The sequence below is a fragment of the Cobetia sp. Dlab-2-AX genome, from assembly GCF_024124625.1.
Taxonomy (GTDB): Bacteria; Pseudomonadota; Gammaproteobacteria; order Pseudomonadales; family Halomonadaceae; genus Cobetia.
This window is the reverse complement of sequence record NZ_JAMXRV010000007.1, coordinates 115,344-229,195: the sequence shown is the minus strand read 5'-3', so window position 1 is coordinate 229,195 and position 113,852 is coordinate 115,344. Positions and strand designations below refer to the sequence as shown.

The 113,852-nt window shown below is 63.5% G+C and carries 96 protein-coding genes and 1 pseudogene (1 of these 97 only partly in view); 53 read left to right on the top strand and 44 right to left on the bottom strand.

Features of this window, described 5'->3' with window-relative positions:
* From NH396_RS13180 to NH396_RS13170, 3 genes are all read right to left on the bottom strand, one after another.
* Positions 1–200 (bottom strand): hypothetical protein (locus NH396_RS13180; protein WP_253064234.1); only part of this gene is annotated, 200 nt, incomplete at its 3' end.
* A 438-nt stretch (positions 201–638) separates the two neighbouring features.
* Positions 639–3,449: a heavy metal translocating P-type ATPase gene (locus tag NH396_RS13175; protein WP_306424411.1), complete on the bottom strand. Its 2,811-nt coding sequence runs from the start codon at positions 3,447–3,449 to the stop codon at positions 639–641.
* A complete protein-coding gene (locus NH396_RS13170; protein ID WP_253064232.1) occupies positions 3,446–3,901 on the bottom strand; it encodes a MerR family DNA-binding protein in 456 nt (151 codons plus the stop codon). Before NH396_RS13170 ends, NH396_RS13175 begins: the two co-directional genes overlap by 4 nt.
* 443 nt (positions 3,902–4,344) lie before the next feature.
* Between NH396_RS13170 and NH396_RS13165 the strand changes: the two genes are divergently transcribed.
* The gene (locus tag NH396_RS13165; RefSeq protein ID WP_253064230.1) at positions 4,345–5,613 is read left to right on the top strand and encodes an outer membrane protein transport protein; all 1,269 of its coding nucleotides are present in this window, start codon (positions 4,345–4,347) and stop codon (positions 5,611–5,613) included.
* A gap of 177 nt (positions 5,614–5,790) precedes the next feature.
* Here NH396_RS13165 and NH396_RS13160 read toward each other — a convergent pair whose 3' ends face one another.
* The 6 genes from NH396_RS13160 to NH396_RS13135 form a co-directional block, all read right to left on the bottom strand.
* Positions 5,791–6,195 (bottom strand): hypothetical protein, encoded by a 405-nt coding sequence (locus NH396_RS13160; protein ID WP_253064228.1) that lies wholly within the window; start codon positions 6,193–6,195, stop codon positions 5,791–5,793.
* Between the two features lie 143 nt (positions 6,196–6,338).
* Complete coding sequence (locus NH396_RS13155) at positions 6,339–7,934, bottom strand: ABC transporter ATP-binding protein (protein WP_253064253.1); 1,596 nt, start codon at positions 7,932–7,934, stop codon at positions 6,339–6,341.
* 147 nt (positions 7,935–8,081) lie between these two features.
* Positions 8,082–9,005, bottom strand: a complete 924-nt coding sequence (locus tag NH396_RS13150; protein WP_107335886.1) for an ABC transporter permease subunit — start codon at positions 9,003–9,005, stop codon at positions 8,082–8,084.
* 14 nt (positions 9,006–9,019) lie between these two features.
* Positions 9,020–9,946 carry an oligopeptide ABC transporter permease OppB gene (gene oppB / locus NH396_RS13145; protein ID WP_253064218.1) on the bottom strand — a complete coding sequence of 309 codons (927 nt, stop codon included), beginning with the start codon at positions 9,944–9,946 and terminating at the stop codon, positions 9,020–9,022.
* Between the two features lie 59 nt (positions 9,947–10,005).
* The gene (locus tag NH396_RS13140) at positions 10,006–11,652 is read right to left on the bottom strand and encodes a peptide ABC transporter substrate-binding protein (RefSeq protein ID WP_253064216.1); all 1,647 of its coding nucleotides are present in this window, start codon (positions 11,650–11,652) and stop codon (positions 10,006–10,008) included.
* Between the two features lie 150 nt (positions 11,653–11,802).
* Positions 11,803–13,428, bottom strand: a complete 1,626-nt coding sequence (locus NH396_RS13135) for a peptide ABC transporter substrate-binding protein (RefSeq protein WP_253064214.1) — start codon at positions 13,426–13,428, stop codon at positions 11,803–11,805.
* Positions 13,429–13,858: 430 nt separating this feature from the next.
* Here NH396_RS13135 and prfB point away from each other — a divergent pair.
* From prfB to NH396_RS13105, 6 genes are all read left to right on the top strand, one after another.
* A protein-coding gene (prfB, locus tag NH396_RS13130; RefSeq protein ID WP_176678083.1) for a peptide chain release factor 2 occupies positions 13,859–14,957 on the top strand; the annotation gives its coding sequence in 2 pieces (ribosomal slippage) (positions 13,859–13,933 and positions 13,935–14,957; 1,098 coding nt in all).
* Positions 14,958–15,121: 164 nt separating this feature from the next.
* On the top strand, positions 15,122–16,660 hold the full coding sequence (gene lysS / locus NH396_RS13125; RefSeq protein WP_253064212.1) for a lysine--tRNA ligase: 1,539 nt from the start codon (positions 15,122–15,124) through the stop codon (positions 16,658–16,660).
* Between the two features lie 367 nt (positions 16,661–17,027).
* A complete protein-coding gene (locus tag NH396_RS13120) occupies positions 17,028–17,411 on the top strand; it encodes a hypothetical protein (RefSeq protein WP_253064210.1) in 384 nt (127 codons plus the stop codon).
* Between the two features lie 205 nt (positions 17,412–17,616).
* On the top strand, positions 17,617–17,928 hold the full coding sequence (locus tag NH396_RS13115; protein WP_043336297.1) for a BolA/IbaG family iron-sulfur metabolism protein: 312 nt from the start codon (positions 17,617–17,619) through the stop codon (positions 17,926–17,928).
* Between the two features lie 2 nt (positions 17,929–17,930).
* A complete protein-coding gene (locus tag NH396_RS13110; protein ID WP_253064208.1) occupies positions 17,931–18,902 on the top strand; it encodes a hypothetical protein in 972 nt (323 codons plus the stop codon).
* Positions 18,899–19,402 carry a GNAT family N-acetyltransferase gene (locus NH396_RS13105; RefSeq protein WP_253064206.1) on the top strand — a complete coding sequence of 168 codons (504 nt, stop codon included), beginning with the start codon at positions 18,899–18,901 and terminating at the stop codon, positions 19,400–19,402. The genes NH396_RS13110 and NH396_RS13105 overlap by 4 nt, the downstream gene beginning before the upstream one ends.
* 154 nt (positions 19,403–19,556) lie before the next feature.
* On the opposite strand, the gene NH396_RS13100 is transcribed toward NH396_RS13105, so the two are convergent.
* Together NH396_RS13100 and rsmD are read right to left on the bottom strand one after the other, a co-directional pair.
* On the bottom strand, positions 19,557–19,817 hold the full coding sequence (locus NH396_RS13100; RefSeq protein WP_253064204.1) for a cell division protein ZapB: 261 nt from the start codon (positions 19,815–19,817) through the stop codon (positions 19,557–19,559).
* Positions 19,818–19,999: 182 nt separating this feature from the next.
* Positions 20,000–20,686 (bottom strand): 16S rRNA (guanine(966)-N(2))-methyltransferase RsmD, encoded by a 687-nt coding sequence (rsmD, locus tag NH396_RS13095; RefSeq protein WP_253064202.1) that lies wholly within the window; start codon positions 20,684–20,686, stop codon positions 20,000–20,002.
* 106 nt (positions 20,687–20,792) lie between these two features.
* Here rsmD and ftsY point away from each other — a divergent pair, with 106 nt between their 5' ends.
* From ftsY to NH396_RS13070, 5 genes are all read left to right on the top strand, one after another.
* On the top strand, positions 20,793–22,478 hold the full coding sequence (gene ftsY / locus NH396_RS13090) for a signal recognition particle-docking protein FtsY (RefSeq protein ID WP_253064200.1): 1,686 nt from the start codon (positions 20,793–20,795) through the stop codon (positions 22,476–22,478).
* Positions 22,475–23,143, top strand: coding sequence for a cell division ATP-binding protein FtsE (ftsE, locus tag NH396_RS13085; protein ID WP_253064199.1), 669 nt, complete (start codon positions 22,475–22,477; stop codon positions 23,141–23,143). Before ftsY ends, ftsE begins: the two co-directional genes overlap by 4 nt.
* The gene (ftsX, locus tag NH396_RS13080; RefSeq protein WP_253064198.1) at positions 23,140–24,219 is read left to right on the top strand and encodes a permease-like cell division protein FtsX; all 1,080 of its coding nucleotides are present in this window, start codon (positions 23,140–23,142) and stop codon (positions 24,217–24,219) included. Before ftsE ends, ftsX begins: the two co-directional genes overlap by 4 nt.
* Before the next feature lie 258 nt (positions 24,220–24,477).
* A complete protein-coding gene (gene rpoH, locus NH396_RS13075) occupies positions 24,478–25,353 on the top strand; it encodes an RNA polymerase sigma factor RpoH (RefSeq protein WP_253064197.1) in 876 nt (291 codons plus the stop codon).
* Between the two features lie 265 nt (positions 25,354–25,618).
* Positions 25,619–28,177 carry an EAL domain-containing protein gene (locus tag NH396_RS13070; protein WP_253064196.1) on the top strand — a complete coding sequence of 853 codons (2,559 nt, stop codon included), beginning with the start codon at positions 25,619–25,621 and terminating at the stop codon, positions 28,175–28,177.
* A 151-nt stretch (positions 28,178–28,328) separates the two neighbouring features.
* On the opposite strand, the gene slmA is transcribed toward NH396_RS13070, so the two are convergent.
* The 5 genes from slmA to coaBC form a co-directional block, all read right to left on the bottom strand.
* Positions 28,329–28,946: a nucleoid occlusion factor SlmA gene (gene slmA, locus NH396_RS13065; RefSeq protein ID WP_176678072.1), complete on the bottom strand. Its 618-nt coding sequence runs from the start codon at positions 28,944–28,946 to the stop codon at positions 28,329–28,331.
* 112 nt (positions 28,947–29,058) lie between these two features.
* Positions 29,059–29,976 carry an acetylglutamate kinase gene (argB, locus tag NH396_RS13060; RefSeq protein ID WP_043336279.1) on the bottom strand — a complete coding sequence of 306 codons (918 nt, stop codon included), beginning with the start codon at positions 29,974–29,976 and terminating at the stop codon, positions 29,059–29,061.
* A 230-nt stretch (positions 29,977–30,206) separates the two neighbouring features.
* Positions 30,207–31,589: a phosphomannomutase/phosphoglucomutase gene (locus NH396_RS13055; protein WP_253064195.1), complete on the bottom strand. Its 1,383-nt coding sequence runs from the start codon at positions 31,587–31,589 to the stop codon at positions 30,207–30,209.
* 170 nt (positions 31,590–31,759) lie between these two features.
* Positions 31,760–32,218, bottom strand: a complete 459-nt coding sequence (dut, locus tag NH396_RS13050) for a dUTP diphosphatase (protein ID WP_043336274.1) — start codon at positions 32,216–32,218, stop codon at positions 31,760–31,762.
* Complete coding sequence (gene coaBC / locus NH396_RS13045) at positions 32,219–33,562, bottom strand: bifunctional phosphopantothenoylcysteine decarboxylase/phosphopantothenate--cysteine ligase CoaBC (protein ID WP_253064194.1); 1,344 nt, start codon at positions 33,560–33,562, stop codon at positions 32,219–32,221.
* A 298-nt stretch (positions 33,563–33,860) separates the two neighbouring features.
* Between coaBC and radC the strand changes: the two genes are divergently transcribed.
* From radC to NH396_RS12990, 11 genes are all read left to right on the top strand, one after another.
* Complete coding sequence (gene radC / locus NH396_RS13040; protein ID WP_043336272.1) at positions 33,861–34,535, top strand: DNA repair protein RadC; 675 nt, start codon at positions 33,861–33,863, stop codon at positions 34,533–34,535.
* Positions 34,536–34,977: 442 nt separating this feature from the next.
* Positions 34,978–35,214 (top strand): 50S ribosomal protein L28, encoded by a 237-nt coding sequence (rpmB, locus tag NH396_RS13035; RefSeq protein ID WP_176678068.1) that lies wholly within the window; start codon positions 34,978–34,980, stop codon positions 35,212–35,214.
* 92 nt (positions 35,215–35,306) lie between these two features.
* Positions 35,307–35,462 carry a 50S ribosomal protein L33 gene (gene rpmG, locus NH396_RS13030; RefSeq protein WP_016417370.1) on the top strand — a complete coding sequence of 52 codons (156 nt, stop codon included), beginning with the start codon at positions 35,307–35,309 and terminating at the stop codon, positions 35,460–35,462.
* 156 nt (positions 35,463–35,618) lie between these two features.
* Positions 35,619–36,434: a bifunctional DNA-formamidopyrimidine glycosylase/DNA-(apurinic or apyrimidinic site) lyase gene (gene mutM / locus NH396_RS13025; RefSeq protein WP_253064193.1), complete on the top strand. Its 816-nt coding sequence runs from the start codon at positions 35,619–35,621 to the stop codon at positions 36,432–36,434.
* A 130-nt stretch (positions 36,435–36,564) separates the two neighbouring features.
* Positions 36,565–37,755, top strand: a complete 1,191-nt coding sequence (locus NH396_RS13020) for a class I SAM-dependent rRNA methyltransferase (protein WP_253064192.1) — start codon at positions 36,565–36,567, stop codon at positions 37,753–37,755.
* A 228-nt stretch (positions 37,756–37,983) separates the two neighbouring features.
* Entirely contained in the window at positions 37,984–38,340 is a 357-nt protein-coding gene (locus NH396_RS13015) for a DUF2007 domain-containing protein (protein WP_176678065.1), read from the top strand.
* Positions 38,337–38,843: a thioesterase family protein gene (locus tag NH396_RS13010; RefSeq protein ID WP_253064190.1), complete on the top strand. Its 507-nt coding sequence runs from the start codon at positions 38,337–38,339 to the stop codon at positions 38,841–38,843. Before NH396_RS13015 ends, NH396_RS13010 begins: the two co-directional genes overlap by 4 nt.
* A gap of 143 nt (positions 38,844–38,986) precedes the next feature.
* Positions 38,987–40,108: an alanine dehydrogenase gene (ald, locus tag NH396_RS13005; RefSeq protein ID WP_253064189.1), complete on the top strand. Its 1,122-nt coding sequence runs from the start codon at positions 38,987–38,989 to the stop codon at positions 40,106–40,108.
* 199 nt (positions 40,109–40,307) lie between these two features.
* A complete protein-coding gene (locus tag NH396_RS13000) occupies positions 40,308–41,321 on the top strand; it encodes a tryptophan--tRNA ligase (protein WP_043333050.1) in 1,014 nt (337 codons plus the stop codon).
* A gap of 265 nt (positions 41,322–41,586) precedes the next feature.
* Positions 41,587–42,816, top strand: a complete 1,230-nt coding sequence (locus tag NH396_RS12995) for a YeeE/YedE family protein (protein WP_366071732.1) — start codon at positions 41,587–41,589, stop codon at positions 42,814–42,816.
* 310 nt (positions 42,817–43,126) lie between these two features.
* Positions 43,127–44,806 carry an NAD-dependent malic enzyme gene (locus NH396_RS12990; RefSeq protein WP_253064187.1) on the top strand — a complete coding sequence of 560 codons (1,680 nt, stop codon included), beginning with the start codon at positions 43,127–43,129 and terminating at the stop codon, positions 44,804–44,806.
* 118 nt (positions 44,807–44,924) lie between these two features.
* On the opposite strand, the gene acnA is transcribed toward NH396_RS12990, so the two are convergent.
* The gene (acnA, locus tag NH396_RS12985) at positions 44,925–47,684 is read right to left on the bottom strand and encodes an aconitate hydratase AcnA (RefSeq protein ID WP_253064185.1); all 2,760 of its coding nucleotides are present in this window, start codon (positions 47,682–47,684) and stop codon (positions 44,925–44,927) included.
* A 347-nt stretch (positions 47,685–48,031) separates the two neighbouring features.
* Between acnA and NH396_RS12980 the strand changes: the two genes are divergently transcribed.
* The 3 genes from NH396_RS12980 (at position 48,032) to trxB (ending at position 50,566) form a co-directional block, all read left to right on the top strand.
* Complete coding sequence (locus NH396_RS12980) at positions 48,032–48,394, top strand: CPXCG motif-containing cysteine-rich protein (RefSeq protein ID WP_253064183.1); 363 nt, start codon at positions 48,032–48,034, stop codon at positions 48,392–48,394.
* A gap of 261 nt (positions 48,395–48,655) precedes the next feature.
* Positions 48,656–49,258 carry a peroxiredoxin C gene (locus tag NH396_RS12975; protein WP_176678058.1) on the top strand — a complete coding sequence of 201 codons (603 nt, stop codon included), beginning with the start codon at positions 48,656–48,658 and terminating at the stop codon, positions 49,256–49,258.
* 351 nt (positions 49,259–49,609) lie between these two features.
* Complete coding sequence (trxB, locus tag NH396_RS12970; RefSeq protein ID WP_176678057.1) at positions 49,610–50,566, top strand: thioredoxin-disulfide reductase; 957 nt, start codon at positions 49,610–49,612, stop codon at positions 50,564–50,566.
* Between the two features lie 194 nt (positions 50,567–50,760).
* On the opposite strand, the gene NH396_RS12965 is transcribed toward trxB, so the two are convergent.
* The gene (locus NH396_RS12965; RefSeq protein WP_253064181.1) at positions 50,761–51,012 is read right to left on the bottom strand and encodes a SlyX family protein; all 252 of its coding nucleotides are present in this window, start codon (positions 51,010–51,012) and stop codon (positions 50,761–50,763) included.
* 596 nt (positions 51,013–51,608) lie between these two features.
* On the opposite strand from NH396_RS12965, the gene NH396_RS17080 reads away from it, so the two are divergent.
* Positions 51,609–52,073, top strand: a complete 465-nt coding sequence (locus NH396_RS17080; protein WP_043333039.1) for a cold-shock protein — start codon at positions 51,609–51,611, stop codon at positions 52,071–52,073.
* A 94-nt stretch (positions 52,074–52,167) separates the two neighbouring features.
* On the opposite strand, the gene NH396_RS12955 is transcribed toward NH396_RS17080, so the two are convergent.
* The 7 genes from NH396_RS12955 to map form a co-directional block, all read right to left on the bottom strand.
* On the bottom strand, positions 52,168–52,581 hold the full coding sequence (locus tag NH396_RS12955; RefSeq protein WP_176678055.1) for a hypothetical protein: 414 nt from the start codon (positions 52,579–52,581) through the stop codon (positions 52,168–52,170).
* On the bottom strand, positions 52,578–53,774 hold the full coding sequence (gene dapE, locus NH396_RS12950) for a succinyl-diaminopimelate desuccinylase (RefSeq protein ID WP_176678492.1): 1,197 nt from the start codon (positions 53,772–53,774) through the stop codon (positions 52,578–52,580). Before dapE ends, NH396_RS12955 begins: the two co-directional genes overlap by 4 nt.
* 154 nt (positions 53,775–53,928) lie before the next feature.
* A complete protein-coding gene (gene dapD / locus NH396_RS12945; protein WP_253064179.1) occupies positions 53,929–54,954 on the bottom strand; it encodes a 2,3,4,5-tetrahydropyridine-2,6-dicarboxylate N-succinyltransferase in 1,026 nt (341 codons plus the stop codon).
* Positions 54,955–54,994: 40 nt separating this feature from the next.
* Positions 54,995–55,396 (bottom strand): ArsC family reductase, encoded by a 402-nt coding sequence (locus NH396_RS12940; RefSeq protein WP_306424412.1) that lies wholly within the window; start codon positions 55,394–55,396, stop codon positions 54,995–54,997.
* Between the two features lie 39 nt (positions 55,397–55,435).
* Complete coding sequence (gene dapC, locus NH396_RS12935; RefSeq protein WP_253064177.1) at positions 55,436–56,635, bottom strand: succinyldiaminopimelate transaminase; 1,200 nt, start codon at positions 56,633–56,635, stop codon at positions 55,436–55,438.
* 195 nt (positions 56,636–56,830) lie between these two features.
* Entirely contained in the window at positions 56,831–59,542 is a 2,712-nt protein-coding gene (locus tag NH396_RS12930) for a [protein-PII] uridylyltransferase (protein WP_176678052.1), read from the bottom strand.
* Between the two features lie 5 nt (positions 59,543–59,547).
* A complete protein-coding gene (map, locus tag NH396_RS12925) occupies positions 59,548–60,339 on the bottom strand; it encodes a type I methionyl aminopeptidase (RefSeq protein ID WP_253064175.1) in 792 nt (263 codons plus the stop codon).
* Positions 60,340–60,654: 315 nt separating this feature from the next.
* Between map and rpsB the strand changes: the two genes are divergently transcribed.
* The 18 genes and pseudogenes from rpsB to tilS all read left to right on the top strand — a co-directional run bounded on the left by rpsB (position 60,655) and on the right by tilS (position 82,681).
* Positions 60,655–61,389 (top strand): 30S ribosomal protein S2, encoded by a 735-nt coding sequence (rpsB, locus tag NH396_RS12920; RefSeq protein WP_175089676.1) that lies wholly within the window; start codon positions 60,655–60,657, stop codon positions 61,387–61,389.
* A gap of 178 nt (positions 61,390–61,567) precedes the next feature.
* Positions 61,568–62,437 carry a translation elongation factor Ts gene (gene tsf, locus NH396_RS12915; protein WP_176678050.1) on the top strand — a complete coding sequence of 290 codons (870 nt, stop codon included), beginning with the start codon at positions 61,568–61,570 and terminating at the stop codon, positions 62,435–62,437.
* Positions 62,438–62,552: 115 nt separating this feature from the next.
* Positions 62,553–63,290, top strand: coding sequence for a UMP kinase (gene pyrH, locus NH396_RS12910; RefSeq protein ID WP_253064173.1), 738 nt, complete (start codon positions 62,553–62,555; stop codon positions 63,288–63,290).
* 4 nt (positions 63,291–63,294) lie between these two features.
* Positions 63,295–63,852: a ribosome recycling factor gene (frr, locus tag NH396_RS12905; protein ID WP_176678049.1), complete on the top strand. Its 558-nt coding sequence runs from the start codon at positions 63,295–63,297 to the stop codon at positions 63,850–63,852.
* A gap of 54 nt (positions 63,853–63,906) precedes the next feature.
* Complete coding sequence (gene uppS / locus NH396_RS12900; RefSeq protein ID WP_176678048.1) at positions 63,907–64,650, top strand: polyprenyl diphosphate synthase; 744 nt, start codon at positions 63,907–63,909, stop codon at positions 64,648–64,650.
* Positions 64,650–65,453, top strand: coding sequence for a phosphatidate cytidylyltransferase (locus NH396_RS12895; protein WP_176678047.1), 804 nt, complete (start codon positions 64,650–64,652; stop codon positions 65,451–65,453). The genes uppS and NH396_RS12895 overlap by 1 nt, the downstream gene beginning before the upstream one ends.
* Entirely contained in the window at positions 65,450–66,703 is a 1,254-nt protein-coding gene (gene ispC, locus NH396_RS12890) for a 1-deoxy-D-xylulose-5-phosphate reductoisomerase (RefSeq protein ID WP_253064171.1), read from the top strand. Before NH396_RS12895 ends, ispC begins: the two co-directional genes overlap by 4 nt.
* Positions 66,704–66,791: 88 nt before the next feature.
* Positions 66,792–68,147 (top strand): sigma E protease regulator RseP, encoded by a 1,356-nt coding sequence (rseP, locus tag NH396_RS12885; RefSeq protein ID WP_176678046.1) that lies wholly within the window; start codon positions 66,792–66,794, stop codon positions 68,145–68,147.
* Between the two features lie 245 nt (positions 68,148–68,392).
* Positions 68,393–70,729 carry an outer membrane protein assembly factor BamA gene (bamA, locus tag NH396_RS12880; RefSeq protein WP_176678045.1) on the top strand — a complete coding sequence of 779 codons (2,337 nt, stop codon included), beginning with the start codon at positions 68,393–68,395 and terminating at the stop codon, positions 70,727–70,729.
* 145 nt (positions 70,730–70,874) lie between these two features.
* Entirely contained in the window at positions 70,875–71,387 is a 513-nt protein-coding gene (locus NH396_RS12875; protein WP_175089669.1) for an OmpH family outer membrane protein, read from the top strand.
* Between the two features lie 92 nt (positions 71,388–71,479).
* On the top strand, positions 71,480–72,517 hold the full coding sequence (gene lpxD / locus NH396_RS12870; protein WP_176678044.1) for a UDP-3-O-(3-hydroxymyristoyl)glucosamine N-acyltransferase: 1,038 nt from the start codon (positions 71,480–71,482) through the stop codon (positions 72,515–72,517).
* A gap of 193 nt (positions 72,518–72,710) precedes the next feature.
* Positions 72,711–73,154: a 3-hydroxyacyl-ACP dehydratase FabZ gene (gene fabZ, locus NH396_RS12865; RefSeq protein WP_175089667.1), complete on the top strand. Its 444-nt coding sequence runs from the start codon at positions 72,711–72,713 to the stop codon at positions 73,152–73,154.
* Positions 73,151–73,918, top strand: a complete 768-nt coding sequence (gene lpxA / locus NH396_RS12860) for an acyl-ACP--UDP-N-acetylglucosamine O-acyltransferase (protein ID WP_043333008.1) — start codon at positions 73,151–73,153, stop codon at positions 73,916–73,918. The genes fabZ and lpxA overlap by 4 nt, the downstream gene beginning before the upstream one ends.
* A 2-nt stretch (positions 73,919–73,920) precedes the next feature.
* Positions 73,921–75,072: a lipid-A-disaccharide synthase gene (gene lpxB / locus NH396_RS12855; RefSeq protein WP_253064169.1), complete on the top strand. Its 1,152-nt coding sequence runs from the start codon at positions 73,921–73,923 to the stop codon at positions 75,070–75,072.
* Between the two features lie 101 nt (positions 75,073–75,173).
* Positions 75,174–75,818: pseudogene (rnhB, locus tag NH396_RS12850) on the top strand (ribonuclease HII); the annotation flags it as partial.
* A gap of 452 nt (positions 75,819–76,270) precedes the next feature.
* Entirely contained in the window at positions 76,271–79,771 is a 3,501-nt protein-coding gene (dnaE, locus tag NH396_RS12845; RefSeq protein ID WP_253064167.1) for a DNA polymerase III subunit alpha, read from the top strand.
* A gap of 276 nt (positions 79,772–80,047) precedes the next feature.
* Positions 80,048–81,001, top strand: coding sequence for an acetyl-CoA carboxylase carboxyl transferase subunit alpha (gene accA, locus NH396_RS12840; RefSeq protein WP_176678040.1), 954 nt, complete (start codon positions 80,048–80,050; stop codon positions 80,999–81,001).
* A 159-nt stretch (positions 81,002–81,160) separates the two neighbouring features.
* Positions 81,161–82,681, top strand: coding sequence for a tRNA lysidine(34) synthetase TilS (tilS, locus tag NH396_RS12835; protein ID WP_253064164.1), 1,521 nt, complete (start codon positions 81,161–81,163; stop codon positions 82,679–82,681).
* 41 nt (positions 82,682–82,722) lie between these two features.
* On the opposite strand, the gene ppx is transcribed toward tilS, so the two are convergent.
* Together ppx and NH396_RS12825 are read right to left on the bottom strand one after the other, a co-directional pair.
* Positions 82,723–84,207, bottom strand: coding sequence for an exopolyphosphatase (gene ppx / locus NH396_RS12830; protein WP_253064249.1), 1,485 nt, complete (start codon positions 84,205–84,207; stop codon positions 82,723–82,725).
* A gap of 97 nt (positions 84,208–84,304) precedes the next feature.
* A complete protein-coding gene (locus NH396_RS12825; RefSeq protein WP_176678038.1) occupies positions 84,305–84,565 on the bottom strand; it encodes a hypothetical protein in 261 nt (86 codons plus the stop codon).
* Positions 84,566–84,688: 123 nt separating this feature from the next.
* On the opposite strand from NH396_RS12825, the gene trxA reads away from it, so the two are divergent.
* The 5 genes from trxA to folM all read left to right on the top strand — a co-directional run bounded on the left by trxA (position 84,689) and on the right by folM (position 90,124).
* A complete protein-coding gene (trxA, locus tag NH396_RS12820; protein ID WP_166018619.1) occupies positions 84,689–85,015 on the top strand; it encodes a thioredoxin in 327 nt (108 codons plus the stop codon).
* A 595-nt stretch (positions 85,016–85,610) separates the two neighbouring features.
* Positions 85,611–86,870, top strand: a complete 1,260-nt coding sequence (gene rho, locus NH396_RS12815; protein WP_077377862.1) for a transcription termination factor Rho — start codon at positions 85,611–85,613, stop codon at positions 86,868–86,870.
* Between the two features lie 160 nt (positions 86,871–87,030).
* Positions 87,031–88,500 (top strand): 4-hydroxy-3-polyprenylbenzoate decarboxylase, encoded by a 1,470-nt coding sequence (gene ubiD, locus NH396_RS12810; protein ID WP_176678037.1) that lies wholly within the window; start codon positions 87,031–87,033, stop codon positions 88,498–88,500.
* An 86-nt stretch (positions 88,501–88,586) separates the two neighbouring features.
* The gene (locus tag NH396_RS12805) at positions 88,587–89,381 is read left to right on the top strand and encodes an FAD-binding oxidoreductase (protein WP_176678036.1); all 795 of its coding nucleotides are present in this window, start codon (positions 88,587–88,589) and stop codon (positions 89,379–89,381) included.
* A 29-nt stretch (positions 89,382–89,410) separates the two neighbouring features.
* Complete coding sequence (folM, locus tag NH396_RS12800) at positions 89,411–90,124, top strand: dihydromonapterin reductase (RefSeq protein WP_176678035.1); 714 nt, start codon at positions 89,411–89,413, stop codon at positions 90,122–90,124.
* Between the two features lie 166 nt (positions 90,125–90,290).
* Here the strand turns inward: folM and NH396_RS12795 are convergent, their stop codons facing one another.
* Both NH396_RS12795 and NH396_RS12790 read right to left on the bottom strand, forming a co-directional pair.
* Positions 90,291–91,001 carry an anti-sigma factor gene (locus NH396_RS12795; protein WP_176678034.1) on the bottom strand — a complete coding sequence of 237 codons (711 nt, stop codon included), beginning with the start codon at positions 90,999–91,001 and terminating at the stop codon, positions 90,291–90,293.
* On the bottom strand, positions 90,980–91,534 hold the full coding sequence (locus tag NH396_RS12790) for a sigma-70 family RNA polymerase sigma factor (protein WP_176678033.1): 555 nt from the start codon (positions 91,532–91,534) through the stop codon (positions 90,980–90,982). The genes NH396_RS12795 and NH396_RS12790 overlap by 22 nt, the downstream gene beginning before the upstream one ends.
* A gap of 727 nt (positions 91,535–92,261) precedes the next feature.
* Here NH396_RS12790 and NH396_RS12785 point away from each other — a divergent pair.
* Together NH396_RS12785 and NH396_RS12780 are read left to right on the top strand one after the other, a co-directional pair.
* Positions 92,262–93,422, top strand: a complete 1,161-nt coding sequence (locus NH396_RS12785) for a 3-deoxy-7-phosphoheptulonate synthase (RefSeq protein WP_253064163.1) — start codon at positions 92,262–92,264, stop codon at positions 93,420–93,422.
* Positions 93,423–93,676: 254 nt separating this feature from the next.
* Positions 93,677–95,818, top strand: a complete 2,142-nt coding sequence (locus tag NH396_RS12780) for a PhoX family phosphatase (protein ID WP_253064162.1) — start codon at positions 93,677–93,679, stop codon at positions 95,816–95,818.
* 236 nt (positions 95,819–96,054) lie between these two features.
* Here the strand turns inward: NH396_RS12780 and ppk1 are convergent, their stop codons facing one another.
* Positions 96,055–98,340: a polyphosphate kinase 1 gene (ppk1, locus tag NH396_RS12775; protein ID WP_253064161.1), complete on the bottom strand. Its 2,286-nt coding sequence runs from the start codon at positions 98,338–98,340 to the stop codon at positions 96,055–96,057.
* 48 nt (positions 98,341–98,388) lie between these two features.
* On the bottom strand, positions 98,389–99,408 hold the full coding sequence (hemB, locus tag NH396_RS12770; protein ID WP_253064158.1) for a porphobilinogen synthase: 1,020 nt from the start codon (positions 99,406–99,408) through the stop codon (positions 98,389–98,391).
* 666 nt (positions 99,409–100,074) lie between these two features.
* Here hemB and elbB point away from each other — a divergent pair.
* Positions 100,075–100,761, top strand: a complete 687-nt coding sequence (elbB, locus tag NH396_RS12765) for an isoprenoid biosynthesis glyoxalase ElbB (protein ID WP_253064156.1) — start codon at positions 100,075–100,077, stop codon at positions 100,759–100,761.
* A 196-nt stretch (positions 100,762–100,957) separates the two neighbouring features.
* On the opposite strand, the gene tatC is transcribed toward elbB, so the two are convergent.
* The 13 genes from tatC to NH396_RS12700 all read right to left on the bottom strand — a co-directional run.
* Entirely contained in the window at positions 100,958–101,749 is a 792-nt protein-coding gene (gene tatC / locus NH396_RS12760; protein ID WP_253064154.1) for a twin-arginine translocase subunit TatC, read from the bottom strand.
* Positions 101,749–102,147: a Sec-independent protein translocase protein TatB gene (gene tatB, locus NH396_RS12755; protein ID WP_131432769.1), complete on the bottom strand. Its 399-nt coding sequence runs from the start codon at positions 102,145–102,147 to the stop codon at positions 101,749–101,751. Before tatB ends, tatC begins: the two co-directional genes overlap by 1 nt.
* Positions 102,148–102,152: 5 nt before the next feature.
* Positions 102,153–102,407 (bottom strand): Sec-independent protein translocase subunit TatA, encoded by a 255-nt coding sequence (tatA, locus tag NH396_RS12750; RefSeq protein WP_176678028.1) that lies wholly within the window; start codon positions 102,405–102,407, stop codon positions 102,153–102,155.
* A gap of 109 nt (positions 102,408–102,516) precedes the next feature.
* On the bottom strand, positions 102,517–102,852 hold the full coding sequence (locus NH396_RS12745; RefSeq protein WP_043332980.1) for a phosphoribosyl-ATP diphosphatase: 336 nt from the start codon (positions 102,850–102,852) through the stop codon (positions 102,517–102,519).
* A 201-nt stretch (positions 102,853–103,053) separates the two neighbouring features.
* Positions 103,054–104,682: a ubiquinone biosynthesis regulatory protein kinase UbiB gene (gene ubiB, locus NH396_RS12740; RefSeq protein WP_253064153.1), complete on the bottom strand. Its 1,629-nt coding sequence runs from the start codon at positions 104,680–104,682 to the stop codon at positions 103,054–103,056.
* Positions 104,679–105,347 (bottom strand): SCP2 sterol-binding domain-containing protein, encoded by a 669-nt coding sequence (locus NH396_RS12735; protein ID WP_253064151.1) that lies wholly within the window; start codon positions 105,345–105,347, stop codon positions 104,679–104,681. The genes ubiB and NH396_RS12735 overlap by 4 nt, the downstream gene beginning before the upstream one ends.
* Positions 105,348–105,354: 7 nt before the next feature.
* The gene (ubiE, locus tag NH396_RS12730; protein ID WP_043332974.1) at positions 105,355–106,101 is read right to left on the bottom strand and encodes a bifunctional demethylmenaquinone methyltransferase/2-methoxy-6-polyprenyl-1,4-benzoquinol methylase UbiE; all 747 of its coding nucleotides are present in this window, start codon (positions 106,099–106,101) and stop codon (positions 105,355–105,357) included.
* Positions 106,102–106,247: 146 nt separating this feature from the next.
* Entirely contained in the window at positions 106,248–106,607 is a 360-nt protein-coding gene (locus NH396_RS12725) for a DUF971 domain-containing protein (protein WP_253064247.1), read from the bottom strand.
* A gap of 344 nt (positions 106,608–106,951) precedes the next feature.
* Positions 106,952–108,277, bottom strand: a complete 1,326-nt coding sequence (gene hslU / locus NH396_RS12720; RefSeq protein ID WP_176678024.1) for an ATP-dependent protease ATPase subunit HslU — start codon at positions 108,275–108,277, stop codon at positions 106,952–106,954.
* A gap of 1 nt (position 108,278) precedes the next feature.
* The gene (gene hslV, locus NH396_RS12715; RefSeq protein ID WP_253064149.1) at positions 108,279–108,800 is read right to left on the bottom strand and encodes an ATP-dependent protease subunit HslV; all 522 of its coding nucleotides are present in this window, start codon (positions 108,798–108,800) and stop codon (positions 108,279–108,281) included.
* 331 nt (positions 108,801–109,131) lie between these two features.
* Entirely contained in the window at positions 109,132–109,797 is a 666-nt protein-coding gene (locus tag NH396_RS12710) for an SPOR domain-containing protein (RefSeq protein ID WP_253064146.1), read from the bottom strand.
* Positions 109,798–109,800: 3 nt separating this feature from the next.
* Entirely contained in the window at positions 109,801–111,486 is a 1,686-nt protein-coding gene (argS, locus tag NH396_RS12705) for an arginine--tRNA ligase (protein WP_253064144.1), read from the bottom strand.
* Positions 111,487–111,726: 240 nt separating this feature from the next.
* Positions 111,727–113,852 carry the 3' portion of a primosomal protein N' gene (locus tag NH396_RS12700; RefSeq protein ID WP_253064142.1) on the bottom strand. It continues 133 nt past the right edge of the window, so 2,126 of the gene's 2,259 nt are visible here — the last part of the coding sequence; its start codon lies beyond the right edge, outside the window; it ends in the stop codon at positions 111,727–111,729.

Genomic DNA, 113,852 nt, shown 5'->3' with positions numbered 1-113,852 from the left:
AACCGCTTAGCGCCGATGGTAGTGTGGAGTTTCTCCATGTGAGAGTAGGTCATCGTCAGGCACTTATCCCGAACCGCCCCTGTAGCCTTGCTGCAGGGGCGGTTCTCTTTGTGGTGAGAAAAGTTGCTCAGGAAAAGTTGTGCAGAAAGAAGGCCAAAGGAAACGCCCCTGTCACTGATGCGGCAGGGGCGTTTTTGCATTCTCGGCACCTTGATCAAGCGGGATAAAGAAGTGATGCTCGGGGTAAAGAAGAGCAAAGCGGCTGTGGAAAACTCAAGATTCGTCAGTGCAGGAGCTACCCATGCGACCTCGCGACAGCTGCTTTCCCTCCAGTGTGCTGTCGGGTGACACGAGTCTCGGAGCCACTGGGCGGCATGTCATGAACGCTATCGTTGCGAGTCTTGCGAGAGCCGTCTGGAGCGATTTTGATCGGGACACAGTCACGAAAAAGCCCTGCCACACAGGATGTGACAGGGCCTTGAGATGAAGATCTTGCGCGATTGTCCTGTGCAATCATCTTGCTCGATTTCAGCGACTACAGAGCAAGGCCTGGAGTGTGCTTCATGACTTGGCGAGCCAGAACCACCAGACAATGGCGGCGATCAGGCCGAGCCCTAGCAGATTGATGGCCATGCAGATCATGCCGACGCTCCTTGCGAGGTGGTGGCGGTATTCTCGGGGTTACCTGTCGCGGATCCAGCTGCGCCCGGGGGCGTATATCGACGCAGCCGATTGGCATTGGTTACGACGGTGACCGAGGACAAGGACATGGCCAGTCCCGCGATGACCGGCGACAGCAACATGCCCGTGAAGGGGTAGAGGATGCCCGCGGCAATCGGGATGCCGATCAGGTTGTAGCCGAAGGCCCCGACTAGGTTCTGCTTGATGTTGCGCAGGGTGGCCTGGCTGATCGCGATCGCATCCGCGACCCCGCCCAGCGACGGCTGCATCAGCGTGATACCGGCGGTCTCGATGGCGACGTCGGTACCTTCGCCCATGGCGAAGCCGACATCGGCCAGCGCCAGCGCAGGGGCATCATTGATGCCATCCCCTACCATTCCGACGACATGGCCTTCCCGCTGCAGCCGCGCGATCTCATCATGCTTGTCATTCGGTGAGGCGCCGGCACGGTAATCATCGATACCGGTCTCGCGCGCCACGGCCGCTGCCGTGTGAGGGTTGTCACCGGTCAGCATGATTACCTTGAGGCCGATGGCATGCAGGCGAGCGATGGCATCGCGGCTATCGTCACGCAGCGGGTCGGCCAGGCCGAAGACGGCGAGCAATTCATCGTCGCGGGCCATCAGAATCAGGGTGCGCGCATTGTCTTCCAGCGCCGTGATCTGCTCGCTGAGAGGAGCCAGGCTGATGCCTGCCTCTTCCAGCATGGCAGCGTTGCCCATGCGCCAGGTGCGCCCTACATCGTCCTGGGCCTGAATGCCCCGCCCGCTGATGGTCTGGTAGTCATGGAGGGACTTGCTGCGCGAGGCATCGGGGCGTCTGTCTTCGATATGTGCCAGCAGTGCCGTGGCCAGCGGGTGCTCGGAGCCCCGCTCCAGTGCATATGCTGCATCCAGTATGGCTTCCTCGTCTTCCCCTTCGAGGAGCGAGACCTCGGCGACTTCCGGCTTGCCGCGCGTCAGGGTGCCGGTCTTGTCGACCACCAGCGCGGTCAAGCGACTGGCGGTCTGCAGTGCCTCACCGCTGCGTACCAGCACACCATGCTCCGCTGCCTTGCCGACCCCGATCATGGTCGAGATCGGCGTCGCCAGACCCAGCGCACACGGGCAGGCGATGACGAGCACTGCCGTCGCGACCACCAGCATATGCACGCCGGTCGGTGCCGGCCCGAAGTTGAACCACACCAGCGCCGCGACGATGGCGATGATCATCACGCTGGGCACGAACACGCCGGAGATGGTGTCTGCCAGCCGGCCAATCGGCGGGCGCGAATTCTGCGCCTGACGCACCTGGTTGATGATGCGTCCCAGGCGCGTCTCGCTACCGACGCGCTCGACCTCGAAGACCAGACTGCCACGCGTATTGAACGTACCGGCGGCTACCTCATCACCGATACTGCGTGACACGGGCAGTGGCTCACCGCTGAGCATCGATTCATCGATATGGCTCTGGCCCTCGATGACCCGGCCATCCACCGGGATGCGCTCACCGGGGCGAATGCGCACCTGGTCCCCGCTGCGGACCTCATTGATATCGATCTCGCGCTCTTCACCGTCGCGGATCACGCGGGCAGTGCGAGTCTGCAGATCCAGCAGCGCGCGCAGCGCCTGCTGAGTGCGGCCCCGGGCGCGGACTTCCAGCGCCTGCCCCAGGCTGATCAAGCCGATGATCATGGTCGAGGCTTCAAAGTAGAGCCCGCGCGCCGCCGGGGGCACGCTGTCGGGGAACAGCAGCACGCCCATGGAGTAGAGCCAAGCGGCCCCGGTACCGAGCGCCACCAGCGTATCCATGTTGGCCTGATGGTGCGTGAAGGCCTTCCAGGCGCTGGTGAAGAAGCTGCGTCCTGCCGTGACGAGCACGCCCAGCACGGCGACGCCGATCGCCAGCCACACCCCGCGCTCGAGCCCCTCGAAGCCGGGGTGATGGAAGAACATGCTGATCATCAGGGGGATACCGATGCCCAGCGACAGCACGCTGTCGCGGACACGAGAGCGATATTCCTGATCGGCGTCTTCCTGCTGTTGCTGCTCACCGGCCTGCGCGTCTTCCACCAGGCTTGCCCCGTAGCCGACACCTTCGATGGCAGAGACGATCTCGTCGGGAGCGAGGCGGCTCGTGACCTGGGCGGTGTGCGAGGCGAAGTTGACCTGCGCCTGCTCAACTCCATCCAAGCCATCCAGTGCCTTCTGGATCGTCGCCACGCAGCTGGCACAGGTGACGCCGGACAGTGAGAACTCGGTGCTTGCGCTATCGGCTGGCTGGCTCTCAGTCGCTGCCTTGTTCGCAGCACTTGACGCGTTCGCAGCCGGCGCGACTTGAGCTTCATCCACCTCGGCGTGGGCCTCAAGCGAATAGTCCGTCTCGAGGATGATGCGCTCGAGCAGTCCGTGCGGCAGACAGGTGTCCACGTCGAGAATGTCTTCTTTCGGCGTGCCAGTGACTTGCGCAGCCTCATCCCAGTGCTGGATGGCCTCGCGCAATCTGGCGACGCACTTCTGGCAGTGCATACCGTACACCGACAGATCGTGATGGGCGCGTACCGGCAGGGCTTCCTCCCGGAGGGGATAGCCGCAGTCTTCCGCGACTTCCTGCAATGTCGTGGATGACAGCTGGCTATGCATCAGCAACAGCTCCGCGTCAGGTGCCCCGAGCAACTCGGCCTGTGGGTCCTGCGCCTGCAGGGCACGACGAATCCTGTTGACACAGCCCTGACAATGGATGCCTGGCGCCTGCAGAAGGCGCGTCTCGGGAAGTGGCGGGGTCATCATGAGTGCCCCCCGTCGCGGCGTTTGGAAGTGGAAGCGGTGTCGGGCATGTCCTGCGGAAAGCCTTCGATCAGACAGCACACACTGTTGCCGTCCGGCACGCCATCCGGCAGGTCCTGCCAGCAATCCAGCGCATGCTCCATGCGCCCTGCCAGGGCTTCCAGCTCACGAATGCGCTCGCGCACTCTCGGCAGGTGCTGTCGCAGCAGGTCACGCACCAGCGGGCAAGGCGAGTCGTGCTGGTCCGCCTGCTCGAGAATCTGTTTGATATCGGCAAGGCTGAAGCCCAGCTGGCGTGCCTGACTGATGAATTTGAGGCGTACCAGCGCCTGCTCATCGAAGCGCTGGTAGTTGTTGACGGGATCACGTCGGGCCGTGATCAGCCCTTGGCGCGTGTAGTGGCGAACGGTTTCAGCGGTGACGCCTCCCGCGCGGGCCAGTTCAGCGACTTTCATTGCAACACCTCCTCGTGATGAAGAGTGGCGGAGAGAGCATCCAGCTGCCCTGTAGGTCTGTCGGCAGCCAATGTTCCGTGACTGATCATCAGTTTAAGACTTATGTGTTGCACATAGGTCAAGCGAGCCGATACATACGAAAAGTCTGATGTTCGACCAATAGGCTAGAGGGGGGAGCAGAGGGGGCTGCCGTGTTTTAAACGCTGGCGACAAGGCACTAAATCCTCGTCAGGTCAGGGGTTTAGCAGCACGTGACAGTGCAGACATGAATGAAAGTTCCCTGCATACTAGAAATCTCCCTATTCAAACAAACGTTCGCCCTTGACTTGAACGCACGACTCGCCCAAAACGTAGATGACAGAGCTATGCATCAACGAATGATAACAACAACATGCGGCTCTCCAGCCACCTGCAATGGGACGCCATCCATAATGAAAAACAAGATGAACAAACTCACCCTCGGGGTCGCTCTGGCAACGGTAGCCACGGCTTATGCCGGTGGCGTTCACGCGGGGGCCTTCCAGCTGAACGAGCAGAGTGTCAGTACCCAGGGCACCTCCTTCGCCGGGCGCGCCTCGAATGCCAATGATGCCTCCACCGTGTTCGGCAACCCCGCCGGCATGTCCTTCCTGGATCGTGCCCAGATTACCGGCGGTGTGACCTATCTGGACGTCAATACCGATATTGATGTCGCCAGCGCGAATGATGCACTCGGTCGGCCAGTCTCTGGCGGAGATGACGGTGACATGGTGCCGGGAGCGGCAGTGCCTTCCTTCTATTACGTGCAGCCGATGAATGATCGGGTAGCACTGGGCTTCGGGGTCTACGCACCCTTTGGCGTGATCACCGATTATGGTTCTGATTTCCGCGGCCGTTATTTCGCCAATTACAGTGAAGTCGAGGTGGTCACCGCCCAGCCGACCATCTCCTACCGTATCAATGACAAGTGGGCCATCGGGGCCGGTGTGACCTACAACAGCATCAAGGGTGAGCTGACGTCGAATACTGCCGATGTCCTTGGCGCAGGCGATGGCAAGGTCAAGATCAAGGGTGACGATGCCGCCTGGGGCTACAACGTCGGGGTCATCTTCCAGCCGGTGGAAAGTACCCGTCTCGGTCTGTCCTATCGCTCCAAGGTGGATTACAGCCTGGAAGGTGATGCCAAGTACAACAATGTCTTCAATGGCAGCATGACCGCGCCAGGCCTCGTGAATACCGAGCAGGACGCCTCGCTGGACGTGACCTTGCCGGAAAGCATCGACTTCTCCGTGACGCACAAGCTGGATGATCGCTGGACGCTGATGGCGGGCGTGACCTGGGTGCACTGGAGTCGCTTCGACGAGATCGCGGTGGAAGTCGACAACATGAATGACATCGTCGAGGAACAGGGCTATGAGGACGGTTGGCAGTATGCGGTCGGCCTGAGCTATCAGCTCAACCCGCAATGGGTGCTGCGTACCGGTATGGCCTTCGATGACAGCCCGACCGTGGATGAGCATCGCAGCGCGCGTATTCCGTCCGGTGATCGCACCATCTTCTCGCTGGGGGCTGGCTGGACACCGATGCCGGATCTGACCATCGACATGGCCTACACCTACCTGTGGGAAGAGACGGCCACCGTCAGCCTGAACGAGCCCAACCGTGGCACCTATGAAGCCGATTACGAGAATGAAGCGCATGGCTTCGGTCTCGGTGCGACCTATCGTTTCTGAGTACGTCAGCGGCTGAAGCGCTGAGCTGGTCTCGGGACAACCGATACAATCGATACAGAAACGCCCGGTCATATGACCGGGCGTTTTCTTGTCGTCCTGTTGGGTTCATCAGGCAAGGGCAGAACTATCGCCTCAGCGCGAGCATTGGCGAACCGTCACCAGCGTCTGACATGACGATCAGAAGTCGTAACGCGCCAGGAACATCAGCTGGTCGCTGTTGCCGCTCTCGTAGTCGCTCATTTCGGGATGGTGGAAGGCCCTGCCCAGCGTGACGTCCTTGTTCGGTTTCCAGTCGAGTGCGGCTTCATCGCGGTGGTCACGCTCATAGCCCGAGTACTCGGTCTCGGTGGTGAAGACGCCATCCTCGAAGAGGGGCGTTTCGGTGCTGTGCTGGCCATCATGGCCGAGCTGATAGAGCAGGCCGACAGTGAACTCTCCGAAACCCTTCTTCCAGTACAGCGAGTTGTCCGGGCGTCTCGTGCCGAGCAGGGCTGCGCCAATCGCGTGACGTGGTCGTGAGTGTGAAGGGGGATGCTGGCTGTTGTTGTAGGTTGCATCGTCATTCTGTGTCTGTCTTTCCATCGGTGTGGGTCATGCCGGAGCGTCCTGCTCCGGCCTCGGTCGGGTGCAAGCACCCGGCTGCCCTTGCCTGCGCCTTTTCTCAGGCAAAGCGGGGTCTTGATGGGCGCCGCAGCGCCCATCAGGCATGTCGTCTTTTCAGGGTGTCAGTGGTGCGTCTGGCCCAGGTCCGGGGCGAAGGCGGCCTGCATCAATTCACGCGTATAACGCTCACGGGGTGCTTCGAAGATGGCATGGGTACTGCCGCTTTCCACCACCTTGCCTTCCTTCATCACGATGAGGTGGTCTGACAGCGCACGCACGACCGCCAGGTCATGGCTGATGAACAGATAGGTCAGGCCGTGGCGTGCCTGCAGGTCGCGCAGCAGGTCGATCACCGTGACCTGCACCGAGCGGTCCAGCGCCGAGGTCGGCTCGTCCAGCAGCAGGAATTCCGGCTTGAGCACCAGGGCGCGCGCGATGGCGATGCGCTGGCGCTGACCACCGGAGAACTCATGCGGATAGCGATTGCGCATGCCGGAGTCGAGGCTGACTTCGCTCAGGGCGTCGCAGACCCGCGCATTGCGCTGGGCGCGATTGAGCTCAGGGTGATGCACGCGCAGACCTTCGCTGATGATCTCGCCCACGGTCAGGCGCGGCGACAGGGAGCCGAAGGGGTCCTGGAAGACGACCTGCATGCGCGAGCGCAAGGGGCGCATGCCTGACTTGTCCAGCGGCATGATATCGGCGCCATCGAAGCTGATCTGGCCCTGGCTCTTGATCAGGCGCAGCAGGGCACGCCCCAGCGTCGACTTGCCGGAGCCGGACTCGCCGACGATGCCGATGGTCTGGCCGCGTCGGACCTCGAGATCGATGCCGCGCACCGCCTCGAAGGCGACCTTGGGGCCGAACAGCGGACGCTTGATGGTGAAACTGACACGCACATCGCGCGCCGACAGCAGCACTGGTGCATCCGCGGCCACCGGGGCCTTCTTGCCGGCCGGTTCGGCATCGATCAGCATGCGGGTGTAGGCGTGGTGCGGGCGCTCGAAGACGTCGTGGGTGGCGCCGGTTTCCAGCAGCTCGCCGTGACGCATCACGCAGACGCGGTCCGCGAAGTGGCGCACGATGCTCAGGTCGTGGGTGATGAACAGGATCGCCATGCCGTAGCGCTGCTGCAGCGACTTGAGCAGCCGCAGGATCTGCGCCTGCACCGTGACATCCAGCGCGGTGGTCGGCTCATCGGCGATCAGCAGGTCCGGCTCGCAGGCCAGCGCGATGGCGATCATCACGCGCTGACGCTGGCCACCGGACAGCTCGTGGGGATAGCTGTCGATACGTCGCGCCGGCTCCGGAAGGCCGACCTGCTCGAGCAGTTCCAGCGCCTTGTGGCGAGCCGCGCGACCCTTGAGGTCACGATGCAGCGCCAGAACCTCGATGATCTGGCGTCCGATGCGGTGCAGCGGATTGAGCGAGGTCATCGGCTCCTGGAAGACGGTGGCGATGCGGTTGCCGCGCAGCTCGCGCATGCGCCGCGTCGAGGCACTCAGCAGGTCTTCGCCGCGCAGGCGGATGGCGCCCTTTATCTCGGCGAGTTCCGGTAGCAGGCGCAGGATGGCGGTGGACGTGACCGACTTGCCGGAACCGGACTCGCCGACCAGCGCCAGCGTCTCGCCCTTGTTGAGGGTGAAGCTGACGCCCTTGACGGCGGGTACCGCGCCGTCCGGCAGCTGGAAGTCGACCTTGAGATCATCGACCTCCATCAGCGGCGGCGTGCCCGGCGCCTCGGCGGCCAGGCCCAGGCGAGTCAGGGTGTCGGCGCGCGCCTGGTCAGCGGCGTTGCGTGCTGGCGGCAGGCTGGAGGAGGTGCCGGAGGTAGAGGGTGAAGACGTCATGATCAGCGCTCCGGTTCAGCGAGTCTTGGGGTCGAGGGCATCACGCAGCCCATCGCCGAGGAAGTTGAGGCAGAACAGGGTCGCGGCGAGGAAGGCCGAGGGCACCAGCAGCATCCAGGGCGCGGTTTCCATCATGTCCTTGCCTTCGGAGATCAACACGCCCCACGAGGTCAGCGGTTCCTGCACGCCGAGGCCGAGGAACGACAGGAAGCTTTCCAGCAGGATGACCTTGGGCACCGTCAGCGTGACGTAGACGATCACCGGGCCCAGCGCATTGGGGATCAGGTGGCGGGTGACCACCTGCAGGTCGCGCACCCCCAGCGCATGCGCCGCCTCGACGAATTCGCGCTTCTTGAGTGCCAGCACCTGGCCGCGCACGATGCGCGACATGTCCAGCCACTCCACCGCACCGATGGCGGCGTAGATGAGGAAGATGTTGCGACCGAACACCACCATCAGCAAGATCACCAAGAACATGAACGGCAGCGAATACATGATGTCGACGAAGCGCATCATCAGGTTGTCGGTGCGTCCGCCGAAGTAGCCGGAGACGGCACCGTAGAGCACGCCGATCACCAGGCTGACGAAGGTGGCGACCAGCGCTACCGACAGCGAGATCTGGCCGCCATGCAGGGTGCGGGTCAGCAGGTCGCGGCCGTTGACGTCGGTGCCGAAGACATGGCCGGAGGCCAGGTCCGGACCGGTGCCGATGGCGTTCCAGTCGACTTCATCGAGTTCGAAGGGCGTCAGCCACGGGCCGATCAGGCAGGCCAGCACGATGACGGCCATCACCACCAGGCTGCACATGGCAGCGCGGTTCTGCTTGAGACGACGCCAGGCGTCGCGGGTCAGGCTGTCGCCTGCCGGCGCGGCAGGCGGCTGGCCGTCGAAGGCACTGGCACCGCCGGTGCCGTGGGGAGCGGGAGTTGTCTGTGACATGTCAGGGCCTCGGGTCAGTCGTCGTAGCGGATCTGCGGGTCGAGCATGCTGTAGAGCAGATCGACGATCAGATTGAGCAGCAGGATCAAGGCGCCATAGAAGACCACCGTGCCCATCACCAGGGTGTAGTCACGATTGAGCGCCCCCTGTACGAAATAGCGCCCGATGCCGGGAATGCCGAAGATCTGCTCGATCACCACCGAGCCGGTGATGATGCCGGCGATGGCCGGGCCGAGGTACGAGACCACCGGCAGCATCGCCGGCCGCAATGCATGGCGCAGAATCACCTTCCACTCGCTCAGGCCCTTGGCGCGGGCGGTGCGGATGTAGTGACTGCCGAGCACCTCGATCATGCTGGCGCGCATCATGCGGGCGATGTAGGCGATCTGCTGGATGGAGAGCGCCACCACCGGCAGCAGCAGGTTCTGCCAGGCGCCGCCGTTCCAGCCGCCGGCCGGCAGCCAGCCGAGCAGCACGCCGAACACCAGCGCCAGCAGCGGGGCGATCACGAAGTTGGGCACCGCGATTCCCGCCAGCGCCGTACTCATCACCAGGTAATCCGCCGTCGAGTTGCGCCGGATGGCCGCGATCACCCCCAGCGGCACTCCGATCAGCAGCGCGGCCAGAATCGCCCACATGCCCAGCTCCAGACTGGCCGGGAAGCCCTGGCTGATCAGCTCGCTGACGTCGAAGTCCTTGTACTTGAAGGACGGACCGAGATCGCCCTGTACCAGATCGCCCAGATAGCGCAGGTACTGCATCGGCAATGGCTCATCCAGGTGATAGGCCGCGCGCAGGTTCTGCTCGATTTCCGGGGGGAGACGGCGCTCTCCATCGAAGGGACCGCCCGGAGCGACCCGCATCAGGAAGAACGACAGGGTGATCACGATCAGCAGGGTAGGAATCGCCTGCAGCAACCGCTTGAGGGTGTAGCTCAGCATCCAGTGCTCCGTTCGGGCCGCTGCCCGGGTGTGTCGTTGTTATGGGTGACTGTCGTCTGTCAGTGCGAGGTATCGAGCTGCAGATAGCGACTCGGGTGCACGTCCAGCGCATTGGGCGCCCAGCCGCTGATGGCGGGGTCGACCAGGCTGGAGGTGACATAGTCGTAGAGCGGCAGCACCACATCGTTGTCGAGCAGATACTGCTCGGCGTCGTGGAGCTGGCGCTGGCGGGTGCCGATGTCTCCTTCACGCGCCGCCGCCTCGATCAGCGCATCGTAGGTCGGCGAGCTGAGCCCGGGCGCGTTGGAGGTGTTGTCGCTGCTGAAGGCGTTCAGGAAGTCGTAGGCATCGGCGATGGTGGCGATCATGCCGTAACGCCCGACCTCGAAATCGCCCAGCGCCAGATCGCGGTAATGCACCGCGGCCTCGGTGTTGGTCAGCGTCACCTTCACGCCCAGCGGCTTCCACATCGCCCCGAGGGTCACGGCGATCTTCTTGTGATCTTCCAGGGTGTTGTAGCGCAGGGTCAGCTCAAGCTGGGTGTCCGGGCCGTAGCCCACGTCGGCCATCAGTTCGCGGGCCTTCGCCATCCTCCGGTCCATCGACCAGTCAGCGAAGTCGAAGCGCGCGCCCTGATGTTCTCTCAATGCCTTCGGCACGAAGTGCCAGGAGGGAATCTGGCCCATGCCGAGAATGCGCTCGGTAATCACCTCACGGCGTGTGGCCAGATTCAGCGCGCGGCGAATGCGCTGGTCGGCCACGGGCGAGCCCGCGCGCAGATTGAAGACATAGAAGTACTCGCCGAGGATCGGGTAGGTGTGCAGGGCAGCGGCCAGATTGTCCTGAATCCAGGCGTAGTGGCTGGCGGGCACGCCGTAGGCGATCTCGACTTCGCCGGCGCGAAAGCGATTGAGCGCGGCATGACTCTCCTCGATGGGCAGGTAGACCACCTCATCGAGCGCGACCGTGTCTGCCGCGTGATAGCGAGCATTGGGTGACAGTGTGATATGCGACTGTGGCGCCCATTCGTTGAGCACGAAGGCACCCGAGGTGACCATGTTGGCCGGCCGCGTCCAGTCAGCGCCATTGGCCGCGATCACATGGCGTGGCAGCGGGGCGGCTTCGCTCATCGCCAGCGTCTGCTCAAGCGTCGCCGAGGGATGACTGAGCGTGATGGTGAGCGTCTGCGCATCGGGCGCGGTCACGCCGAGTTGCTCCGGTGCCAGCGCGCCGGTGTTTACCGCGCGAGCATTGACGATCGGGTAGTAGAGCGTGGCGTTGTGGGCCGCGGTGGCGGGTGTCAGCAGGCGGCGCAGCGCGAAGACGGCATCCTGGGCGGTCAACGGCGTGCCGTCTGACCACTCGAGCCCCTCGCGCAGGTGAAAGGTCCAGCTCAGCCCATCGGCGGACGACTCCCAGCGCTCTGCCAGCCCGGGAATCAGCTCGCCGTCGGCGGAGTAGGCGATCAGCGGCTCGAACAGATCACGCGTGATGCGTGTCTCCCAGGTGCCGCTGGTCTGCTGCGGGTCCAGCGACGCCGGCTCGGCGCCATTGGCGATACGCAGGATCTGCTCGCCTTGGCTTGCAGGGCTTGTGGATTGTGCGGCCATGGCGCTGCCGGAAGCGCCGAAGGAGAGAGAAAGAATGGACAGCAGCAGGCCTGCGCCGAGGCTTGCCGCGCATTGCGTCGGTGAGGTGGGGGACATGCATGAACTCCTTGTCACGCCCGTGGGGCGCGACGTCATCTTCTGGTGCCATCCTTGGCAAATGCCACGCTCCTGCCCTGCCGGACACGAGCGTGGACCCATGACGATCTGGAGAACTGCGAGCCAGGCCAGAGGCTCACAGGGCTCGCCTCACTCGGAGAACGAGATCCAGCGCGAGCGGTGGGTATCCTCGATGTTGTCCTGCCAGCCGTTGAGCTTGGGGTTCACCAGATTGCGCGACACGTAGTAGTAGATCGGCAGCACGGCATAGTCATCCAGCGCCTTGCGCTCGGCGTCTTGCATCAATGCCTCGCGATCCTCCATGTCGAGCGTATTGGCAGCCTCTTGCATGTCGTCATCCAGCGCACTGTTGGCATAGGCGCCGTAGTTGTTGGGCACGCCGCTTTCCAGCAGGTTCAGGAAGTTCTGGGCGTCGTTGTAGTCGCCGATCCAGCCGGCGCGGCCGACATCGAACTTGCCCTGGCGCATGTCCTCGTAGTGCACCGCGACTTCGGCGTTCAGCAGATTGACCTTCACGCCCAGCGGCTTCCACATCGCGGCGGCGGCGATGGCCACCTTCTTGTGGTCTTCGCTGGTGTTGTAGCGCAGGGTCAGCTCCAGCGGGTTGTCCGGGCCATAGCCGGCGTCTTCCATCAGGGACCTGGCCTTCTGCATGCGCTCATCCATCGACATGTCCTTGAAGGCCATTTCCTGGATGTCGTAATGGTTCACGCCGGTGGGCACGAAGCTGTAGGCCGGCACTTCGCCGGTGCCGAGGATCTTGTCGGTGATGATGTTGCGACGGATGGAGAGGTTGAGCGCCTCACGCACGCGCGGGTCTGCCGTGGCATGACCATCGCGCGAGTTGAGCACGTAGTAGTAGATGCCCAGGTAGGGCGCGACGTGGGTGGCGTCCGGCAGGTTGTTCTTCAGCCAGCCGTATTGCTGGGTCGGGAATTCGCGCGCGATGTCGATCTCGCCGGCGCGGAAGCGCTTCAGGGCGCTGTTGCGTTCCTCGATGGGGTAGTAGATCACCTCATCCAGCGCGACTTCTCTGGCATCGTGGAACTCAGGATTCTTGAGCGCGACGATGCGGGTCTGCGGCTGCCACTCGCTCAGCTCGAAGGCACCGTTGGAAACCATCTTGCCGGGGTCGGTCCAGTCCTTGCCGTACTTCTCCACGACATGTTTCGGCAGCGGGTAGGCGGTGTAGTGCGACAGCTGGTCCAGGAAGTAGGGCGTCGGACGCTCGAGGGTGATCTCGAGGGTGTGATCATCCACTGCACGCACGCCGAGGGTGTCCGGCTCGGCCTCGCCGCTGTTGATGGCCTTGGCATTCTTGATCGGATACAGGATGTAGGCGTAATCCGAGGCATTTTCCGGCGTCATGATGCGCTTGAGCGCGTACACGAAGTCCTCGGCGGTCACCGGCTCACCGTCTGACCACTTGCCGTCTTGGCGCAGCGTGAAGGTGTAGGTCTTGCCATCGTCGGAAATCTGCCACGACTCGGCCGCACCGGGGATGCGCTCGCCATCGGCGGCTTCAGTGACCAGCCCCTCGAAGAGGTCGCCCACCACGTCATTTTCCCAGGTGCCGGAGATCTGCTGCGGGTCCAGCGAGGCCGGTTCGCCCATGATCGCCAGCTTGAGCGTGTCGGCCATGATGCCCGGGGAAGCGGCGATGCTTCCGGCCAGCAGCAGGGAGCTTGCCAGACGCTTGAGCGCGAAGCGCTTGGGGAGTGCCGGCGTGTGAGAGGGGGAGTGCAGTCGTGCCATGGTGGGGAAGCTCGCTATTGTTGTTAGGGGGAGTACGAGTGATGCCTCTACCATTGAATCTTTTGCGGTGCGTTGTCCATGTTAAAAAATGGATAGCTCATGCGTGCATTCGATAAGTCTGATGTTGGGCGTGGAATGCCGCGGCATTCGTGGCTGGCGGACGTCTGGATGACTTTGGTCGCAGTCGCCTGAAAGACAGCCAGACCGAGGCTTGTGCACGTTGTGACAGAGGCCTGCAGGCGGCCATCGCCCACCTTGCGCTGGATGATGGGCCGGGCATGGTCGCCACGCCGGGAAATGGCTACAATATCGGGCTTTGCGCGCTGTCGATCTGCACATGTCCCTACGGGTGGCATGTGGCGAAGCCCGTCGCTTGCGACAGTATCGCCGCGCACCCATTCACGCATCATCGCCTCAAGACAGGACGACCATGCAAGAGATCAATCCGATCACCAACCTCATCAAGGACCTGTCCGAAAGGGCAGAAGTCCTGAGGGGGTACCTTTGACTATGCCGAAAAGCAGGATCGGCTAGAGGAAGTCACTCGCGAGCTCGAGAATCCGGATGTCTGGAATGACCCGGACTACGCGCAGAAGCTCGGCAAGGAACGTGCGTCGCTGGAGCTGGTCGTCAAGACCCTCGACGACATGAGCAACGGTCTGTCCGACTGCTCCGACCTGCTGGAAATGGCGGTCGAAGAAGAAGACGAAGGCACCGTGGACGAAGTCGTCCGCGAACTTGACCAGCTCAAGGCCAGTCTCGAGAAGCTCGAGTTCCGTCGCATGTTCTCCGGTGAAATGGACGCCAACAACGCCTACCTCGACATCCAGGCTGGCTCCGGCGGCACCGAGGCACAGGACTGGGGCAACATGTTGCTGCGCATGTACCTGCGCTGGGCCGAGCATCACGGTTTCAAGACCGAGATCGTCGAGGCGAGCGCCGGTGAAGTCGCCGGCATCAAGTCCGCCACCATCCACATCCAGGGCGAATACGCCTTCGGGTGGTTGCGCACCGAGCTTGGCGTGCACCGTCTGGTCCGCAAGAGTCCCTTCGACTCCGGCGGCCGTCGTCACACCTCGTTCGCGTCCGTGTTCGTGTCGCCGGAAATCGATGACAACATCGAGATCGACATCAACCCGGCCGACCTGCGCACCGATACCTATCGCTCCTCCGGCGCCGGTGGTCAGCACGTCAATACCACCGACTCCGCGGTACGTATCACCCACGTGCCGACAGGCATCGTGGCGGCCTGCCAGACCGAGCGTAGCCAGCACTCCAACCGTGACCGCGCCATGAAGATGCTGAAGGCGCGTATCTACGAAGCCGAGATGCAGAAGCGCAACGCCGCCAAGCAGGAACTCGAGGACTCCAAGTCCGATATCGGCTGGGGCAGCCAGATCCGCTCCTACGTCCTCGATGACCAGCGCATCAAGGACCTGCGGACCAGCGTCCAGTCGAGCAACTGTGACAAGGTGCTCGACGGCGACCTCGATGACTTCATCGTCGCCAGCCTCAAGATGGGGCTCTGAGCGCGAGTCCCCTCGCGGCCCAGCGCCTATTCGCCTCCGCCGGTCTCGCCGGCGGAGGCCATGAATCCCCGTATCGCGGTCAGCCCTGATGGTCACAATCGTCAGGCTGACCATGATCTGTCGTGGCCCAGGCCATGACCCTTTGACACGAGACAGGCCCCTCCATGTCGACAGAGCAGACCCCCGCCATTGATGAGCAGCAGGCCGCCGAACAGGCTCAGGAAGAGAACCGTCTGATCGCCGAACGTCGCGCCAAGCTGAACGCCCGCCGCGAGCAGGCCGCCGCCGAAGGCAAGAGTGCCTTCCCGAATGATTTCCGTCGTGACAGCCTCGCCGCTGACCTGATGGAAGAGCTGGGCGAGAAGGACAAGGCCGAGCTGGAGACGCTGGACCGCAAGGCCGCCGTCGCCGGGCGTATCATGCGCAAACGTGGCCCCTTCATCGTGCTGCAGGAAGTCTCCGGCCAGATTCAGCTCTACGTCGACAAGAAGGGCCTGCCGGAAGCGCTGCTCGAGGACATCAAGAGCTGGGATATCGGTGACATCGTCGGTGCCAGTGGCCCGGTGCACAAATCCGGCAAGGGCGATCTGTACGTCATGATCGAAAGCGCCCAGCTGATGACCAAGAACCTGCGTCCGCTGCCGGACAAGTTCCACGGTCTGTCCGATCAGGAAATGCGCTATCGCCAGCGTTATGTCGACCTGATCATGAACGAGCAGTCACGCCGTACCTTCGCGCTGCGTGCCGGCATCGTCGCCTCCATCCGTCGCTTCCTCAGCGATCGCGGCTTCATGGAAGTCGAGACGCCGATGCTGCAGCAGATCCCGGGTGGTGCGACCGCACGTCCGTTCATCACGCACCACAACGCGCTGGACATGGAAATGTACCTGCGCATCGCGCCGGAGCTTTACCTCAAGCGTCTGGTGGTGGGTGGCTTCGAGCGCGTATTCGAGATCAACCGCAACTTCCGCAACGAAGGGCTGTCGACGCGTCACAACCCCGAGTTCACCATGCTCGAGTTCTACTGGGCCTACGCCGACTACCGTGACCTGATCGCGCTCACCGAAGACATGATCCGCACCGCGGCCCAGGAAGTGCTCGGCACCACGCAGATCACCTGTCAGGGCAGCGAGTACGACCTGAGCCAGCCGTTCATCCAGATGACCATGCGCGAGTCGATCATCAAGTACGGCGATGGCATCACCGAAGCTGATCTGGCAGATTACGACGCCGCCCGCGCCACGGCGGAGCGTCTGGGTATCCAGGTCAAGCCGATCTGGGGTCTGGGCAAGCTCGAGACCGAGATCTTCGAAGCCGTCGCCGAGCACCGTCTCGACCAGCCGACCTTCATCACCGAATATCCGGCCGAAGTCAGCCCGCTGGCGCGCCGCAACGATGCCAACCCGCACGTGACCGATCGCTTCGAGTTCTTCGTCGGTGGCCGCGAGATCGCCAATGGCTTCTCGGAGCTCAACGACGCCGAAGATCAGGCCGAGCGCTTCCAGGCCCAGGTGGCCGAGAAGGACGCCGGTGATGACGAAGCCATGTTCTACGACGCCGACTACGTGCGCGCGCTGGAATACGGTATGCCGCCGACCGCCGGTGAAGGCATCGGCATCGACCGTCTGGTGATGCTGCTGACCGACAGCGCCTCCATCCGCGACGTGCTGCTGTTCCCGGCCATGCGTCCGCTGCAGGGCTGAGCAGCAGGCCACCAGCCCCACATGATGTGTCGGCGTGACGCGCCATCGTGACAGGCCACGCTGAGGGCACCCACAACGCCTCCGATCCCTGATCGGGGGCGTTGTGGTCTCTGCCTCACACGAATGGCTGATGGCGAGTGCCTCGCGGGGCATGATCGGTGCCGATGAGGCAAGGTGGCGCTTGGCTTTGTTGCCCGCGAGCGGCCATAATGGTCGGCGTCCAGTCTGCTGGCGCCCTGGCACTGCCAGAGTGACGCGCTGGACACCTCGAGGCTCACCCGCATCGCGTGCCTGCTTCATGAGCGGCGCTGCCATCCACGGTGTGTCCTGTCTCGGAATTGTCCCTGAATGTCCTGGAGAGTGCAGAATGAAGCTGCTTAACCGTTCCGCCCTGAGCGTCAAGCCGACCCAGGCGTTTGTCGACTGGATCAACTCGCTGGAATCCGAAGGCGAGGGAGGTGAGGATCTGGCGCTGGAGGATGTCAATCAGGAGAGCACCGTCTACCTGATTCCCGAGATGGACACGCGTGAGGCACTGGATGGCTTCGTCACCGAGCGCTGGCTGGACGTGCTGGAAAGCGAGCTGCGTGCCTGGGAAGAAGACACCCGCCATTGGCCGGAGCCGATGGACAAGGCACTCTTCGAGCGCTTCCTGACCGTCGAGCACAGCTATCTGGCGGTCGACCTGGACGACGAGGCACCGCTGGAAGTCAGCGAAGTCGATGACGAGTTGCTGGCCGATCTTGACTGACTCTTCGGCATGATGGCCGCCGTCGCCGCACTTTCCGCAAGCGCTGTCAGCGAGCGCCGCCAGCAATGACTGTCAGTGATGGCGACAGACGCTACAATGGCCTCGGGCAAAATGCCCGAGGCCATTTGCGTTGTGGCGATCGCATCGTCACCCTCAATTTTCCGCATGTCCGTCGTGCGGCTTCCCCCCTTCAAGGAGATTGCGCATGAGCATCCAGACCCAGATAGACACCAAGCTCGCGACGCTTGACCCGTTGATGGTCGAAGTCGTCAATGAGAGCCATATGCATAGCGTGCCGGCCAACTCCGAGACCCACTTCAAGGTCACGCTGGTCAGCGATCGCTTCAGCGGCCTGTCGCGGGTCAAGCGTCACCAGCAGCTGTATGCCTTGCTCAGCGAAGAGCTGGATGGCCCGGTGCACGCACTGGCACTGCACCTGTACACCGCGCAGGAGTGGGCGGCACGCGGCGGCGAGATTCCGGATTCCCCCAACTGTCTGGGCGGCGGCAAGCACTGACCATGACCCCTGAACCGCAACGCCTGCAATATCTGGACGCGATGGGACTGACCGCCTGGGTCGGTCGCTATCAGCTGCCCAATGCCTTGCCCACCCAGGCGTGTGACTGGCCCGAGCCGCAAGCGGCGGAGGCGGTCGCGCCCCAGGCGCGCCTGCACGCGCTGATCGATGAGGCGCCGCGTCCGCCTGCTGCCCACCAGACGGCGGATGCCAGTCATGCCCCCTCCGCTCAGGCTGGCGGCATGGCCGGCAGCGCTGTGCCACGCCCGGCAGGGCCTTCTCCGGCTTCGAGTGCACGCGCCTTGCTGGGCATGGCGCCGGCGGCGGTCGAAGCCCCCGCTGCGGCTGCCTCGCCGACGCCCGGCGCTGCCGAGACCAGCAGCACCGCCTCGTGGGGCACGCCGCCGACGCAGGTCCCGGCAGAGGCTCCGGCAGCAGATGAGGCTGTGACACCGCCAGCGGCAGACAAGCCGCCACTGCGTTTCAGCGTTCAGCTGGCGGCGCTGGAAGGGCGCTGGTTGATCCTGCTGCCCGGTGACGAGGCACCGCATCTGGAAGGGGAAGCCTTGCTCAAGGCGTTGTGGCGCGCCGCCGGTATTGAGACGGCATCAGGGCTCACCTTCAGCCACTTCCGCTGGCCGCTGTTGCCCAACCTCAAGGCCAGTGCGCCACTTGAGGAAGCCCGCGAAGGGTTGCATGCCTTCCTGAGTGGCCCGGCGCGTCGTGGTTGGCAGCCGGAGAGGCTGTTGATCTTCGGTAGTGATGAGGCAAGCCAGACGCTGCACGAGGTGCTTGGCATCACCGCTTCCGAGCGCGGCGAGGCGACCTCCAGTCTGCTGAATCTGCCGGTCTGGCAGGGGCCGGCGTTGTCGGCGCTGGCGCGCTCCAGTGAGGCCAAGCGCAAACTGTGGCCGCTGTTGATCCGCTGGGGACGCGAGTGGCAGGCGGCATCGCCGCAGATGGACGCCTCATGAGCGGGTCAGTTCCCCGGCGTCTCGAGCTGCGTGAGCTGGCCGATGATCAAGCGACTCTGACGGCGCTTGAGGCCATCGAGGCCAGCCAGGCACATGGCCTGAGCCAGTCACAGCTGATCGATGTGCTCAACGATGACGCGCGCTGCGTGCTGGGCGCCCGGTGGCAGGCCGGCGAGTCGCCGACTGCAGAGCTGATCGGCTTCGTGGTGCTGGCGCGCGGGCCCTTCGAGGCCGAGATCGAGGCGATCACCGTACACGCCGCGCAGCGCGGGCAGGGCGTCGGTGCACGCCTTTTGGCCGCCGCCATCGCGCAGGCACGTGACTGGCAGCGTGACTCGGGGCTTGAGCGCCTGCTGCTGGAGGTGCGCGCCAGCAATGCCGCCGCCGCAACCCTCTATGCGAAGGCCGGTTTCACTCGGGATGGAGTGCGCAAGGGCTACTACCCGCTGGCGGAGGGTGGGCGTGAGGATGCCTGGCTAATGTCGCTGCCGCTGACGTGAAAGCCCGCCGACATGAAGACGCCGCCGACAGTCTCCTGTCGGCGGCGTCTTCATGAGGCCCTGCTCATAAACTCTTGTTCAAGCGCTCCTGTTCAAGAGTCATTGATCAAGAATGCATGTTCACGTGGGCCTGCGCTCAGGCCGCGCAGGGGCCTCAGGCGCTCTGGGTTTCGCTCTCGGTCTCGCTGAAGCGTGCGATCAGTCCTTCCAGACGGCTCGCCCACTGGTCACGCTCTTCCTGCAGGCGAGCATTGGCCTGACGCAGTTGTTCCAGTTCTTCGCCCTGGCTGCCCTTGGTTTCGTTCAGGCGCTGGTTCTCTTCCTTCAGCTCTTCGACTTCCATCTTCAGCATCTCGATGCTGTCGATGGCCTGGCCGACTTTCTGCTCAAGTTGGGTAAAGAGTTCGGTGCTCATGCTATCTCCTTGTCGAGTCACGATCGTGGCCCGAGGGGGTTCGTTGAGGGCGGTAAAGGTATGCGGTAAATGCTGGTGCGATGAATATCGGCCATGTCGGGAATCCTTGCCGGATGGCGCAGCGATACCCGCCTGCAGGCAGACTACGACGCCGCCTGAGTCGACACAAGTGGGAAGGTGGCTCAGGCGGGCGGATGGCGCCGATACAGGCGGCCATGACTGTCGCCGGCACGGCTTTCCCGGTGCAGCTGCCAGTTGGCGGGCACCACGGGGTCGAGGCCGGATTCCACTTCCAGATAGATCATGGCGTCATCGCTCAGCCAGCCATGCGCTTCGAGCAGTGCGCAGCTCGCGGCGGCCAGCTCGAGCCGGAAGGGCGGATCGAGCAGCACCAGGTCCATGCCGCCCGCGGCGGGAGTGGCCGTCTCGAGCCAGTGCAGGACATCGCCGGTCACCACCTGCGTTGGCAGGCTGTCGCCGTTGGCGAGGGTCGCGAGATTGGCCTCGAGCGCACGCGCGACGCGGCTGTCGCGTTCCACGAAGGTGACATGCGCCGCCTCACGCGACAGCGCCTCGAGGCCCAGCGCGCCGCTGCCGGCATAGAGGTCAAGCACGCGGGCGCCGCCGACATGAAAGCCCAGCCAGTTGTAGAGCGTCTCACGCACGCGGTCGGGCGTCGGGCGCAGGCCCGGTGCGTCGATCACGTTGAGCAGGCGGCGCTTGAAGCGCCCGCCGATGATGCGCAGGCGACCTGGCCCGCCGGCGGCCTGGCCACGCTTGCCGCTCTGCTTGCCGTGCTGCTTGTCAGCGCGCGAGGGCGCGTTGGATTTGCCCCGTGCGGGGCCTTGGGAGGATGCGCGTTTTTTCATGCCGCGAGTCTAGCATGTGCGACGCCGGATGCCGCGCGGTGCGTACCTTCAGCCCCGAAGGGATGGTAGGATGACGCCACTTTCACGAGTTCAGGACTGTCTCGCCATGTTCGGTTTTTTCAAGCGCAAGAAACACAAGGCTCAGGAGCAGAAAGCCTCCGAGCAGCAGGCCCTCGAGCAACAGGCTCTTGAACAGACACAAGACGCCACGCCCCACGAGCCAGCCGATGCCGAGCAGGCAGCGCGGCTCGAGGCCGAGAAGGTAGAGGCAGAGCGCCTTGCCGGTGAAGAGGCGGCTCGGGCCGAGGCTCAGAAGCTCGAAGATCAGCAGGCCGAAGCTGAAGCCGAGCGCCGCGCCTCTGAGCAGGCGGCTGCCGACCAGGCCGCCAAGGCCGAAGCCGAGCGCATCGTGCAGGAACAGGCCGCCCGAGACGAAGCCGAGCGCATCGCCCATGAGCAGGCCGCTGCAGAACGCGTCGCCGCTGAAAAGGCCGCCCGGGAAGAGGCGGAACGTCTGGCTGCCGAGCAGGCCGCCCAGGCAGAGTCCGAGCGCATCGCTGCCGAACAGGCCGCTCAGGCCCGTGCGGAAGAAGCCGCCAGTGAAGCGCGTGCCGAAGAGGCGCGTATCGCGGCTCGCGAGGAAGAAGAGCGTCAGGCCGCCGCGCAGCTGGCCGCCATCGAGGCCGAAGAGCAGGCCGCGCTGGAACAGGCTCGCCAGGAAGAAGAAGCACGTGCCGCCGAGGCTGCCGCCGCTGGCGCAGGCGCCGTGGTCGAGGACGACGAGGCGCGTGACACGGCCCGCGACGGACGCGAAAAGCCACGTCGTGGCTTCTTCGCGCGCATCAAGGCCGGTCTTGGCAAGACACGCGCCAATCTGACCGAGGGCGTCGCCAGCCTGTTCCTCGGCAAGAAGCAGATCGATGATGAGTTGATGGAAGACCTCGAGACCCAGCTGCTGATGGCAGACGTGGGCATCGAGGCGACCACCGAGATCATCGACAACCTGACCGCGCGCATCTCGCGCAAGGAATTGAAGGAGCCGCAGGCGCTCTACGAAGCGCTGCAGGAAGAACTGCGCGTGATGCTGGCGCCGGTCGCCAAGGACCTGGAGCTGCCGGCCAAGGGCAGCGGTCCCTTCGTGATCCTGATGATCGGCGTCAACGGCGTCGGCAAGACTACCACCATCGGCAAGCTGGCCAAGCGCTATCAGAGCCAGGGTCGCAGCGTGATGCTGGCTGCGGGCGATACCTTCCGTGCCGCGGCGGTGGAGCAGCTCAAGGTCTGGGGCGAGCGCAACAAGGTGCCGGTCATCGCTCAGCATACCGGTGCCGACAGTGCCTCGGTCATCTATGACGCCCTGGAAGCCGCCAAGGCGCGTAACGTCGATATCCTGATCGCCGATACCGCGGGCCGCCTGCACAACAAGGGCCATCTGATGGAAGAGCTCAAGAAGGTGCAGCGCGTGATGGCCAAGCTGGATGTGTCCGCGCCCCACGAGGTGATGCTGGTGCTGGATGCCGGTACCGGCCAGAACGCGCTGTCACAGGCCTCCACCTTCCATGAAGCAGTCAACATCACGGGCCTGACGCTGACCAAGCTGGATGGGACCGCCAAGGGCGGCATCATCTTCGCGTTGGCCAAGCAGCTCAATCTGCCGATCCGCTATATCGGTGTCGGGGAAGGTGTTGATGACCTGCGTCCCTTCGCGGCTGATGACTTCGTCAGTGCCCTGTTTGCACGCGCTGGCGATGAGGCAAGCGAAGAGGCCAACGCCGAGTCGCGCGAGGCATGATTGCCTTCGAGCATGTCGGCAAGCGCTATGGAGGGCGCTTCGATGCACTGGCCGGGCTCGACTTCAGGGTCGAGCGTAGCGAGATGGTCTTTCTGACAGGCCATTCCGGTGCCGGCAAGAGCTCGTTGCTCAAGCTGATCATGCTCCTCGAGCGCCCCTCGCGTGGGCGCATTCTGGTGGCGGGGCACGATATCGGGCGGCTGCATACCTCCCAGGTGCCATATTACCGCCGCCAGATCGGCGTGGTCTTCCAGGACCACCAGCTGCTGAGTGACCGCAACATCTTCCACAACGTGGCCCTGCCGCTGATGATCCAGGGGGTCCCGCCGCGTGAACAGGCGCGGCGGGTGCGAGCGGCGCTCGACAAGGTCGGTCTGCTGCATCGTGAGAAGGCGCTGCCGATCGAGCTGTCCGGTGGTGAGCAGCAGCGGGTCGGCATCGCGCGTGCCGTGGTCAACAAGCCCGCGCTGCTGCTGGCCGATGAACCGACCGGCAATCTGGACCCGGCACTGTCCGCCGACATCATGCGTCTGTTCGAGGACTTCAATCGCATCGGTACCACGGTGATGATTGCCAGTCACGATCTGGCGCTGATCGCCCGCCTGCACCATCGCACGCTGGAGCTGTCCGATGGTCGTCTGATCGCCGACAAGGATGCCCGATGAGTCCCCCGCGTTCCCGCAACGATTCTCCTTCTTCACGCGAGCGTGCCCAGTCCCGCGCCGAGACGCGTACCCGCAAGGCCGCCGCGCAGGCACCTGAATCACCGGAGGCCACCGAGCGTGCTGCGCGCAAGGGGGCGCGCTCCAGTCGTGTCTCGGTCGAGAGCCGCTACCGCAGCTGGCTGCGTCATCACGCTGCCATGGCGCGCGACAGCGCACGCCGCCTGCTGGTCGCGCCCATCGCCAGCCTGCTGACCATGCTGGCCATCGCCATCGCACTGACGTTGCCGGCGGCGCTGTGGCTGGCACTGGACAGCGCGCGTCTGCTCGACAATGAACTCAATGACAGCGCTCAGCTCACCCTCTATCTTGAAACCTCGGTCGATGAGAGCCAGGCGCTGACGCTGTCGGACTCGCTGCGCGACGCTGCCGGTGTCGGAGGAGTGCGTCTGATCACCGCCGCCGAGGGCATGCAGGAATTCGCCCAGGCGCTGGACCTCAAGCGCTCACTGAGCCTGCTGGATGACAACCCCTTGCCGGCCAGCATCGTCATCACGCCGCTGGACACCACGCCGGAGTCTGTGCGTGCTCTGGCCACGCGTCTCGAAGGCGAGCCGGGTGTCGCCAGCGCACGCCTGGATCTGGCCTGGCTCGAGCGTCTGCGCCAATTGGGTGAGTTGGGTCAGAAAGTGACGCTGGGTCTCGCGTTACTCTTCGGGCTGGGCGTATTGCTGGTGGTGGGCAATACCATCCGCCTGTCCGTGGAGAGTCGCCGCCAGGAGATCGAGGTCGTGACGCTGATCGGGGCGACCCACGCCTTCGTGCGGCGTCCCTTCCTCTACAGCGGTGCCTGGTACGGTCTGGGAGGGGGGCTGCTGGCCTGCGGGATCCTGGCGCTTGGCGGCAACTGGCTGGCGGCACCCGTGACGGCCCTTGTACAAAGTTATGGCGGCAACTATGTGTTGCCCGCGCTGGGCATTGCAGGGGGTGCCACGCTGCTGTTTTCGAGTACAATATTGGGCTGGATAGGGGCCTGGATCGCGGTCGGACGTCATCTGGCGAGTATTTCTCCGCGCTGATTCCGATTGTTTTTCGCGGTTTTCAGCCAGTATTTCTGCCCAGGAAGGTCAACAGTTACGTTCTGACAACATTCACGTCGGGCGTCAGTGAAGGGGGCTGGTGGGTGGTTAAACGCACCACACACCCGACAGCGTTACGAAGTGCTACTCGTCATGACAATTGTACACGCCATGTACAGCTATTGACGGGAACCTGTCCCAACCTTCACAGTCTCACTACTTGCATGCGTGTTAGGCAACCATGGAGACATCTGCACTATGAGCACCAGTCTTCAGCCACTTGGCCACCTGTCACCGGGTCAAGATCTAAACGGCTATATTCAGTCGGTGAACCGTATCGCTGTGCTTACTGCCGAAGAAGAGCATGAGCTGGCCCTGCGGTTGCATGAAGAGAATCATCTGGAGTCGGCCCGTCGACTCGTCATGTCGCACCTGCGCTTCGTCGTGCATATCGCGCGCAGCTACAGCGGCTATGGCTTGCAGCAGGCGGACCTGATCCAGGAAGGTAACGTCGGCCTGATGAAGGCGGTCAAGCGTTTCGACCCGCATCAGGGCGTACGCCTCGTCTCCTTTGCCGTGCATTGGATCAAGGCCGAGATTCACGAGTTCGTGTTGCGCAACTGGCGCATCGTGAAGGTCGCGACCACCAAGGCTCAGCGCAAGCTGTTCTTCAACCTGCGTGGCGCCAAGAAGCGCCTCGCCTGGTTGAACAACGATGAAGTGGATGCCATCGCGGGTGATCTGGATGTCAAACCTGCCGTGGTGCGTGAGATGGAAAGCCGTCTCTCCGCCCACGATGCAGGCTTCGACGCCGGCCCCAGCGACGACGAGAGCTCTGCCTATCAGGCGCCGGTCAACTATCTGGAAGATCACAGCCTCGATCCGGCTGCCCAGGTGGAACAACAGGATCTGGAAGACGACTCCCACGGTCGTCTGCTCAAGGCGCTGGCGGCACTGGATGAGCGCTCACGCGACATCCTCCAGCAGCGTTGGCTGAGCGACAACAAGTCGACTCTGCACGAGCTTGCTGACATCTATGGCGTCTCTGCCGAGCGTATCCGTCAGCTCGAGAAGAACGCGATGAAGAAGCTGCGTGAATCGATGGGTGACATGAGCGAAGGCTTCGCTGCCTGAGCTTTATGACCTCATGATATGAGCCCGCGATTTTCAGGCTCGCTGTCACGTGAAAAGCCCCGCCGGGTTTCCCGGCGGGGCTTTTCGTTGAGGGAGAGTGGATCGCGAGGCATCCGTCGTTATTGGTTGAACAGTGCAACATAATGTTTCATTCTGTCACACTAAGTCATGAAGCATTTCTACTGGTGACCCTGTGGACCCGATTTCCTCGCACGTCAATAGCACACATTCGCTGTGGCGAATCTTTGGGCTCAATGCGGCCTTGATGGTGGTATTGGGTGGCCTGTTTCTGGCCAGCCAATGGTTTGACGTGCGTGAACAGGAAATGCGCCGCCTGGAGCTGCTGGATACCCAGTTGCATATCTCCACCGAGCAGCTGATCGCCAATGTCTCGCGCGAGATGATGGTGCTGGAGCGCGTGTTGGGCAGTGAAGGCAAGGAGCTATGGCGTGGCTCGCTGGATAGCGCGCTGGGCCGTCATCCCTCTCTGGTCTCGCTGATGGTGGTGCCGTTTGCCGATTACCGCGGCAGTAGCCTGCGTCAGATCGGCGTGGGGCGCAGTTGCAGCTGGCAGCTGACCCAGCCGGAAGCCCAGGCGCTGCCCGGACGCAGCAGCCTGCTGTTCGGCTCCGCACTGCCGCTGGCGTCCGGTCAGCCGGGCTTGCCGTTCTACCGTCACATGGATATCGACGGCATGTCCTGGCTGCTGATCGGCTGCCTGGATTTCTCCGAGTCACGTAGTCTGCTGGCCAACCCTAATTCCGATGATGGGCAGCGCCTGCGCCTGTTCTCCACCAACGGTCTGCTGCTGTTCTCGAGCCCCCAGGAGCATGCGCTGGGCGTGACCGGCAAGCTGCCGTTGTCCTCGATGGCCAACATGGGCAAGTACATCTCCGAGCGTGGTGTGCGCCGCTACCATGTGCCGGGCTTCGACGGCCGGCCGCGCATGGCGGCGGGCAGCTTTATCGCACCGCTCAAGCTGTTCAGCGTCGTGAGTCAGCCGATCTCCAGCCTGTGGTGGCTGTGGTGGAATCGTATCTGGTTCGGCATGCTGCTCGGCGGCATCTTCCTGGTCGTGCTGGTGGTCATGGTGGCGCGTGCCGAGCGCAAGCGCGCTGAGCGCCACGATGAGCTTGAGGGCGCGCTCGAGTCGATGACGGCGCGTTCTCGCACTCTGGTGACGTTGATGGATAACCTGCCGGGCGTGGTATATCGCATCGAGGTCAATACTGGAGTGCTGACCTTCATCAGCAACGGCTCGGCCGAGCTGTTCGGTCGCTCGGCCGAATCACTGGTCGGCGCCGGCATCACCCTGACCGAGCTGATCCATCAGGAAGACCGTCAGTCCGTCAGCGCCGCCCGCCACTGGGCGATGTGCGCGCAGATGCGCCATGAGCAGGTCTTCCGCATCATCGCCGACCATGAGCGTTGGGTGCTGGACCGCAGCGTGATGATCGATAGCGAGGATGGCGTGCGCTACTGGGAAGGCCTGCTGCTGGACATCAGTGCGCACAAGGAATCCGAGCGTCAGCTCGATTTTCTGGCGCGCCATGATGCCCTGACGGGGCTCTATAACCGCAAGGCCTTCATGGCAGCGGCCGACGAGCGCGTCACGGCGGGTGGCTTGATGATCTACGCCGATATCGACCGTTTCTCGACCGTCAACGATGGCCTGGGCCATGAGGCGGGTGACCAGCTGCTGGTCGCGGTTGGCGAGCGTCTGCGTCGTCTGCTGCCACCGGGCGGTCTGGTGGCGCGCCTGGGGGCCGATGAGTTCGGCCTCTACCTGCCGCATGGCAATGATGATCCGGCGCAGGTAGTGGAGGAGATCCAGCAGAAGGTCGAGCGTCCCTTTACGATTCTGGGTCGCCCGCTGATCATCAGTCTGACGGCAGGCTATGTGCTGTCCGAGACCAATGGCGATGCCCAGGCGCTGATGCTGAATGCCGATGTGGCGCTCTATCACGCCAAGTCGCGCGGCGATCATGCGCTGTGCTGGGAGTCGTCGCTGGACAAGCATGTCGCGTCGCGCATGACGCTGGAACAGGACCTGCGTCAGGCCATCGGCAGCGAGCAGCTCTATCTGCATTACCAGCCGCAGCTGGATAGCCACGGTGAACTGCAGGGTGTCGAGGCGCTGCTGCGCTGGCAGCATCCGGAGCTGGGCATGATCTCGCCAGCCCAGTTCATTCCGCTGGCCGAGGAGACCGGCCTGATCTTCCGTCTCGGGCGTTTCGTGCTCGAGGAGGCCTGTGCCCAGATGGTGCGCTGGCAGGACGCCGGCCTTCACATGCCGCGCATGGCGGTCAATCTGTCGGCGCGCCAGCTGACCTCGGGCTACGAGAACGAAGTCTTCGGCGTGCTGGAAAGCCAGAAGCTGTCGCCGACGCGGCTGGAAGTCGAGGTGACCGAGACGCTGCTGATCCAGGACATGGAAGGGGGGCTTGCCGTGCTCGGCGCGCTGCGCGAGCTGGGCGTGCGTGTGGCGCTGGATGACTTCGGGCAGGGCTATTCGTCGCTGTCCTATCTGTCATTCCTGCCGCTGGATGTGCTCAAGGTCGACCGCAGCTTCGTGATGAAGATGGATGCGGTCGCCGGCTCTGACGGCGGTATCCGCTGTCCCAATCAGCAGGCTATCCAGCTGGTCGGCGCCGTGATCAGCCTGGGGCACTCGCTGGGCCATGAGATCGTCGCCGAGGGAGTCGAGACGGACGTGCAGTTCGAGGAGCTCAAGCGACTGGGCTGCGACACCTATCAGGGCTACCTGCTGGCGCGGCCGATGTCCGCCGAGGCCATACTGGAGCGCTTCAGCGTCAACGCCTGAGGCGCTGTCCGTGAAGTCCGCCCCCCCCCACTCCATCCCACCCCACCCGGTGGTGACATGAGAAGGCCTGACCCAGCAAAAACGCCCCGCCTGCAATGACTGCAGGCGGGGCGTTCTTTTTGGTGCGGTGCATGCGCGCGGGGCAAGACCCTCAGACGGCAATGCGCTCCTGACTGCTCAGCAGCAGGTCGCGGCTCAGCAGCTGCCACTGGTCTTCCCAGTGCTCGGTCGGGCGCTTGCGATAGTCGCTGCGCACATACTGGGCGATGCGGCCTTCCGCACACGCCATCAGCAGGTTGGCCGCTGCCGTGACGGTGATGGCCGGTCGCAGTCCTTCGCGAGGTTCGGCTTCGCGCAGCACCTGCTTGATCTGCGTCTCGAGACGCTCGAACAGCTGCGCCATGCGCGTGCGCAGGCGTGCCGTCTCGCCGGTGAGGGCATCACCGTTGAGGAGGCGACATAGCCCCGGGTTCTTCTCGGCAAAGCCCAGCAGCAGGCTCAGGATGTGATGCACCCTGGCATGCGCGGTGTCGTTGTCCTGAATGATCAGCGCGATACGCTCGAACAGCGTGCTCTCGATGAATTCGATCAGTCCTTCGAACATGCGTGCCTTGCTGGGGAAGTGACGATAGAGCGCCGCCTCCGAGACACCGACCTGTCGTGCCAGTGCTGCAGTCGTGATGCGTTTGCCGCTGTCCTCTTCCAGCATCAGAGCGAGTGCCTGGAGGATCTGTTCGCGACGTGATTGTTTTGGATTCGCCTGCGTCATGGAATCTTGTCGTTTATCGCGGCCTGCAGCAGTGTGCTACGGGCGGGTCCGTGTCCTGAGGCATGTCGCTTGCCTCGCGCGAAACACCGGGGCCGAGCCCCGGCTTGTCACCTTACGCCTTGTCAGTGTCTGCTTCCGCGTTGCTGATCAACGTGCCGACCCCGGCATTGGTGAAGATTTCCAGCAGGGTCGCATGTGGCACGCGGCCGTCGATGATGTGGGCGCTGCGCACACCTTGCTTCACGGCGTCCAGTGCACAGCTGATCTTGGGCAGCATGCCACCGTAGATGGTGCCATCCTCGATCAGGCCATCCACCGCCTCGGTGGTCAGGCCGGTCATGACTTCGCCTTGTGCGTTCATCAGGCCAGCCACGTTGGTCAGCAGCATCAATTTCTCCGCGCCCAGTGCCTCGGCGACCTTGCCGGCGACCAGGTCGGCATTGATATTGTAGCTGCGGCCCTCGGCATCGACCCCGATGGGCGCGATGACGGGAATGAAATCGTTGCGCGTCAGCAGTTCGATCAGGTCCGTGGAGACATGCTCGACTTCACCGACATGACCAATGTCGATGATTTCAGAGGCATTCATGCCCGGTGTCTGGCCGCTGACCTTGAGCTGACGGGCACGAATCTGGCCACTGTCCTTGCCGGTCAGGCCGATGGCCTTGCCGCCACTCTGGTTGATCAGGTTGACGATGCCCTTGTTGACCAGGCCGCCCAGCACCATCTCGACCACGTCCATGGTCTCGGAGTCCGTGACGCGCATGCCATCGACGAAGCGTGATTCGATGTTCAGCTTCTCGAGCAGTGCGCCGATCTGCGGGCCGCCGCCATGCACGACCACCGGATTGATGCCGACTTCCTTCATCAACACCATGTCGCGAGCGAAGGAGTCGATCAAGGCTTCTTCGGTCATGGCGTTGCCGCCGTACTTGACCACCACGGTCTTGCCCGAGAACTGCTGGATGTAGGGCAGGGCTTCGGACAGGACCTCGACCACCTGATGCGGGTCGCGGTTGGCGTGGCTCATCAGCGTATCACTCCACAGAAAATGGTCCGGAAAGAGAGTCCGGACACTGTCACTCGAAACGGTCTTTCAGCACGCGCGGTGCGCGCTGTCATGCAAATCGGTTGCTTCAGACACCTGATGCGCCCGGAGGAGCGGCTGCAGTGCCTGGCAAGGAGAGGGCGGCGATCAAGCGGCAGACCGCCGCCCCGTTGCGACTCATGCCATCCTGTCGATGGCGAGCCTATGCGGGATCAGAACGGTGCCTGAAGGCTCGGCTCGGCCTGCTTGAGCGCAGCGCGGAAGCTGTCCTTGATGCGCTCCAGTGCGGCTTCCGACTTGCCTTCGAAGCGCAGTACCAGCATCGGCGTGGTGTTGGAGGCGCGGCACAGGCCCCAGCCATCGGCGTAGTCGACACGAATGCCGTCCAGCGTTGTCTTGACACCATCGCTGCCGAAGTCGCCTTCACTGGCCAGTCGCTCGACGATAGCGAACTTGTTCTCGTCGGTCACTTCCACATTGATCTCGGGGGTGCCGAGGTCCTGCGGGAAACGGGCGAAGAAGGTGTCGGCATCGACATCCTGCTTGGCGAGGATTTCCAGCAGACGTGCAGCGCCGTAGATGCCGTCATCGAAGCCGAACCAGCGTTCCTTGAAGAAGATGTGGCCGCTCATCTCGCCGGCCAGTGCCGCGCCGGTTTCCTTCATGCGTGCCTTGATCAGCGAGTGGCCGGTGCGCCACATTTCCGGTGTGCCGCCGGCCTTCTCGATCACGGTCGCCAGATTGCCGGTGCACTTGACGTCAAAGATGATGCGCGCGCCCGGCACGCGCTCGATCAGGTCTTCCGACAGCGCCATCATCAGGCGGTCCGGGTAGAGAATCTCGCCCTTGGGCGTCACGACGCCGAGGCGGTCGCCGTCACCATCGAAGGCCAGACCGATGTCCGCGCCGGTTTCCTGCATGGTCTTGATCAGATCCTGCAGGTTTTCCGGCTTGCCCGGGTCCGGGTGGTGATTCGGGAAGTTGCCGTCGATCTCGTCGAACAGCGGCACGGTGTCGACGCCCAGGCGGCGGATCAGCTCCGGGCCCAGCTCGCCGGCCACGCCGTTGCCGCAATCGACCACGGCCTTGAGCGGACGCTTGACGACCACATCACCGGTGATCTGCTCCAGATAGCGCTCACGCACGTCCTCTTCACGCAGGCTGCCTTCGCCTTGTGCCAGATCGCCTTCCTGCAGGCGACGATAGAGGTCGGTGATGGTGTCGCCGGACAGGGTCTCGCCGGCCAGCACGATCTTCAGGCCGTTGTAGTTGGCCGGGTTGTGGCTGCCGGTCAGCATCACGCCGGAGCGTGTGCCTTCCAGGATATTGGTGGCGTAGTAGAGCACCGGTGTCGGCACCATGCCGATGTCGACGACATCACGGCCGGCATCGCGCAGGCCCGCGATCAGCGCCTTGGACAGGCGCGGGCCGGAGAGACGGCCGTCACGCGCGACCACGACGGTGGATTCACCGCGTGCCGCGGCTTCGCTGCCGATGGATTGGCCGATGGCGCGCACGCCGTCTTCGGTGAGGGTCTCATCCACGATGCCACGGATATCGTAGGCGCGGAAAATTGAAGCGGGTACCTGACTCATGGTGCATCCCTGTCGGTTGAATCAATCGTGAAGTCGCTTGAGGCGTCATGCGTCTCGAACGCTATCGCTGCATGACGATCAGTGTGAAAACCTGCATGGCTTCCTTGTGACCGGAAGCCCGGCTGCCGGTGCGAGCCTGCCGCCGGCTGCCCTGTGGCATGGCGGGGCAATCAGTGGCGACCGGAGTGGCCGAAGCCGCCTTCGCCGCGCTGGCTGGCCTCGAATTCGGAGACTTCCACCAGTTCCGCCTGTACCACTGGCACTAGCACGTACTGTGCCAGACGCTCGCCGGGTTCCAGCACGAACTCGCTTTCGCCGCGGTTCCAGACCGAGATCATCAGTTCGCCTTGGTAGTCGGAATCGATCAGGCCGACCAGATTGCCCAGCACGATGCCGTGTTTGTGCCCCAGGCCGGAGCGCGGGAGGATCATGCCGGCCAGTGCGGGGTCGGCGATATGGATCGCCAGTCCGGTGCGCACCAGCTCACAGGCGCCCGGTGCCAAGGTCAGCGGCGCGTCGAGCAGTGCGCGCAGGTCCATGCCAGCGCTGCCGGGAGTGGCGTGATGCGGCAGCGGGTAATCGCGAACGCGCTCGTCGAGAATCTTGAGTTCGAGCCGGGGGCGGGTCATCTAAGGTGCTTCCTGGTCGTCGGTGACAGTCGGTGTAACGGTCTGGATGGCAGGGTCGAGGCTGACCCTGTGCTGATGGAGTGCCAGGGCGCGCTTCAGAATCGCGCGCGCCAGTTCCGTCTTGGGACAGGCCGCGATGGCCTGTTCGTGTTGCGTGTTCTGATCGAGCGGTTGCCACAGCAGGGTGGCGGCATTGCTGTCGCTGCCGAAGCCAAGGCCCGGCGTGCTCACATCATTGGCGACGATCATGTCGAGCTGTTTACGCGCGAGCTTGTCGCGTGCATAGCGCAGCACATCGCGGGTCTCGGCGGCGAAGCCGATCACCAGTGGCGCCCGCTGACCGGCGGCACGGCGTGCCTGCGTCTGGGCGGCGATACCGGCGATGATATCCGGATTGCGGGTCAGCGTGACCTGCATCTGCTCCTCGCCTGACTGTTTCTTGAGCTTATGGTCGGCGACCGTGGCCGGGCGGAAGTCGGCGACTGCCGCGCAGCCGATGAAGAGGTCGCTCTCGCCGGCGGCCGCCTCGGCGGCGGCCTGCATGTCCAGCGCGGATTCGACATCGATGCGCTCGACGCCAGTCGGGGTCGTCAGTGCCACCGGGCCACTGATCAGGCGCACGCTGGCGCCCAGCGCCGCGGCCTCGGCGGCCAGCGCATAGCCCATCTTGCCGGAGCTGTGATTGCTCAGGTAGCGCACCGGGTCCAGTGGCTCGCGGGTCGGGCCGGCGGTGATGGTCACCGTCAGGCCTGCGGCCGACAATGACATCTCATTGCTCTGGCGGCCGGGGTTGCTCTGGCTCATGAGGTCGGCCAGCGCCGCGACGATCTCTTCCGGCTCCAGCATGCGGCCCGCGCCCACGTCGCCACAGGCCTGTTCGCCGCTGGCTGGGCCGAGCAGCGTCCAGCCATCGGCACTGAGCTGACGGGCATTGCGCTGGGTGGCGGGGTGCGCCCACATGGCCTGATTCATCGCCGGGGCCATCACCCAGCGCGCGCTGTTGGCCAGGCACAGGGTAGTGAGCAGATCATCGGCATGGCCATGCACCAGGCGGGCCATCAGGTCGGCGGTGGCGGGCGCGATCAGGATGACCTCCGCCCAGCGGGCCAGCTCGATATGCCCCATGCCGGCCTCGGCTTCGGGGTCCAGCAGGGAGGTGTGCACCGGATTGCCCGACAACGCCTGCAAGGTCAGCGGTGTAATGAAGGCTTGAGCTCCTTCGGTCATGGCGATGCGCACCTCACAGCCCGCCTTTTTCAACAGGCGGGTGATCAGAGCGGCCTTGTAGGCCGCGATGCCGCCACTGATGCCCAGCAGAATGCGCCTTCCGGCGAGTGAATGCATGGTGTGTCCTGCGTCCCTGATGCGTCGATTGCTACGCTCGCGCGTTTGCCCTCTACCATATCACCGTGATGCAACCTTGCGTAGCGCCACTGGCCCGCGACGCCGAGTGTCGCTTTGGTCCATGCGAGCGCTCGCTTCATGGGGCGGGGCTGTCATCTGATGGCATGCAGGGATCAGACACAGGCCCGCAGGGCGGCAAGCGTTGATGCTCACGATGGCGAAAGAGACCGCGTGTGACCACTCTTCTCATGCTTTGGACTGTCAGCCATTCGGGCGACAGGGGATGGGAGAAGAGTGCATGGGGATTCGAGAGTGGCCGGTCGGAGAGCGTCCGCGTGAGAAGCTGTTGTCGTCAGGGGCAGGGGCCTTGTCAGATGCCGAGCTGCTGGCCATCTTTCTGCGCGTGGGTATAAAAGGGCGTTCGGCGGTGGATCTGGCGCGCGACCTGCTGAACACCTTCGGCGGTCTCAGGCCGTTGCTGGAGGCAACCCAGCAGGACTTCTGCGCAGCGCGCGGACTGGGTGACGCCAAGTATGTGCAGCTGCAGGCTTCGCTTGAGCTGTCGCGTCGCCATCTGGAGAGCCTGTTGATGCGCGGGGCCGCCCTGACATCGCCCCTATTGGTGCGGCGCTATCTTTCCTCGCATCTGCGCGACCTGCCGCATGAGGTGTTCGCCGCGCTGTTTCTCGACAGTCAGCATCGCGTCATCCGCTTCGAGACGCTCTTCACCGGCACGCTGGACGCCGCCGCCGTCTATCCTCGCGAAGTGGTCAAGCGGGCGCTGGCCCTCAATGCCGGCGCCCTGATTCTCGCTCACAACCATCCCTCTGGCGTCGCGGAACCCAGCGAGGCCGACCGGCGCATCACGCAGCGCCTGGAAGAGGCACTGGGACTTTTCGATATTCGTGTGCTGGATCACTTCGTGGTCGGGGACGGCGAGGTGGTCTCGTTTGCCGAGCGCGGCTGGCTCTAGTTGGGGGTGTCGAGGAGGCTGAGGCGCTGAGTGCCCGATGACGGCACAGCCCCCGCCAGGTGCGGTCGTCACTGGCGTGAGAAATGCGCAGGGATTGCAAACCAGGGCACTGGTTGTGGTAATGTTGCGCCTCCCGTATCACCCACCACAGAATTCGCGACCACTCTGGCCGACATTGGCTGAGTGAAGCGTTTGGCTGAGAAGCGTCTGTACCGATGTGACACCTCGGGCAAGGGCGTGCTGGCGAAAAAAATCCGTATAGGACGTGCTTTCACGTTCCTCTTCGGGTAAAATGCTGCGCCTGCACGTTCCAGCACCCGAAAGCTTGTCTTCCGGAACGGACGTAAACACTTTGAAATCAGGGCATGAGGCGGCGCCTGCCACTTCCGGTTTGCCCGACAGGTTTTGAACAACTTAGCCAACGCAGCGGTTGGAGGCTCCAATGTCCAAAGTATGTCAGGTTACCGGCAAGCGCCCGGTGACTGGTAACAATGTTTCTCACTCCCAGCGCAAGACTCGTCGCCGGTTCCTGCCGAACCTGCACATCCACCGTTTCTGGGTTGAATCCCAGCAGCGCTTCGTCAAGCTGCGCGTCTCTACCAAGGGCATGCGCATCATCGACAAGAAGGGTATCGACGAAGTCCTCAAGGACCTCACTGCACGTGGCGAGCGCTTCTAAACATTAGAAGACAGCCCCTGTAGCAATGGCAACCGAGCCGAGGGCAACGCTCTCAATCGCTCGGTGAATGCGACTGTGGAAGGAAACTGAAAATGCGTGACAAGATCAAGCTGGTGTCAAGTGCCGGTACTGGCCACTTCTACACCACCGACAAGAACAAGCGTAACACTCCGGACAAGCTTGAATTCAAGAAGTACGATCCGGTCGTTCGCAAGCACGTGATGTACAAGGAAGCCAAGATCAAGTGATCTTGTCTCCCGCCAGCGTGCTGTCGGAACCCTCGAAAACCCGGTCCTGACCGGGTTTTCGAGTATCTGGATGTCGCTGTTATGGGCATCCTGCAACAGGGTGGCGGCTTCTGTCGTCACCCTGTTGTGCGTCTGGCGGTCAGTCGAGGAGAGAACATGCCCGAATTACCGGAAGTCGAGACGACCCGTCGCGGTATCGCGCCGCTGGTCGAGGGCCAGGAGGTCACCGAGGTGATCGTGCGTCAGCCGCGTCTGCGCACCCCCGTGCCCGGCGAGCTCGCCGAATGGCTGGTGGGTCAGCGTTTCGGCACGCTTGCGCGTCGCGCCAAGTACCTGCTGTTGCCGATCGCCGATGGCCATCTGCTCTGGCACCTGGGCATGTCCGGTAGCCTCAGACTGGTGCCCATCGGCACGCCGCCACGCACGCATGATCATGTCGATGTCGTGCTCGGCAGCGGCCATGTGCTGCGCTATCACGACCCACGTCGCTTCGGCTTCGTCGACTTCGTACGCGGTGACCCGCATGCCGATAAGCGCCTGGTGCGACTCGGGCCGGAGCCGTTGTCCGATGCCTTCGATGGCGAGCACCTCTTTGCGCGCTCCCGCAAGCGCCGCGTGGCGATCAAGCCGTTTCTGATGGACAACGCCAATGTGGTGGGCGTGGGCAATATCTACGCAAGCGAAGCGCTGTTCATGGCGGGTGTCGACCCGCGCCGTCCTGCCGGTGAAGTGACGCGCGAGGAGTGCGAGCGCCTCGCCAACGCCGCCAGCAGCGTGCTGGCCGCGGCGATCGCCCAGGGCGGCACCACGCTGCGTGACTTCGTCGGCGGAGATGGCAAGCCGGGCTACTTCGCGCAACGCCTCAACGTCTACGGGCGGGGTGGCGAGCCATGCCGCGAATGCGGCCACGAGATCATGAGTCTGGTGCTGGGCCAGCGCGCCAGTTGCTTCTGCCCATATTGTCAGCGCTAGCGGCGAGCCGCATCAGACCACTGCTTGACCGGGGGCTCCGTGACCGGGGCCGCCATGACGACTAGAATAGGCCCGTTCGGGCGCGTCCTGTCGTCGTCCTGTCCCTTCCTCTGCTTTCTGGATATTTCCCGTGACTGAACGTCTGCGCCTGAAGAAGAATGCTGATCGCCGCCTCAAGGCCGGCCATCTGTGGCTGTACTCCAATGAAGTCGATACCGTCGCGACGCCGCTCAAGAACTTCGAGCCGGGCGCCCAGGCCATCATCGAGGCCAGCAATGGGCGAGCGATGGGTGTTGCCTACGTCAACCCGAACTCGCTGATCTGCGCGCGCATCGTGTCGCGCAACCCGGAACAGCGTCTGGATCGCTCGCTGCTGGTGCACCGCTTCAACCAGGCGCTGTCGCTGCGCGAGAGCCTTTATGACAAGCCGTTCTATCGTCTGGTCCACGGCGAAGGCGACCTGCTGCCGGGCCTGATCGTCGATCGCTTCGGCGACGTGCTGGTCTGTCAGCTCAATACCTTCGGCATGGAGCGTCTGGCGGAAGTGATCGTCGATGCGCTGCTCAAGGTCGTCAAGCCGACAGCCATCGTGTTCAAGAACGATTCCAGCGGTCGTCGTCAGGAACAGCTCGAGCGCAACGTCGAAGTCGTCTATGGCGAGCTGCCGGAAAGCGTGCTGCTGGAGGAGAACGGCGTCCAGTTCACGGCGCCGGTGCTCGACGGCCAGAAGACCGGCTGGTTCTACGACCACCGCGCCAACCGTGACTGGTTGAACCGTCAGGTCGAAGGCAAGCGCGTGCTGGACCTGTTCAGCTACGTCGGCGGTTGGGGCGTGCAGGCGGCGGCGCATGGCGCCAGCGAAGTGCTGTGTGTCGATGCTTCCGGCGCGGCGCTCGAGCATGTTTCGGACAACGCCGTGCTCAATGGTGTCGAGGGCCGCGTTTCCATCGCGGAGTCGGATGTCTTCGAGGCCCTCTCGGCCCTGCGTGCGGAAGGTGAGCAGTTCGACGTCATCATCGCGGATCCGCCCGCCTTCATCCGCAAGCGCAAGGACATCACCAACGGCGAGCGCGCCTACGCACGCCTCAACCGTGAAGCCATGCGCCTGCTGGGTCGTGACGGTCTGCTGATGTCCGGCTCCTGCTCCATGCATCTGGCGCCGGAGCGCCTGATGGATGTGGTACGTGGCGCCGTGCGTCACCAGGACCGCCATGGTCAGGTCATCTTCCAGGGCCATCAGGCCAGTGACCACCCGGTGCATCCGTCCATCCCCGAGACGTCCTACCTCAAGGCCCTCGGTGTGCGCGTCTATCGCGACTGATGACGCCTGACGGATATCAGGACTGATGGCTGTGCCATCCGGCATCGATGACAACGCCGCCCTTCGGGGCGGCGTTGTCGTCTGTGGCTTGTGAGTCGCTTGTGGCTTGTGAGTCGCTTGTGGCTTGGGTGACGGTTGTGGCTTGAGTGTCGGCTATGGCCTGTCTATCGACTGCAGCCCGCTTTTGACTAATCGTCCATGGCTCATGGACTCTGATAGTCTGACGGCATGTATAGACGACTGACATCTCATCACAATCTCGTGCTGCTCGATCACTGGCGGAACCTGCTGGAAAGCGAGGGCATCCCCTGTGAGCTGCGCAATCGCCTGCTCGGCTCGGCCGCGGGTGAGTTGCCCGTGCTCGACTGCGAGCCCCAGCTGTGGGTGGCAGAGCATGACCTTGCGCATGCCCGCCGCCTGCTGGCGAGCATCGAGGCCGCGCCGGTCCTGCCGGACTGGCAGTGTGCCTGTGGCGAACGTCTCGAGGGCAGCTTCAGCGAGTGCTGGGCGTGTGGGGCAAGTGCGCCGCAGCGGCCCGCACCACAGGCGCCCCCGCGCGATGAGGACCCGGAGTTCGTGGCATGAGCAAAGGCACCCCGAAGGCGAGCGACTCGCCGCCGTTGACGCAAGATTCCCCCGGCTGGGCACTGCCACGCCCGTTCCTGTTGCCGATCAGCGTGAAGAAGAAGGCGCTGGATGGTTATGGTCACGTCAACAATGCCGAGTATGTGCGCTGGCTGGAGGACATCAGCTGGGCACACTCCGAAGCGTTGGGGCTTGGCCTGGCACATTACCGTGAGCAGGACCGCGGCATGGCGGTCCACCGTCACGAGATCGACTATCTGGCCAGTGCGCGACTTGGCGATTCACTGATGCTGGCGACCTGGCTGGTGGATTGCGATGGTCGCTTGAGTCTGACGCGTCGTTTCCAGTTGCGCCGTTGCTCGGATGGCCAGACGCTGCTGGAGGCGCGCACGCGCTTTGTCTGCATCGAGCTCTCGAGTGGACGGGCCCGACGCATGCCCGGCGCCTATCGTGAATGCTATTCGGCGGCGCTGGTGAGTGAGGAAACTGCCAGTCAGCGATGATTCCTCGCATTCCACTGCATCATGGGCGTGTTTTGGTGAATCTTGCTGGTATCTGATTGGCGAGACGCTGACGAGTCTGCTGTGCTTGTAGCAGGCGTCGTGATGACGTCAGCGTATTCCGCCAGCAGTGCAAGGAGTTCACCATGCAGATTGCCGTGCCGAAGGAAATCAAGAACCACGAGTATCGCGTCGCTCTCACGCCTGCCGGTGTGCGTGAGCTGATCGCCCAGGGCCATGAGGTGATCGTCGAGTCTGGCGCCGGGGAGGGCAGTGGCTACCCCGATGCCGAATACCAGGGCGTGGGCGCGCGTCTTGAGTCGGACGTCGAGCGGGTCTTTCGCGACGCCGAGCTGATTCTCAAGGTCAAGGAGCCGCAGCCTGCCGAGGTGGCGCGGCTCACCTGCGGCCAGACCCTGTTCACCTATCTGCATCTGGCGGCCGCTCGTGAGCTGACCGAGGGTCTGCTGGAGAGCGGCGTGACGGCCATCGCCTACGAGACCATCACGGATGCCGACGGAGGCCTGCCGCTGCTGGCACCCATGAGTCGTGTCGCCGGACGCATGGCGATCCAGGCCGGCGCGCACGCGCTGGAAAAGGCGCAGGGTGGCATGGGCGTGCTGTTGCCCGGCGTGCCCGGTGTGCCGCCGGCGCGGGTCACGGTGATCGGTGGCGGTGTAGTGGGGGAGAACGCGGCACGCATGGCGCTGGGGCTGGGCGCCGAGGTGGTGATTCTTGATACCTCACTGGCGCGCCTCGAGACGCTGGATCATCGCTATCAGGGCCAGATTCGTACCGTCTACTCGACCTCCGAGGCGCTGGAGGAAGCGGTGCGGCAATCGGCATTGATCATCGGTGCCGTGCTGGTGCCCGGGGCGGCGGCCCCCAAGCTGATTCGCCGCGAGCATCTGCGCAAGATGACGCCAGGCGCCGTGCTGGTGGATGTCGCCATCGATCAGGGCGGCTGCTTCGAGACCAGTCAGGCGACCACTCACGCCGAGCCGACCTACGTGGTGGATGGCATCGTGCATTACTGTGTGGCCAACATGCCCGGCGCGGTGGCACGGACCTCGACCCAAGCGCTGACCAGCGCGACACTGCCGTATATCGTGCGCCTCGCCAATGGCGGCTATCGCGAGGTGCTGAGCCGGGACAGCCACTTTGCCGCGGGCCTCAATGTGCACGCGGGGCAATTGATCCTGCCGGAAGTCGGCGAGGCCTTCGACATGCCCGTCACTGCACTCGCCGAGGCACTGGGGAAGGATTGAGGCGAAGGAGTGAGCCGGGCGCGCCGGCCCTTACGAAGGCTGCACGCCTCAGGGTAAGATGTGGGACATATAGCGACAGGTCATGGTGGCGGCGTTCGAGGGATTCGAGCGGGCGCTGCCGCGACCTGTCGTGATCCATTGTGAGTGAGTGCGGCCCCGCGGCACGACCTCCCGACCCAGACGCCCAAGAAGTGCATCCATGACCAAGACCCGCGTTCTTACCGGCATCACGACCACCGGCACCCCTCATCTCGGCAACTATGTCGGCGCCATCAAGCCTGCCATCGAAGCCAGTCAGGACCCGACGGTCCAGTCCTTCTACTTCCTCGCCGACTTCCACGCCCTGATCAAGTGCCAGGACCCGAAGCGCGTGCAGGAATCGCGTCGTGAGATCGCCGCCACCTGGCTGGCACTGGGTCTGGACACCGACAACGCCATCTTCTATCGCCAGTCGGACGTGCCTGAAATCCCGGAGCTGATGTGGCTGCTCAACTGCGTGTGCGCCAAGGGCTTGATGAACCGTGCGCATGCCTACAAGGGCGCCGTGGCCGAGAACGAAGAGAGCGGCATCGAGGATCTCGATCGCGGCATCAGCATGGGGCTGTTCAGCTATCCGGTGCTGATGGCGGCGGACATCCTGATGTTCAATGCGCACAAGGTGCCGGTGGGGCGTGACCAGATCCAGCACATCGAGATGGCGCGCGACATGGCCGGACGCTTCAACCACCTCTTCAAGGGCAACTACTTCACCATGCCCGAGGCGGTGACCGACGAGAAATCCCAGCTGCTGCTGGGCCTCGATGGCCGCAAGATGTCCAAGAGCTACAACAACACCATTCCGCTGTTCGGCACCGAGAAGCAGCTGCTCAAGAGCGTGCGCAAGATCAAGACCAACTCGCTGGAACCGGGCGAGCCGAAGGACCCGGATACCTGTTCGCTGTTTCAGATCTATTCGGCCTTCGCCACCGAGGCGGAAGTCGCCGCCATGCGTGAGCAGTACGCGGCCGGCATCGGCTGGGGCGACGCCAAGAACCAGCTGTTCGAATACCTGAATGATCACCTCAAGGCGCCGCGCGAGCGTTACGTCGAGCTGATGGAAGACCCGGCGCACGTCGAGGCGATCCTCAAGCGTGGCGCCGAGCGTGCCCGTGAAGAGGCCGCACCGATGATGGAGCGTCTGCGTCGCGCTGTAGGTCTGGGCAACTTCCTCTAGGTCGCCCGTCCACGCTGCTCGATCGGCCCCCGTCATCTTCCCGGATGGCGGGGGTTTCTGTTGTTGGCGCCGTCGCTTCAGAGGGCGGCGTCATCGGGGCTGTCGGGCTGATGGCGTCCGGGGTGTGATGTCAGGCATATACCTGAAGGGAATGAAAAGCATGCTGGAAATTCATTCACAGCTATAAAGCGACGCGTTAGGCTTGCCGCATCAATGCTTCAAGCATACTGAATACACAAGGGGGTACGACATGAGTCAACACGCGATGCCGGGCAAGGCCAGTGAGCCTGCCCAGCCGTCTACCACCATCAATCCTCGCGCCGTCTGGGCGGGTGGGCTGCTGGTCATTGCCTCAGTGCTGCTGAGTCTGGTCGCCGGCTGGCGCCAGGGTCTGCTGTTGCTGATCGGTGGCGCGCTGGGCGTGGTGCTCTATCACGCGGCCTTCGGCTTCACCTCCGCCTGGCGAGTGTTCATCACCGAGCGTCGTGGTCGCGGCCTGCGTGCCCAGATGCTGATGCTGGCGATCGCCGTGGTGCTGTTCTTCCCGGTGCTGGCCTCGGGCAGTCTGTGGGGGCAGGAGGTCTCCGGTTTCGTCTCGCCGCTGGGCACCTCCGTCGTGGTCGGCGCCTTCCTGTTCGGCCTCGGCATGCAGCTGGGTGGCGGTTGCGCCTCGGGCACGCTGTTCACCGTCGGTGGCGGCAATGCGCGCATGGTGATCACCCTGATCTTCTTCTGCGTCGGCTCGGTGATCGGCACCGCGCACTTCAGCTGGTGGCAGAGCCTGCCGTCGCTGCCCGCCGTCTCGCTGGTGGACAGCTTCGGTGCACTGGGCGGCATCATCGTCAGCCTGGTGCTGTTCGCCATCATCGTGCTGGTGACACGCACGCTGGAGAAGCGTCGTCACGGTGAGCTCGAGAAGGCCGCCGTGACCGATAGTCAGCCGCGTGGCCTGTCACGTTTCCTGCGCGGCCCCTGGCCACTGCTGGCGGGCGCGGTGGCGCTGGCGTTGCTCAACTTTGCCACCCTGGCCCTGGCGGGGCGCCCGTGGGGCATCACCTCGGCCTTCGCGCTGTGGGGCACCAAGGTCTACACCACACTGGGCTTCGATGTCAGTGACTGGGGTTACTGGCAGGCGGCGGGCAATGCCAAGGCACTGGCGGCACCGCTCTACACCGACATCACCACGGTAATGAACATCGGCATCGTGGTGGGGGCGCTGGCGGCGGCGCTGCTGGCCGGCAAGTTCGCACCGAAGTGGAACATTCCGCTGCGCTCGCTGGTGGCTGCCGTGCTGGGTGGCCTGCTGCTGGGCTACGGCGCGCGCCTGGCCTTCGGCTGCAACATCGGCGCCTACTTCGGCGGCATCTCCTCCGGTAGCCTGCATGGCTGGCTGTGGCTGGTGATGGCCTTCGCCGGTAACATGCTGGGCGTGAAGCTGCGTCCCTTCTTCGCCCTTGCGCCGCGCAAGCCGGCGTCGCGTGCCGATCTGGCCTGAGCCATTCCTCGCACGTGACTGCGAACGCCTCGCTCCTTCCCCGCCAGGGGGATGAGCGGGGCGTTTCTCGTCATGCAGTACCCTTGTCTGCGCAACGCACGCCAACCTTGCGCAGGCTGCCGGAGATAGCACTGCGCGTGCTATCATCATGCCTTGTTCGCACGTGGAAACTGCACGTCGAAAGGTCCCTCGGACGCCCGGTTGCCAGCAGGTCTTCTGCGGTGCTTCAGCGGGCATGCTGCGCTTGTCTGCCGGCATGCCGAAAGCTTGCCGAGCGTGAGGTCGTCCCCACTGATTCAAGAGTCTCGCCATGACGGATACTTCCAAGCGCGCCCTGTATGTTCCTTACGCCGGCCCGAGCCTGCTCGAGATGCCGCTGCTCAACAAGGGCAGCGCCTTCAGCCTCGAGGAGCGTGTCAGCTTCAATCTGATGGGCTTGCTGCCGCAGAATGTCGAGAGCATCGAAGAGCAGGTCGCGCGCGTCTACAGCCAGTATCAGCAGTGCGCTACCGACCTCGACAAGCACATACTGTTGCGCTCTGTGCAGGACGACAACGAGACCCTGTTCTTCCGTGTGATCGAGGAACACCTCGAGGAGATGATGCCGATCATCTACACCCCGACCGTCGGTCAGGCGTGCGAGGAATTCTCCAACATCTACCGCAACCACCGCGGCCTGTTCATCTCCTACCCGGATCGCGAGCACATGGATGACATCCTGCGCTCCGCGACCAAGGACAACGTCAAGGTCATCGTCGTCACCGATGGCGAGCGTATCCTGGGGCTGGGCGATCAGGGCATCGGCGGCATGGGTATCCCCATCGGCAAGCTGTCGCTGTACACCGCCTGTGGAGGCATCAGCCCGGCCTACACGCTGCCGATCTCGCTGGATCTTGGCACCAACAACCAGAAGCTGCTCGACGACCCGCGCTACATGGGCTGGCGTCACGAGCGCGTCACCGGTGATGACTACAACGCCTTCATGGCCGAATTCATCACTGCCGTGAAGCGTCGCTGGCCGAAGGCCATGATCCAGTTCGAGGACTTCGCGCAGGCCAACGCCATGCCGCTGCTCGAGCGTTACCGCGATGAAGTGTGCTGCTTCAACGACGACATCCAGGGCACCGCCTCCGTCGTGGTCGCGACTCTGATGGCGGCCTGCAAGGCCAAGGGCGAGAAGCTCTCCGACCAGCGCGTCACCTTCCTGGGTGCCGGTAGCGCCGGCTGCGGTATCGCCGAGATGATCGTGGTGGCGATGGTCAAGGAAGGCATGGACGAGGCCGAGGCCCGCAAGCGCGTCTTCATGGTCGATCGCTTCGGTCTGCTGACCAGCGACATGGAAGGCCTCTACGACTTCCAGAGCCGTCTGGCCCATGACGTCGACAGCGTGACCGACTTCGGTGACCGCGGCCTGCTGGATGTGGTCAAGGCCGCCAAGCCGAGCGTACTGATCGGTGTGTCCGGCCAGCGTGGCCTGTTCAGCGAAGACGTGATCCGTGCCGTGCAGGCCGGCTGCGAGAGCCCGCTGGTGATGCCGCTGTCCAACCCGACCTCACGCGTCGAAGCGACACCGGCAGAAGTCATCGAGTGGACCGACGGCAAGGCGCTGGTCGCCACCGGCAGCCCGTTCGCGCCGGTCGAGCACAATGGCCATACCCACGCGATCGCTCAGTGCAACAATGCCTACATCTTCCCGGGCATCGGTCTGGGTGTGCTGGCGTCCAATGCCTCACGCATCACCGACAACATGCTGATGGCCGCCGCCAACGCGCTGGCCAACAACGCTCCCATCGTCCTGAAGGGCGAGGGCGCGCTGCTGCCGTCACTTGGCGACATCCAGGATATCAGCCGTCAGATCGCCTTCGACGTGGCGCGTCAGGCCCAGACCGATGGTGTGGCGCTGACCTCCAGCGACGAGATCATCCAGGCCAACATCGAGAAGAACTTCTGGCAGCCGCGTTACCGCGCTTACCGTCGCAAGGCATTCTGATCGCGCCTGCGCCGTCATTGAGCGCATGGTACAGACTGCGTAAATGAAGAAGCCCCCGCAGGCCATGCCTGCGGGGGCTTTTGTGTGGCAGTCAGCGCTGCGGTGAGCGGCTGGCGGGTTACAGCATGCCGCGCAGCACGTAGTGGAGGATGCCGCCGTGGCGGTAGTACTCCAGCTCGTTGTCGGTATCGATGCGGCACAGCGCCTCGATCTTCTGCTCACCCTTGTCGCTCTTGAAGGTGACCTGGACCTTGCCGCCGGCCGTCAGGTCATTCAGGCCGCTGATGCTGATTTCCTCATCACCGGTCAGCCCCAGCGACTGGCGGCTCTCGCCTTCGGGGAACTGCAGCGGCACCACGCCCATGCCGATCAGGTTGGAGCGATGGATGCGCTCGTAGGACTCGGCGATCACCGCACGCACGCCCAGCAGCAGGGTGCCCTTGGCGGCCCAGTCACGTGAGGAGCCGGTGCCGTACTCCTTGCCGGCGACGACTACCAGCGGCGTGCCTTCCTCGGCGTACTTCATGGCGGCATCGTAGATGGCCATCTGCTCGCCGGACGGTACGTGGCGGGTCTCGCCGCCCTCGACACCATCGAGCATCTCGTTGCGGATACGCACGTTGGCGAAGGTGCCGCGCATCATCACTTCGTGGTTGCCGCGACGCGAGCCGTAGGAGTTGAAGTCCTTGACCTCGACCCCGTTCTCCTTGAGGTAACGACCCGCCGGGCTGTCCGGCTTGATGGCGCCGGCCGGCGAGATGTGGTCGGTGGTCACCGAGTCGCCGAGCATCGCCAGCACGCGGGCATTCTCGACATCCTGAACGGCTTCGGGCTCACGCTGCATGCCTTCGAAGAACGGCGGATGCTGGATGTAGGTGGAATCCTTCCACTCATACACTTCGGCTTCCGGTACCTCGATGGCCTGCCAGGTCTCATCACCGTCGAAGACCTCGGCGTACTCCTTGCGATACATCTCGGTGCGTACCTGCTCGACGGCCTCGGCGATCTCGGCCTGACTCGGCCAGATGTCCTTGAGGAAGACGTCATTGCCCTCGGTGTCCTTGCCCAGCGGCTCCTTGGAGAGATCGACCCGTACGGTGCCGGCGAGAGCATAGGCGACCACCAGGGGCGGCGACGCCAGCCAGTTGGTACGCACGTTGGGATGCACGCGACCCTCGAAGTTGCGGTTGCCCGACAGCACCGAGGCGACCGTCAGGTCGCGCGCATTGATGGCGTCCTCGACCGGTTCCGGCAGCGGCCCGGAGTTGCCGATACAGGTGGTGCAGCCATAGCCGACCAGGTTGAAGCCCAGCTCGTTGAGGTCATCCTGCACGCCGGCAGTCGCCAGGTAGTCAGTGACGACCTTGGAGCCCGGCGCCAGAGAGGTCTTGACCCACGGCTTGCTGCTCAGGCCTTTCTCGCGCGCCTTGCGCGCCACCAGGCCTGCCGCCAGCATCACGCTGGGGTTGGAGGTGTTGGTGCAGGAGGTGATGGCGGCGATGACCACATCACCGTGGTCGAGACGGAAGGTCTCGCCATCCAGCTCGCTGTAATCGCCGTTCTTCACCTCGCTCTGCTTGTCGTAGCTCTGCTTGACATCGACGGCGGTCTGGCCACCCTCGGACAGCCACTTGCCGTCCTCGATGTCCGGCACTTCTCCCAGTTGATCACCGAGAATCTTCTCGAAGGTCTGCTTTATGTCAGTGAGCGCGACTCGGTCCTGCGGGCGTTTGGGGCCAGCGAGGGAGGCGACGACATCAGTCATGTCCAGCTCGAGCGTATCGGAGAAGACCGGTTCGTGGCCCGGTTCGCGCCACAGGCCCTGCTCCTTGGCATAGGCCTCGACCAGCGCGACCTGCTCATCGGAGCGACCGGACAGACGCATGTAGTTGAGCGTCTCGTCATCCAGCGGGAAGAAGCCGCAGGTAGCGCCATACTCCGGCGCCATGTTGGCGATGGTCGCGCGGTCGGCCAGCGGCAGGTCATCCAGGCCATCACCGTAGAACTCGACGAATTTGCCGACCACGCCGCGGCTTCTCAGCATCTGGGTGACGGTCAGTACCAGGTCCGTCGCGGTGATGCCTTCGTTGAGCTTGCCGGTCAGCTTGAAGCCGACCACTTCCGGAATCAGCATCGAGACCGGCTGGCCGAGCATCGCGGCTTCCGCCTCGATACCGCCGACGCCCCAGCCGAGAACGCCGAGGCCGTTGATCATGGTGGTATGGGAGTCGGTGCCGACCAGGGTGTCAGGGTAGGCGAAGGTCTTGCCATCCACTTCACGTGTGAAGACAGCGCGGCCGAGGTATTCCAGGTTCACCTGATGGCAGATACCGGTGCCTGGCGGGACGACGGAGAAGTTGTCGAAGGCCTGCTGGCCCCAGCGCAGGAATTCGTAACGTTCGCGGTTGCGCTCCATCTCGATGCGCACGTTGTCCTTGAAGGCGCTCGGATCGCCGTAGTGATCCACCATCACCGAGTGGTCGATGACCAGGTCCACCGGAGTCAGCGGATTGACCTTCTCGGGGTCGGCGCCGAGCTTCTTGACGGCGTCACGCATGGAGGCCAAGTCGACCACACCGGGCACGCCGGTGAAGTCCTGCATCAGCACGCGCGCTGGACGATAGCCGATCTCATGGGTGCTGGAAGCGGTCTTCTGCCAGTCGGCCAGTGCCTTGATGTCTTCCTTGGTCGCGGTTTCACCGTCCTCGAAGCGCAGCTGGTTTTCCAGTAGCACCTTGAGCGTGAAGGGCAGTCGCGTCAGGTCGCCAAGCGTGTCGGCCGCCTTCTTGAGCGAGTAGTAGTGATAGCGCTTGTCTCCGACTTCCAGCTCGGAGAGGGTGTCAAGCGAATCCAGTGACTGAGAGCGCTGGGAACCCATGATTCTCCTCCTTGTCGTTGTCTTCACCGGCCAGACTGCTGAAGTGTCGTTCAACAGTCGCGTCAGGTGCCTCGGCCGGATGCGACGCGTCGCGAGAGCGACTGCCAGGTCGCGTATGGTTACCTGTATAAGGCTATGGTCATCATGTGACAGGAATTCAAGCGCACACCATCATCGAGAGTAGTGTGAAGCAAGGAACCCTGCGTCGCGTTCGCTGCCATAGAGTTTGCCGCCACGATTCTCGCGCGGCGTGAATGCGGCCTCTGAGGTATCCAATGCAATGGCATCCGAAACGGTGCCCCTCGCAACGTCCGTCGCGTTCACCATCAGGCACAACGGAGGCTGTCATGAACGATCAAGGGCGCAGGCCGAGCGAATCCGGCGAGCTGTTGGAAGATGATGAGGTTCTGGGTGCGGCGGTCGAGCAGTGGCTGGCGGAGCATTCCTCGGGGCAGTCCGATGAATGGCCGGGTCATGAGCTGCTGGATGATGAGGAGGGGCCGGTCAATGAGGCGCTGCATGAGGTGGAGATCAACTGTCCCTACTGCGATACGCCCTTCACGGTGTTTCTGGATCTGGACGAGGGCAGTCTGACCAACATCATTGATTGCGAGCGTTGCTGTCAGCCGATTCAGGTGCGCCAGCAGGTCGACCCGATCAGCGGGGAACTCGAAGGTCTGGATATCGGCCAGGATGACGACGTGCTGTGATGACCGCCTACGGCGTGATCACGTGAGCGCCGTGTGTGGCTGGCTTCCAAGGCAGGGTACCGGAGATGCTGTATTCTATGGGCGAGGTCACTTATGATCCTGACACTCGCTGTTGGCGTCATCGAGCTGCCATAGGCAATCTCTATGGTGGCGATTGCAGCAAACATTTGGCATCTGCCACACGTGGCGATTAGTCTGTGTGGCGATTCATCACAAAGGCGGTCCGCTGCCTTTATCATCATTATTCCTCAGGAGATCACCATGAGCGTATTGGTCGGACGTCAGGCCCCGGATTTCGAAGCCGCAGCAGTGCTGGGCGACGGTACCATCGTCGACAACTACAAGCTGTCTGATTCCAACGGCAAGCTGCGCGTGCTGTTCTTCTGGCCGCTGGACTTCACCTTCGTTTGCCCGTCTGAAATCATCGCCCACGACAACCGTCTGGCGAAGTTCAAGGAACTCGGCGTCGAAGTCATCGGTGTGTCCATCGATTCCCAGTTCACTCACCACGCATGGCGCAAGACCTCTCCGGACGCTGGCGGCATCGGTGAAGTCGGCTTCCCGATCGTGGCTGACGTCAAGCACGAAGTCACCCAGGCATACGGCATCGAGCATCCGGAAGCTGGCGTCGCTCTGCGCGCTTCCTTCCTGATCGACGAAGAGGGTGTCGTCCAGCACCAGGTCGTCAACAACCTGCCGCTGGGCCGTAACGTCGACGAGATGGTCCGCATGGTCAAGGCCCTGCAGTTCCACCAGACCAACGGCGAAGTCTGCCCGGCAGGTTGGGAAGAAGGTCAGGAAGGCATGAAGGACACCGCGGAAGGTGTTGCCAAGTACCTGGCAGGCCACTCCAGCAGCCTGTAAGTCGCTGCTGACGAGATCAGTTCATGCATTCCATGGCTGACTGATCGAGCGCCTGCCTCCGACACCTCTGCGTGAGTGTATCGAGAGGTAGGCGAGCCGGAAGCCGTCGCCCTTGGCGGCGGCTTCCGCGCATCTGAAGCTTGCGTCATAAGCATCTGCGATGCCGGTCTGAGCGCAGTGCTGAAAGCCTGGCCCGTCTGCGCTACTCTGCGCAGTCCTCCGTTCCATCACCACCGTGTCCTGAGCCATGCCGATCGCGCTCGCTGTCCGTATCGCTCAGCACATTGATCATCAGCCGTCGCTGCGGCGGTTGGTGAATTTCTCCGCCTTCATCTGTCACTGAGGTCATCCATGAGCAATGTCCGTCACGAACGTCTGATCATCCTTGGTTCCGGCCCGGCGGGTTATACCGCTGCCGTCTATGCCGCGCGTGCCAATCTCAAACCGCTGTTGATCACCGGCATGCAGATGGGTGGTCAGCTGACCACTACCACCGATGTCGACAACTGGCCGGGTGATGATGCCGGCGTGCAGGGACCGGAGCTGATGGAGCGCATGCGCCGTCACGCCGAGCGCTTCGAGACCGAGATCCTGTTCGATCACATCAATGAAGTGACCCTCGGTGAGCGTCCCTTCCTGCTCAAGGGTGACAACGGCAGCTACAGCTGTGACGCCCTGATCATCGCTACCGGCGCCAGCGCGCAGTACCTGGGGCTGCCGAGTGAGCAGCAGTTCATGGGCCAGGGCGTCTCGGCCTGTGCGACCTGTGACGGCTTCTTCTATCGCAATCAGGAAGTCGTGGTAGTCGGTGGTGGCAACACCGCTGTCGAGGAGGCGCTGTACCTGTCCAACATCGCCTCCAAGGTCACGTTGGTGCATCGCCGTGACAGCCTGCGCGCCGAGAAGATCCTGCAGGACAAGCTGTTCGACAAGGTCGAGAACGGCAACATGGCGGTCGAATGGCACCACACCCTCGACGAAGTGCTGGGCGACAACTCCGGCGTCACCGGCGTGCGTCTGCGTCATGTCGAAAGCGGTGCCACCAAGGAGTTGAGCTCGATGGGCGTGTTCATCGCCATCGGCCACCGTCCGAATACCAGCCTGTTCGAAGGCCAGCTCGAGATGCAGGGCGGCTATCTCAAGGTCCAGTCCGGTCTGGAAGGCAATGCCACCCAGACCAGCATCCCCGGTGTCTATGCCTGTGGCGATGTGATGGACCACGTCTACCGTCAGGCGATCACCTCTGCCGGTACCGGCTGCATGGCGGCGCTGGATGCCGAGCGTTATCTGGACGGCCTCATCGCCTGAGATCGTCCTGCCCATTTCAACACGATCCATGTCGACACGATCTGTGTCGAGAGTGTCTGATTCGGCACTTTCTGATTTGAGACAGTCTGATTCGATACAGTCTGATTCAGCACTGCCCGACCGGCCCCGCAGCCTCGCTGCGGGGCCGGCCTGCGTTCAAGGCCCTGTCAGGACTTGGCTGGGAGGGCTGAGGCTCAGTAATGGGGTGGCAGCTCGTCGTGTGGCTGCGCACTGAAAGGTGCTGTCGAGTCTGCATTGCCTTGCTGTTCGCGCAGGGTGCGGAGCTGGCTGGCCATCAGCGCGGTGAGGCGCTCGAGGGTCTCTATCTGGCGCTGCTGGGCGATGACGGTGCGATCGAGGGTCTCGAGCCAGTCATCCTGATGCGCGAGGCGCGATTCCAGTGCTTCCAGTCGGGCTTCCAGGTTGGGATCAGTCGAGGTTGTCATGCATCTGGGTTCCAGAGGGTGAGGGAATGGTCCGCGTTAGCAATGGAGGAGGAGGGTAAGGCGGCCGCCGTTGGATGACGACTCATGCCACGATTTCTGAGCGATGGCACGCCGAATCGTTGCTTCGGTCATTACCGGGATCATTGCCTGGATCGTTGTCGAAGTACCGCAAAGTGTTGAAGGATTGTCACTGAGTTGCCTCAGACGCATCAGGAAGAGGCGTGATAGACTGCTGACAGTGCGATTGACTTGTTTTTCGTATATCGCACCCATTGACGGCCTTCGATCGCCTGCGCTTCGCGCGTCATTGACAGGGCCGGTTCCATCGACTGATGTGGAGTTACCTGCATCACGAGCCACGACGTCACCAGAGCGATGCACAGGTATCTTCGCGTGTATCAGTGACGGTGACGGGCACCGCCGTGAGGCGCTGCATTCAGGCAGTTTCCCGACTGACGATAGCTGCTGTACCCCTGTCGTGCGGTCAGGCGCTGTCCATTGCGATCAAGGGCAGAACATTCTGATAGGGATCATCCGAAGCACTCATTTCTGCCCTCGCGTTACACCTCCACCCATTACCTAGAGAGTTTATCTTGATGAGTTCCAAGACGTTCTTCCGTTGTTTCATCATCAGCCTGCTGCTGGCACTGCCGGCACCGTTGCTGATTGCTGTCTTCATCACCCTGACCGGCGGCCAGCTGGCCGACACCCTGAGCCAGGCGCTTAGCGTCGAGGGCTTCGAGCTGGCGTACGCGGCTGCCGTCGCGGCCGTGTTCATCCTGCTGTTGATCGCGACGCTTGCCATCCCGGTGCTGTCTCCGCGCTCTGCAGTGCTGGCTGAAGTCGAGGACGACGATCGTGAGATCGGCGAGGTCAAGTGGTTCAATGTCAACAAGGGCTACGGTTTCGTGACCCGTGAAAGTGGTGAAGATGTCTTCGTTCACTTCCGTGCCATTCGTGGCAAGGGCCACCGTACCTTGGCCGAAGGTCAGAAAGTGCGTTACCACGTCATCAGCAATGAGCGTGGCCTGCAGGCGGATGACGTGACAGTCATCACCTGATCGCTGACTCGCTCAGTGAAAGACGACAACGCCCCGCAGGCCAGCCTGCGGGGCGTTGTCGTTTCATGGACTGTCACCAGAAGAGACGGGTCACTCAGCCCTTGTCCGGCCAGGTGAAGGCCTCTTCGCTGCCATCAGCCATGACGCGGAAGAAGCGGTCCGGCTCATCACCGGGCTGCCAGCTGCCCAGTGAGCAACGCGTCTCGACCTGCAGGGCCCGGGCGGCGTCGCGTGCGCAGTCGACATCGCGCGCCCAGGGGGTACTGGCGCTGTCGAACCACAGGCTGGCGAAGCCATCGGCGACCTTCTCGACCACCAGCACCGCGATCTCGGCGCCATCACGCGTGAGGCGCGTACGGTGCTGCAGCTTGCCGGCCGGCTGGAAGACGACGACCTGACCGAACTGCTCGCCCAGCCAGGCGCCCAGTGCTTCCAGGCTCAAGGGCTTGAGGTAGATCTCGATGTCCGGATATTGCTCATCGGCGTCATTGTGCGGGGTGTCGCTCATGCCGGGGTCTCTTGGGTCGCGGGGACAAACAGGTATTCCAGGATGTGCTCGTAGGCGCTGGAGAGTCGGTCCAGGTCGCTGGCCATGACGCGTTCATCGATCTTGTGGATGGTCGCGTTGACCGGCCCCAGCTCGACGACCTGAGTGCCGAGCGTGGCGATGAAGCGACCATCGGAGGTGCCGCCTGAGGTGGACAGGACAGGTTTGCGTCCCAGCGCGCGTTCCACGCCGTGCACGGCGGCATCGACCAGCGCACCTTCCGGCGTCAGGAAGGGTTCACCACTCAGGTTCCACTCGATCTCGACGTCCAGACCGTGCTTCTCGAGGATCTCATAGGTGCGACGCTTGAGATCATCGGCGGTCAGCTCGGTTGAGTAGCGGAAGTTGAAGACCACTTCCAGCTCGCCGGGGATGACGTTGGTCGCGCCGGTACCGCCACGGATGTTGGAGATCTGGAAGCTGGTCGCCGGGAAGAAGTCATTGCCGTTGTCCCAATGCTCGGCGGCCAGGTCAGCCAGAGCCGGGGCGGCATCGTGGATCGGGTTGCGCGCCAGATGCGGGTAGGCCACATGGCCCTGGATGCCCTTGATGTGCATGACTGCACCCAGCGAGCCGCGACGGCCATTCTTGATCACGTCCCCGGCGTAGTCGGTGGAGGACGGCTCGCCGACGATGCAGTAATCGAGGCGCTCATGATGCTCGCGCAGATACTCGACCACCGCACGAGTGCCGTGAACCGCCGGGCCTTCCTCGTCGGAGGTGATCAGGAAGGCGATGCGGCCTTCGTGGTCCGGGTTGGCGGTCACGAAGCGCTCGGTGGCAGTCAGCATCGCGGCCAGCGAACCCTTCATGTCGGCGGCGCCACGGCCACACAGGAAGCCGGCATCGTCGATGCACGGCGAGAACGGCGGATACTGCCAGTTGGCTTCTGGGCCCGTCGGCACGACATCGGTATGGCCGGCGAAGGCCAGCACCGGACCATGGTGTCCACGCACCGCCCAGAAGTTGTCGACATCGCCGAAGGGCAGCCGCGTGATGGTGAAGCCCAGCGCCTCGAGGCGTTCGATCATCAGGGTCTGGCAGTCCAGGTCGTCCGGCGTGACCGAGGGGCGTGAGATGAGATCGAAGGCCAGCTCCAGCGTCGGAGACAGATCGGCGGGGCGTGGAGGAAGCGGTGCGTTTGAATCAGTCATCATGGGCCATCGCTGCAGGCGTCATCGCGAGGAGCGACAGCGCGAAATTCGGGGGGGGGAGAGACGAAGTGTGTTCATGCCGGCTCGGACACTGCTGCCCGAGCCGGGAAATGCCACGGCTGCCCGTCATGCTGACAGGCAGCCGTCACACGTATCAGTTGTGAGCGTGCAGGGCATCGTTGAGCGCGATGGCGCTCTTGTTGGTGAGGCATTCGACACGACCGGTGATCGAGTTGCGACGCAGCAGCAGGTCGTCCTGATTCGCCAGCTCACGTGCTGCGATCGTCTCGACTTCCTGGCCTTCGTTGTCGAAGACCATGACCTTGGTGCCAGCGGTGATGTACAGGCCAGCTTCCACGGTGCAGCGATCGCCCAGCGGGATGCCGATACCGGCATTGGCGCCGATCAGACAGCCTTCGCCGACCTTGATGACGATGTTGCCGCCACCGGACAGGGTGCCCATGGTGGAGCATCCGCCGCCAAGATCAGACCCCTTGCCGACGAAGACGCCCGCAGCGATACGGCCCTCGACCATGCCCGGGCCTTCGGTGCCGGCATTGAAGTTGCAGAAGCCTTCGTGCATCACGGTGGTGCCTTCGCCCAGGTAGGCACCCAGACGCACACGTGCGGTATCGGCGACACGGATGCCGGTCGGCACCACGTAGTCGGTCATCTTCGGGAACTTGTCGACGCAGTCCACGGACAGGGTGCGACCTTCCAGGCGGGCCTTGAGGCGGCGCGCCGGCAGCTCTTCGATGTCGATGGCGCCTTCGTTGGTCCAGGCGACATTCTTGAGCAGACCGAACATGCCGGTCAGGTCGATGCCGTGCGGGCGCACCATGCGGTGAGACAGCAGGTGCAGCTTGAGGTAGACCTCCGGCACGCTCTGCGGGGCGGCATTTTCCTCGATGAACATGGCGACCAGCGGGCGCTGGCTGGTGGCCAGGCTCTCGGCCAGTTCGGCCTGGGCGCTGTCACCGGCGTCGCGCAGGGCGCTGGCCAGGGCGGCGCAGTGTTCCGGCAGGAAGCTGGTGGCGGTGGTGCCAGCCGGTGCGTCCAGTGCCTTGCGAGCGGCGTCAACAACGGCAGCGGTCGGCTTGAACAGCGGGGCAGGATAATAGACTTCCAGCCAGTCGCCGGTGGTGTTCTGGGTGCCGATTCCGAGGGCAAGGCTCAACATCGTGTCAATCTCCGAGGTGTCCAGTGGTGTAAGGGGTAACTCAATCCTGCGATTCGTAGACCGCCTTGTCATAGCCGATCACCAGATCCATCTCATTGTCGGCGGGATGACGCTCGAGAATGGGACGCTTGATCAGGGTCGGGTGCTCCAGCATCAATGCGCGTGCCGAATTGGCATCGAGGCTGTCACGTTGTTCATCGCTCAGGTTGCGCCAGCTGGTGCTGCGCTTGTTGAGCAGGCTGCTCCAGGCGGCCTGCTCCAGCCAGGATTCCAGCAGGCTGGCGGAGAGGCCATCCTCGCGCAGGTCATGCCAGCGGTAGGGCACGCCCCGATCGTCGAGGGCGCGGCGCGCCTTGCGGCAGGTATCGCAGGTCTTGATGCCGTAGAGCACGTGCATGGCGGTCTCCTTGAGCCAATCCACCCCGCCGGGCGGGGCTGTCATCCAGTGTTGGGCTGCTGTCAGCCCGTGCAGGCCTGGCGCTCAGCGCAGGCGTTCAACGAAGCGACGCAGGCGCTGGGCGGCTTCGACGGTCTGTTCCAGTTCGGCCACCAGCGCCAGACGAATGCGCCCGGCACCCGGATTCACGCCGTCCACCTCGCGCGCCATGTAGCTTGCCGGCAGCACGCCGACCGCCTCTTCACGCAGCAGGTCGCGGGTGAAGGCGGCGTCGTCACCGCCGGGCACGGCGGGATACAGGTAGAAGCTGGCTTCCGGTGTCGGGAAGTCCATTACCGGCGCAAGGATTTCGGTCACGGCGGCAAACTTCTCGCGGTAGGCATCGCGATTGGCCAGTACGTGGGCTTCATCATTCCAGGCAGCGATGGAGGCATACTGGTGATGCAGCGGCATCGCGCAGCCGTGATAGGTGCGGTAGTGACGGAAGCGACGGATCACCTCGCCATCGCCGGCCACGAAGCCGGAGCGCAGGCCCGGCAGGTTGGAGCGTTTGGACAGCGAGTGGAAGACCACACAGCGCGCATAGTCATCGCGGCCCATGGCGGCACAGGCCTGCAGCAGGCCCGGCGGCGGTGTGCCTTCGTCGAGGTACAGCTCCGAGTAGCACTCATCGGAGGCGATCAGGAAGTCATGCTCGTCGGCGAGGCGAATCAGCTGCTGGAAATCGGCCAGCGGTGTCACGGCACCGGTGGGATTGCCCGGCGAGCAGACGAAGACGATCTGGGTGTCGCGCCACACGTCCGCCGGCACCGCCGCGTAATCAGGGCGGAAGCCATTCTCGGCGGGGCAGGGCAGGTAGGTGACATCGCCGCCGGCCAGCAGCGTCGCGCCTTCGTAGATCTGATAGAAGGGATTCGGCACCAGCACGCGCGCCGGACGCGTGCTGTCCAGCGAGGCCTGGATGAAGGCGAACAGTGCTTCGCGGGTGCCGGTGACCGGCAGGACCTGCTGGTCGATATCCGGCGTGGCGTTGAGCGAGAAGCGCTTTTCGAGCCAGTCGGCAATCGCCTGGCGCAATTCCGGCAGCCCGCCGGTGGCGGGGTATTTGGCCACGCCCATGATGTGCTCGCGCAGGGTGTCGAGCACGAACTCGGGCGGCGCATGACGCGGCTCGCCGATGGTCAGTGCAATCGGGTCCAGGGCGGGGTTGGGCACGACGCCCTCGCGCAGCTTGGCCAGGGTTTCAAACGGGTAGGGCTTGAGCTGGTCGAGATCCGGGTTCATGCACGTTCCATGGGTGATGGCCGTGGCAGTCAGGCTGCCGGCCGAGCAGGAAGGAAGGCGTCCGCGAGTCACTGGACTGCCATGCAGGTCGACTCGCGATTATAGGGAAGCCGGCCGGTCCCCTCAATCGCGGGGTGCCGGCCGGCGCTTTCCCTCTGTACTCTCGTCACGTGCCGTCATGTGCCGTCACGTGTCTCAGCCGCGCTCGCCGACCTCGAGGACTTCGGTGAGGGCGTCACGCAGGCGTGTCTGGCGCTCGGGGTCGGTGATGGGCTCGCCGGCGCGGTCGGTGATGAAGAAGATATCCTCGACGCGCTCGCCGAGGGTGGCGATCTTGGCGGCGTCGATGGCGATCTCGTGCTCCATGAACACGCGGCCGATGCGCGCCAGCAGGCCCGGGCGGTCCGAGGCGATCACTTCCAGTACGCTGCGGCCGTTGGTGTAGTCCTGGCTCAGCGTGATGCGCGGCGCGATGCGGAAATGCTTGAGCTGGCGCGGCGTGTGACGATTGACGATCACCGAGTAGTCATCCGGGTCATCCAGCTCTTCGACCAGATGGGTGCGGATATCGGCCAGGCGTGCGGCATCGCGGATCGGCTCACCTTCATCGTCGAGCAGGATGAAGGTGTTGAGCGTCCAGTTGTGGCTGGAGGTGGCGATGCGCGCATCGTGGATCGAGAGCCCCAGCTGTTCCAGCGCCGCGGCAGTGGCCGCGAACAGGTTGTCCACCGAGCGGGTATGGATGAAGACCTTGGTGCCGCCTTCGGTCATCTCCTCGGTGGGCGCGCTGGTCAGTACCAGCGGCAGCGGCTCGCCATGCTCGTCGAGCTGCGGTGCCGCCTGGCGCGCCAGGATGCCCTGAGTGTGCCAGGCCACCTCGCTGGGCGCGTAGCGTACGAAGTAGTCGTCGCCGAGGCTGGCCCACAGCGCCTCGGCGTCAGTGCGGGCGGTGCCCATGCCGGCCAGCAGGGACAGTGCCTCCTCACGGGTCTCGGTGATCCACTCGTGGCGCTCCGGTGGGTGCTCGAGGCCACGGCGCAGCGCCCGGCGCGTCTCCATGTGCAGCTGGCGCAGCAATGCCGCACGCCAGCCGTTCCACAGCGACGGGTTGGTGGCGTTGATGTCGGCCACCGTCAGCACGTAGAGATAATCGAGGTGCGTCTCGTCGCCGACGATCTCGGCGAAGCGGGTGATGATCTCGGGGTCGGCGATGTCCTGCTTCTGGGCGGTCATCGACATCAGCAGGTGGTGGCGCACCAGCCAGCTCAGCGTACGGGTGTCGCGCGGGCTGAGGTCATGACGGCGCGCGAAGTCCTCGACCTCGACGGCGCCGATCTCGGAGTGGTCGCCGCCACGGCCCTTGCCGATGTCGTGATAGAGCCCGGCGATCCACAGCAGCTCCAGCTTGGGCAGTTCGCGGATCAGGGTCGCGGCGACCGGGAATTCCTCCTCGGCATCGGGGGCGCGGAATTCCTGGGCGACCTTGAGCAGGCGCAGGGTGTGCGCATCGACGGTGTAGACGTGGAAGAGGTCGTGCTGCATCAGTCCCACGGCACGCCCGAAGGCCGGCAGGTACTTGCCGAGGATGCCGTAGCGCGCCATGCGCTTGAGTACGCGGGGCACGTTGCCGCCACAGCGCATCAGCTCCATGAACAGACTCTGGTGGCGCACGTCATCGCGGAAGGCGTCGTCGATCTGGTGGCGATGATCACGCAGCGCGCGGATGGTGTCGGCGCGCACGCCCTCGATCTCCGGATGCTGCGCCATCAGCAGGAACAGCTCCAGCAGCGCGGCGGGGCGGCGGCGGAACACGCCTTCCTCGCGCAGGCTGATGTAGCCGCTGCGGATCTCGAAGCGCGGATTGAGCGGCACGATGTTGACCGGTTCGTCATGGCGCAGGATGGCCTCGTCGAAGTGCTGCAGCAGCATGTCATTGAGGCCCGCCAGGGCGGTGACATGGCGGTAGTAGCGCTTCATGAACTGCTCGACCGCCAGATGCTCGGGCGTATCGCGGAAGCCGAATAGCTCGGCGATGGTGCGCTGGTGGTCGAACAGCAGCCGGTCCTCGGCGCGCCCGGCCAGCATGTGCAGCGCGAAGCGCACCTGCCACAGGAAGGCCTGGCCCTGGCTGAGAATGCGCAGTTCGGCATCATTCATGAAGCCCAGTGCGACCAGGTTGTCGTAGCGCTCGACCCCGAAGTGGCGCTTGGCGACCCAGCCGATCATCTGGATGTCACGCAGGCCGCCCGGCGACGACTTGATGTTGGGTTCGAGGTGGTATTCGGTGTTGGCGAACTTGTGGTGACGCGCGATCTGCTCCTGCCACTTGGCCTCGAAGAAGGCTTCGGCCGGCCACAGGCGGTCGGTAGCCAGGCGTTCGCGCATGGCCTCGCGCAGTCGCTGCGGGCCGGCGATAACGCGGGATTCCAGCAGGTTGGTGATCACGGTGACATCGGCGCGTGCCTCACGTTCGCAATCACTCAGCGAGCGCACGGACTGGCCGATCTCGAGACCGATGTCCCACAGGAAGGTGATGAAGTCGGATAGCGCCTCACGATAGGGCGTGTCGTCGTCCTGCTCCAGCAACAGCAGCAGGTCGATGTCGGAATGCGGGTGCAGCTCGCCACGGCCGTAGCCGCCCACGGCGAGCAGGGCGATGCCGTCATCCGGCCAGGCCTGACGTTGCCAGGCGATGGCCAGCAGGCGATCGATGGCGCGGGCACGACCATGGATGAGGTCGCGGATGTCGGCGCCCGCCTTGAAACGAGCCTCGAGACGCTCCTGTACCTGTGCCAGAGCCCGCTTGAACAGCGGGATGGGGGTCTTCGTCGTGGCCAGCTCGCCGTCCAGGGTGACGGCATCGTAGAGCGCTTCACGCTCGACGAAGTGATAGTGGTGCAGGAGCATCTTGATCAACCCTCGAGGAAGGAGAGGTCCTCTTCCGTGCGACGTGTCAGCACCTCAACGCCGGTGGCGGTGACCAGCAGGGTGTGCTCCCACTGGGCCGAGAGGCTCTTGTCCTTGGTGACAGCCGTCCAGTCGTCCTTGAGGACCTTCACCTTGTAGCCGCCGACATTGACCATCGGCTCGATGGTCAGGCACATGCCTTCCAGAAGCTCGGCGTCAGCACGGGTTTCGTAGCCGTCATAGTGCAGCACCTGCGGGTCTTCATGGAAGCCGGCGCCGATGCCGTGGCCGCAGAAGTCACGCACGACACTGTAGCCTGCCGCTTCGGCATGCTTCTGGATCGCGCGACCGATTTCTGACAGGCGTACGCCCGGACGTACCAGCTCGATGCCTTTATAGAGGCATTCCTGGGTGATGCGGCACAGACGCTCGGCCTGGATGCTCGGTTCGCCGACGAAGTACATCTTCGAGGTGTCGCCGTGATAGCCATCCTTGATCACGGTGATGTCGATGTTGAGGATGTCACCCTTCTTGAGCTTCTTGTTGTCATCGGGAATGCCGTGACAGACCACGTGATTGATCGAGGTGCAGATCGATTTCGGGAAGCCGTGGTAGTTGAGCGGTGCCGGAATGCAGCCCTGAACTTCGGTGATGTGGTGGTGCGCGATGCGGTTGAGCTCGCCCGTGGTGATGCCGGGACGGACGTGCTCGTCGAGCAGCTCCAGCACTTCAGCCGCCAGACGGCCGGCGACGCGCATCTTGTCGATTTCTTCAGCTGTCTTGATGGGAATGTTCATGAGGACTCGAGGCAGGAGATAAGAGGGATGAAATGCCGCCAGGCCGCGCGTGACGGGGGGATGGCGCGGTACATCGCGTGCCGCGTCGGGTAGTGGCGACTTCATATCGTGGTCGAGCTATGGTATAAAGCCGCGCGCTTTCCTGCAAATTCTCCTCGATCGGCCACCTCCGGGCGCCTGGCCGAGGCGAGATTGAAGGACTGACGTACATAACCCCAATCCACACACGTTCCGTCACATGGTCCCGGGTGCCGCGCAAGCGGTCGGATCCATGGGGGACGTGGAGGCCCAACCCGATATCCAGGAGATATTCACATGGCGCAAGTCAACATGCGCGATCTGCTCAAGGCAGGCGCACACTTCGGTCACCAGACCAAGTACTGGAACCCGAAGATGTCCAAGTTCATCTTCGGCGCTCGCAACAAGATCCACATCATCAACCTCGAGCACACCCTGCCGGCGCTGAACGAAGCCGTGTCAGTGGTCGAGAAGATGGCTGCCAATGGCAACAAGATCATGTTCGTGGGCACCAAGCGCGCTGCCGGCAAGATCATCAAGGAAGAAGCTCGCAAGGCTGGCCAGCCGTACGTCAACCATCGCTGGTTGGGCGGCATGCTGACCAACTTCAAGACCATCCGTCAGTCCATCAAGCGCCTGCGCGAAATCGAGCAGATGCATGAAGACGGTACCTTCGCGAAGCTGACCAAGAAAGAAGTCCTGATGGCCACTCGTGAGCAGGAAAAGCTCGAGCGTTCCATCGGCGGTATCAAGGACATGGGCGGCCTGCCGGACGCAATGTTCGTGATCGACGTTGACCACGAGCGCATCGCGATCAACGAAGCCAACAAGCTGGGCATCCCGGTCATCGGCGTCGTCGATACCAACTCCAACCCGGACGGCGTGGACTACGTCATCCCGGGTAACGATGACTCCATCCGTGCCATCCAGATCTATGTCCAGGCAATTGCAGGCGCCTGTGGCAAGAACAAGGAAGAAGAGCTGGCCGGTGAGTTCGTCGAAACTGCTTCTGAAGAAGACGCAGCAGAGTGATCCTGGCGGCTTGATCTGACTGTCACAAACGCTGCGCTACACTGAGTGCGGCATGGCCTAGCCAGGTGGCAGTCAGGTCAGGCAATGAGGGGGCCAAGGCCCCCTCATTTGCGACCGTTCCGCGGTCGTGACCGAATTCCCGTATTCAAAGACGTCGACACGACAGAGGTTTCATCCCATGGCAGCTATCAGCGCATCTATGGTCAAGGAACTGCGTGAGCGTACTGCGCTCGGCATGATGGAATGCAAGAAGGCTCTTACCGAAGCCGGTGGCGACATCGAGCTTGCGATCGAGAACCTGCGCAAGAACTCCGGCCTGAAGGCCGCCAAGAAAGCTGGCCGCGTGGCCGCTGAAGGCGCCATCGTCATCAAGGTCGCCGACGACGCCAGCTACGGCGTGATGGTCGAAGTCAACTCCGAGACCGACTTCGTCGCTCGTGATGACAATTTCAAGGCCTTCACTCAGCTGATCGCCGATCGTGTGTTCGCTACCAAGAACACCGACATCGCCTCCCTGATGGAAGGTGAGCTGGAAGACGCCCGTGGTCAGCTGGTCCAGAAGATCGGTGAGAACATCTCCGTTCGTCGTGCCGAGCTGGTCGAAGCGCCGGCTGACGGCGTCGTCGGTGGCTACGTCCACGGCGGCCGCATCGCTGCGCTGACTCTGCTGAATGGCGGTACTGGCGAAGCAGCCAAGGACGTTTCCATGCACGTCGCAGCCGTCAACCCGGTCTGTGCACGTCCGGCAGACATGCCGCAGGAACAGATGGACGCCGAGAAGGCCATCATCCTTGCTCAGCCGGACATGGCAGGCAAGCCGGCGGAAATCGCCGAGAAGATGTCCCAGGGGCGTCTGAAGAAGTATCTGGCCGAGAACAGCCTGACCGAACAGCCGTTCGTCAAGGACCCGAACCAGACCGTCGCCGAGTTCGTCAAGGCTGCCGGCGGTGAGGTGGTGTCCTTCGTGCGCATGGAAGTCGGTGAAGGTATCGAGAAGGAAGAAGTGGACTTCGCAGCTGAAGTCCGTGAGCAGGCCAGCCGCGCGTAAGGGCTGACTGTTTTCGCTTCTCACGATGGCGTGCGCTTAGGCGCACGCCATCGTGTATCTGGCCCCCGCCTTCGGGCCGCCCCGTCCCCGTATGTCAGTATCAGGAGAGATTCGCATGGCCACCATTTCCGCTGAACGCAATGCCAAGTACAAGCGCATACTGCTCAAGCTTTCCGGTGAGGCCCTGATGGGCGATGGCGATTTCGGCATCGACCCCAAGGTGCTGGATCGCATGGCGCTGGAAATCGGTCAGCTGGTGGGCATCGGTGTCCAGGTCGGTATCGTGATCGGTGGCGGCAACCTGTTCCGTGGCGCAGCCCTGCAGGAAGCCGGCATGGAGCGCGTGACCGGTGATCACATGGGCATGCTGGCAACCGTCATGAACGGTCTGGCACTGCGTGATGCACTGGAGCGCTCCAATATCCGTTCTCGCGTGATGTCTGCCATCCCGATGAGTGGCGTGGTAGAACATTACGACCGCCGTACCGCCATTCGCTATCTGACGTCTGGCGATGTGGTCATCTTCTCCGCCGGTACCGGCAACCCGTTCTTCACTACCGATTCCGCTGCCTGTCTGCGCGGTATCGAGATCGACGCGGATGCCGTCATCAAGGCGACCAAGGTAGATGGTGTCTACGACAAGGACCCGGTCAAGTTCCCGGATGCCGTGAAGTACGACAGCCTCAGCTATGACGACGCCCTGGAGCAGAAGCTTGGCGTGATGGATTTGACCGCCATCTGCCTGGTGCGTGACCATGACATGCCGGTGCGGGTGTTCAACATGAACAAGGCAGGCGCGCTGCTCAACCTGGTGGTGGGTGGCAAGGAAGGCACGCTGATTGATAGAGGGTAAGATTGTGATCAACGACATCAAGAAAGACGCCGAATCACGCATGAAGAAGACCATCGAGTCCCTCGGTGCCGCCTTCGGCAAGATCCGTACGGGTCGTGCGCATCCCAGTATCCTGGATGCCGTGACGGTCGATTACTACGGCAGCCCGGTGCCGCTGAATCAGGTGGCCAACATCAGCGCCGAAGATGCGCGTACCCTGACTGTCGTGCCGTGGGAAAAGCCCATGGTGCCGAAGGTCGAGAAGGCCATCATGACTTCTGACCTGGGTCTCAACCCGTCCACCGCCGGTGACGTGATTCGCGTGCCGATGCCGATGCTGACGGAAGAGACGCGTCGCGGTTATACCAAGCAGGCGCGTGCAGAAGCGGAAAACGCCCGCGTGGCGCTCCGCAATGTGCGTCGTGACGCCAATGGCGACATCAAGAGCCTGCTCAAGGACAAGGACATCTCTGAAGACGATGCACGTCGCGGAGAAGACGAGATCCAGAAGCTGACCGACAAGTATGTGGCGGAAGTCGACAGTGCTCTGGAGCACAAGGAAACTGACCTGATGCAGGTCTGATCGGGTCTGCCGCCGGCGCTTGCCGGCGGCATCCGGTGCTCGTAGCGAGACCCCATGACGTCACCGAACTCCCCCTCCACGCCACGCCATGTGGCGATCATCATGGACGGCAACAACCGCTGGGCGAAGTCCCGCGGCTGGGCTGGCATACGCGGCCATCGCGCCGGTGCCGAAACCGTCCGCAGTACCATCCGTCGCGCTGCCGAGCAGGGCGTGGAAGTGCTGACCCTGTTTGCCTTCTCCAGTGAGAACTGGAAGCGCCCGGCCAATGAAGTCAGTGCGCTGATGGAGCTGTTTCTGCTGGCGCTCAAGCGCGAGGTCAAGAAGCTTCATCGCCACGATATCCGGCTCTCGATCATCGGCGAGCGCAGCCGTTTTTCCGATTCGATTCAAAAGCATATCCAGAGCGCCGAAGACATGACGCGCGGCAATCGCGGCATGCATGTGGTGATCTGCGCCAACTATGGCGGCCGTTGGGATATCGCCGAGGCCGCTCGCCGTCTGGCGGAGCAGGTCGAGCGCGGCGAGCTCAAGGCTGCGGACATCGACGAGTCACGTCTCGGGGCGGAAGTGTGCCTGAGCGATCTGCCGGAGGTGGATCTGTGTATCCGCACCAGCGGTGAGCAGCGTATCTCCAACTTCCTGATCTGGCAGCTGGCCTATGCCGAGTTCTATTTCTCGCCCGTGCTGTGGCCTGATTTCGATGCGGCAGCCTTCGATGAAGCGCTCAGCGCCTACGCCCTGCGTCAGCGTCGTTATGGCATGACCAGCGAACAACTCGACGCCGAGGGGCTCTAGTGCTCAGACAACGAATCATCACCGCGCTCATTCTCGCGCCGCTGGCGCTGTGGGGGCTGTTCGGCCTCGACGGCGCTGCCTTTGCCACCTTCACCGGCGCTGTCGTCGCGCTGGCCGCCTGGGAGTGGTCCAACCTGTCTGGCGTGCGTGCTGGCATGGCGCGCCTGCTGTTCCCGCTGGTGCTCAGCGCGCTGATGCTGCTGGTCTGGCAGCTCGATGGCGCTCTTGCGCGTTGGCCGCTGTATCTGGCGGCACTGGCATGGCTGGTCAATCTGCGCTGGGTAATGCGCTATCCGGCCGCCAGTCAGGAATGGCAGGCGACCGGCGTGCGGTTGGGGGTCGGCGTGCTGGCGCTGCTGCCGACCTGGTTCGGCTTCGTGCAGCTCAAGGCCAGTGGCGGCGAGTGGCTGCTGTATGTGCTGCTGATGGTGTGGGCGGCGGATATCGGTGCCTACTTCTCCGGCAAGCGTTTCGGCAAGCGCAAGCTGGCGCCGCGCGTCAGCCCGGGCAAGTCCTGGGAGGGCGTCTACGGTGGTCTGGTGGCCACCGGCCTGCTGGCGACCGGCTATGCGCTGGCGGGGCTGGCCGACTGGCTGCCGCTGCTGCTGGTCACGCTGGGCGTGACAGCCGTCTCGGTGCTGGGTGACCTGCTCGAGAGCATGTTCAAGCGCCAGCGTCAGATGAAGGACTCAAGCCATCTGCTGCCCGGTCATGGTGGCGTGATGGATCGCATCGACAGCCTGACCGCGGCGGTGCCGCTGTTTGCCCTGCTGTTGCCGTGGGTGCTGGGAGGTGGTGCGTGAGCACGAATGTGAACGTGAATCACGAGACTCCTTCTGATGCACCTGAGTTGCAGCGCATCACCATCCTCGGCGCGACCGGCTCCATCGGGGCCAGTACCCTGGATGTGATCGCGCGCCATCCCGAGCGCTATCGGGTGCATGCGCTCAGCGCTGCCACGCGCCACGAGGCGCTGCTGGAGCTGTGTCTGACGCATCGCCCGCAGGTGGCGGTGATCGCCTCGTGCGAGGCGGCTGCATGGCTCAGTGAGGCCCTCAGGGGCGTCGAGAGCTATCAGGGCACGCCCATCGAGGTGCGCCACGGTGAGCAGGCGCTGGTCGACATCAGTGAGGCGCCTGAAGTCGATAGCGTGATGGCTGCCATCGTCGGTGCGGCTGGCCTGTTGCCGACACTGGCGGCGGTGCGGGCCGGCAAGCGCGTGCTGCTGGCCAACAAGGAAGCGCTGGTGTGTGCCGGGCAGCTGTTCATGGATGCGGTGAAACAGCACGGGGCGACCCTGCTGCCGATCGATTCCGAGCACAACGCCATCTTCCAGTGCCTGCCGGCTCGGCATCGTGATGGCCTGGCGCCGATCGGTGTCGAGAAGCTGTTGCTGACCGCCTCCGGTGGCCCGTTCCGCGATGACGCCGAGTGGCCCGTCGAGCGACTGGCGACGGTGACACCGGACGAGGCCTGCGCGCATCCCAACTGGTCGATGGGGCGCAAGATTTCCGTCGACAGCGCCACCCTGATGAACAAGGGGCTGGAGCTGATCGAGGCCTGCTGGCTGTTCGCCTGCGGGCCGGACGACATTCAGGTGGTCGTGCATCCTCAGAGCGTGATTCACTCGATGGCGGCCTACAGTGATGGCTCGGTACTGGCCCAGATGGGCAATCCGGACATGCGCACGCCGATCGCCTATGCGCTGGCGTGGCCGGAGCGTATCGATGCCGGCGTCGAGCCGCTGGACCTGTTTCAGGTCGCGCGCCTCGATTTCCGTGCCGCCGACGAGACACGCTTCCCGTGTCTGCGCCTGGCCCGTGAGGCCATCGCGGCGGGCGGCACCTGGCCTGCGGTGATGAATGCTGCCAACGAGGTGGCCGTGGCCGCCTTCCTCGAGGGTCGCCTGGCCTTCGATCGAATTCCGGCAGTGGTGCAGGCCGTGATGCAGGCGCGTCCGCCACTGGCGGTGGATGGCCTTGAGGTGATTCTCGCAGAAGACGCGGCGGCGCGTGAGCTGGCCGCTGCCGAGTTGGCCCTTGCCGGGCCCTGAAATCCTATCTTGCACTGTCTTGTCACTTTCTTGGTGAGCGTGGCAAGACAGGCTGCCCATCTCGGGCACCAACCTCCAGGAGCGCGTGATGGGTGTGATCCAGAATATTCTTGCCGTGATCGTCGTGTTGGGGGTGTTGATCACCATCCATGAGTACGGTCATTTCTGGGTCGCGCGTCGTTGCGGCATCAAGGTGCTGCGCTTCTCCATCGGCTTCGGCAAACCTTTCTGGTCGTGGACCGATCGCCACGGCACCGAGTACGGGGTCGCCGCCATTCCGCTGGGTGGCTACGTCAAGATGCTGGATGAGCGCGAAGGGCCGGTCGATCCGGCCGAGCGTCATCTGGCCTTCAACACCAAGTCGGTGTGGAAGCGTATCGCCGTGGTCTCGGCGGGCCCGCTGGCCAACTTCCTGCTTGCCATCGTCGCCTACTGGGCGCTGTTCGTCGCCGGTACCACCACGGTGGTGCCGATGGTCGGTGCCGTGGCGCCGGACTCGCCGGCTGGTCGCGCCGGCCTTGCGCCGAAGACCGAGATCGTCGCCATCAATGGTGAAGCCACTCCCTCATGGGATGAGGTCAACCTGCGCTTGATTGGTGCGATCGGCGATGACAGCCTGACGCTTACCACGCGTGCCGAGGGCGCCAGCACCACGCGTGAGCAGTCCCTCGATGTGACACGCTTTCTGGTCGATCAGGATCCGCCGCGTCCGCTGGTGACGCTGGGCATCACGGCCTGGCGCCCTCAGCTGCCAGCGGTGCTGGGGCGTGTGCTGGACGGTGGTGCCGCCCAGGCGGCAGGTCTGCAGGCCGGTGACCGCATCGTCAGCATCAATGGCACCCTGGTGGTCGACTGGATCGATTTCGTCGAGCGCGTGCGTGGTGCGCCGGGCGAGACGCTGTCGGTACTGGTGGCGCGAGATGGCAAGGAAGAGGCGCTGTCACTGACACCTGCCAGCAATTCGCTCGATGACGGGCGTGTCGTGGGACAGGTCGGCGCCAGCGTCCAGAATGTCAGCTGGCCCGAGCAGTATCAGCGCGAGCTCAGCTTCGGGCCACTGGCGGCCGTCGGGCAGGCCGTCGGCAAGACCGGCGAAATGACGGTGTTGACGCTGGATTCGATCCGCAAGATGCTGGTTGGCCTGATCGCGCCGTCCAATCTGTCAGGCCCGATCACCATCGCGCGTATCGCCGGCGACACGGCGCGCTCCGGCCTCGAGGCCTTCCTCGGCTTCATGGCCTATCTCTCCATCAGTCTGGGTGTCCTGAACCTGCTGCCGATTCCGGTGCTGGATGGCGGGCACCTGCTGTTCTATCTGGTGGAAGCCGTGCGCGGCAAACCACTTTCGCAAGAGGTCCAGAATGCGGGGTTGAAAATCGGCATGGCGCTGGTCGGTTCCCTCATGCTGATGGCCATCTACTTCGATCTCATGCGTCTTTGGTGACGGATTCGGGGAGCCATCAGCACTCGATGGCTCCCGCAGGATGAACCGAATCTGAACTGTCGATGCCCATGGGGGTCAATTCATTGCACGGGCTGGTCAATGCGATCAACTCCCGTCATCATGCCCACACGACTTCGGCCCCGATTGCCGATCCTCACTCGCCGCTGTCTTGTCAGTTGCAGGGGGTTGTGTATAAGGTGCCTGTTCACCCAAGCGGGCGGAATCCAGAGAAGCGAAGCGACTGCATGAAACTCAAGACCATTGGATTGGCAGCTGCGCTGCTCGGGGCCAGTCAGGGCGCCTTGGCCGCATCTTTTAAAATTTCGGACATTCGGGTAGAGGGTCTCCAGCGCGTGTCTGCGGGCACCGTCTTCAATGCCTTCCCCGTCTCCGCGGATCAGAATGTGGAAGAAGAGGAACTGTCGTCGGCTGCGCGTCAGCTGTTCGATACGGGCCTGTTCGACGACATCCGCCTCAAGCGCGATGGCGATGTCCTGATCATCGATGTGGTCGAGCGTCCGACGATCTCCAAGATCGAGATTGAGGGCAACTCGCAGATACCCGACGAAGACCTGCGCAAGGGCCTCAAGGAAGCAGGGCTGGCCGAGGGTCAGGTGCTGCAGCGCTCCACGCTGGAAGAAATGCAGCGTGAGCTCGAGCGTGTCTACCAGGCTCAGGGCCGCTACAGCGCGCGTATCGAGACCTCCGTCGAGGAACTCGAGCGCAATCGCGTGCAGGTCAATATCGACGTCAAGGAAGGCGCGATCGCCAAGATTCATCAGATCAACATCGTCGGCAACGATGCCTTCGATGACGAGACTCTGCGCGAACAGCTGGAGCTGGAAGACAAGCCGAGCTGGTTCTTCGGCTGGTTCTCGGATGATGAATATTCGCGTGAGAAGCTGACCGGCGATATCGAGACCCTCAAGTCCTGGTATCTCGATCGCGGTTACGTCAACTTCCAGGTGCGCTCGACCCAGGTGTCCATCTCGCCGGACAAGTCCGAGATCTTCGTCACCATCAACGTCGATGAAGGCAAGCCGTACAAGATCGGCAATATCGGCTTTGCCGGTGACCTGAAGATGAAGGAAGAGCGCGCCCGCGATCTGGTCAAGCTCGCCCCGGATGCTCTCTATTCCCAGCGTGATGTGACCGCTTCCAGCGAGGCGCTGCGCCAGGCACTGGGTGCCGATGGCTTCGCCTTCGCCAAGGTCAATGCGGTGCCGGAGGTCAACGAGGAGAGCGACACCGTCGATCTGACCTTCGCGGTCGACCCCGGCAAGCGTGCCTACGTGCGTCGCATCAACTTCAAGGGCAACACCACTACCGCAGACGAAGTGCTGCGTCGTGAGATGACCCAGCTGGAAGGCGCACCGGCCTCCACCGACAAGATCAAGCAGTCCAAGCAGAAGCTTGAGCGCCTCGGCTTCTTCAAGCAGGTCGATGTCGACACGCGCCCTGTCGCCGGCGAGCCGGACCAGCTGGACGTCAACTACAACGTCGAGGAGCAGCCGTCAGGTTCCATCTCGGCGTCGATCGGTTTCTCCCAGGGTGACGGTGTCATCTACGGGGTGGGCCTGTCGCAGAAGAACTTCCTGGGCACCGGCAACGAAGTCAACATCAATGCCCAGAAGTCGGATGACTATACCAACGTCAGCTTCGGCTACACCGACCCGTACTGGACGCTGGATGGCATCTCGCGCGGCTACAATCTGTTCTACCGCAAGGTCGATTACGACGATGATGATGACGTCGCCAGCTACGCGACCGACAGCTTCGGCGGTGGCATCAACTTCGGTTATCCGATCAACGAACTGTCGCGCCTGAACTTCGGCGGCGGTTACGAGTTCGTGCGCGTCAAGGACTTCGACGACAGCCCGGCGGAGGTCACGCAGTTCATCGAGGATGAAGGCGAAGACTTCAACCTCTACAAGCTGACGGCCAGCTGGTCACGCAACAACCTCAACCGTGGCATTCTGCCCACGGCGGGCAGCTCTCAGCTGCTGTCGCTGGAAGTGGCGGTGCCGGGCTCTGATGCGGATTACTACAAGTTCCGCTACAAGGGGCAGAAGCTGTTCGAACTGCATGATGATTGGTCACTCAAGTTCCGGACAGAACTGGGCTACGCCAACTCGTTCTCCGGCGATACTTATCCGTTCTTCAAGAACTTCTATGCCGGTGGTCTGGGCAGCGTGCGGGGCTATAGCTCCAATACCCTGGGGCAGGCATCCACCGAGGTCGATGACGGTGATGACGATACCCTGGGCGGCAATATTCTGATCGAAGGTGGGGTCGACCTGATCTTCCCGATGCCCTTCATCAAGGACAAGCGCAGCGTTCAGCCGTCGTTCTTCGTCGATGCCGGCAATACCTATCTGACCTCCTGCTACGATGTCGAGTCCGACTACTCCAGCAGTTGTGAAAGTGGCGTGGACCTTGGAGATCTGAATTACAGTGCCGGTATCGGCCTGTCGTGGATCACGCCGGTGGGCCCGCTGACCTTCAGTGTCGCCCAGCCGATCGGTGACGATGACGACGATGACACCGAGATCTTCCAGTTCTCGCTGGGCCAGACCTTCTAAGGCCGTACGATGCCGCACCCGCTTGAGCCGGTGCGGCCTTCGTCACGACCACCGGCGGCGCTGTCCCTGTTCCGTCGCCGGTCCTCGCACCGTCGGTCGCTGAGTCATCAGTGACCGAGCAACAGGCCTACAAGGAGTTTGTGTGATGCGTAAATTGACCCGCGCCCTGTGTCTGGCTGGTGGCCTTGCCGCCATGGCGACTCCGATGCTGGCACAGGCCACCGAAGTCGCGGTCCTCGACTGGCGCCAGGCGCTGTTGAGTTCCGACTCGGCCAAGATTTCCATGAACCAGCTCAAGAATCAGCTGGCCGGCAAGCAGGATCAGGCCAAGGCACTCGCCAAGGAACTGGAATCCCTGCAGGCCAAGCTGCAGAAGGACGGCGCCGTGATGTCCGACTCCGAGCGTCAGTCCGTGCAGCAGCAGCTGCGCCAGAAGGGTGGCCAGTTCCAGCAGCTGCGTGGCCAGGTCCAGCAGCAGCAGCAGCAGGCGGAGCAGACCTTCCTCAAGCAGTCCAAGCCGAAGCTCGACAAGGCCATCCAGCAGGTCGTCGACAAGCATGGCATCGAGCTGCTGGTCGACCGCAATGCGACGGTCTACAGCAAGGATGGTCTGGATCTGACCAATGAAGTGACTCAGGTGTTCAACTCGCTCAACTGAGTGCATCCCGCGCGTGCAAGCGTGCGGGATGTGTTGCATCCGAGCATGCCAACGCGAATGCGAGCCAGAGGCGCTCAGCGCCCAGAGACAGAATGAAAAAGCGACAATTCTCTTACACTCTCGAGGATCTGGCCCAGCGGCTGGGCGCTCGTCTCGTCGGTGACCCGGCTGTCCGGGTCACCGGTCTGTCGACGCTGGTCGATGCTGAGCCCGGCGATATCGCCTTCCTCGCCAATCGCGCCTACCTCAAGTATCTCGGGGAAACCGCCGCGACTGCCGTGCTGCTGCATGAAAGCCATCTTGAAGAGTGCAAGGGCAATGCCCTCGTGCTGGACAATCCGTATCTGGCCTACGCCGAGCTGTCGCGTCTGTTCGATCCGCTGGCGGTCGAGCCTCAGGCGAGCGTGCATGCCAGTGCCGTCATCGACGAGACCGCAACCCTGGGGGCCAATGTCGAGGTCGGCCCGCAGGTCGTGATCGGTCCGGGCGTCAGCATCGGTGACAACACGCGCATTCAGGCGGGTTGCGTGATCGGGGCCGACAGCGTGCTGGGCGAGGGCTGTCTGCTGCATCCCAATGTCACGCTCTATCATGGCGTGGTGATCGGGGCGCGCGCGGTGCTCCACAGCAGCTGCGTGATCGGCGCCGATGGCTTCGGTTTTGCCCACGATGGCAAGGGCTGGCACAAGATCGCTCAGCTCGGCGGCGTGCTGATCGGCGATGATGTCGAAGTCGGCAGCTGCACCAGCATCGATCGTGGCGCGCTCGGCGACACCATCATCGGCAATGACGTCAAGATCGACTCCCAGGTCCAGATTGCGCACAACGTCCAGATCGGGGATCACTCGGCACTGGCGGGCTGTGTCGGCATCGCCGGCTCCACCAAGGTCGGGCGCTACTGTCTGATGGGCGGCGGTGTGGGTCTGGCGGGGCACCTGGAAATCGCCGATGGCGTGCAGGTGACCGGCATGAGCCTGGTGACCAACTCCATCACCAAGCCGGGCGTCTATTCTTCCGGCACCGGCGCGATGGACAATGGCCTGTGGCGCAGAAATGCCGTGCGTTTCAAACAGTTGGATCAGTTGGCGCGACGCTTGAATCAGGTAGAGAAGAGTTTGAAGGACAAGTAGTACTGCAAGCCCGGGTAGTACCTGTCCAGAGCGGGGTCTCGCACCTGCTTGGCACACTGTCGGGCAATGAGCGGCTGCCAGCCACGCGCAAGGACGCTATAATGCGCGCCATTGCCCGAACGGCGGTCCGGACCGTCATTACATGCCTGCCCGCGAGCGGCAGGCATTTCGTTATTTCAGAGGTTGCAAGCCAATGGTTATGGACGTCAACGAGATCCGTGAGTATCTCCCGCACCGCTATCCTTTCCTGCTGATCGATCGTGTCATGGACCTGACCCTTGGCGAGTTCATCGTTGCGCGCAAGAACGTCAGCATCAACGAGCCGTTCTTCAATGGTCACTTCCCGGAGCACCCGATCATGCCGGGCGTTCTGATCGTGGAAGCCATGGCTCAGGCGGCGGGTATTCTCGGCTTCAAGACCGTCGACAAGCGTCCCGCCGATGGCTACATCTACTATCTCGTCGGAAGCGACAATGTGCGCTTCAAGCGCCCGGTGATGCCGGGTGATCAGCTCGAGATCAGCGCCCGCGTGCTGCGCGAGAAGCGTGGCATCTGGAAGTTCGCCTGTCAGGCCAAGGTCGATGGCGATGTGGTCTGCGAGGCCGAAATCATCTGTGCCGAGAGGAAGGTCGCTTGATACATCCTACTGCCATTGTCGATCCCGGCGCCCGCCTGGCCGATGATGTCGAGGTCGGCCCGTTCTGCGTGATCGGCGCTGATGTCGAGATCGGCGCTGGCACGGTGGTGGGGCCGCATGTCGTCATCAAGGGCACCACCGTCATCGGTGAGCGCAATCGTATCTTCCAGTTCGCGTCAGTGGGCGAGGACTGTCAGGACAAGAAGTACGCCGGTGAGCCGACGCGTCTGGAAATCGGGGATGACAACGTCATCCGCGAGGGCGTGACCCTGCATCGCGGCACCGTCCAGGATGCCAGCCTCACGCGTATCGGCAGCCGCAACCTGTTCATGGCCTACTCGCACGTCGGTCATGACTGCATCATCGGCGACGACTGCATCATGGCCAATCAGGCGACGCTGGGTGGCCATGTCCATCTCGGCAACCACGTCATTCTGGGTGGTCTGTCGGCGGTGCATCAGTTCTGCCATATCGGCGAACATGCCATGGCGGGCGGTGGCTCCATCATCACCAAGGACATCGCGGCCTTCGTGATGGTCAATGGCCATCCGGCGGAAGCACATGGTCTCAACAGCGTCGGCCTCAAGCGCCGTGGCTTCAGCCGCGAGACCATCTCCGCGCTGAACACGGCCTACAAGACGGTCTTCCGTCAGGGGCTGACGCTGGCGCAGGCCCTCGAGCAGCTGGAAGCCGAGCCGCCGCTGGCCGAGCGCGATGTCTTCATCGCCTCGCTCAAGGCGTCCACTCGCGGTCTGACTCGCTGAGCATGCGCATCTACCTGGTAGCCGGGGAGCTCTCCGGTGACATCCTCGGTGCCAGCCTGATGCGCGCGCTCAAGACGCGCTATCCCGATGTCGAGTTCCGTGGCATCGGCGGCCCGCGCATGCAGGCCGAGGGCTTCGACAGCCTCTATCCGCTGGAAACCCTGTCGGTGATGGGGCTGGTCGAGGTGCTCAAGCATCTGCCGGCACTGATCAAGGTGCGTCGCCATCTGTTGCGCGACGCCCTCGAGTGGCAACCCGACGTGATGATCGGCATCGATGCCCCGGACTTCAATCTGGGGCTCGAGCTGCGCCTGCGCAAGCAGGGCATCACCACCGCGCACTACGTCAGCCCCTCCGTGTGGGCCTGGCGTCAGGGGCGCGTGAAGACCATTCGCCGCGCCGTCGATCGCATGCTGACCTTCCTGCCCTTCGAGGCCGCCTTCTATCGTGAGCATCAGGTGCCGGTGACCTTCGTCGGCCATCCGCTGGCCGATGAGTTGCCGCTCGAGGATGATCGTGCTGCTGCCCGTGGGCAGTTGGGGATCGACAGTGATGTGCAGCTGCTGGCGGTATTGCCGGGCTCCCGCGCCAACGAGATCCGCTTTCTCGGCGAGACCTTCCTGGCCGCCATCGAGCGTCTCTGTCAGCGTTATCCCGGCCTTGAGGTGGTGATCCCGGCGGCCACACCGCTGCGGCGCACCGAGCTCGAGTCCCTGATGGCGGAGCACGAAGGGCTGGATCGCAGTCGCATCCATCTGGTGGATGGTCAATCGCGTGAAGCGATGACCGCCGCCGATGCCGTGCTGCTGGCGTCCGGCACGGCGGCGCTCGAATGTCTGCTCTGTCATCGTCCGATGGTGGTGGCCTATCGCATGGCGCCGATGACGCATCGCATCGCGCGGCATATGGTCAAGACCGAGTGGATATCCCTGCCCAACCTGATCGCCCGCGAGACGCTGGTGCCGGAGCTGATCCAGGACGCCGCCACGCCGGAGTCCATCGAGGAAAGCCTTGCGCCATTGCTGTCGCGTGCCGCCGGTGACGTCGCTCGCCAGCGCGAACTGCGGGAACGCTTCACCGCCATGCATCGTGAACTGACCTGTGATGCCAGTGCCGCGGCCGCCATCGCCATCGGTGAACTGGCCGGACGCTGATCCCGCGTGTCGCCGCCAGACATTGCGCTACCCTTGATTGAATCACCTCGACAGGCAGATCGCATTGGCGCTCTGCCTGTTGTCTTACGCCTCGAGATATCATGACCGACTCTGCCGACAGCCACGCCACCACGCCTTCTGCGCGCAAGCGTAAACCCGCCGATGATTTTCCGCCGCTGGTGATTCCCTATCAGGGGCAGTTGCTGGCCGGTATCGACGAGGTCGGGCGTGGGCCGCTGGTCGGCCCGGTGGTGGCGGCAGCGGTGATTCTGGACCCGAATGACCCCATCGAGGGTATCACCGACTCCAAGAAGCTCAGCGAGAAGAAGCGTCTGGCCCTCTACGAGCAGATTCGAGCGCGCGCCTGGGCGTGGGCGATCGCCGAGGCCACCAGTGACGAGATCGATGAGCTGAACATCTATCAGGCCACGCACCTGGCCATGCGTCGCGCCATCGATGCACTGGGCGTGCGCCCGGAATACCTGCTGGTGGATGGCAATCGCCTGCCGGGGCACGAGATTCACGGCATGGCGGTGGTGAAGGGCGATCTGCGTCACGCTGCCATCGGCGCGGCCTCGATTCTGGCCAAGGTGCATCGCGACGCCCAGATGGCGGCGCTGGATTCACACTTCCCCGCCTATGGCTTCGCGCGTCACAAGGGCTACCCGACCCGCGAGCATCAAGCCGCCATCGAGGAACATGGCATCCTCACCCTGCACCGCAAGAGCTTCGGGCCGGTCAAGCGGCTGTTCATGTCGGGGCACGTGCCACGGGCCGTGCCGCCGGACGCGCTGATCGCGCTTCCGACCCCGCAGGCTGCGATTCCAGAAACGGCGACGCCAGAGCTGGATGACAGCGCCGCGCCGGCAGGGCCGCAGACAGGAGTGCAGGTCGAGCCAACACCAGAGCCGAGTGCGACGCTGAGCGATGCAAGCGAGCCGAGCCAGCGTCCCACGGCAAAAAAGCCGGCAGCCGTGGTCTGACTGATGCCAGTGAGACCACGGCATCCCCGTCAGTCGAGCCTGCCCGGCCAGACGCTGCACCTTCAGACGATGGCGCTGACAGGCTATCCTTGAAGCCCGAGCCCGAGCCCGAGCCCGAGCCTTCAGCCTCGCCGCCGCCGACAGAACGCGCAGCGACGACAGCCCCAGCCGCAACCGAATCCTTCACCGTCACGCCGACTTCACGAGCCGATTCCATGACCACGCCCTTTGTTCACCTGCGCGTTCACACCGAGTTCTCTCTCGTCGATGGTCTGCCCGGCGTCAAGCCGCTGATCAAGGCGACCGCCGCGGCGAGCCAGCCGGCTGTCGCGGTGACTGACGAGGCCAACCTGTTCGGACTGGTCAAGTTCTACTCCAATGCACGCGGTGCCGGCATCAAGCCGATCATCGGTGCCGACATGTGGATGACCAATCCCCAGGATGCCGCGCGGCCGTATCGCCTCACGCTGCTGGCGATGAACGACACCGGTTATCGCAATCTTACCGAGCTGATCTCGCGCGGCTGGACCGATGGCCAGAAGCAGGACCGCGCCTACCTCGAGAAAGAGTGGGTCTTCGAGCAGGCCGAGGGGCTGATCGTGCTGTCCGGCGGTCGTGAAGGCGAGATCGGCCGCCATCTGCTCTCTGATCACGAAGATACCGCGCGGACACTGCTCGACGAATGGAAGGCAGTGTTCGGGGATCGCTTCTATCTGGAGCTGACCCGCACCCAGCGTCAGTACGAGGAAGAGTGCCTTCATCTGTCGGTGGCGCTGGCCGAGGCCACCGATACGCCGGTAGTGGCCACCAATGATGTGCGCTTCCTCAAGCGTGAAGACTACTGGGCCCATGAGACGCGCGTCTCCATCGGCGAAGGCAAGGCGCTGGATGACCCGCGGCGCGAGACCCGCTACAGCGATGAGCAGTACCTGAAGAGCGCCGAGGAGATGAGCGAGCTGTTCTCCGACATTCCCGAAGCGCTCGAGAACAGTGTGCTGATCGCGGCGCGCTGCTCGGTGACCGTGCAGCTGGGCACCTACTTCCTGCCCGAGTTCCCGGTGCCGGAAGGCATGACGATGGACCAGTTCTTCCGCAAGGTCTCGCATGATGGCCTGACGGAGCGCCTCGACAAGCTGTATCCCCATGCCAGGCATCCGCGCGACAGCGAGGCCTGGGCCGAGATCGAGCAGCGCTACCGCACGCGGCTGGATTTCGAGCTCGACATCATCCTGCAGATGGGCTTCCCCGGTTACTTCCTGATCGTCATGGACTTCATCCAGTGGGGCAAGGACAACGGCGTGCCGGTCGGTCCGGGGCGCGGTTCCGGTGCCGGCTCGCTGGTGGCCTACGCTCAGAAGATCACCGATCTGGACCCGCTGGAATATGACCTGCTGTTCGAGCGCTTCCTGAACCCGGAACGTGTCTCCATGCCTGACTTTGACGTCGATTTCTGTATGGAGAAGCGTGACCGCGTGATCGACTACGTGGCCGAGCGCTACGGGCGCAACGCGGTCTCGCAGATCGTCACCTTCGGCACCATGGCCGCCAAGGCCGTGGTGCGTGACGTGGCGCGCGCCCAGGGCAAGCCGTACTCGTTGGGCGACAAGCTCTCCAAGCTGATTCCCTTCGAGGTCGGCATGACGCTGGAGAAGGCCATTGAGCAGGAGCCGCAGCTCAAGGAATTCATCGACAACGACGAGGAAGCCCAGGAAATCTGGGAGATGGCGCTCAAGCTCGAGGGCACCACCCGGGGAACTGGCAAGCATGCCGGCGGGGTAGTGATCGCGCCGACCAAGCTGACCGACTTCGCGCCATTGCTGTGTGATGAGGACGGCAGTGGTCTGGTGGTCCAGTTCGACAAGAATGACGTCGAGGAGGCCGGACTGGTCAAGTTCGACTTCCTGGGCCTGCGTACCCTGACCATCATCGACTGGGCGATCGAGATGGTCGACAAGGTCCGCGAGCGCGAGGGGCTGGCACCGCTGGATATCGATGACATTCCGCTGGATGACGCCAAGACCTTCGACATGCTGCAGAAGGCGGAGACGACAGCCGTCTTCCAGCTGGAATCCCGCGGCATGAAGGAGTTGATCAAGAAGCTCAAGCCCGACTGCCTGGAAGACATGATCGCCCTGGTGGCCCTGTTCCGTCCCGGTCCGTTGCAGTCCGGCATGGTGGATGACTTCATCAACCGCAAGCACGGCCGCTCCGAAGTGTCTTATCCACACCCGGATTACCAGCATGAGCTGCTCAAGCCGGTACTGGAGCCGACCTACGGCATCATCCTGTACCAGGAGCAGGTCATGCAGATCGCGCAGGTACTGGCCGGCTATACGCTGGGCCAGGCCGACATGCTGCGCCGCGCGATGGGCAAGAAGAAGCCGGAAGAGATGGCCAAGCAGCGCGCCGGCTTCATGGAAGGGTGTGCGGACAAGGGTATCGACAAGGACCTGGCCGGCAACATCTTCGACCTGGTGGAAAAATTCGCCGGTTACGGTTTCAACAAGTCGCACTCGGCGGCCTATGGTCTCGTTTCCTACCAGACCGGCTGGCTGAAGGCACATTATCCGGGGCCGTTCATGGCGGCGGTGATCTCCACCGAGATGCAGACCATCGAGAAGGTGGTGCCGCTGATCGAGGAGTGTCGCCATATCGGCCTGACGGTCACGCCGCCGGATGTGAACCTCGGTGGCTACAAGTTCACCGTCGACCTGGAAGGGCATGTCGTCTACGGCCTGGGCGCCATCCGTGGCGTGGGCGAGGGCCCGATTGATGCCATCGTCAGTGCGCGTGCCCAGGGTGGGCCGTTCAGTGACATCTTCGACTTCTGCAAGCGCATCGATGCCAAGAAGATCAACAAGCGCACCCTGGAAGCGCTGATCCGCTCTGGCGCGCTGGACAACATCGGTCCGTCGCGTGCGGTGCTGATGCTGGCAGTGGAGGATGCGCTCAAGGCCGCCTCCCAGAATCACGCCAACAATGATGTCGGCATCACCGACATGTTCGGCGATGCCTTCAGCGAGCCGGAAACCGATGTCTATGCCGGCTATCGCAAGGCGCGCGAGTGGACCGACAAGGAGCGCCTCACCGGCGAGAAGGACACGCTGGGGCTCTATCTGACCGGCCATCCCATCGATGAGTATGAGGGTGAGCTCAAGCGCTTCATCAATGCGCGCATCAGTGATCTCAAACCGTCGCGTGAGCCGCAGCGCATCGCCGGGCTGGTGATCGCCATGCGCACCATGAAGTCCAAGCGGGGCGACACCATGGCCTTCGTGACCCTGGATGACCGCACCGGACGCATCGAGGCCTCGATGTTCGGTGAGCTCTACGATCAGGTGCGCAACAAGCTGGTACCTGACAGCGTGGTGATCGTCGAGGGCGAGGTCAGCCAGGATGACTATTCCGGTGGCCTGCGTCTGCGCGGCAAGGATGTCACGCCGATCATCGACGCGCGGGCGCGCTTCGGTGAGGCGGTCGAGATGAGCATCGCCGCCGAGGACATCGGCGGTCGCTTCACCCAGCAGCTGACCACCTTGCTGACGCCACACCTGGCCAGTGAAGGCCTGCCGATGCGCCTGCGTTATCGCAACGCCGCGGCGGAGGCCTGGCTGGAACTGGGCGAGCAATGGCGCGTTGCGCCCAGTGATGAGTTGTTGATCCAGCTGGGTGAGGTGGAAGGCCAGCGCGGTGTGCGCCTCAAGTACCGTGACTGACTTGCTGGCCGACAGGATGATGCCTGCCTCGCCAAGCGGCGGGGCAGGCACAGCACCGAGATGAGCGGCGTGGGCGCAGAGTTAATCCACGCCGAACAGGCGGGCAAGGTTTGCACCTGTCGAACAGGGTGCGATAATGCTTGTCCATCTTTTCCGTACCCAATTCCATGCCGACTGTGACCGCCGCGAGCCACAGATCGCCTGAGCGTGTGCTCAGGGGGAGTGACCCGGCCGACTCGCTTTCCTGGCTGCCCGAGACGACGAACGAAACGCCTTATGAATCCCAATTATCTGGACTTTGAACAGCCGATCGCCGAGCTGCAGGCCAAGATCGAGGAACTCCGTCTGGTCGGTAACGACTCCCAGGTCAACCTGTCTGACGAGATCGCTCGCCTGCAGGAAAAGAGCACCAAGCTCACCGAGTCCATCTTCAAGGACCTCGGCGCCTGGCAGGTCTCCCAGCTGGCACGTCACCCGCAGCGCCCGTATACCCTCGATTATCTCGAGAACCTGTTCACGGACTTCGATGAGCTGCACGGCGACCGTCACTACGCGGACGACGAAGCGCTGGTCGGCGGTATCGCGCGTCTCGACGACAAGCCGGTGATGGTGATCGGTCACCAGAAAGGCCGCGACGTGAAGGAAAAGGTGCGTCGCAACTTCGGCATGCCGCGTCCGGAAGGCTACCGCAAGGCCTGCCGTCTGATGGAGATGGCCGAGCGCTTCAAGATGCCGATCCTGACCTTCATCGACACCCCGGGTGCCTATCCGGGCATCGGTGCCGAGGAGCGTGGTCAGTCCGAGGCCATCGCCTACAACCTGGCGGTGATGTCGCGTCTGAAGACGCCGATCATCTCCACTGTCATCGGTGAGGGGGGCTCCGGCGGTGCACTGGCGATCGGCGTGTGTGACGAGCTGAACATGCTGCAGTACTCCACCTACTCGGTGATCTCGCCGGAAGGTTGTGCTTCTATCCTGTGGAAGAGTGCCGAGCGTGCCGCCGACGCCGCTGATGCGATGGGCATCACTGCCTCGCGCCTCAAGGAGCTGGGCTTCGTCGACAACCTGATCAAGGAGCCGCTGGGTGGCGCACACCGCAACCCGCAGTCCGCCGCCGACAGCATCAAGGCTGCGCTGGGCGAAGGTCTGGAGCGTCTTGGCGCCATGGATACCGATGCCTTGCTGGAGCGTCGTTACCAGCGCCTGATGAGCTACGGCGCACCGGCATGATCCCGGTGCCTCTCGCGTGATGCGCGATCGGCTCATGCCCGCGTGACCAGGACGCCTCCGGATTCTTCCGGGGGCGTTCTTGCGTTCAGGGCCGGCGTTTTCTCCTCCACTTCCTCTTCTCCACCACTTCCTTCCTCCGCTTCGCGACAGGAGCCCGACATGTCTCTGTCCCCCTCACTGGATTCGCTGTACCTGCGTGCTCAACCGCTGAGCGAGATGGCAGAGTCGCGTGCACTCGTCGCCGTGCGCGAGGCGCTCGAGGCCAGCGATGCCAGGCGCACGGTATGGGTCGCGCTCTCGGGTGGGCTGGATTCGGTGATGCTGGCGCGCCTGGCGGCACGTGCGGTCAAGGACTGCCCGCGTCGACTGCGGCTGGTGCATGTGCATCACGGCCTGCAGGCAGCCAACGATGATTTCGAGCAGCTGGCGCGCAGGCTGGCCTCGCGTCTCGGGCTGCCGCTTAGCGTGCGTCATCTGGCGCTGGCGGAGACGGCACTCAAGTCGCGAGGACTGGAGGCGGCAGCGCGCGAAGGGCGGCTGGCGGCGCTGAGCGCCTGTCTGGCGGCGGGGGATAGCCTGTGGCTGGCTCAGCATCAGGATGATCAGGCCGAGACGCTGTTGCTCAATGCGCTGCGTGGCAGTGGCGGGCGCGGCCTGGCGGCCATGCCGCCTGAGCGGGCGCTGGCCGTGGGCGAGGCGTTCCCCGGGCGAGACCAGTCCGCCCATGAGCGGGCACGACTGCTACGGCCGCTGCTGGGGATCTCGCGCGATGAAATCCAGACACTGGCGAGCCAGCAGGGCTTGCAGGCTGGGCGCGACTGGTGCGAAGACCCCAGCAATGTCGATCAGCAGTTTGATCGCAACTACCTGCGCCACAGTGTCGTGCCGCTGTTGCAGGCGCGCTGGCCGCAGGCCGTGGCCAGCCTGGCGCGCTCGGCGCAGCAATTGCAGGAAGAGCAGTCCTTGCTTGATGAGCTGGCGGCCGAGCTGCTGGCGAAGGTTCAGGTATCAGGCGCAAAGCACCTGGCTCAGAGACAAGGGCAGGGGCAGGTACAGGGTCTTGATCAGGGCCTGAATCAGGTGCGGGAGCAAGAAACGCAGTTGTCATTGGCGGAGCTGGCAGGCTTGAGTGAGTCACGCCAACGGCTGGTCCTGCGCCATCTATGCCAGTCGCGTGGCTGGCCGGTGCCGCCGCGGGGTCGCTTGATGAGCCTGCAGCAGTTGATCGCCACGCCGCCCGACTCGGTGGCCGAGGTGCACTGGGCCAACGCCAAATACACCGTCAGCGTGCGCGCGTGGCGCGGCCAGCTGTGGTGGCAGGTGTCAGATACCGTTATTGAGCAGGGTGTGCGTCATCGACAAGGCGATACCGGCTACGCGAGAAGTGGTCGCCAACCCGGCGAGACGCCTTCCTGCGAGTGGGATTCTGAGGCACGCAAGGGATGGCGGGCGCTGGGGAGGGGGGAAGAGCATGTTGCCTTCACGTCGCGTCAGCCGGGAGATGTACTGCGAGTGGCAGGGCGGGGGCGGCGCGATATCAAGCGTTTGCTGCAGGAAGCCGGCATCCCGCCTTGGCAGCGTGAGCAGTTGCGAGTGGCGCGCATGCACGATGAGACAGTCGCGGGGTTGTGGCACCCCTCGCGGGGCTGGTGGCTACTGGCCTCACTCACATCGCAGTGAGGCCAGCGGGCGATCTCGCCGATATCTTGCTTGGGGCTCGCTCAGGAATCGGCCAGTGTCAGCGTCATGCCGGCGGCTTTCTGCAACTCGCTTTCCTGGCTGAGGTCATCGTTGATCAGGCTGTGATCGCGATATTCCTCGGTCAGATTGAGCGTCAGATCGTCGCCTTCGGCGCTGAGATGCATGCCGAGTACCGGCGCTTCCGAGCGTGAATGGTTGAGCATCACCGCCATGCGTAGCAGGCGTGCCAGGCGCGCCAGACGCGGTTGCTGCGGCCCCGGCAGCGCCGCCAGTTCGTTCTTGGGGAACTTGCGACGGTGGGCACGGACCAGGAAGGCCAGCGCGCGCTGTTCGGGACGCGAGAAGCCGAGCAGGTCGGAATGCTCGAGCAGGTAGGCGCCATGGCGATGGAACTGGCTGTGGGAAATCGCCTGGCCGACTTCGTGGAGTTCGGCGGCCCAGCTCAGCAGTTGACGTGACGTCGCCCCCAGCGCCCAGTCACCGGCGACCTGATCGAACAGCTGCAGGGCGGTGTCGCGCACATTGCTGGCGTGGCGGGTATCGATGCCATAACGACGCTGCAGCGACTCGATGGCTGACAGGCGTGAATCCTCCGGCGTGTTGCGCCCGATCAGATCGAACAGCACGCCTTCGCGCAGCGCGCCGTCGGAGTAGCGCATCTGCTCCAGCCCCAGTGCCTCGAAGACACCGCACAGAATGGCGATGCCCGCCGGGAAGACGGTGGCGCGATCGCTCTTCAGGCCAGGCAGGCTGACCTTGTCGAGACGTTTGAATTCCAGCAGCGCCGCGCGCAACTTGTGTAGCCCTTCGCGTGTGACCACGCCATGCGGGGCCCAGCCGTGCGCTTCCAGCACGTTGGCGGCGGCCTTGATGGTGCCGGAGGAGCCGACCGGGTCATCCCAGCCCATCTCGCGATAGGTGCGCTGGATGCTGGCCAGTTCCGAGCGTGCGGCCAGCTCGGCGCGGCGCATGCGCTTCTCGCTGATCTCGCCATCCTGGAAGAAGGCCTTGGTATAGGCAACGCAGCCCATGTGCAGGCTTTCCAGCAAGCGTGGCTCGAATTGCTCGCCGATGATGAACTCGGTGGAGCCGCCACCGATATCGACGATCAGACGCTTGCCGTGCACATCGGCCAGTGCATGCGCCGCGCCCAGATAGATCAGGCGGGCTTCTTCGCGCCCGGCGATGATCTCGATGGGATGCCCCAGCAGAGCCTCGGCACGCTCGATCAGTTCTTCACTGTTATGCGCGGCGCGCAGGGCATTGGTGCCCACGACCCGCAGATGGTCGGCCTCGATGCCATCGATGAAGGGTGCGAACTGGGCGAGACAGTTGAGGGCGCGCTCCATGGCTTCTTCGCTGAGCATGCCGTCTTCGTCCAGCCCTGCCGCCAGCTGGACCTTCTCACCCTGCTTGGCCACGACCTGCAATTGCCCCGCCTGGTGGTTGGCCAGCAGCAGGTGGAAGCTGTTGGAACCCAGATCGATGGCGGCCAGCTTCAGCAGCGGGGCCTCGTTGCCGGCGCTGCCTTCATCAGAGGTGGCGGGTTGCGGGTGCTGGAAGGGTGCTGATTCACTCAAGGGCGGAGTCCTTTACGGCGGGTCATTCATGGCAGGCATCATGCACTGCCTCCTTCACGCCAACTCCTGCGACGGCTTCCTTGCGTGGCGACCATGGCGCAATGAAGTTGTCGTGAGCGTGGGTGGTCACCGGACGCGAGCCTGCTGCGGGAAGATGACGCTGGCAGCAGGTCGCGGCGGCGACTCTCGCAAGATTGCGGCGACTGGCCAGAGGTGTCAAACCGGTGGCACCCACGGAGCCATCACCACGAGGGGCTGGCGGCACATTCAGCGCATGGGGCATGCTATTCTAGCGGCGTGATATGACAGAACGACGAAGTCGCGGGTCATCATCACGCACAATGAGTCGCAAGCCATCACGCAGCAAAATCAGCAAGACCAACCGGGTCTGGGAGATAACGTCGCGATGAGCGAACGTGTGGTACCGATTGCAGAAAGGGACTTCGAATCCGTGGTGCTGGAAAGCGAGCATCCGGTGCTGGTAGATTTCTGGGCTTCCTGGTGCGGGCCGTGCAAGAGCGTGGCACCGACGCTGGAATCCCTGGCAGAGGAATACGAAGGGCAGCTCAAGATCGTCAAGGTCGATGTCGATGAAGCCCCTGAGCTCGCTGCCCGCTTCGGCGTGCGCGGTGTGCCGACATTGATGCTGTTTCTGGGCGGCAATGTCGAAGCCAGCAAGGTGGGCGCCATGCCGCGCGCGCAGCTGGCTGCCTTTCTGGATGCCAATCTGTGAATCGGGCCTTGCTGCCCTCGGGGGCCTTGAGGCGTCAGTGAAAGCGCTACGTCAGCGGCGGCTATCGCAGCGCTGGCTGGCCGCTAGCGAGCGCTTCAGGCAGCGCCGGGTGCGCCACCAGGCCGCCGGGGCTTGCGTTCAGGGGCCGGCTTGACTACCATCGAGGCGTTCGCCTGATTACACGCTCTCTGATTGCGTCATGTCGACCGTCCCACGGTCCCCCAGTTGTCAGCCAGCCCTCTGGTAATGCTGCCCGCGACTCGCCGGCCAGCCTCCAGGCGATTCATACCGCTAGATTTCATATCGAGAAGACTTTTCCGTCAGCAAGCATGATGCGCCGTGTCCCTTCGACCGGTCCGTCGTCGCTGGACATCCGTAGCTCGACACTCCGTCGCTGAATCCGTTGTTCGCCGTGGTGAGTGATCTTTCCTGAACTTTTGGCACCTGTCTTCATCCAGCTCAGGCGCTTGCCTCCGGGAATGCTGTCGAGTTCTGTCTGCACCCTTGCAGTGCCGGTCCTTGCCTTCTGCCCGTCTTCTCGATTCCCTTCTTATCTATCAGCTCCGCTGACCTGAGCCACGTTCAAACAAAGCCGATGAATCTTACCCAACTCAAGCAAAATACTGTCCCCGAACTGCTGGAACTTGCCCAGACGATGGGCATCGACAATCTGGCACGTTCGCGCAAGCAGGACATCATCTTCGCCATCCTCAAGAAGCACGCGAAAAGCGGTGAGGACATCTACGGCGACGGCGTTCTGGAAATCCTGCAGGACGGCTTCGGCTTCCTGCGCAGTGCAGACTCTTCCTACCTCGCGGGTCCTGATGACATCTACGTTTCACCGTCTCAGATCCGTCGCTTCAATCTGCGCAAGGGCGACACCATCTCCGGCAAGATTCGTCCGCCGAAGGAAGGGGAGCGTTACTTCGCGCTGCTCAAGGTCAATCAGATCAACTTTGACCGCCCCGAGAATGCCAAGCACAAGATCCTGTTCGAGAACCTGACGCCGCTGTTCCCGCAATCCCGTCTGCTGATGGAAATCGGCAACGGTTCCACCGAAGACATCACCTCACGCATCCTTGATCTGACCGCACCGATCGGCAAGGGTCAGCGTGGCCTGATCGTCTCGCCGCCCAAGGCGGGCAAGACGATGATGTTGCAGAACATCGCCGCCTCCATCACGCGCAACAACCCCGAATGTCACCTCATCGTGCTGCTGATCGATGAGCGTCCCGAGGAAGTCACCGAGATGTCGCGTACCGTACGCGGCGAAGTCGTGGCCTCCACCTTCGATGAGCCGCCGGCCCGTCACGTCCAGGTCGCCGAGATGGTGATCGAGAAGGCCAAGCGCCTAGTCGAGCACAAGAAGGATGTCGTCATCCTGCTCGATTCCATCACGCGTCTGGCACGTGCCTACAACACCGTGGTGCCGTCCTCCGGCAAGGTTCTGACCGGTGGTGTCGACGCCCACGCCCTCGAGAAGCCGAAGCGCTTCTTCGGTGCCGCGCGCAATATCGAAGAAGGCGGCAGTCTGACGATTCTCGCCACGGCGCTGGTCGATACCGGCTCCAAGATGGACGAAGTCATCTTCGAGGAATTCAAGGGCACCGGTAACATGGAAGCTCACCTCGACCGCAAGCTGGCCGAGCGACGCGTCTTCCCGGCCCTCAACATCCGTCGCTCCGGCACGCGTCGTGAAGACCTGATCGCGTCCGAGGATGAAATGCAGCGCATGTGGATCCTGCGCAAGCTGCTCAACCCGATGGAAGATGTGGCTGCCACCGAGTTCCTGATCGATCGCCTGAAAGATACCAAGACCAACCTCGAGTTCTTCGAGGCCATGAAGCGCCGCTGATCGAGGCCGGCCCTGCCGCGATGGCGGGCCATGTCCACGACGTGCGCTGCCTGAGACGCCCACTTCCCGCCCGGGAAGTGGGCGTCTTGCGTTGTTGGTCTGCCGAGTGCCGGCTGGCAATGGTATGCTCGGGGCTTGATCAAGCCGAGCGGAAACTCCCATGCAGTATCGAGACTTACGCGATTTCATCGCGGCGTTGGAAGAGAAGGGCGAACTCAAGCGCATTCGTGCCGAGGTGGACCCCTATCTGGAGATGACCGAGATCTGCGATCGCACCCTGAAGGCAGGGGGGCCGGCGTTGCTGTTCGAGAACGTCAAGGGCCACAGCATGCCGGTGCTGGGCAATCTGTTCGGCACGCCGCGGCGCGTGGCGCTGGGCATGGGCCAGGAGTCCGTCGAGGCGCTGCGTGAAGTCGGCGAGCTGCTGGCCTTTCTCAAGGAGCCGGAGCCGCCCAAGGGCTTCCGCGATGCCTGGGACAAGCTGCCGATCTTCAAGCAGGTGATGAGCATGGGGCCGAAGAAGGTCAAGCGTGCGCCCTGTCAGGAGATCGTGCTGGAAGGGGAGGAGGTCGATCTCGACATGATTCCGATCCAGCACTGCTGGCCCGGGGATGCCGCGCCGCTGGTGACCTGGCCGCTGGTGATCACGCGTGGTCCGCACAAGGAGCGCCAGAACCTCGGCATCTATCGTCAGCAGAAGCTCGGCAAGAATCGCCTGATCATGCGCTGGCTGGCACACCGTGGCGGTGCACTGGACTTCCGCGAGTGGCAGAAGGCCCATCCGGGCGAACCCTTCCCCGTCGCGGTGGCGCTGGGTGCCGATCCGGCCACCATTCTCGGCGCTGTCACGCCGGTACCGGATTCACTCTCCGAGTATGCCTTTGCCGGTCTGCTGCGCGGCTCGCGCACCGAGCTGGTCAAATGTGGCCTGTCGGATCTCGAGGTCCCGGCCAGCGCCGAGATCATCCTGGAAGGCTATCTGTATCCGGATGACGTGGCACCGGAAGGCCCCTACGGCGATCACACCGGCTATTACAACGAGGTGGAGACCTTCCCGGTCTTCACCATCGAGCGCATCACCCATCGGCGCGACCCGATCTATCACTCCACCTATACCGGGCGTCCGCCGGATGAGCCGGCGATTCTCGGCCTGGCGCTCAATGAAGTCTTCGTGCCGATTCTGCGCAAGCAGTTCCCGGAAATCGTCGACTTCTATCTGCCGCCGGAAGGCTGCTCCTACCGCATGGCGGTGGTGACGATGAAGAAGCAGTACCCCGGCCACGCCAAGCGCGTGATGATGGGAGTCTGGAGCTTCCTGCGTCAGTTCATGTACACCAAGTTCGTGATCGTGCTGGATGATGATGTCGATGCCCGCAAGTGGGAAGATGTCATCTGGGCCATCACCACGCGCATGGACCCGAGCCGTGATACCGTTCTGGTCGACAATACGCCGATCGATTATCTGGACTTCGCCTCGCCAACGGCGGGGCTTGGCTCCAAGATGGGCATGGACGCGACCAACAAGTGGCCCGGCGAGACGGACCGCGAGTGGGGCGAGCCTATCGTGATGAGCGAAGAGATCACTTCCCGTGTCGATGAACGCTGGGACAGTCTGGGCATTCTGGACTGATTCCGCGACAGACCATCAACACCCATGCATTTACCCTGTCGTCGCGCGGCGCGCTGGCGGCAGGCATCAGACAACAAGAGGATACGATGACGGCGCGGACCCTGACCTGTCATGTCGAGAGTGTGGAAGATCTGACCCCGGACGTGTTTCGTGTGCGCTTCGCCGCACGTCCCGAGGCCCTGGCGCACGCGCCGGGCCAGTATCTCGAGATGAAGCTCGATGACACCACCTGGGTACCGTTCTCCATCGCCAATGCCGCCAGTGATGATGGCGTGCTCGAGCTGCATATCCAGCATTGGCCGGAACGCAGTAATTCCGCGCGTCTGCGCAGCCTGCTGGTCGCGGCCAATCAACTTGAGCTACGCCTGCCCAGTGGTGAGTGCGTGCTGGACCTCGACGACCCCAGCCCCATCGTGCTGATCTGTGCCGGCACCGGGTTTTCGCAGATGCACGCCATGCTGCAGGCGGCGTTTGCGCGTGGCCTGACCCAGCCCATCGAGCTGTGGTGGGCCGCGCGTGAGCGTCGCGATCTGTATCTGGAGAGTGCGGCACTCAACTGGGCGGCCAGCCAGCCGAATTTCCGTTATGTGCCGGTGCTGGAGGAGGCACCGACACACGGTGACGCCCATCATCGCGCGCTGGAAGCGGCCGGGGTCGAGGCGAGCTTCAAGGGCCATATCGGTCGTATCGACCAGGCGCTGCGTGAGCACGCCGACAGCATGGCAGGCAAGCGGGTCTATCTGTCTGGGTCGCCGGGCATGGTCTATGCCTGCGTCGACGCACTGACGCCCCTGGGAGTCGAGGCCAGCGCGCTGAGCTCCGATGTCTTCAGCTATGCGCCACGCGAGCCGCTGCTGGACCCGGCTCTGATGCCTGCCTGAATGAGTTTCCGGTACGAGGAAAGCGTGACATGAGTCAGTCCCCGATCCTGATCACCGGTGGTGCCCAGCGGCTGGGGCGTTACTGTGCCGAGCGACTGATCGATGATGGGCACCCCGTCATCGTCAGCTATCGACGCGAACGCGAAGAGCTCGATGCTCTGCGTGCGCTGGGTATCCGCACCGTTCAGGCGGATTTCTCCAGCGAGGCGGGCATCCGAACTTTCATCGCCGCGATTCGCGAGCTGACGCCGACGCTGCGGGCCATCGTGCACAATGCCAGCGACTGGGCACCGGATGGTGACGGCGAGGGGCAGGATGAGGTATTCGAGCATCTGTTCCGTGTCCATATGCAGGCGCCTTATCTGATCAACCTGGGATTGCGCGACCTGCTGGAAGCCGGGGTCGAGACGCAGGCGGATATCGTCCACATGAGTGACTTCGTGGTTCAGAAGGGCTCGCGCAAGCATGCGGCCTACGCGGCCAGCAAGGCCGGGCTCGAGAACTTGACCTTGTCGTTCGCGTCGATGTTCGCGCCGCGCATCCAGGTCAATACCATCGCGCCGGCGCTGATCATGCTGCGCCCAGGCGATGATGATGACTATGCCGAGCGTGCGCGCGCCAAGTCGTTGATGCAGCAGGTGCCCGGGCCAGGCGTCATCTGGCAGGCACTGCGCTATCTGCTGGATAGTCCCTATGTCACGGGCACGACCCTTCCGGTGGATGGGGGGCGCCACCTGCGCTGATAGCGTGTGTCAGTGGTCTTTCGGTTATCGCTTTTGATATTTGCGACACGACATTCGAGACCTGACATTGGGCATAAGAGCACCGCACAAAAAAGCCCCCGCTTCTTAGCGGGGGCTTTTTTCGTTGTTGCGACCGTTGTTACGACATTCTGCACTGGCGAAGCGCTTACAGGATGTGGCGGCCTTCGACCGGCGTCAGCTGACCCTTCTTGAGGGTCGGGCCCATCTGGTTGCCGGAGGGCGCGCCCTGCGGGCTTTCCAGCGTGATCACCAGATCGCTGTCGGGGAAGGCGGCCAGATACTCCTTGGGCACCTCGACCTTCATGGTGCCGGAGTGCGGCAGGATGCCCAGTGACATCGGTTCCTTGCCATCCTTGGCCATCAGCCACAGCTCGCAGACCTTGCCGGGGGCCGGCGCTTCGGGCCTGACGGCCTGTACCATCATCTCGCCCGAGTGGGAGGCGTTGACGATCCAGCCGGGGCTGCTGTCAGGGTTGTTGACCACGAACACGTAGTCGCTCTCCATGCCTGCGTTGTGCCCCAGGCTGAAGGTCAGGGTGACTGCCAGCGCCAGGCTGAACGCCGTGGCGGTCATGCCCTGCCACAGGCCCAGGCGACGCCACCAGGGCTGACGGGCGGTTCCCGTCGCCTCGGCGATGCCTTGCCAGACATGGGCCGGTGGCGTGACGGGGGGAAGCTGTTCATTGAACACGTTGAGATGCTCGCGCCAGCGCTCCACATCACGTTGCAGGTCGTGGCTGACGGCCAGCAGTGACTCGAATGCCGCGCGCTCGTCGCGTGTCAATGTGCCGAGCGCATACTCGCCCGCTGCGGCTTCGCGCAGTTCCGGGTCGCTCAGATCAAATGACTCATGCATGTCTTCAACCTCTCGAGTCCACGTCGGACCCAGCTCTTGACGGTACCCAAGGGCTGGTCCAGTTGATTGGCCAGATCCTGGTGGGTGAGGCCTTCGAAGTAGGCCAGTTCCAGGGCGCGGCGTTGATCGTCATTCAGCTCGGCCAGGCACTGGTGGAGTTCACCACTGTGCTGGGCCAGGTCGACATCTGCCTCGATATCACTCCGCCCCGGCATGGCGGCGATCAATTCATCGCTGTCATGCTCGCTGGGTCGCTGTCGACGTATCCAGTCGATGGCGATGTTGCGGGTCATGGTGCCGAGCCAGGTCATCGGGCGGGCGCGGCCGGCGTCGTACTGGCTGGCGGCGGCCCATACCCGGATGTAGACCTGCTGAAGACAATCCTGCGCGGATGCCTCATGTCTCAAGATACGCAGCAACTGAGCGTATAGATGCGCACTGGTCGCTCGATAGAGCTGATCCAGTGCCTTGGCATCCTGCCGGGCGCATCCCGACAGATACTCAATCAGTGCATCATTTCGGGAATCCTGCATGCATGCATTCCAAGCTGTGGGCGCGGTGTCAGGCACCGCTGGACGAATGCGTGTTGCCGATCATGTTGCTCGACAACCAAAGATTATACTGATGCCACTTCAGGCTGATAGCCCTTCTTTATGCGTGCGGGCAACGGTTTGTTGCCGGTTCACGCTTGCGCAGGACGATCTGGAGTGCAAGGATAGGCCTATCACCTTTTTCATCGTCACCACTGGATATCGGCCCGACCCATGAATCAGACCACCATCCACCGCCCGTTCACTGTCGCTGCCTGCCCTTCGGGCCAGGTCGTGATGGCGGCGTGTGCGGCCGGCTATTGGTATTGGTTTACACAGGGGCGCGCCTGAGGTTACGGCGCGCCTGTCTCGTACGGGCTGCCACCACCTTGAAGAACCCCCGGTCGCAGCCACGGCCGGGGGTTCTTGCGTTTCGGGCCTTGCGAAATCCATGACGAGAGGCATGTCACCCTAACGTGCCGACAATGATTGCAGTATGAATGACGAGAGGAATGACCATGCGCACCACTATCCTGACTACCCGCTTTTCTCTTGCCTCCGCTCGGGTCGTGCATGGTTATTGGCGCTGGCGATTTAGCGGCGTCCTGCCTCTTTCCGCTGTCACCGCGGGGCAGGGCGAGCAACACCGGGGTGACGATTCGCGAAGTCCCTGTCTGTCAGAATGAATATTGCGTGATGGAGCCGAGGCTTCATCACAGGAGAGAAGACCATGAACGCCAGCCTTGAACGCGTGTTGACCGCAAACCCGCACACTGCCGACGCCACTGTTGATCCCTTGACTGCCGAGAACGCCACCGTGACCCGCTCTGATGCCGCCCAGACACCGACCACACCCGGACGCATCAGTCGTGAAGCCCTGCCCAGCGCCAGCGAATTGCGCGAGCAGCTGCCGGTGGACGCCGACCTGGCCGGCCAGATTCGCCAGCATCGCGATGAGATCAACGCCATTCTCGCCGGCGACGATGATCGTCTGCTGGTGGTGGTCGGGCCGTGCTCCATCCATGATCTCAAGGCCGCGCGTGAGTACGCCCAGCGCCTGGCGGTGATCGAACCGCAGGTGCGTGATCGCCTCAAGCTGGTGATGCGTGTCTATGTCGAGAAGCCGCGCACCACAGTGGGCTGGAAGGGGCTGGCCTATGATCCGCATCTGGATGGCAGCGATGACATGGCTACCGGCCTGCGTCAGGCACGCGAGCTGATGCGCGAGATCAACCAGCTGGGCCTGCCGGTGGCGACTGAGCTGCTGCAGCCGCTGACCGCCGCCTACCTGGAAGACCTGCTCGGCTGGGCGGCCATCGGCGCCCGCACCACCGAGTCGCAGATCCATCGCGAGATGGCCTCCGGCCTCGGCTGTGCGGTGGGCTTCAAGAACGGCACTGACGGAGGCGTCGAGGTCGCCGTGCAGGCCATCGGGGCGGCGGCGCATGGGCATCGCCACTTCGGCATGGATGACAGCGGACGTCCGGCGCTGATCGAGACCGCGGGCAACCCGCATACCCATGTGGTGCTGCGCGGCGGTCATGGCCAGCCCAACCATGACGCCGCCTCGGTGGCCGCCTGCCGGCGTGAGCTGGAAGGCGCTGGCCTGACGCCGCGCCTGATGGTCGATTGCAGCCACGCCAATTCCCGCAAGGACCACCGCCGCCAGAGTGAAGTGATGCTGGATGTGCTCTCCCAGCGCCTGGCGGGGGATGATGCCTTGATCGGCGTGATGCTCGAGAGTCACCTCAATGAAGGCAAGCAGGCCTTGCCGGCAGCGGAGAAGCTCTCCCAACTGCGTCATGGCGTGTCCATCACCGATGCATGCCTTGGCTGGGAAACCACCGAGCACCTGCTGAGCCTGGCCGCCGAGCGCCTGCGTCAAGTCTGACATCAGGTGTCAGCCACTCGTCACGGCCGAAGATGACTCAGCGCTTGCACGCTATTTGCTGAATTCACCGAATGTCTCTGAGGTCCCCAGCGCCCAACGGTCGAAAGGCCGTTGGGCGCTGTCGTCTCTTGCCTTTGTTGCCCGTTCGTCACGGAATTGTCATCGGGCTCGCGTATCACTCTTGTTGCCTTCGGCATGCCCTCAAGGGGCATGCCTGAACAGAACAACCCGAAACCTGACTACGGGGAAGCGACATGAGCAAGGAAATCGAAGACCATCGCCTGCTTAATCCCAGCAGCAACGAGACGTTCTCATCCGTCATCGAACGACACATCTCGCGTCGTCGTGTCCTGCAGGGCGGCCTGGGCATGGCGGCGGCCAGCATGCTGGGTGGTTTCGGTCTTGCGGGGCTTAGCACCACGGCCAACGCCGCCAGCAATGCTGCGGGCGAGAAGACGGCTCTGGCACTGGCCTTCGAATCGATCAAGGGTTCACGCACGGATGCAGTCGTGGTTCCCAAGGGGTATACCGCACAGGTGCTGGCGCCGTGGGGCACGCCGCTCAATGCCAAGGCACCCAAGTGGAGCAAGGACCTGGCGATGACGCCGGAGATCCAGCTCAACACCGTCGGCATGCATCACGATGGCATGCACAACTTCGCCTTGAACGACGACACGGCCTCCAGCAACTTCCTGCTGGTCATGAACAACGAATACATCGATCAGGATGCTCTGTGGGCACCCAAGGGCGGTGCGACCAATGCGGATTCCGGCAAGCGTCCGGCCGATGAAGTGCGTACCGAGATCAATGCCCACGGCGTGACCATCGTCGAGGTCAAGAAGGCCAGCAATGGCAAGTGGGAAGTGGTGGGCGATTCGCGCTACAACCGCCGCTACACCAGCGCCAGCGAAATGAAGCTGAGCGGCCCGGTGGCGGGCAGCGATTACGTCAAGACGGCCTTCTCGCCGGATGGCATGCGCACCCGTGGTACCAACAACAACTGCGCCAACGGCTACACCCCGTGGGGCACCTACCTGACCTGCGAAGAGAACTGGCCGGGTTACTTCGTCAAGCGCAGCGATCGCCAGCTCGATGACAACCGCATCGGCATCGAGACCGAGCGTGGCCGCTATGGCTGGGAAACCGCCGCCGGGGATGCCAGTGAAGTCGATGGCGAGTTCGCGCGTTTCGACAACACGCCGACGGCAGACAGCGCCGACAAGGATTACCGCAACGAACCGCGGACCTTCGGCTATATCGTCGAGATCGACCCCTACACCGGCGAGCAGGCCATCAAGCGCACCGCGCTGGGCCGCTTCCGTCACGAAGGTTGCTGGCCGGGCAAGCTGGTCGAGGGTGAGCCGGTGGTCTTCTACTCCGGTCACGATTCGCGCAACGAGTACATCTACAAGTTTGTGTCGGACGCCAAGTGGGACGCCGCTGATGCCCGTGGCGCCGGTGACGTTAAGGACCGCCTGGCGATCGGCGACAAGTACCTGGACAAGGGCACGCTGTATGTCGCCCAGTTCTCCGCCGATGGCACCGGCACGTGGCTCAAGCTGACCCCGGACGCCGTGACCAAGGATGGCCGCACCCTGGCCAAGGCACTGGGGCTGGCAGCCGATGACCTGGCCGGCATCATCATCCACACCACGGATGCGGCAGACCTGATGGGCGCGACTCCGATGGACCGCCCGGAGTGGGGCGCGGTGGACCCGGCATCCGGTGAGGTCTACATGACGCTGACCAACAACTCCAAGCGCACCGAAGACGGCACCGCAGCAGCCTTCACCAACGATGGCACCGCCATCGAGGAGCCGGGTGTCGGCTACGCGACGGCACCGACCAACGCGGCCAATCCGCGGGGCGACAACGAGGCGGGGCAGATCATCCGCTGGCGTGAGGGCGGTGACAATGTCGCCTTCGATTGGGAGATCTTCGTGTTCGGCGCAGCGGCCAGCGATGCCGACAACCTGTCGGGTCTGACCGCAGACAACGAGTTCGCCAGCCCGGATGGTCTCTACTTCGATGCCCGTGACGATGAGCAGGGCATCCTGTGGATCCAGACCGACAACGGCTACGAAGGCATCACCGAGGTCACCAATGACCAGCTGCTGGCGGTCGTGCCGGCCGGTCTCGAGCAGGCCGAGGGAGACGCGGCCGTGATCGGTGCCGACAACCAGGCGCAGCTCAAGCGCTTCGCGGTGGGCCCGAACGGCTGTGAAGTCACCGGGATCTTCACCACCCCGGACAAGACCGCGATGTTCATCAACATCCAGCACCCGGCCAACTGGCCGCAGAGCGATGACGCTACCGCCGAGACCGACGGCAGTGTGCGTGCCCGCGCCGCGACCGTGGTCATCCAGCGCGAAGATGGCGGCAAGATCGGCGTCTGATGCAAGTACCTGATCCGATGTAAAGCGAAGCCCCCGTATCGATGATACGGGGGCTTTTTCGTGTGCCCGGATCTAGCGCCTTTTCGCCTGAGAACGCGCGTCGGTCAAACAAAGGAGAGGGCCAACGACAACGGCCCCCACGCAAGCGTGAGGGCCGAGAGTCCAGCGGTCTGTCTTCAGCTCATCTGACCTGCTTTGAGCTGAGCTGCTTGGAGAGCCGACCTTGCCGAGGGCGATCAGGCCTTGGCAGCGTAGGCGAACAGCAGGGTTTCCTGCACGCTGATCGGTTCCGCGTCGCCGGCATCCAGCTGGGTGTAGTGGCCATCGCTTTCCAGACGCCAGCTCTGGCAGTTGTCGACCAGATAGGTGTCCAGGTCCTTGCGGATACGCTGGGCCAGCTTCTTGTCGAGCAGCGGGAAGCAGGTCTCGACGCGGTGGAACATGTTGCGCTCCATGTAATCCGCGCTGGAGCACCAGGTTTCCGGCTGACCGGCATTGTGGAAGTGGAAGGTGCGCGTGTGCTCGAGGAAGCGACCGATCACCGAGCGTACGCGGATGTTGTCGGAAATCCCCGGCACGCCAGGGCGCAGACAGCAGACGCCGCGGATGATCAGGTCACACTGCACGCCAGCCCGCGAGGCGCGGTAGAGGGCGCGAATCAGCTTGGGCTCGGTCAGTGAGTTGCATTTGATGATGATGTGGGCGCGCTTGCCTTTCTCGGCGTTGCGCGCTTCACGGTCGATCATCTCCACCATGCGCTCATGCAGCGTGAAGGGCGCGTGCAGCAGCTTCTCGATATTGCGCTGCTTGCCCATGCCGGTCAGTTGCTGGAAGACCTTGTGGACGTCCTCGCACAGCGTCTCGTTGGCGGTCAGCAGGCTGTAATCGGTATACAGACGCGCCGTCTTGGCATGGTAGTTACCGGTGCCCAGGTGCGCGTAGTGACGCAGCTCGCCGTGTTCACGTCGCACGATATGCAGCATCTTGGCGTGGGTCTTGTAGGCCATCACACCGTAGATGACGATGGCGCCGGCTTCCTGCAGGCGTGAGGCCAGCTGCAGGTTGTCGGCCTCATCGAAGCGCGCCCGCAGCTCGATCACCACGGTGATCTCCTTGCCCTGACGTGCGGCTTCCACCAGCGAGGAGACGATGTTGGAGTCGGCGCCGGTGCGATAGAGGGTCTGCTTGATGGCCAGCACGTTCGGGTCACGTGCCGCCTCGGCGAGCAGGTTCTCGACCGGGGAGAAGGACTGGAAGGGGTGATGCAGCAGGATGTCTTCGCGACGGATCGCATCGAACAGGCTGTTGTCGCCCTTGAGCGCCTTCGGAATACCCGGGGTGAACGGGGCGTAGAGCAGGTCCTCGCGGCCGACGTCGCCGATGACTTCCATCAGGCGGTTGAGGTTGACCGGGCCCTTGACCTGATAGAGGTCGCGCGTTTCCAGATCGAACTGCTGGAGCAGGAAGGTGTAGAGCGCTTCCGGGCAGTTGTCGGCCACCTCGAGACGCACCCCATCGCCGTAGCGGCGAGCCAGCAGCTCGCCACGCAGCGCGGAGGCCAGGTCGGAGACATCCTCGGCATCCACCGAGAGATCGGCGTTGCGGGTCAGGCGGAACTGATAGCAGCCCTTGATCTTCATGCCCGGGAACAGCTCCTGGGCGTGAGCGTGGATCATCGAGGACAGGAAGACGTATTCGGTATACCCCGGCTCGACAAGGCCATCCGGGATGCGGATCAGGCGCGGCAGCGAGCGCGGGGCCGGCAGGATGGCCAGGCCACCTTCACGGCCGAAGGCATCCTTGCCTTCCAGCTCGACGATGAAGTTGAGGCTTTTGTTGACTAGGCGCGGGAACGGGTGCGACGGGTCGAGACCGATCGGGCTGATGACCGGCTGGATCTCTTCCTCGAAGTAATCGCGCACCCAGGCCTTCTGGGTATCGTTCCACTGATTGCGACGACGGAAGCGGATGTGCTGCTCTTCCAGTGCGGGGATCAGGTCCTCGTTGAGCATGCGGTACTGGCGTTCGACCTGCTCATGCGTGATGCGGGACACCTCATCGAGCACCTTGCTCGGCAGCATGCCGTCACAGCCGGGATCGGTGCGATCGAAGGCGATCTGATGCTTGAGACCTGCCACGCGAATCTCGAAGAACTCGTCCATGTTGGACGTGAAGATCAGCAGGAACATCAAGCGGTTGAGCAGCGGATGCGAGGTATCCCTGGCCTGCTCGAGTACGCGGATGTTGAACTGCAGGTTGGACAGCTCGCGATTGAAGTACAGCGCCGGATCGCTGAGATCGGCTTCGGGGGAGGGAGTGGCCTTGGCATGGATACCGGTACGCGTCCGGTTGACGCGCAGGGGCAGCGGTTCCTGAGCCGGCGGCTCATCCGCCGCCAGCTCGATCTCGCCTTCCCGTGGGGTGGATGCTGCCTTGGGGGCAGCATCCTTGTCGCGACTGTCAGCGACTTTCGGCAGGGTCGCCGTGTTGTTGTCGGTGTCTTGCTTGGGCGTCTGTTCCATCATCAACTCCATGATCCCGGTCAGCCGCATCCGCAATGGCCGGGGTTGTCAAAGGCGGTTTTTCTGCGCCAGCAACTCGGCCGCCTGGCGAGCAAAATAGGTGAGGATGCCGTCGGCACCCGCACGCTTGAAGCACATCAGCGACTCGAGAATGACCTTGTCGGCATCCAGCCAACCGTTCTGGAAAGCCGCCATGTGCATGGCATATTCGCCACTCACCTGATAGGCGAAGGTCGGCACTTCCAGTTCACGCTTCACGCGCGTTACTACATCAAGATAGGGCATGCCCGGCTTGACCATCACCATGTCAGCGCCCTCGGCGATGTCCATCGCCACCTCATGCAGGGCTTCGTCGCTGTTGGCGGGGTCCATCTGGTAGGTCTGCTTGTCGGCCTTGCCCAGATTGCCGCTCGAACCGACTGCGTCACGGAACGGGCCGTAGTAGTTGGAGGCGTACTTGGCCGAGTAGGCCATGATGCGCGTGTTGATCAGGCCTTCCTGTTCCAGCATGGCGCGGATGGAGCCGATGCGGCCATCCATCATGTCGGAGGGCGCGATGACATCGGCACCGGCTTCCGCGTGTGACAGCGCCTGCTTGATCAAGGTCTCGACGGTGCGGTCGTTGAGCACGTAGCCGTCTTCGTCGAGGATGCCGTCCTGACCGTGAACGGTGTAGGGGTCGAGCGCGACATCCGTGATGACACCCAGTTCCGGCAGCGCTTCCTTCAAGGCGCGCACGCAACGCTGCACCAGGCCGTTGGCGTTGTAGGATTCTTCGGCATGCAGCGTCTTGGCCTCGGCATCGACCACCGGGAAGAGCGCGATGGCCGGTACGCCCAGCGCGTGGACGGCGCGGCATTCTTCGACCATGAGGTCGATGGACAGGCGCTCGACGCCCGGCATGCTGGGCACGGCTTCACGACGCTGAGTGCCTTCGAGAACGAAGACCGGCAGGATCAGATCATCGGCCGTCAGCTGATTTTCACGCATCAGGCGGCGAGAGAAGTCGTCCTTGCGCATACGGCGCATACGAGTCGCAGGAAACTGGCGCGGGGTACGTTGGCTCAAGAAATGCTCTCCGGGTCGGGTGGTCCGCTCCCGTGATGGTCGCAGGCAGTCTAGGTCTATAATATTTCATTAATATTACAGTGATGCCAGCGGTCATGGGGCAAGGCCGGTCACGTGAGGTGCCAGCAGGGGCTGAACATGACGACAAGGTGTCTGTCGGGCGACGAGAAGGCCTGGCTTGCGGCCTGCAAGTGGGTGGCCCGTGGCGGAAGCCGTCGTCCCTGTGGCAGGGTCAATTGAGTATATCAGCGTTGACTTGTGGCCACAGGCGCAGGAGATGTGTCGCGGTGTCGCGCCTCATGCACGGCCCTGATGGGGCGGGTGTTGGGCCTGACAGACCCCTCCGGACAACTGCGGCAAGCCTCCGGCACCAGAGCCTTGATGACCATGCGAGTGGACGAGGAGCAGCACTTGAGTTGTGCCAGGGCCGCCCATAGTCTTGAGAGGATGCGCAGTGACATGCCTCGCCTGCACGCCTGTCACTGTCTGCCGCGTGGCGGTCGCGCAGCTTCGGTGCCGCTGAAGCGTCTTGTGCTTGGCATGACGCCGGGCATGACGCCTGGCATGAAATCAGGCTCGGCATTCGAATCAGTCACGCGCTTGTATTAGTCTTTTCTGACCTGTCCGGCAATCGCCGCGCACAGCTCATCGTCAATGGAGTAACCCATGACCAAGCAGGTAGCCCTGATCCTATCCGGTTGCGGTGTCTATGATGGCTCCGAGATCTACGAAACGACCCTGACCCTGCTGCGTCTCGATCAGCTGGGCATTGCCTATGAGTGCTTTGCACCGGATGTCGCGCAGCATCACGTGATCAATCACGGCACTGGCGACGAGATGGAGGAGACCCGCAACGTGCTGGTCGAGTCCGCGCGTCTGGCACGTGGCAAGGTGCGCCCGCTGGAAGAGCTGTCAGCGGACGACTTCGATGCACTGATCCTGCCCGGTGGCTTCGGCGCCGCCAAGAACCTCAGCAACTTTGCCGTCAAGGGCGAGGACCTCGAACTCGTCGACGGCCTGCAGGACGCGGTACAGCCCTTCCACGCGGCCGGCAAGCCGATCGGCGTGATGTGCATCGCCCCGGTGATGGTGCCCAAGCTGTTGGGTGAGGGCATCTCGCTCACCATCGGCAACGACGCCAGTGTCTCCGGGGCGATCAGCGCTCAGGGCGGCCTGCACAAGAGCTGTGAGGTGACGGATATCGTGGTCGACGCCGCCAATCGTATCGTCACCACTCCCGCCTACATGCTGGCGGAGCGCATCTCCGAGGCGGCCGAAGGCATCTTCAAGCTGGTCGAGCGTATCGACAGCTGGATCGAGGAAGACCAGGCGCGTGCCGCCGAGCAGGACTGACCTCGACACGCCGATGCGTCTGGCGTGATAGCGCGCGCCTGGTATGAGCAAGTTCCTCAGAAAGCCCTAGAAACAAAAAACCCTAGAAACAGAAAGCCCCGTCGGTTCACCGGCGGGGCTTTCTGTTTTGATGCTTTGATTCTGATGCTCTGTTTCTGGCGCCCTGTTTCTAATGCCCAACTGCTGGCAGCCACGTTCAGGGCGCTTCCTGCGATGCCTCATCGTCTGAGACCGCACGCCGACGCTTGAAGAGGCGCGAGGCCAGAATACCGACCTCGAACAGCAACCACATCGGAATCGCCAGCAGTGACTGTGAGATCACGTCCGGCGGTGTCAGCAGCATGCCGACCACGAAGCAGGCGATCACGATGTAGGGACGCTTCTTGCTCAGGGCTTCCACGGACGTCGCGCCAGTCCAGATCAGCAGGAAGGTCGCGATGGGGATCTCGAAGGCGACCCCGAAGGCGAAGAACAGCTTGAGGACAAAATTCAGATACTGATTGATGTCCGTCATGATCGCCACGCTCTCGGGGCCCGTGGTGGTGAAGAACTGGAACAGCAGCGGGAAGACGACATAGTAGGCGAAGGCCGCGCCGGCATAGAACAGCAGGATGCTGGAGGCCAGCAGCGGCAGGGCCAACGCCTTCTCGTTCTCGTAGAGGCCCGGCGCGATGAATGCCCAGGCCTGATGGAGCACGGCGGGAATCGCCAGGAACAGCGCCACCACCAATGTCAGCTTGAAGGGCGCCAGGAAGGGCGAGGCCACTTCGGTGGCGATCATCTGCGAACCCGGTGGCAGCAATGCCATCAGCGGTTCGGCGACATACAGGTAGATCTGGTTGGAAAAGCCGTACAGCGCGGCGAAGACCACCAGCACCACCAGGGTGGCGCGCAGCAGGCGTGAGCGTAGCTCGATCAGGTGTTCGATGAGCGGCGCATGTGCGGCGTCGCCCTGACCACCTGACGGTGAGGCATGTGGATCACTCATCAGGAACGTGGCTCTCGTGATTCACGGGTGTCGGAAGCAGTGCTCGGCTCGGTGGCCGGCGCACCATTCTCGGCAGGACGGGGGCTTGTCTCAGCGCCGGAAGCGCCTGCATCGCGGGGCGTGCTGGACTCGGTGATGCCGCGCTCGACATCGCGTGCCTCGTTGCGCGCATGAGCGAGCGTCTCATCGAGCTGCTTCTTCTGCTCGTTGAGCGTCTGACGCAGTTCCTCGGCTTCCAGCTGGGCACTGATTTCCTGCTGAATGCCCGAGACACTGCGCTTGATGCGTCCCAGCCACAGACCCGCAGTGCGGGCGGCCCGGGGCAGACGCTCCGGGCCGAGCACGATCAGCGCCAGCAGCGCGATCAATGCCAGTTCAAAAAAGCCGATATCGAACATGCGGGTTACGAGCGCTTGTCAGCGGTATCGCGGCTCTCGGCCTCGACATCGATGGTGTCGCCACGCTTTTCCTCATGCGCGACCTTCTGCTGGGCTGTCGGCTCGTCGCTCTTGTTCTCTTCTTCCTTCATCGCGCCCTTGAAGCCCTTCACGGCACCGCCGAGATCAGAGCCGACGTTGCGCAGCTTCTTGGTTCCGAAGATCAGGATGATGATGCCGAGCACGATGAGAAGCTGCCAGATACTGATGCCACCTAACATGGGGAATTCTCCATTTGGGCCGCTGACACCGGGTCATTGGGCCTTGAGACTTGCAGGGTGCTGGCACCTCTGCCGGAAAGCCGGCTTGCGCCGGAATAATATGGGTCCTTCACTGGCCGCGAGCGGCCTTTTCATCATGGCCGGAAACACCGAAGCGGCGCGCCAGCTCATCCAGCACTTCCTGATGATCCAGCCCCAGATGCGACAGCATGACCAGTGAATGGAACCACAGGTCAGCGGTCTCACCGATCACTGCACGCTGCGAGTCCACGTCGTCGTGAGCGAAATCCTTGGCGGCCAGTACGGTTTCGGTCGCCTCTTCGCCAATCTTCTCCAGTACCTTGTTGAGGCCCTTGTGGTGCAGGCTCGCGACATAGGAGGAGGTCGGGTCAGCGTCGCGCCGTTCTGCCAGTACCACTGACAGACGGTTGAGAATATCACTCATGAATCATCATTCCTGAAAGCTTGGGTCTTGCGTTAAATCATCGAGTTCTGCGCTGACGGCACATCTTGCACGGCAAACGGCACGGCGTGGGCAGGCGACTCAGGATGCAAGTGTTATATGTCATTCATATTGCACTGCGTCCCATGGGGCGGCAAGTGTCGTTGCGCGCCGGGCCAGTCAGGCCATCATGTCTGCCTGCGGCTAGCGCCACAGCAATAACACGATTCCCAGTCCTGCGCCCACCAATACCGCCGCGGACTGGGTCTCCGCCCAGGCCATCAGGGGCTGCCAGCCGAAGGCGATGGCGAGCAGCAGTCCGCCGGCACGCAGGCGCCAGCCGGTGCTGGAGGCGTGGTTGACGCGGTCCCGCAGGGTCGCCAGTGCTTCGGTCTGGCGCTGGCGGGCGCGATGCTCGTCCTCGATGCGCTGCATGGCCTGGAAAGCCATCGCCGGCAGCTGGGGCAGCTGATGTGACAGCTCCGGTGCCTGCTTGACCATCTCGGCCCAGAACGCCTTGGGGCCGGCGCGCTCCTTCATCCAGCGCTCCAGATAGGGGCGGGCGGTGGCCCACAGGTCGAGGTCCGGATACAGCTGGCGGCCGAGGCCCTCGATGTTGAGCAGTGTCTTCTGCAGCAACACCAGCTGTGGCTGGACTTCCATGTTGAAGCGGCGCGCGGTCTGGAACAGCCCCAGCAGAACCTGGCCGAAGCTGATGTCCTTGAGCGGCTTCTCGAGAATCGGCTCGCAGACGGCGCGGATGGCGGCGGCGAATTCGTTGGCGCGCGTGCCTTCGCCGACCCAGCCGGACTCGATGTGCAGCGCCGCGACCTCGTAGTAATCCTGGCGGAAGAAGGCCAACAGGTTGCGGGCCAGATAGTCCTGGTCCTCGCGGGTGAGGCTGCCGACGATGCCGCAGTCGATGGCGATGAACTGCGGGTCGTGCGGGTTCTCGCGCGAGACGAAGATGTTGCCGGGGTGCATGTCGGCGTGGAAGAAGTTGTCGCGGAATACCTGGGTGAAGAAGATTTCCACGCCGCGCTCGGCCAGCTTCTTGAGATCGGTGCCCTGCGCGGTCAGCTCCTCGATATCGGCCACCGGGATGCCGCGGATGCGTTCCTGCACCATCACGCGGCGGCCCGTCAGTGGCCAGTGGATGGCCGGGACGTAGAGCAGCGGCGAGTCGAGGAAATTGCGCTTGAGCTGGGAGGTGTTGGCGGCCTCCTTGTGCATGTCGAGCTCGTCGAACAGCGTCGCTTCGTAGTCGGCGACGACTTCGACCGGGCGCAGGCGGCGGGCCTCCGGTGAGGCCTTCATCAACAGGCGCGCGAACATGTAGAGCAGGCCGATATCCTTGCGCATCACTTCCTCGATGCGCGGCCGTATGACCTTGACCACCACGTCCGAGCCATCGTGCAGGCGTGCGGCATGTACCTGGGCGATGGAGGCGGAGGCCAGGGGTTGGGCCTCGAATTCGGCGAAGGCTTCCTCGACCGACATCTCGAGTTCCTGCTCGACCAGCTCCCGCGCGACCTGGTTCTCGAACGGTGGCACCTGATCCTGCAGGCGCTTGAGTTCGTCGGCGATGTCCGGCGGCAGCAGGTCGCGGCGCGTCGAGAGCATCTGACCGAACTTGATGAAGATCGGGCCGAGGGCCTCGAGCGCGAGACGCAGACGCTCGCCGCGCGTGCGTCTTCCGATGGGGAACAGACGCAGCGGCGACAGCTTGAGCAGCGGGCGCAGCAGGGCCGGCACGCGCCCCGGCGGCACCAGGTCGTCGAGGCGGTAGCGGGCGATGACCCACAGGATGCTCAGCAGGCGATAGAGTCTCACGACGGCTGGCACTCCCGCTCGGCAGGTTGATGAGAGGTGGCGGCCTCGAGATGACGGCGCAGCCGCGCCAGACGCGCTTCGGTGCGATCCAGACACTGGGTCAGCTCGGTCAGCTCGTCACGCGCGACGCGCATCTGCGCCTGACCGGGCAGCCAGCGCACTTCCTCGGTGAGGTACTCGCGCAGGTCCAGTTCCAGCTCGCGGCGACTGATCAGGCCGAAACGCCCGAGACTGCGCAAGCCGGTGGCCAGGCTATGGCCGGGGGCTTCGCCGAACCACTCACTGAGCGCGCCTTCCCAGTCCAGATCGAGGTCCATCACCAGGTCACGGGCGCTCTCCAGCAGATGGATTCGCCCACGCACGGCCAGGCGGCCCTCGAACATCAGGCGCTCGATGGGCTCGCCGGACAGCAGGGCGGCGGCGGTCTCCATGTCGAGCTCCACCACCACGTCGCCATCGCTCTCGTTGGCCTGGGGCAGGCGCAACAGGTGCAGGCCCTGCAGGTCGAAATGCACGAGCAGGTCAAAGGCGGGGCGTTCGACACGCACCAGCAGGCGTCGGCCTGCCAGTGCATTCAGGCGCGACGTCGAGGCCGGGTCGCGAGCCAGCAGCTGATTCAGCGTCCGCTCAGCGGTCGCCAACAGCAGGGGGGTCAGCAATGCCATGACAGCCTCAGAGCTTGATACCGCGGTGCAACGCGACGATGCCGCCCGTCAGGTTGGTGTACTCGACACGCTCGAGACCGGCCTCTTCCATCATGCCGGCCAGGGTCTTCTGGTCGGGGTGCATGCGAATGGACTCGGCCAGGTAGCGGTAGGAGTCGGCGTCTCCGGCGACCATCTCGCCCATCTTCGGCAGCAGTCGGAAGCTGTACTGGTCGTAGGCGGTGGACAGCAGCGGGTTGACCGGCTTGGAGAATTCCAGCACCAGCAGGCGGCCACCCGGCTTGAGGATGCGCTGCATGGAGCGCAGGGCCTTGGCCTGATCGGTGACGTTGCGCAGCCCGAAGGCGATGGTGATGATGTCGAAGGTGTTGTCCGGGAAGGGCAGGGCTTCGGCATTGGCCTGTACGTATTCGACATTGCCACCGACGCCACGGTCGAGCAGCTTGTCGCGACCGACGTTGAGCATCGAGGCGTTGATGTCGGCCAGCACCACGCGGCCTTTCGGGCCGACCAGACGCGAGAACTTCAGCGTCAGGTCACCGGTGCCGCCGGCGATGTCCAGCACCGACTGGCCGGGGCGGGCGCCGGCACGCTCCAGGGTGATGCGCTTCCACAGACGGTGGATGCCGAACGACATCAGGTCATTCATCACGTCGTACTTGGCGGCGACACTGTGGAAGACATCCGCGACGCGGCCTGCCTTCTCGTCCACGGCAACTTCCTGATAACCGAAGTGAGTCGTACGCTTGTCCATGACTTCCCCTGTTGTGACGCCGCCGTGGCGACGTCAGCACGATATGGTGAGCTTTCGCAGTGGCTCGATTGTAACCGCTGGCCAGCGGGCTGTCTTTTGGCAAGACGTCGACTCGGACATCTTGCCGCGCCAGTGACATCAGTGGCTTACAGCTGGTTGAGCGGAATGCCCAGTGGTTCGCGCGAGGCGCCGGCCTCTTCCAGCTGACGCAGGTAGTAGGCCCACATGGCGTCGCGGCGATTGGCCAGTTCCCACAGGTATTCCCAGGTATACAGGCCGCTGTCATGGCCATCATCGAAGTGCAGCTTCAGCGCGTAGCGGCCGCTCTGGGTGATGTTGGTCAGCCCGACGTAGCGCATGCCGACCTGCAGGGTTTCCTGGCCGACACCGTGGCCACGCACTTCCGCCGACGGCGACATCACGCGCAGGAATTCGGTGCTCAGGCGGAAGCTCTGGCCATCGGCGTAGCCCAGTTCCAGTTCGCGCTGTGACTTGTGGTAGTGCACTCGTGTCGGTACCGGGGCCTCTTCGCCATCGCGGGCATGGCGCTCGTTGAGGCGGTAGTCGCGTTGCTGGCCGCTGGGATCAGCGTCGTGGGACGCGGCGGAGTTCCTGGGGGTGTCGTGGCTCATCGGGGCATCCTCGGGCTTGCATGCCGCGCGGCGGCGTGTATGCGCAGGGCGGCATGGCGAAGGCAGATAGGCGTCGAGCGCGGCGCTTGGCCGGTCGATGTGTCTTGTGCGCATGATGCACTGACGCCCGATCCGGGCCAAGCCGGATCGGGCGTCAGAAGTCCCCTCAGGAACGGGACTGGCTTCCATGAGGGGCTGTCAGGCGCGTGAGCGTGTCGTCAGAGGATGTAGCGCGACAGGTCTTCATCACGGGCCAGATCACCCAGGCGGGCATCGACATAGGCGGCATCGACCTTGAGCTCGCCGGCCTGATCACCGCCCTCGTAGGAAATCTCTTCCAGCAGGCGCTCCATCACGGTGTGCAGACGACGGGCGCCGATGTTCTCGGTGCCTTCGTTGACCTGATAGGCGATCTGCGCGATGCGCTCGATGGCATCGTCCGCGAAGCTCAGCTCGACGCCTTCGGTCGCCAGCAAGGCCTTGTACTGACGGATCAGGGCGGCGGACGGCTCGGTCAGGATGCGCTTGAAGTCTTCCGGCGTCAGGGCGTTGAGCTCGACACGGATCGGCAGACGGCCCTGCAGCTCCGGAATCATGTCCGACGGCTTGGACAGGTGGAAGGCACCGGAGGCGATGAACAGGATGTGGTCGGTCTTGACCATGCCGTGCTTGGTGGACACGGTGGAGCCCTCGATCAGCGGCAGCAGATCGCGCTGCACGCCTTCGCGGGACACATCGCCGCCACTGCCGGATTCGCCACGCTTGGCGACCTTGTCGATCTCGTCGAGGAAGACGATGCCGTTCTGTTCGACGGCCTCGATGGCACGGCTCTTGAGGTCTTCATCGCTGACCATTCTGGCCGCTTCTTCCTCGTGAACCAGCTTGAGCGCTTCCTTGACGGTGATGCGACGGCTCTCTTTCTGCTGCTTGCCCATGTTGGAGAACATGGACTGCAGCTGGCTGGTCATCTCTTCCATCCCCGGCGGGGTGGCGAAATCGAGACTCTGGCTGGCCGGGCTCAGCTCGATGTCGATTTCCTTGTCATCCAGCTGACCTTCGCGCAGCTTCTTGCGGAACATCTGGCGCGTGCTGCTGTTGTTGGCGGCAGCGTCGTACTCTTCGCCACGCACACGCGGCAGCAGGGCGTCGAGGATGCGCTCTTCGGCGGCATCTTCGGCCTTGTCGCGCACTTCCTTCATGGCATCTTCGCGTACCAGCTTCATCGCGACCTCGACCAGGTCGCGGATGATGGATTCCACGTCACGGCCGACATAGCCGACCTCGGTGAACTTGGTCGCCTCGATCTTGAGGAAGGGCGCACCGGCCAGCTTGGCCAGACGACGGGCGATCTCGGTCTTGCCGACACCGGTCGGGCCGATCATCAGGATGTTCTTCGGCGTGACTTCCGGGCGCAGGTCGTCATTGAGTTGCATGCGACGCCAGCGGTTGCGCATGGCGACGGCCACGGCACGCTTGGCTTCCGGCTGGCCGACGATGTGCTGGTCGAGGGCGTTGACGATTTCCTTCGGGGTCATCTGGGACATCTCAGGACAGCTCCTCGATGATGGCATTGTGGTTGGTGAAGACGCAGATGTCGGCCGCGATGGAGATGGACTTCTCGGTGATCTCGCGGGCGGAAAGCTCGGTATTCTCGATCAGGGCGCGTGCAGCGGCTTCGGCGTAGTTGCCGCCGGAGCCGATGGCCAGCACGCCGTGCTCGGGCTCGACCACGTCACCATTGCCGGTGATGATCAAGGAGGCGTTCTTGTCGGCGACCACCAGCATGGCCTCAAGCTTGCGCAGAGCGCGGTCTGAGCGCCACTCCTTGGCAAGCTCCACGGCGGACTTCACCAGCTGGCCCTGATACTTCTCGAGCTGCGCTTCGAAGCGTTCGAACAGCGTGAAGGCATCGGCGGTACCACCGGCGAAACCGGCCAGTACCTGATTGCGATACAGACGACGCACCTTGGCGGCGTTGCCTTTCATGACAGTGTTGCCAAGGGATACCTGGCCGTCACCAGCCAGGGCGACCTGGCCGTTGCGACGCACGGAGACGATCGTGGTCATGGATAACTCCTGAGAGAGCATGCCGGCGATTGGAATAAGGTGAACGGGGCCGGGCATGGCATTTCTGGGCAGACGAGGCCGTGGCCTCGTCGCGTAAAACGGGTGGTGATCGTCAGTCTGGCGCTTGCCACTGCTTGCCGCGATCCTGCACCGCCTGATGGGCGGCACGCGGGCCTGATGTCTCACCGGAATGCTGTAGATGGGGGCGCCGATACGGGTTTCAAGTCATCGGCGACTCAGCGTTGACTGCGACCGGCCCCGGTCTGCGCCCTCATGCAACGGGCCCGCTCAAAAATGAGCGGGCCCGTCTGTCGCAAGGCTCACGCCTGGCTTACTGCAGCTTGATCAACAGGGGCTCGATGCCCTGGGTGTTCATCAGGTCCTGGGCGCGATTGAGCTCGCGGGTGTCCTTGTAGGGGCCGACCTGCACCCGGTGCCAGACAGTGCCGCCGGAAGCATTGACGTCACTGACCTTGGCCAGCAGGCCAAGGTCCTTGAGCTTGCCGGCCAGCTTCCTGGCATCGCTCATCTCGCGGAAGGACGCCGCCTGCAACATGTAGTTGGTCAGCGAGGCCTCGGTCTTCTTGGTGCTCTCGGCGCTGCCCGGACGCGGCGTGGACTTGTACTCATCCACCTTGGGCGCGATCACCTCGGTTTCCGGCAGCAGGGTGTAGAACTCGAAGGTCGGCATGTTGCCGGCGGACTCTTCGGCGGCTTCCTTCTGCTGCTGGTTGCCCTGTTTGACGGCCTGCTGCCCGTTCTGTTGTCCGTTCTGCTGCCCGCTCTGCTGAGTGTTGGCCTTGGGAACGATGGCCGCGACCGGCAGACGCGGAGCCTGTTTCTCGAAGTATTGCGCGAGAGCGAAGCCGGCGATCAGACCGATGATGCCCCACAGCCAGCCGGGCAGACCACGACTCTGGCTGGCAGCGGGTTGCCGACGGGGGCTCGCCCCCTGGCGGGAGGCGGGCTTCTTGTTGGCGGGGCGGCGAGCAGCCATGGCTTACATCTCCTCGGGAGCGCTGACACCCAGCAGGGCCAGGCCGTTGCGGATAACCTGAGCGGTCGCCAGGCCGAGGGCCAGGCGCGCATTGCGGGTCGCGTCATCCTCGACCATCACCTTCACCGCGTTGTAGCAGGTGTGGAAGTCGGAGGAGAGGTCCTGCAGGTACTGGGCGAGCTGCTGCGGCTCGCGGACCTTGGCGGCGTGGGCGATGACATCCGGGAACTGCGCCATGCGGTTCATCACGGCCTTTTCCTGATCGCTGGTCAGCAGGGTGAGCTGCGCCATGGCCAGGGCCTCGTCGAAGGGCTTCTCTTCGCGGCTGGCCTTGCGCAGCACGCTATGCACGCGGGCGTGAGCGTACTGGATGTAGTAGACCGGGTTGTCATTGGACTGGGAACGGGCCAGATCGATGTCGAAGGTCAGCTGGGAGTCGGCGCGACGTGCGGCCAGGAAGTAGCGGGTCGCGTCGCGGCCGACTTCCTCGATCAGGTCGCGCAGGGTCACGTAGCTACCGGCACGCTTGGAGAGCTTCACTTCCTCGCCGGAGCGCATCACGGTGACCATCTGGTGCAGCACATAGTCCGGCCAGCCCTTGGGAATGTCCGCCTGCAGAGCCTGCAGACCGGCACGCACGCGGGTCACGGTGGAGTGGTGATCGGCACCCTGCTCGTTGATGACCTGGGTGAAGCCACGCTGCCACTTGTCGAGGTGGTAGGCGACATCGGGCAGGAAGTAGGTGTAGCCGCCGTCACGCTTGCGCATCACGCGGTCCTTGTCGTCACCGAAGTCGGTGGTACGCAGCCACATGGCGCCATCGTCTTCGTAGGTATAGCCGTTGTCGACCAGACGCTTGACGGTCTCCTCGACCTTGCCGTCGCTGTAGAGGGAGGACTCGAGGAAGTAGACATCGAATTCGACACCGAAAGCCTTGAGGTCGAGGTCCTGCTCGTGACGCAGATAGGCGACGGCGAAGACGCGAATGGCCTCCAGGTCGTCGGCATCCGCGGCGCCGGTGACCTGCTTGCCATCGGCTTCGACGGTGTCGCCGGCCATGTAGGAGGCGGCCAGTTCGCTTATGTAGTCACCGCGATAGCCGTCGGCCGGCCAGCTGGCGTCATCCGGGCCCAGGCCCTTGGCGCGTGCCTGGACGGAGAGTGCCAGATTGTTGATCTGGGCGCCGGCGTCGTTGTAGTAGAACTCGCGGGTGACATCGTGGCCGGTGGCGGCCAGCAGGCGGCACAGCACGTCGCCGACCGCGGCGCCGCGGCCGTGGCCGACGTGCAGCGGGCCGGTCGGGTTGGCGGAGACGAACTCGACCTGCACCTTCTCGCCGGCACCCACGTCGCTGTGACCGAAGCTGTCGTTTTCGCTGAAGATGCGACGCACGATGTCGGCTACCGCGCCAGTGTCAGCGAAGAAGTTCAGGAAGCCGGGGCCGGCGATCTCGACCTTGGAGACGGCATCGGAGGCCGGCAGCGCCGCGATCAGCTTCTCGGCCAGATCGCGCGGCTTCATGCCGGCGGCCTTGGACGTCATCATCGCCAGATTGCTGGCGTAGTCGCCGTGGCTCTTGTCCTTGGTCGGGTCGACCTTGATCTGCGGGCTGGCGTCGGCCGGCAGGGTGCCGTCGGCCTTGAGGGTTTCCAGGGCCTGGCCCAGCAGTTCGATGATCGTCTCTTTCATGGAATATCGGTCTCTTCACGGCTCGGGTCGCACCGCGTGCCATACAGCAGGCGGTTGCAGGCATCAGGCCTGCGGGCAATGGGGGAGTGCGGATGTCGCTGCACGATGGCGGGCATTATCACCGATCCTGGGGCTTGCATAAACCGTCGTGATCAATCGCGCCGCATTCCGCGCCCAGCAGGGATAGTGGTCAGTTCATCGCCAGCGGCGTGCAGGGCTGTCACGCCGCTGGCAATGAGCTCAGGCCATGCCGATGGGATCGACATCCAGCGACCAGCGCAGGCGGCGCGCGTCGCGGTCCTGCTCGCAGAGCGTCACCAGCCAGGCCGCCGCTTCATGCAATGGACCGCGTTTCGCACAACGCAACAGCAATTGGGCGTGATAGCGATTCTGGCGACGCTCCATCGGCGCGGGAACCGGGCCGAGGCAATCCACCTTGAGATTGGCAGCCTCGAGGTGCTGGCGCAGGGCGCTACCCACCTTCAATAGCCACTGCTCGACCTGCTGCTGGTCGCTGGCCTCGGCGCGCAGCAGCGCCAGATGGCTGAAGGGCGGCAGCTGGGCGATGCGACGTTCCTCGAGCAACTCTCCCGCCAGCTGCGGGTAGCCGGCCTGGATCAGTGTCAGCAGGTTGGGGTCTTCCGGGTGGCGGGTCTGGATCAATACCTCGCCGGGACGCTCGGCACGTCCGGCGCGACCCGCGACCTGCACCAGCAGCTGCGCGGACTGCTCCAGCGCGCGAAAGTCGGCGGCGTAGAGGCCGCTGTCGGCGTTGACTACCACCACCAGGGTAACGTGAGGAAAGTGGTGGCCCTTGGCCAGCATCTGTGTGCCGACCAGCAGGCAGGGCTCACCGCGCCGGATCACCGCCAGCGCCTCGCTCATGGCGTCCTTGCGCTGGGTGCTGTCGCGGTCGATGCGCAGCACCGGCACGTTGGGGAATTTCTCGCCGAGCAGCTCTTCGGTACGCTCGGTGCCTGCGCCCTGCGGGCGAACGTCGCCACTGCCACAGGCCGGGCAGGCGTCCGGCAGCGGGCGGGTGCGCTCGCAGTGGTGGCAGGTCAGCTGGGGCGGATGGCGATGCAGGGTCATGCGGGCATCGCAGTTGTCGCATTCGGCGATCCAGCCGCAGGCATGGCAGGTCAGGGTCGGCGCGAAGCCGCGTCGATTGATGAATACCAGCACCTGATCGCCCTGGGCGAGGCGCTTCTCGATCGCTTCCAGACTCTGGGTCGAGAGACCGCCCAGCGTCATGCGGCCGCGTAGGTCGACCGGATGCAGTCGGGCCGGCTGGCTGCGTCCGGCGCGCTGATGCAGGTGCAGATGCGTGAAGCGCCCCTCGCGGGCATGGCGCAGGCTCTCAAGGGATGGCGTGGCGCTGCCGAGCACCACGGGGATGCCTTCCTGCTTGCCGCGCACCAGCGCCAGATCGCGAGCGTGATAGCGCAGGCCGTCCTGTTGCTTGAAGGAGCCGTCGTGTTCCTCGTCGACGATGATCACGCCGAGTCTGGCCATCGGCGTGAAGATGGCGGAGCGGGTACCGATCACGATGCGCGCCCGGCCGCTGCGGGCGGCTTCGAAGCCATCGAGGCGTTCACCATCGCTGACGCCGGAGTGCAGCATCACCTGCGGCACACGGAAGCGTCTGCGAAAGCGCTCCAGCGTCTGGGGCGTCAGGCCGATCTCGGGCACCAGCACCAGCGCCTGGCCGCCGCGGTCCAGCACCGCCTCGATCAGCTGCAGGTAGACCTCGGTCTTGCCGGAGCCGGTCACGCCCTCCAGCAGCGTGGGTGAGAATTGACTCAGACCGTCGTGCAGACGTGAGAGGGCGCGACCCTGCTCATCGTTGAGGGCCAGGCTGGGTTCGGCGAGCACGCCCTTGCTGGCCTGCTCCGGCGTGGCGCCGGTCACCGGCTCCTCGCGGGATTCGATGTAGCCGCGACCGCGCAGGGTTTCCAGTTGCTGGCGGGTGAAGCCCTGGGCGGTGATGGCGCTGTGCACCAGGCCATGACGATGCTGGGCGAGCAGTCCCAGCAACGCGATCTGGCGGGTGGCTCGCCCGAGGCTTGCCGGCTCGGTGGTGCGGCCCTTGTCGGTCAGCGTCCAGCGCTCACGGGTACGCGCCTCCAGGGCGCGCCCCTGACGCAGCAGCGAGGGCATCGCCTGGGCGAAGGTGTCGCCGAGCGAGTGCTGGTAATAGCGCGCGGTAAACTGACATATCCACAACCAGTCGGCCGGCAGCGGCTCGTCATCGATGATTTCGCTGACTGGCTTGAGCTTGTCGATGGGGAAGCTTGAGTCGCTGCGCAGCTCGGCGATCACCCCGACCAGCTGGCGACGCCCGAATTCGACGCGCACGCGCAGGC

Bases quoted from the DNA above. Each gene is read 5' to 3' on its own strand.
- NH396_RS13175 (WP_306424411.1), bottom strand. From the start codon at position 3,449: ATGATGACCCCGCCACTTCCCGAGACGCGCCTTCTGCAGGCGCCAGGC.
- NH396_RS13170 (WP_253064232.1), bottom strand. From the start codon at position 3,901: ATGAAAGTCGCTGAACTGGCCCGCGCGGGAGGCGTCACCGCTGAAACC.
- NH396_RS13165 (WP_253064230.1), top strand. From the start codon at position 4,345: ATGAACAAACTCACCCTCGGGGTCGCTCTGGCAACGGTAGCCACGGCT.
- NH396_RS13160 (WP_253064228.1), bottom strand. From the start codon at position 6,195: ATGGAAAGACAGACACAGAATGACGATGCAACCTACAACAACAGCCAG.
- NH396_RS13155 (WP_253064253.1), bottom strand. From the start codon at position 7,934: ATGGAGGTCGATGATCTCAAGGTCGACTTCCAGCTGCCGGACGGCGCG.
- NH396_RS13150 (WP_107335886.1), bottom strand. From the start codon at position 9,005: ATGTCACAGACAACTCCCGCTCCCCACGGCACCGGCGGTGCCAGTGCC.
- oppB (WP_253064218.1), bottom strand. From the start codon at position 9,946: ATGCTGAGCTACACCCTCAAGCGGTTGCTGCAGGCGATTCCTACCCTG.
- NH396_RS13140 (WP_253064216.1), bottom strand. From the start codon at position 11,652: ATGTCCCCCACCTCACCGACGCAATGCGCGGCAAGCCTCGGCGCAGGC.
- NH396_RS13135 (WP_253064214.1), bottom strand. From the start codon at position 13,428: ATGGCACGACTGCACTCCCCCTCTCACACGCCGGCACTCCCCAAGCGC.
- lysS (WP_253064212.1), top strand. From the start codon at position 15,122: ATGTCGACAGAGCAGACCCCCGCCATTGATGAGCAGCAGGCCGCCGAA.
- NH396_RS13120 (WP_253064210.1), top strand. From the start codon at position 17,028: ATGAAGCTGCTTAACCGTTCCGCCCTGAGCGTCAAGCCGACCCAGGCG.
- NH396_RS13115 (WP_043336297.1), top strand. From the start codon at position 17,617: ATGAGCATCCAGACCCAGATAGACACCAAGCTCGCGACGCTTGACCCG.
- NH396_RS13110 (WP_253064208.1), top strand. From the start codon at position 17,931: ATGACCCCTGAACCGCAACGCCTGCAATATCTGGACGCGATGGGACTG.
- NH396_RS13105 (WP_253064206.1), top strand. From the start codon at position 18,899: ATGAGCGGGTCAGTTCCCCGGCGTCTCGAGCTGCGTGAGCTGGCCGAT.
- NH396_RS13100 (WP_253064204.1), bottom strand. From the start codon at position 19,817: ATGAGCACCGAACTCTTTACCCAACTTGAGCAGAAAGTCGGCCAGGCC.
- rsmD (WP_253064202.1), bottom strand. From the start codon at position 20,686: ATGAAAAAACGCGCATCCTCCCAAGGCCCCGCACGGGGCAAATCCAAC.
- ftsY (WP_253064200.1), top strand. From the start codon at position 20,793: ATGTTCGGTTTTTTCAAGCGCAAGAAACACAAGGCTCAGGAGCAGAAA.
- ftsE (WP_253064199.1), top strand. From the start codon at position 22,475: ATGATTGCCTTCGAGCATGTCGGCAAGCGCTATGGAGGGCGCTTCGAT.
- ftsX (WP_253064198.1), top strand. From the start codon at position 23,140: ATGAGTCCCCCGCGTTCCCGCAACGATTCTCCTTCTTCACGCGAGCGT.
- rpoH (WP_253064197.1), top strand. From the start codon at position 24,478: ATGAGCACCAGTCTTCAGCCACTTGGCCACCTGTCACCGGGTCAAGAT.
- NH396_RS13070 (WP_253064196.1), top strand. From the start codon at position 25,619: ATGGTGGTATTGGGTGGCCTGTTTCTGGCCAGCCAATGGTTTGACGTG.
- slmA (WP_176678072.1), bottom strand. From the start codon at position 28,946: ATGACGCAGGCGAATCCAAAACAATCACGTCGCGAACAGATCCTCCAG.
- argB (WP_043336279.1), bottom strand. From the start codon at position 29,976: ATGAGCCACGCCAACCGCGACCCGCATCAGGTGGTCGAGGTCCTGTCC.
- NH396_RS13055 (WP_253064195.1), bottom strand. From the start codon at position 31,589: ATGAGTCAGGTACCCGCTTCAATTTTCCGCGCCTACGATATCCGTGGC.
- dut (WP_043336274.1), bottom strand. From the start codon at position 32,218: ATGACCCGCCCCCGGCTCGAACTCAAGATTCTCGACGAGCGCGTTCGC.
- coaBC (WP_253064194.1), bottom strand. From the start codon at position 33,562: ATGCATTCACTCGCCGGAAGGCGCATTCTGCTGGGCATCAGTGGCGGC.
- radC (WP_043336272.1), top strand. From the start codon at position 33,861: ATGGGGATTCGAGAGTGGCCGGTCGGAGAGCGTCCGCGTGAGAAGCTG.
- rpmB (WP_176678068.1), top strand. From the start codon at position 34,978: ATGTCCAAAGTATGTCAGGTTACCGGCAAGCGCCCGGTGACTGGTAAC.
- rpmG (WP_016417370.1), top strand. From the start codon at position 35,307: ATGCGTGACAAGATCAAGCTGGTGTCAAGTGCCGGTACTGGCCACTTC.
- mutM (WP_253064193.1), top strand. From the start codon at position 35,619: ATGCCCGAATTACCGGAAGTCGAGACGACCCGTCGCGGTATCGCGCCG.
- NH396_RS13015 (WP_176678065.1), top strand. From the start codon at position 37,984: ATGTATAGACGACTGACATCTCATCACAATCTCGTGCTGCTCGATCAC.
- NH396_RS13010 (WP_253064190.1), top strand. From the start codon at position 38,337: ATGAGCAAAGGCACCCCGAAGGCGAGCGACTCGCCGCCGTTGACGCAA.
- ald (WP_253064189.1), top strand. From the start codon at position 38,987: ATGCAGATTGCCGTGCCGAAGGAAATCAAGAACCACGAGTATCGCGTC.
- NH396_RS13000 (WP_043333050.1), top strand. From the start codon at position 40,308: ATGACCAAGACCCGCGTTCTTACCGGCATCACGACCACCGGCACCCCT.
- NH396_RS12995 (WP_366071732.1), top strand. From the start codon at position 41,587: ATGCCGGGCAAGGCCAGTGAGCCTGCCCAGCCGTCTACCACCATCAAT.
- NH396_RS12990 (WP_253064187.1), top strand. From the start codon at position 43,127: ATGACGGATACTTCCAAGCGCGCCCTGTATGTTCCTTACGCCGGCCCG.
- acnA (WP_253064185.1), bottom strand. From the start codon at position 47,684: ATGGGTTCCCAGCGCTCTCAGTCACTGGATTCGCTTGACACCCTCTCC.
- NH396_RS12980 (WP_253064183.1), top strand. From the start codon at position 48,032: ATGAACGATCAAGGGCGCAGGCCGAGCGAATCCGGCGAGCTGTTGGAA.
- NH396_RS12975 (WP_176678058.1), top strand. From the start codon at position 48,656: ATGAGCGTATTGGTCGGACGTCAGGCCCCGGATTTCGAAGCCGCAGCA.
- trxB (WP_176678057.1), top strand. From the start codon at position 49,610: ATGAGCAATGTCCGTCACGAACGTCTGATCATCCTTGGTTCCGGCCCG.
- NH396_RS12965 (WP_253064181.1), bottom strand. From the start codon at position 51,012: ATGACAACCTCGACTGATCCCAACCTGGAAGCCCGACTGGAAGCACTG.
- NH396_RS17080 (WP_043333039.1), top strand. From the start codon at position 51,609: ATGAGTTCCAAGACGTTCTTCCGTTGTTTCATCATCAGCCTGCTGCTG.
- NH396_RS12955 (WP_176678055.1), bottom strand. From the start codon at position 52,581: ATGAGCGACACCCCGCACAATGACGCCGATGAGCAATATCCGGACATC.
- dapE (WP_176678492.1), bottom strand. From the start codon at position 53,774: ATGACTGATTCAAACGCACCGCTTCCTCCACGCCCCGCCGATCTGTCT.
- dapD (WP_253064179.1), bottom strand. From the start codon at position 54,954: ATGTTGAGCCTTGCCCTCGGAATCGGCACCCAGAACACCACCGGCGAC.
- NH396_RS12940 (WP_306424412.1), bottom strand. From the start codon at position 55,396: ATGACAGCCCCGCCCGGCGGGGTGGATTGGCTCAAGGAGACCGCCATG.
- dapC (WP_253064177.1), bottom strand. From the start codon at position 56,635: ATGAACCCGGATCTCGACCAGCTCAAGCCCTACCCGTTTGAAACCCTG.
- NH396_RS12930 (WP_176678052.1), bottom strand. From the start codon at position 59,542: ATGCTCCTGCACCACTATCACTTCGTCGAGCGTGAAGCGCTCTACGAT.
- map (WP_253064175.1), bottom strand. From the start codon at position 60,339: ATGAACATTCCCATCAAGACAGCTGAAGAAATCGACAAGATGCGCGTC.
- rpsB (WP_175089676.1), top strand. From the start codon at position 60,655: ATGGCGCAAGTCAACATGCGCGATCTGCTCAAGGCAGGCGCACACTTC.
- tsf (WP_176678050.1), top strand. From the start codon at position 61,568: ATGGCAGCTATCAGCGCATCTATGGTCAAGGAACTGCGTGAGCGTACT.
- pyrH (WP_253064173.1), top strand. From the start codon at position 62,553: ATGGCCACCATTTCCGCTGAACGCAATGCCAAGTACAAGCGCATACTG.
- uppS (WP_176678048.1), top strand. From the start codon at position 63,907: ATGACGTCACCGAACTCCCCCTCCACGCCACGCCATGTGGCGATCATC.
- rseP (WP_176678046.1), top strand. From the start codon at position 66,792: ATGGGTGTGATCCAGAATATTCTTGCCGTGATCGTCGTGTTGGGGGTG.
- bamA (WP_176678045.1), top strand. From the start codon at position 68,393: ATGAAACTCAAGACCATTGGATTGGCAGCTGCGCTGCTCGGGGCCAGT.
- NH396_RS12875 (WP_175089669.1), top strand. From the start codon at position 70,875: ATGCGTAAATTGACCCGCGCCCTGTGTCTGGCTGGTGGCCTTGCCGCC.
- lpxD (WP_176678044.1), top strand. From the start codon at position 71,480: ATGAAAAAGCGACAATTCTCTTACACTCTCGAGGATCTGGCCCAGCGG.
- fabZ (WP_175089667.1), top strand. From the start codon at position 72,711: ATGGTTATGGACGTCAACGAGATCCGTGAGTATCTCCCGCACCGCTAT.
- lpxB (WP_253064169.1), top strand. From the start codon at position 73,921: ATGCGCATCTACCTGGTAGCCGGGGAGCTCTCCGGTGACATCCTCGGT.
- dnaE (WP_253064167.1), top strand. From the start codon at position 76,271: ATGACCACGCCCTTTGTTCACCTGCGCGTTCACACCGAGTTCTCTCTC.
- accA (WP_176678040.1), top strand. From the start codon at position 80,048: ATGAATCCCAATTATCTGGACTTTGAACAGCCGATCGCCGAGCTGCAG.
- tilS (WP_253064164.1), top strand. From the start codon at position 81,161: ATGTCTCTGTCCCCCTCACTGGATTCGCTGTACCTGCGTGCTCAACCG.
- NH396_RS12825 (WP_176678038.1), bottom strand. From the start codon at position 84,565: ATGCCCCATGCGCTGAATGTGCCGCCAGCCCCTCGTGGTGATGGCTCC.
- trxA (WP_166018619.1), top strand. From the start codon at position 84,689: ATGAGCGAACGTGTGGTACCGATTGCAGAAAGGGACTTCGAATCCGTG.
- rho (WP_077377862.1), top strand. From the start codon at position 85,611: ATGAATCTTACCCAACTCAAGCAAAATACTGTCCCCGAACTGCTGGAA.
- ubiD (WP_176678037.1), top strand. From the start codon at position 87,031: ATGCAGTATCGAGACTTACGCGATTTCATCGCGGCGTTGGAAGAGAAG.
- NH396_RS12805 (WP_176678036.1), top strand. From the start codon at position 88,587: ATGACGGCGCGGACCCTGACCTGTCATGTCGAGAGTGTGGAAGATCTG.
- folM (WP_176678035.1), top strand. From the start codon at position 89,411: ATGAGTCAGTCCCCGATCCTGATCACCGGTGGTGCCCAGCGGCTGGGG.
- NH396_RS12795 (WP_176678034.1), bottom strand. From the start codon at position 91,001: ATGCATGAGTCATTTGATCTGAGCGACCCGGAACTGCGCGAAGCCGCA.
- NH396_RS12790 (WP_176678033.1), bottom strand. From the start codon at position 91,534: ATGCAGGATTCCCGAAATGATGCACTGATTGAGTATCTGTCGGGATGC.
- NH396_RS12785 (WP_253064163.1), top strand. From the start codon at position 92,262: ATGAACGCCAGCCTTGAACGCGTGTTGACCGCAAACCCGCACACTGCC.
- NH396_RS12780 (WP_253064162.1), top strand. From the start codon at position 93,677: ATGAGCAAGGAAATCGAAGACCATCGCCTGCTTAATCCCAGCAGCAAC.
- ppk1 (WP_253064161.1), bottom strand. From the start codon at position 98,340: ATGGAACAGACGCCCAAGCAAGACACCGACAACAACACGGCGACCCTG.
- elbB (WP_253064156.1), top strand. From the start codon at position 100,075: ATGACCAAGCAGGTAGCCCTGATCCTATCCGGTTGCGGTGTCTATGAT.
- tatC (WP_253064154.1), bottom strand. From the start codon at position 101,749: ATGAGTGATCCACATGCCTCACCGTCAGGTGGTCAGGGCGACGCCGCA.
- tatB (WP_131432769.1), bottom strand. From the start codon at position 102,147: ATGTTCGATATCGGCTTTTTTGAACTGGCATTGATCGCGCTGCTGGCG.
- tatA (WP_176678028.1), bottom strand. From the start codon at position 102,407: ATGTTAGGTGGCATCAGTATCTGGCAGCTTCTCATCGTGCTCGGCATC.
- NH396_RS12745 (WP_043332980.1), bottom strand. From the start codon at position 102,852: ATGAGTGATATTCTCAACCGTCTGTCAGTGGTACTGGCAGAACGGCGC.
- NH396_RS12735 (WP_253064151.1), bottom strand. From the start codon at position 105,347: ATGGCATTGCTGACCCCCCTGCTGTTGGCGACCGCTGAGCGGACGCTG.
- ubiE (WP_043332974.1), bottom strand. From the start codon at position 106,101: ATGGACAAGCGTACGACTCACTTCGGTTATCAGGAAGTTGCCGTGGAC.
- hslU (WP_176678024.1), bottom strand. From the start codon at position 108,277: ATGTCCCAGATGACCCCGAAGGAAATCGTCAACGCCCTCGACCAGCAC.
- hslV (WP_253064149.1), bottom strand. From the start codon at position 108,800: ATGACCACGATCGTCTCCGTGCGTCGCAACGGCCAGGTCGCCCTGGCT.
- NH396_RS12710 (WP_253064146.1), bottom strand. From the start codon at position 109,797: ATGGCTGCTCGCCGCCCCGCCAACAAGAAGCCCGCCTCCCGCCAGGGG.
- argS (WP_253064144.1), bottom strand. From the start codon at position 111,486: ATGAAAGAGACGATCATCGAACTGCTGGGCCAGGCCCTGGAAACCCTC.